This is a genomic window from Streptomyces celluloflavus, from assembly GCA_000720995.1.
GTDB lineage: Bacteria > Actinomycetota > Actinomycetes > Streptomycetales > Streptomycetaceae > Streptomyces > Streptomyces celluloflavus.
Window position 1 is genome coordinate 56,675 of the sequence record JOEL01000008.1, and the last position, 115,343, is coordinate 172,017.

89 protein-coding genes and 4 tRNA genes (2 of these 93 running past the window's edge) are annotated in these 115,343 nt (G+C 72.0%); 26 read left to right on the top strand and 67 right to left on the bottom strand.

What is annotated here, in order from left to right; all coding sequences use genetic code 11:
- On the top strand, positions 1-255 hold the 3' portion of the coding sequence (locus IH09_RS09625; RefSeq protein ID WP_052855706.1) for an OsmC family peroxiredoxin. Its footprint begins 174 nt before the window's first position; 255 of the gene's 429 nt are visible here — the last part of the coding sequence; its start codon lies beyond the left edge, outside the window; it ends in the stop codon at positions 253-255.
- Positions 256-349: 94 nt separating this feature from the next.
- On the opposite strand, the gene IH09_RS09630 is transcribed toward IH09_RS09625, so the two are convergent.
- From IH09_RS09630 to hrcA, 4 genes are all read right to left on the bottom strand, one after another.
- The gene (locus IH09_RS09630; protein WP_052855707.1) at positions 350-1,093 is read right to left on the bottom strand and encodes a 16S rRNA (uracil(1498)-N(3))-methyltransferase; all 744 of its coding nucleotides are present in this window, start codon (positions 1,091-1,093) and stop codon (positions 350-352) included.
- Positions 1,090-2,187: a nitronate monooxygenase gene (locus IH09_RS09635; RefSeq protein WP_052855708.1), complete on the bottom strand. Its 1,098-nt coding sequence runs from the start codon at positions 2,185-2,187 to the stop codon at positions 1,090-1,092. The genes IH09_RS09630 and IH09_RS09635 overlap by 4 nt, the downstream gene beginning before the upstream one ends.
- A 313-nt stretch (positions 2,188-2,500) precedes the next feature.
- A complete protein-coding gene (dnaJ, locus tag IH09_RS09640; protein ID WP_052855709.1) occupies positions 2,501-3,637 on the bottom strand; it encodes a molecular chaperone DnaJ in 1,137 nt (378 codons plus the stop codon).
- A complete protein-coding gene (hrcA, locus tag IH09_RS09645) occupies positions 3,638-4,654 on the bottom strand; it encodes a heat-inducible transcriptional repressor HrcA (RefSeq protein ID WP_052855710.1) in 1,017 nt (338 codons plus the stop codon). It abuts the gene before it with no gap.
- 206 nt (positions 4,655-4,860) lie between these two features.
- Between hrcA and IH09_RS09650 the strand changes: the two genes are divergently transcribed.
- Both IH09_RS09650 and IH09_RS09655 read left to right on the top strand, forming a co-directional pair.
- Positions 4,861-5,595, top strand: a complete 735-nt coding sequence (locus IH09_RS09650) for an MBL fold metallo-hydrolase (RefSeq protein ID WP_052855711.1) — start codon at positions 4,861-4,863, stop codon at positions 5,593-5,595.
- Positions 5,596-5,653: 58 nt separating this feature from the next.
- On the top strand, positions 5,654-6,484 hold the full coding sequence (locus IH09_RS09655) for a DUF3097 domain-containing protein (RefSeq protein WP_052855712.1): 831 nt from the start codon (positions 5,654-5,656) through the stop codon (positions 6,482-6,484).
- Positions 6,485-6,555: 71 nt separating this feature from the next.
- Here IH09_RS09655 and hemW read toward each other — a convergent pair whose 3' ends face one another.
- From hemW to lepA, 4 genes are all read right to left on the bottom strand, one after another.
- Positions 6,556-7,788 carry a radical SAM family heme chaperone HemW gene (gene hemW, locus IH09_RS09660; protein WP_052855806.1) on the bottom strand — a complete coding sequence of 411 codons (1,233 nt, stop codon included), beginning with the start codon at positions 7,786-7,788 and terminating at the stop codon, positions 6,556-6,558.
- A gap of 54 nt (positions 7,789-7,842) precedes the next feature.
- Positions 7,843-9,915: a SpoIIE family protein phosphatase gene (locus tag IH09_RS09665; protein ID WP_110952180.1), complete on the bottom strand. Its 2,073-nt coding sequence runs from the start codon at positions 9,913-9,915 to the stop codon at positions 7,843-7,845.
- 341 nt (positions 9,916-10,256) lie between these two features.
- The gene (locus IH09_RS09670; protein ID WP_052855713.1) at positions 10,257-12,146 is read right to left on the bottom strand and encodes an AMP-binding protein; all 1,890 of its coding nucleotides are present in this window, start codon (positions 12,144-12,146) and stop codon (positions 10,257-10,259) included.
- A gap of 330 nt (positions 12,147-12,476) precedes the next feature.
- A complete protein-coding gene (gene lepA, locus IH09_RS09675) occupies positions 12,477-14,351 on the bottom strand; it encodes a translation elongation factor 4 (RefSeq protein ID WP_110952181.1) in 1,875 nt (624 codons plus the stop codon).
- Between the two features lie 192 nt (positions 14,352-14,543).
- Here lepA and rpsT point away from each other — a divergent pair, with 192 nt between their 5' ends.
- Both rpsT and IH09_RS09685 read left to right on the top strand, forming a co-directional pair.
- A complete protein-coding gene (gene rpsT, locus IH09_RS09680; RefSeq protein ID WP_052855715.1) occupies positions 14,544-14,810 on the top strand; it encodes a 30S ribosomal protein S20 in 267 nt (88 codons plus the stop codon).
- Between the two features lie 462 nt (positions 14,811-15,272).
- Entirely contained in the window at positions 15,273-16,190 is a 918-nt protein-coding gene (locus IH09_RS09685) for a hypothetical protein (protein ID WP_110952182.1), read from the top strand.
- 639 nt (positions 16,191-16,829) lie between these two features.
- Here IH09_RS09685 and holA read toward each other — a convergent pair.
- Positions 16,830-17,813 carry a DNA polymerase III subunit delta gene (gene holA, locus IH09_RS09690; protein WP_052855808.1) on the bottom strand — a complete coding sequence of 328 codons (984 nt, stop codon included), beginning with the start codon at positions 17,811-17,813 and terminating at the stop codon, positions 16,830-16,832.
- Positions 17,814-17,929: 116 nt separating this feature from the next.
- Between holA and IH09_RS09695 the strand changes: the two genes are divergently transcribed.
- On the top strand, positions 17,930-18,193 hold the full coding sequence (locus tag IH09_RS09695; RefSeq protein ID WP_052855809.1) for a hypothetical protein: 264 nt from the start codon (positions 17,930-17,932) through the stop codon (positions 18,191-18,193).
- A gap of 228 nt (positions 18,194-18,421) precedes the next feature.
- On the opposite strand, the gene IH09_RS09700 is transcribed toward IH09_RS09695, so the two are convergent.
- The 11 genes from IH09_RS09700 to IH09_RS09750 form a co-directional block, all read right to left on the bottom strand.
- Positions 18,422-19,204 carry an arylamine N-acetyltransferase family protein gene (locus IH09_RS09700; protein WP_052855717.1) on the bottom strand — a complete coding sequence of 261 codons (783 nt, stop codon included), beginning with the start codon at positions 19,202-19,204 and terminating at the stop codon, positions 18,422-18,424.
- Complete coding sequence (locus tag IH09_RS36870; RefSeq protein ID WP_110952183.1) at positions 19,204-19,491, bottom strand: hypothetical protein; 288 nt, start codon at positions 19,489-19,491, stop codon at positions 19,204-19,206. Before IH09_RS36870 ends, IH09_RS09700 begins: the two co-directional genes overlap by 1 nt.
- Positions 19,492-19,866: 375 nt before the next feature.
- Positions 19,867-21,357, bottom strand: coding sequence for an MFS transporter (locus tag IH09_RS09710; RefSeq protein WP_110952184.1), 1,491 nt, complete (start codon positions 21,355-21,357; stop codon positions 19,867-19,869).
- A complete protein-coding gene (locus IH09_RS09715) occupies positions 21,357-22,154 on the bottom strand; it encodes a winged helix-turn-helix domain-containing protein (RefSeq protein WP_318279416.1) in 798 nt (265 codons plus the stop codon). The genes IH09_RS09710 and IH09_RS09715 overlap by 1 nt, the downstream gene beginning before the upstream one ends.
- Positions 22,155-22,467: 313 nt before the next feature.
- A complete protein-coding gene (locus IH09_RS09720) occupies positions 22,468-25,128 on the bottom strand; it encodes a ComEC/Rec2 family competence protein (protein WP_240150889.1) in 2,661 nt (886 codons plus the stop codon).
- Between the two features lie 611 nt (positions 25,129-25,739).
- Entirely contained in the window at positions 25,740-26,531 is a 792-nt protein-coding gene (locus IH09_RS36875; RefSeq protein WP_242640678.1) for a ComEA family DNA-binding protein, read from the bottom strand.
- Positions 26,532-27,463: 932 nt separating this feature from the next.
- Positions 27,464-28,309: a DegV family protein gene (locus IH09_RS09730; protein ID WP_052855718.1), complete on the bottom strand. Its 846-nt coding sequence runs from the start codon at positions 28,307-28,309 to the stop codon at positions 27,464-27,466.
- A 222-nt stretch (positions 28,310-28,531) separates the two neighbouring features.
- Positions 28,532-29,323: a hypothetical protein gene (locus IH09_RS09735; protein ID WP_052855719.1), complete on the bottom strand. Its 792-nt coding sequence runs from the start codon at positions 29,321-29,323 to the stop codon at positions 28,532-28,534.
- Between the two features lie 172 nt (positions 29,324-29,495).
- Complete coding sequence (locus tag IH09_RS09740) at positions 29,496-32,417, bottom strand: leucine--tRNA ligase (protein WP_052855720.1); 2,922 nt, start codon at positions 32,415-32,417, stop codon at positions 29,496-29,498.
- Positions 32,418-32,794: 377 nt separating this feature from the next.
- A complete protein-coding gene (locus IH09_RS09745) occupies positions 32,795-34,753 on the bottom strand; it encodes a S53 family peptidase (RefSeq protein WP_052855721.1) in 1,959 nt (652 codons plus the stop codon).
- Between the two features lie 418 nt (positions 34,754-35,171).
- A tRNA-Ala gene (locus IH09_RS09750) sits at positions 35,172-35,244 on the bottom strand.
- A gap of 153 nt (positions 35,245-35,397) precedes the next feature.
- On the opposite strand from IH09_RS09750, the gene IH09_RS09755 reads away from it, so the two are divergent.
- A complete protein-coding gene (locus IH09_RS09755) occupies positions 35,398-36,750 on the top strand; it encodes a glycosyltransferase 87 family protein (protein WP_052855722.1) in 1,353 nt (450 codons plus the stop codon).
- Here the strand turns inward: IH09_RS09755 and phsA are convergent.
- The 10 genes from phsA to IH09_RS38905 form a co-directional block, all read right to left on the bottom strand.
- Positions 36,680-38,515: an O-aminophenol oxidase PhsA gene (gene phsA, locus IH09_RS09760; RefSeq protein ID WP_052855723.1), complete on the bottom strand. Its 1,836-nt coding sequence runs from the start codon at positions 38,513-38,515 to the stop codon at positions 36,680-36,682. The genes IH09_RS09755 and phsA overlap by 71 nt on opposite strands.
- 255 nt (positions 38,516-38,770) lie before the next feature.
- The gene (locus IH09_RS09765) at positions 38,771-39,004 is read right to left on the bottom strand and encodes a hypothetical protein (protein ID WP_030413843.1); all 234 of its coding nucleotides are present in this window, start codon (positions 39,002-39,004) and stop codon (positions 38,771-38,773) included.
- Between the two features lie 3 nt (positions 39,005-39,007).
- Positions 39,008-39,259, bottom strand: a complete 252-nt coding sequence (locus tag IH09_RS09770) for a hypothetical protein (protein ID WP_052855724.1) — start codon at positions 39,257-39,259, stop codon at positions 39,008-39,010.
- Positions 39,260-39,416: 157 nt separating this feature from the next.
- Positions 39,417-39,489: transfer RNA gene (locus IH09_RS09775), tRNA-Ala, on the bottom strand.
- Positions 39,490-39,601: 112 nt separating this feature from the next.
- Positions 39,602-40,255 (bottom strand): histidine phosphatase family protein, encoded by a 654-nt coding sequence (locus IH09_RS09780; RefSeq protein ID WP_052855811.1) that lies wholly within the window; start codon positions 40,253-40,255, stop codon positions 39,602-39,604.
- On the bottom strand, positions 40,252-40,686 hold the full coding sequence (gene rsfS / locus IH09_RS09785; protein ID WP_052855725.1) for a ribosome silencing factor: 435 nt from the start codon (positions 40,684-40,686) through the stop codon (positions 40,252-40,254). Before rsfS ends, IH09_RS09780 begins: the two co-directional genes overlap by 4 nt.
- 230 nt (positions 40,687-40,916) lie before the next feature.
- Positions 40,917-42,827: a LytR C-terminal domain-containing protein gene (locus tag IH09_RS09790; RefSeq protein ID WP_052855726.1), complete on the bottom strand. Its 1,911-nt coding sequence runs from the start codon at positions 42,825-42,827 to the stop codon at positions 40,917-40,919.
- A 36-nt stretch (positions 42,828-42,863) separates the two neighbouring features.
- On the bottom strand, positions 42,864-43,475 hold the full coding sequence (gene nadD, locus IH09_RS09795; RefSeq protein ID WP_052855727.1) for a nicotinate-nucleotide adenylyltransferase: 612 nt from the start codon (positions 43,473-43,475) through the stop codon (positions 42,864-42,866).
- Positions 43,476-43,526: 51 nt separating this feature from the next.
- Positions 43,527-43,685, bottom strand: a complete 159-nt coding sequence (locus tag IH09_RS38900) for a hypothetical protein (RefSeq protein ID WP_165484690.1) — start codon at positions 43,683-43,685, stop codon at positions 43,527-43,529.
- Positions 43,686-43,847: 162 nt separating this feature from the next.
- Positions 43,848-44,003 carry a hypothetical protein gene (locus IH09_RS38905; RefSeq protein ID WP_165484691.1) on the bottom strand — a complete coding sequence of 52 codons (156 nt, stop codon included), beginning with the start codon at positions 44,001-44,003 and terminating at the stop codon, positions 43,848-43,850.
- Between the two features lie 131 nt (positions 44,004-44,134).
- Here IH09_RS38905 and IH09_RS09800 point away from each other — a divergent pair, with 131 nt between their 5' ends.
- A complete protein-coding gene (locus IH09_RS09800; RefSeq protein ID WP_052855728.1) occupies positions 44,135-45,250 on the top strand; it encodes a M48 family metallopeptidase in 1,116 nt (371 codons plus the stop codon).
- On the opposite strand, the gene IH09_RS09805 is transcribed toward IH09_RS09800, so the two are convergent.
- From IH09_RS09805 to proB, 5 genes are all read right to left on the bottom strand, one after another.
- Positions 45,213-46,343, bottom strand: coding sequence for an SCO2583 family membrane protein (locus tag IH09_RS09805; RefSeq protein ID WP_052855729.1), 1,131 nt, complete (start codon positions 46,341-46,343; stop codon positions 45,213-45,215). The genes IH09_RS09800 and IH09_RS09805 overlap by 38 nt on opposite strands.
- A gap of 119 nt (positions 46,344-46,462) precedes the next feature.
- Complete coding sequence (locus IH09_RS09810) at positions 46,463-47,119, bottom strand: SCO2584 family spore wall biosynthesis protein (RefSeq protein WP_052855730.1); 657 nt, start codon at positions 47,117-47,119, stop codon at positions 46,463-46,465.
- A gap of 61 nt (positions 47,120-47,180) precedes the next feature.
- On the bottom strand, positions 47,181-48,449 hold the full coding sequence (locus IH09_RS09815) for a glutamate-5-semialdehyde dehydrogenase (protein ID WP_052855731.1): 1,269 nt from the start codon (positions 48,447-48,449) through the stop codon (positions 47,181-47,183).
- A gap of 115 nt (positions 48,450-48,564) precedes the next feature.
- Entirely contained in the window at positions 48,565-49,062 is a 498-nt protein-coding gene (locus IH09_RS09820) for a hypothetical protein (protein ID WP_052855732.1), read from the bottom strand.
- Between the two features lie 364 nt (positions 49,063-49,426).
- A complete protein-coding gene (gene proB, locus IH09_RS09825) occupies positions 49,427-50,545 on the bottom strand; it encodes a glutamate 5-kinase (protein ID WP_094795030.1) in 1,119 nt (372 codons plus the stop codon).
- Between the two features lie 434 nt (positions 50,546-50,979).
- On the opposite strand from proB, the gene IH09_RS09830 reads away from it, so the two are divergent.
- Complete coding sequence (locus tag IH09_RS09830; RefSeq protein ID WP_052855734.1) at positions 50,980-53,040, top strand: hypothetical protein; 2,061 nt, start codon at positions 50,980-50,982, stop codon at positions 53,038-53,040.
- Positions 53,041-53,145: 105 nt separating this feature from the next.
- Here the strand turns inward: IH09_RS09830 and obgE are convergent, their stop codons facing one another.
- The 5 genes from obgE to IH09_RS09855 form a co-directional block, all read right to left on the bottom strand.
- Positions 53,146-54,582: a GTPase ObgE gene (gene obgE, locus IH09_RS09835; protein WP_052855735.1), complete on the bottom strand. Its 1,437-nt coding sequence runs from the start codon at positions 54,580-54,582 to the stop codon at positions 53,146-53,148.
- A 168-nt stretch (positions 54,583-54,750) separates the two neighbouring features.
- Positions 54,751-55,008 carry a 50S ribosomal protein L27 gene (rpmA, locus tag IH09_RS09840; protein ID WP_009717948.1) on the bottom strand — a complete coding sequence of 86 codons (258 nt, stop codon included), beginning with the start codon at positions 55,006-55,008 and terminating at the stop codon, positions 54,751-54,753.
- 14 nt (positions 55,009-55,022) lie between these two features.
- A complete protein-coding gene (gene rplU / locus IH09_RS09845; protein ID WP_052855736.1) occupies positions 55,023-55,343 on the bottom strand; it encodes a 50S ribosomal protein L21 in 321 nt (106 codons plus the stop codon).
- Positions 55,344-55,565: 222 nt separating this feature from the next.
- Positions 55,566-59,447 carry an Rne/Rng family ribonuclease gene (locus IH09_RS09850; RefSeq protein ID WP_052855737.1) on the bottom strand — a complete coding sequence of 1,294 codons (3,882 nt, stop codon included), beginning with the start codon at positions 59,445-59,447 and terminating at the stop codon, positions 55,566-55,568.
- 219 nt (positions 59,448-59,666) lie between these two features.
- Positions 59,667-60,470, bottom strand: a complete 804-nt coding sequence (locus IH09_RS09855) for a TIGR03936 family radical SAM-associated protein (protein WP_052855738.1) — start codon at positions 60,468-60,470, stop codon at positions 59,667-59,669.
- A 786-nt stretch (positions 60,471-61,256) separates the two neighbouring features.
- On the opposite strand from IH09_RS09855, the gene IH09_RS09860 reads away from it, so the two are divergent.
- Positions 61,257-62,960 carry an amidohydrolase gene (locus IH09_RS09860; RefSeq protein WP_052855739.1) on the top strand — a complete coding sequence of 568 codons (1,704 nt, stop codon included), beginning with the start codon at positions 61,257-61,259 and terminating at the stop codon, positions 62,958-62,960.
- A 31-nt stretch (positions 62,961-62,991) separates the two neighbouring features.
- Positions 62,992-63,765 (top strand): helix-turn-helix transcriptional regulator, encoded by a 774-nt coding sequence (locus IH09_RS09865; RefSeq protein ID WP_052855740.1) that lies wholly within the window; start codon positions 62,992-62,994, stop codon positions 63,763-63,765.
- A gap of 187 nt (positions 63,766-63,952) precedes the next feature.
- On the opposite strand, the gene IH09_RS09870 is transcribed toward IH09_RS09865, so the two are convergent.
- From IH09_RS09870 to IH09_RS09920, 11 genes are all read right to left on the bottom strand, one after another.
- Positions 63,953-65,878: a TIGR03960 family B12-binding radical SAM protein gene (locus IH09_RS09870; RefSeq protein ID WP_052855741.1), complete on the bottom strand. Its 1,926-nt coding sequence runs from the start codon at positions 65,876-65,878 to the stop codon at positions 63,953-63,955.
- Between the two features lie 163 nt (positions 65,879-66,041).
- Positions 66,042-67,673: a CYTH and CHAD domain-containing protein gene (locus tag IH09_RS09875; RefSeq protein WP_052855742.1), complete on the bottom strand. Its 1,632-nt coding sequence runs from the start codon at positions 67,671-67,673 to the stop codon at positions 66,042-66,044.
- Positions 67,674-68,238: 565 nt separating this feature from the next.
- Entirely contained in the window at positions 68,239-69,420 is a 1,182-nt protein-coding gene (rodA, locus tag IH09_RS09880; protein ID WP_318279419.1) for a rod shape-determining protein RodA, read from the bottom strand.
- 29 nt (positions 69,421-69,449) lie between these two features.
- The gene (mrdA, locus tag IH09_RS09885) at positions 69,450-71,588 is read right to left on the bottom strand and encodes a penicillin-binding protein 2 (protein WP_052855744.1); all 2,139 of its coding nucleotides are present in this window, start codon (positions 71,586-71,588) and stop codon (positions 69,450-69,452) included.
- Positions 71,589-71,693: 105 nt separating this feature from the next.
- Positions 71,694-72,422, bottom strand: coding sequence for a rod shape-determining protein MreD (gene mreD / locus IH09_RS09890; RefSeq protein WP_052855745.1), 729 nt, complete (start codon positions 72,420-72,422; stop codon positions 71,694-71,696).
- A gap of 3 nt (positions 72,423-72,425) precedes the next feature.
- Positions 72,426-73,358, bottom strand: a complete 933-nt coding sequence (mreC, locus tag IH09_RS09895; protein WP_052855746.1) for a rod shape-determining protein MreC — start codon at positions 73,356-73,358, stop codon at positions 72,426-72,428.
- A 248-nt stretch (positions 73,359-73,606) separates the two neighbouring features.
- Entirely contained in the window at positions 73,607-74,626 is a 1,020-nt protein-coding gene (locus IH09_RS09900) for a rod shape-determining protein (RefSeq protein WP_052855747.1), read from the bottom strand.
- A gap of 290 nt (positions 74,627-74,916) precedes the next feature.
- Entirely contained in the window at positions 74,917-75,330 is a 414-nt protein-coding gene (gene ndk, locus IH09_RS09905; RefSeq protein ID WP_052855748.1) for a nucleoside-diphosphate kinase, read from the bottom strand.
- A 148-nt stretch (positions 75,331-75,478) separates the two neighbouring features.
- Positions 75,479-75,832 carry a DUF4233 domain-containing protein gene (locus tag IH09_RS09910; protein WP_052855749.1) on the bottom strand — a complete coding sequence of 118 codons (354 nt, stop codon included), beginning with the start codon at positions 75,830-75,832 and terminating at the stop codon, positions 75,479-75,481.
- A 2-nt stretch (positions 75,833-75,834) separates the two neighbouring features.
- Positions 75,835-77,388, bottom strand: coding sequence for a bifunctional tetrahydrofolate synthase/dihydrofolate synthase (gene folC / locus IH09_RS09915; RefSeq protein ID WP_052855750.1), 1,554 nt, complete (start codon positions 77,386-77,388; stop codon positions 75,835-75,837).
- 139 nt (positions 77,389-77,527) lie between these two features.
- Positions 77,528-78,976: a peptidoglycan D,D-transpeptidase FtsI family protein gene (locus IH09_RS09920; RefSeq protein ID WP_052855751.1), complete on the bottom strand. Its 1,449-nt coding sequence runs from the start codon at positions 78,974-78,976 to the stop codon at positions 77,528-77,530.
- A gap of 296 nt (positions 78,977-79,272) precedes the next feature.
- Between IH09_RS09920 and IH09_RS09925 the strand changes: the two genes are divergently transcribed.
- On the top strand, positions 79,273-80,481 hold the full coding sequence (locus IH09_RS09925) for a hypothetical protein (protein WP_240150890.1): 1,209 nt from the start codon (positions 79,273-79,275) through the stop codon (positions 80,479-80,481).
- Between the two features lie 66 nt (positions 80,482-80,547).
- Here the strand turns inward: IH09_RS09925 and IH09_RS09930 are convergent, their stop codons facing one another.
- Positions 80,548-83,169, bottom strand: a complete 2,622-nt coding sequence (locus tag IH09_RS09930) for a valine--tRNA ligase (RefSeq protein ID WP_052855753.1) — start codon at positions 83,167-83,169, stop codon at positions 80,548-80,550.
- A 162-nt stretch (positions 83,170-83,331) separates the two neighbouring features.
- On the opposite strand from IH09_RS09930, the gene IH09_RS09935 reads away from it, so the two are divergent.
- Positions 83,332-84,342: a hypothetical protein gene (locus IH09_RS09935; protein WP_052855754.1), complete on the top strand. Its 1,011-nt coding sequence runs from the start codon at positions 83,332-83,334 to the stop codon at positions 84,340-84,342.
- An 85-nt stretch (positions 84,343-84,427) separates the two neighbouring features.
- On the opposite strand, the gene clpX is transcribed toward IH09_RS09935, so the two are convergent.
- From clpX to IH09_RS09960, 5 genes are all read right to left on the bottom strand, one after another.
- Entirely contained in the window at positions 84,428-85,711 is a 1,284-nt protein-coding gene (clpX, locus tag IH09_RS09940) for an ATP-dependent Clp protease ATP-binding subunit ClpX (protein WP_052855755.1), read from the bottom strand.
- Positions 85,712-85,872: 161 nt separating this feature from the next.
- Entirely contained in the window at positions 85,873-86,547 is a 675-nt protein-coding gene (locus tag IH09_RS09945; RefSeq protein ID WP_052855756.1) for an ATP-dependent Clp protease proteolytic subunit, read from the bottom strand.
- A 68-nt stretch (positions 86,548-86,615) separates the two neighbouring features.
- Positions 86,616-87,218 (bottom strand): ATP-dependent Clp protease proteolytic subunit, encoded by a 603-nt coding sequence (locus tag IH09_RS09950; protein WP_172451314.1) that lies wholly within the window; start codon positions 87,216-87,218, stop codon positions 86,616-86,618.
- Positions 87,219-87,504: 286 nt separating this feature from the next.
- Positions 87,505-88,902, bottom strand: coding sequence for a trigger factor (gene tig / locus IH09_RS09955; protein WP_052855758.1), 1,398 nt, complete (start codon positions 88,900-88,902; stop codon positions 87,505-87,507).
- Between the two features lie 275 nt (positions 88,903-89,177).
- Positions 89,178-89,254, bottom strand: a tRNA-Pro gene (locus IH09_RS09960).
- Positions 89,255-89,459: 205 nt separating this feature from the next.
- Here IH09_RS09960 and IH09_RS09965 point away from each other — a divergent pair.
- Both IH09_RS09965 and IH09_RS09970 read left to right on the top strand, forming a co-directional pair.
- A tRNA-Gly gene (locus IH09_RS09965) sits at positions 89,460-89,530 on the top strand.
- 127 nt (positions 89,531-89,657) lie between these two features.
- On the top strand, positions 89,658-90,038 hold the full coding sequence (locus IH09_RS09970) for an ArsC/Spx/MgsR family protein (protein WP_052855759.1): 381 nt from the start codon (positions 89,658-89,660) through the stop codon (positions 90,036-90,038).
- Here IH09_RS09970 and IH09_RS09975 read toward each other — a convergent pair.
- Positions 90,035-90,229, bottom strand: a complete 195-nt coding sequence (locus tag IH09_RS09975; RefSeq protein ID WP_052855760.1) for a hypothetical protein — start codon at positions 90,227-90,229, stop codon at positions 90,035-90,037. The two genes, IH09_RS09970 and IH09_RS09975, sit on opposite strands and share 4 nt — an antisense overlap.
- A 530-nt stretch (positions 90,230-90,759) precedes the next feature.
- Between IH09_RS09975 and IH09_RS09980 the strand changes: the two genes are divergently transcribed.
- A complete protein-coding gene (locus IH09_RS09980) occupies positions 90,760-91,968 on the top strand; it encodes a cation:proton antiporter (RefSeq protein WP_052855761.1) in 1,209 nt (402 codons plus the stop codon).
- 87 nt (positions 91,969-92,055) lie between these two features.
- On the opposite strand, the gene IH09_RS09985 is transcribed toward IH09_RS09980, so the two are convergent.
- Complete coding sequence (locus tag IH09_RS09985; protein WP_052855762.1) at positions 92,056-93,201, bottom strand: PP2C family protein-serine/threonine phosphatase; 1,146 nt, start codon at positions 93,199-93,201, stop codon at positions 92,056-92,058.
- Between the two features lie 128 nt (positions 93,202-93,329).
- Between IH09_RS09985 and IH09_RS09990 the strand changes: the two genes are divergently transcribed.
- Positions 93,330-94,559 carry a GNAT family N-acetyltransferase gene (locus tag IH09_RS09990; RefSeq protein ID WP_052855763.1) on the top strand — a complete coding sequence of 410 codons (1,230 nt, stop codon included), beginning with the start codon at positions 93,330-93,332 and terminating at the stop codon, positions 94,557-94,559.
- Positions 94,560-94,611: 52 nt separating this feature from the next.
- Here the strand turns inward: IH09_RS09990 and IH09_RS09995 are convergent, their stop codons facing one another.
- Both IH09_RS09995 and IH09_RS10000 read right to left on the bottom strand, forming a co-directional pair.
- The gene (locus IH09_RS09995; RefSeq protein WP_052855764.1) at positions 94,612-95,439 is read right to left on the bottom strand and encodes a DNA-formamidopyrimidine glycosylase family protein; all 828 of its coding nucleotides are present in this window, start codon (positions 95,437-95,439) and stop codon (positions 94,612-94,614) included.
- A 73-nt stretch (positions 95,440-95,512) separates the two neighbouring features.
- Positions 95,513-95,998 carry a ribose-5-phosphate isomerase gene (locus IH09_RS10000; RefSeq protein ID WP_052855812.1) on the bottom strand — a complete coding sequence of 162 codons (486 nt, stop codon included), beginning with the start codon at positions 95,996-95,998 and terminating at the stop codon, positions 95,513-95,515.
- Positions 95,999-96,156: 158 nt separating this feature from the next.
- Between IH09_RS10000 and IH09_RS10005 the strand changes: the two genes are divergently transcribed.
- Positions 96,157-97,632 carry an amino acid permease gene (locus IH09_RS10005; RefSeq protein WP_052855765.1) on the top strand — a complete coding sequence of 492 codons (1,476 nt, stop codon included), beginning with the start codon at positions 96,157-96,159 and terminating at the stop codon, positions 97,630-97,632.
- A gap of 76 nt (positions 97,633-97,708) precedes the next feature.
- On the opposite strand, the gene IH09_RS10010 is transcribed toward IH09_RS10005, so the two are convergent.
- The gene (locus tag IH09_RS10010) at positions 97,709-98,305 is read right to left on the bottom strand and encodes a biotin transporter BioY (RefSeq protein WP_052855766.1); all 597 of its coding nucleotides are present in this window, start codon (positions 98,303-98,305) and stop codon (positions 97,709-97,711) included.
- A 311-nt stretch (positions 98,306-98,616) separates the two neighbouring features.
- On the opposite strand from IH09_RS10010, the gene IH09_RS10015 reads away from it, so the two are divergent.
- The 3 genes from IH09_RS10015 to IH09_RS10025 all read left to right on the top strand — a co-directional run bounded on the left by IH09_RS10015 (position 98,617) and on the right by IH09_RS10025 (position 102,579).
- Positions 98,617-100,029, top strand: a complete 1,413-nt coding sequence (locus tag IH09_RS10015; RefSeq protein ID WP_052855767.1) for an amino acid permease — start codon at positions 98,617-98,619, stop codon at positions 100,027-100,029.
- Positions 100,030-100,311: 282 nt separating this feature from the next.
- On the top strand, positions 100,312-101,754 hold the full coding sequence (locus IH09_RS10020) for an amino acid permease (RefSeq protein WP_052855768.1): 1,443 nt from the start codon (positions 100,312-100,314) through the stop codon (positions 101,752-101,754).
- A 183-nt stretch (positions 101,755-101,937) separates the two neighbouring features.
- The gene (locus IH09_RS10025; protein ID WP_052855769.1) at positions 101,938-102,579 is read left to right on the top strand and encodes a superoxide dismutase; all 642 of its coding nucleotides are present in this window, start codon (positions 101,938-101,940) and stop codon (positions 102,577-102,579) included.
- Positions 102,580-102,709: 130 nt separating this feature from the next.
- On the opposite strand, the gene IH09_RS10030 is transcribed toward IH09_RS10025, so the two are convergent.
- Positions 102,710-103,372, bottom strand: a complete 663-nt coding sequence (locus IH09_RS10030; protein ID WP_052855770.1) for a mycothiol-dependent nitroreductase Rv2466c family protein — start codon at positions 103,370-103,372, stop codon at positions 102,710-102,712.
- A 103-nt stretch (positions 103,373-103,475) separates the two neighbouring features.
- On the opposite strand from IH09_RS10030, the gene pepN (IH09_RS10035) reads away from it, so the two are divergent.
- Both pepN (IH09_RS10035) and IH09_RS10040 read left to right on the top strand, forming a co-directional pair.
- Positions 103,476-106,079, top strand: coding sequence for an aminopeptidase N (gene pepN / locus IH09_RS10035; RefSeq protein ID WP_052855771.1), 2,604 nt, complete (start codon positions 103,476-103,478; stop codon positions 106,077-106,079).
- 121 nt (positions 106,080-106,200) lie between these two features.
- Positions 106,201-107,223 (top strand): hypothetical protein, encoded by a 1,023-nt coding sequence (locus tag IH09_RS10040; protein WP_052855772.1) that lies wholly within the window; start codon positions 106,201-106,203, stop codon positions 107,221-107,223.
- A 41-nt stretch (positions 107,224-107,264) separates the two neighbouring features.
- Here the strand turns inward: IH09_RS10040 and IH09_RS10045 are convergent, their stop codons facing one another.
- Positions 107,265-108,212 (bottom strand): pyridoxamine 5'-phosphate oxidase family protein, encoded by a 948-nt coding sequence (locus IH09_RS10045; protein ID WP_052855773.1) that lies wholly within the window; start codon positions 108,210-108,212, stop codon positions 107,265-107,267.
- Between the two features lie 188 nt (positions 108,213-108,400).
- On the opposite strand from IH09_RS10045, the gene IH09_RS10050 reads away from it, so the two are divergent.
- Positions 108,401-109,432, top strand: a complete 1,032-nt coding sequence (locus IH09_RS10050) for an aspartate-semialdehyde dehydrogenase (RefSeq protein ID WP_052855774.1) — start codon at positions 108,401-108,403, stop codon at positions 109,430-109,432.
- Positions 109,433-109,530: 98 nt separating this feature from the next.
- On the opposite strand, the gene IH09_RS10055 is transcribed toward IH09_RS10050, so the two are convergent.
- Entirely contained in the window at positions 109,531-110,106 is a 576-nt protein-coding gene (locus IH09_RS10055) for a DUF1203 domain-containing protein (RefSeq protein ID WP_052855813.1), read from the bottom strand.
- Here IH09_RS10055 and IH09_RS38910 point away from each other — a divergent pair.
- A complete protein-coding gene (locus IH09_RS38910; protein ID WP_143682252.1) occupies positions 110,105-110,308 on the top strand; it encodes a hypothetical protein in 204 nt (67 codons plus the stop codon). The two genes, IH09_RS10055 and IH09_RS38910, sit on opposite strands and share 2 nt — an antisense overlap.
- A 4-nt stretch (positions 110,309-110,312) precedes the next feature.
- Positions 110,313-112,883 carry an aminopeptidase N gene (gene pepN, locus IH09_RS10060; protein ID WP_052855775.1) on the top strand — a complete coding sequence of 857 codons (2,571 nt, stop codon included), beginning with the start codon at positions 110,313-110,315 and terminating at the stop codon, positions 112,881-112,883.
- Positions 112,884-113,203: 320 nt separating this feature from the next.
- Here pepN (IH09_RS10060) and alc read toward each other — a convergent pair whose 3' ends face one another.
- Complete coding sequence (gene alc, locus IH09_RS10065; protein ID WP_052855776.1) at positions 113,204-114,385, bottom strand: allantoicase; 1,182 nt, start codon at positions 114,383-114,385, stop codon at positions 113,204-113,206.
- 92 nt (positions 114,386-114,477) lie between these two features.
- Positions 114,478-115,343, bottom strand: the 3' portion of a protein-coding gene (locus IH09_RS10070) for a LysR family transcriptional regulator (protein WP_052855777.1). The gene runs 112 nt beyond the window's last position; 866 of the gene's 978 nt are visible here — the last part of the coding sequence; its start codon lies beyond the right edge, outside the window; the stop codon is at positions 114,478-114,480.

A 115,343-nucleotide genomic window follows, 5' to 3' on the forward strand; every position in this document is an offset into this window, starting at 1 on the left:
TCCTGCTACTCCATGGCCTTCTCGCACGGCCTGGCGGGCAAGGGCCACACCGTCGAGGCCCTCGACACCCAGGCCGATGTCACCTTCCAGCCCGGTGAGGGCATCACCGCCATCGCCCTGACCGTCCGGGCCCGCGTCCCCGGCCTGTCCGAGGCGGACTTCCAGGCCGCCGCCCAGGACGCCAAGGCCAACTGCCCGGTGAGCCAGGCGCTGGCGGGCGTCAAGAACATCACGCTCGACGCCAAGCTGGTCTGAGCCGGCGCCGGGCGAACCGTCCCGGCAGTGAACGGCGGTGCGCCGGCGGTCCGTTGCGGACCGCCGGCGCACCGCTGTGTGCGCGGCCGGGCGGTCAGCTCCACCGTCCGGTGCGCCCCAGCAGCAGCGCCGTCGCGGCCGTACCGGCGGTGGAGGTGCGCAGCACGCTCCGGCCCAGGCGGTAGGGCCGGGCGCCGGCCGCGGCGAAGGCGGCCAGTTCCTCCGGGGAGACGCCGCCCTCGGGGCCGACGACGAGCACGATGGAGCCGCTCTCCGGGAGTCCGGCGGTGGCCAGCGGGGTGCTGCCCTCCTCGTGCAGGACGGCGGCGAAATCGGCCTCCGCGAGCAGCGCGGCGACCTGCTTGGTCGTCATCGGGTCCGCAACCTCGGGGAAGGTCAGCCGGCGCGACTGCTTGCCCGCCTCGCGGGCCGTCGCCCGCCATTTGGCGAGGGACTTGGCGGCCCGCTCGCCCTTCCACTGGGTGACGCAGCGCGCAGCCGCCCACGGGACGACGGCGTCCACCCCGGTCTCGGTCATCGTCTCGACGGCCAGCTCGCCCCGATCGCCCTTGGGGAGCGCCTGCACCACGGTGATCCGGGGTGTCCGGGGCGCCTCGCTGCGGACGTCCGTGACCGCGACCGTCAGCCGGTCCTTGCCCTCGACACCCGCGACGGTGCCGTAGGCGCCCGCGCCGCCGCCGTCCGTCAGCACGACCTCCTCGCCGGTCCGCAGCCGCCGCACCGACACCGCGTGCCGGCCCTCCGGCCCGTCCAGGGTCAGCGTGTCACCGGGCCGCACACCGACGAGCGAGCCGACGAGGAAGACCGGCGCCGTCACGACGCGTCCCCGGCCGCGGCGCCGCGGCTCAACGCGGTGCGCGCCGCGTCCAGTTCGGCCGCGAGCACCTCCACCAGCTGTCCGGCGGGCAGCTCCCGCGCCATCCGGTGGCCCTGCCCGGCCCACAGCGCCATGCCCTGCGCATCGCCCGCCTTCGCCGCGGCCTTGCGCAGACCGGAGGTGAGGTGGTGGACGTCGGGGTAGGCGGCGGGCGCGTACGGGCCGTGCTCGCGCAGGAAGCGGTTGGCCAGGCCGCGGGCCGGGCGCCCGGAGAACGCCCGGGTCAGCTCGGTGCGGGTGAACAGCGGGTTGGTCAGCGCCTCCTTGTGCAGGGTGTGGGCGCCCGACTCGGGGGTGGCCAGGAAGGCCGTGCCGAGCTGCGCCATGGTGGCACCGGCCGCCAGCGCGGCGGCGATCTGCGCACCGCGCATCAGTCCGCCCGCCGCGATGACCGGGATCTGCACGGCCTCGCGGACCTGCGTGATCAGCGAGAGCAGCCCGATACCGGCGCCGGTGCCGTCGGCCTGCGGATCGTCGCGGTGGGTGCCCTGGTGGCCGCCGGCCTCGACGCCCTGGACGCAGACCGCGTCCGCGCCGGACCGCTCCACGTCCTGCGCCTCGGCCACGGTGGTGGCGGAGACGATGGTGTACGTGCCGACCCTGTCGAACGCGTTGAGGACGGCGCGGGAGGGACAGCCGAAGTGGAAGGAGACCACCGGCACCGGATCCTCGCGCAGGATCGCCAGCTTGGCCTCGTACCCGTCGTCGCCGCAGCCGCTCGGGTCGATCTCGCCGAGCGGCGTCTCGTACCAGGCCGCTTCCCCGGCGAGCTGCTCGCGGTAGACCTCGACGGCCGCGAGGTCGGCGAGCGCGGGCTGCGGCATGAAGAGGTTCACACCGAAGGGCCGGTCGGTCAGCCCGCGCAGCTGTTTGATCTCCTGGTACATGCCGTCGGCGGTCTTGTAACCGGCGGCGAGGAAGCCGAGGCCGCCGGCTTCACTGACAGCGGCGGCGAGCTCCGGACGGGCAACGCCGCCCGCCATCGGGGCCTGCACGATCGGATAGCGGCAGAAATCGGTCAGCGCGGTGGACATGGCCACATCGTGTCACGCTCGCGACCCCGCCCCGAAACGGGTTCGCGCCGATTTCCGGGGCACTTCCCCGGAAACCGGCGCGGTCACATCCCGCCACGGGCCACCGCCCGTTGAACGCATCCTTCAGTAGAGAACAGCGCCTGCTGCCCCTGCTGGCAGTGCCCATCCGAGGGAGCAACCCCGGCCCCCCGGCACCACCCCGCGCCTACCGCCCGTTGAACGCATCCTTCAGGCGCGAGAACAGCCCTTGCTGTCCCGGCCGACAGTGCCCACCCGGGGGACCAACCCCCGGACCCCCGGCACCACCCCGCACCTACCGCCCGTTGAACGCATCCTTCAGCCGCGAGAACAACCCCTGCTGTCCCGGCTGAAACTGGCCCGTGGGGCGCTCTTCGCCGCGGAGCTTGGCCAGTCGGCGGAGGAGTTCCTCCTGCTCGGGATCGAGCTTGGCGGGGGTCAGCACCTCGACGTGGACGATGAGATCGCCGCGGCCACCGCCGCGCAAATGGGTCACCCCGCGCTGGTGCAGCGGGATCGACTGGCCGGACTGGGTACCGGGCCGTACATCGATCTCCTCGACCCCGTCCAGCGTCTCCAGCGGGCACTTGGTGCCCAGCGACGCCGCCGTCATCGGGATCGTGACCGTGCAGTGCAGATCGTCGCCGCGCCGCTGGAAGACCGGGTGCGGCAGCTCGTGGATCTCGACGTAGAGGTCGCCGGCGGGGCCGCCGCCGGGGCCGACCTCGCCCTCGCCCGCGAGCTGGATCCGGGTGCCGTTGTCGACACCGGCCGGGATCTTGACGGTGAGGGTGCGGCGGGAGCGGATGCGCCCGTCGCCCGCGCACTCCGGGCACGGCGTCGGCACGACGGTCCCGAAGCCCTGGCACTGGGGGCACGGCCGGGAGGTCATGACCTGGCCCAGGAAGGACCGGGTGACCTGCGAGACCTCACCGCGGCCGCGGCACATGTCACAGGTCTGCGCCGAGGTGCCGGGCGCCGCGCCCTCACCGCTGCACGTCGTGCAGACGACGGCGGTGTCGACCTGGATGTCCTTGGTCGTCCCGAAGGCCGCTTCGTTCAGCTCGATGTCGAGCCGGATCATGGCGTCCTGGCCGCGGCGCGTACGCGAGCGCGGTCCGCGCTGCGAGGCCGTGCCGAAGAACGCGTCCATGATGTCGGAAAAGTTGCCGAAGCCCGCGCCGAAGCCCGCGCCCGCGCCGCCGGCGCCCGACTGCGAGAGCGGGTCGCCGCCGAGGTCGTAGACCTGCTTCTTCTGCGGGTCCGACAGCACCTCGTAGGCGGCGTTGATCTCCTTGAACCGCTCCTGGGTCTTGGGATCCGGGTTCACATCCGGGTGCAGCTCGCGCGCCAGCCGACGGAATGCCTTCTTGATCTCGTCCTGCGAGGCATCGCGCCGAACGCCCAGGACCGCGTAGTAATCCGTGGCCACTTACGACTCCGCGAGGATCTGTCCGACGTAACGTGCCACTGCGCGTACCGCTCCCATCGTTCCGGGGTAGTCCATGCGGGTCGGTCCGACCACGCCGAGTTTGGCGACTGCCTCGTCGCCCGAACCGTAACCGACGGCGACGACCGAGGTGGACGTCAGACCCTCATGAGCATTCTCATGCCCGATTCTTACGGTCATGCCCGAGTCCTTGGCCTCCCCGAGCAGCTTGAGCAGCACCACATGCTCCTCAAGGGCTTCCAGCACCGGCCGGATGGTCAGTGGGAAATCGTGCCCGAAGCGCGTGAGATTGGCGGTTCCGCCGATCACCAGCCGCTCCTCGGTCTCCTCCACCAGAGTCTCCAGCAACACCGACAGCACTGTCGAGACCGTGCCGCGGTCCTCCTGCTCGAAGGAGTCCGGCAGTTCCTGCACCAACTGCGGCACATCCGCGAACCGGCGCCCCACGACACAGCTGTTGAGCCGCGCCCGCAGATCCGCGAGCGACGTCTCACCGAACGGCGCCGGGCAGTCGATCAAGCGCTGCTCGACCCGTCCGGTGTCCGTGATCAGTACGAGCATCAGCCGGGCCGGGGCCAGCGCCAGCAGCTCGACATGCCGGACCGTGGACCGCGTCAGGGACGGGTACTGCACGACCGCGACCTGCCGGGTCAGCTGCGCCAGCAGCCGTACCGTGCGCCCCACCACGTCGTCGAGGTCGACGGCGCCGTCGAGGAAGTTCTGGATCGCCCGCCGCTCCGGGCTGGACAGCGGCTTGACGCCGGCCAGCTTGTCGACGAACAGGCGATAGCCCTTGTCGGTCGGGATCCGCCCCGCGCTGGTGTGCGGCTGGGCGATGAACCCCTCGTCCTCCAGGGCCGCCATGTCGTTGCGGACCGTGGCCGGGGAGACGCCGAGCTGATGGCGCTGGGTCAGCGCCTTGGAGCCGACCGGCTCCTCCGTCCCGACGTAGTCCTGGACGATGGCGCGCAGCACTTCGAGCCTGCGTTCACTGAGCATCCCGCGCACCTCCAGTCCGGCTGTCCCGCCGCTTCTTCCACCTGGTCAACTGCCTGGCACTCAACCGAGCCGAGTGCCAATCCCTGAGCCAGTGTACGGCCGGGCAACCCGGTCACGGCAAGGGCAGCCTTCCCGATCACCGCCCCGAGGGCCGTGCCCGGCCGATCCGTCGCGCAACGCTATCGCGATACCGCTAGCGTCTCGGTATGCACACTGCTTGGGAAGAGGCTGGGTGGGAACGGCTCGGTGACGGTGTCGCCAGGCGCCGGATGCCCGGCTGGGACGAGACGATCGGCGTGGTCGCCGGATCGGCCGGGGTACTGATCATCGACACCGGTGCCACCCTCCGCGACGGCGCCGATCTGCGCCGCTCGATCCGCGGCGTACTGGGCCGGGACGTGACACATGTCGCGCTCACCCACCCGCATTTCGACCATGTGATGGGCACCGCCGCCTTCTCGGGCGTGCAGGTATTCGGCGCGGCCGGCCTGGACGAACTGCTCCGGCGCGAGCAGGACGGGCTGCGGCGGGACGCGGTCGGGCACGGTGTCGATCCGGTGGCCGCCGCGGAGGCCGCCGACATCCTGGTGAGCCCGCACCACCTCGTGCACGGCGAGCTGACCCTCGATCTCGGCGACCGGCAGGTGCTGCTCGCCAACGTCGGCCCCGGACACACCGCCCACGATCTGGCGGTCCTGGTGCCGGGGCGGCACGGCTCCCCCGAGATCGTCTTCTGCGGCGACCTCGTCGAGGAGTCCGGCGCACCGTCCGTGGGCCCGGACGCGCTGCCCCACCAGTGGCCCGCGGCGCTGGACCGGCTGCTGGCCCTGGGCGGCGAGGACGCGCGGTACGTACCGGGGCACGGCGCCGTGGTCGACGCCCGCTTCGTCCGCGACCAGCGCGCCGCGCTCGCCGCCCGCTTCGGCACCTCCCCCGGCTGACCGCCGCCCCTCTCCCTTGTCTCCCGTCACCCGGCCGTTTGTCACAGAACAGGTCCCCATGCAGAGCAAGCGCTACAGCACCGATCTCACCCCGTCCTGGAAGAAGCAGCGGCCCGCGCCCGAGGTGCCGGCCGAGCCCGATCTGGTGGTGGAGGAGGTCACCTCGGGCTTCTGCGGAGCCGTCATCCGCTGCGAGAAGACGGCCCAGGGGCCGACGGTCACCCTGGAGGACCGGTTCGGCAAACACCGGGTCTTCCCCATGGAGCCGCGCGGCTTCCTGCTGGAGGGCCGGGTCGTCACCCTCGTACGCCCGCAGGCCCGGCCCGCGGCGAGCGCCCCGGCCCGTACGGCGTCCGGTTCCGTCGCCGTCCCCGGGGCCCGCGCCCGCGTCGCGCGGGCCGGCCGTATCTATGTGGAGGGCCGCCACGACGCCGAGCTGGTGGAGCGCGTCTGGGGCGACGACCTCCGCATCGAGGGCGTCGTCGTGGAGTACCTGGAGGGCATCGACGACCTGCCGGCCATCGTGCGCGAGTTCTCACCCGGCCCCGACGCCCGCCTCGGGGTCCTCGTCGACCACCTGGTCCCCGGCTCGAAGGAGTCCCGGCTCGCCGCCGAGGTCACCGACGCCGACACCCTCGTCGTGGGCCATCCCTACATCGACGTCTGGGAGGCCGTGAAACCGTCCTCCGTCGGCATCCCCGGCTGGCCGGCGGTGCCGCGCGGCCAGGACTGGAAGACCGGCGTCTGCCGCGCCCTGGGCTGGCCCCCGAACACCGGCGCCGCCTGGCAGCGGATCCTGTCCTGCGTCCACTCGTACAAGGACGTCGAACCTGCGCTGCTGGGCCGGGTGGAGGAGCTGATCGACTTCGTCACGGCGCCGGCGGACTGACGGGCGGGGCACCGGGCGACGGAACCCGGGGCGCGGGCCGGCTCAGCCCCCGTCGCCCGGTCCGCCGGGTCTCAGTCCACCAGGTCTCTGACCACGGCGTCCGCCAACAGCCGTCCGCGCAGCGTCAGTACGGCGCGGCCGCGGTCGTAGGGGCCGGGCTCCAAGAGGCCGTCGGCCAGCGCGCGGGCGGCCGCGCGGGCGCCCGCCGGGGCGAGCAGGTCCAGCGGGCAGCCGTCGGCCAGCCGGAGTTCGAGCAGGATGCGCTCGACCCGGCGGTCCTCGTCGGCGAGGATCTCCCGGCCGGCGCCCGGGGAGCGGCCCTCGGCGAGGGCCTGGGCGTACGCGCCGGGGTGCTTGGCGTTCCACCAGCGCACGCCGCCGACGTGGCTGTGCGCGCCGGGGCCCGCGCCCCACCAGTCGGCGCCGGTCCAGTACAGCTCGTTGTGGCGGCACCGTCCGGCGGCCGAGGTGGCCCAGTTGGAGACCTCGTACCAGTGGAATCCGGCCGCCGTGAAGCGCTCCTCGGCGATGAGGTAGCGGTCGGCGTGCACATCGTCGTCGGTCATCGGGACCTCGCCGCGGCGGATCCGGCGGGCCAGCTGGGTGCCCTCCTCGACGATCAGCGCGTACGCGGAGACATGGTCGGGCCCGGCGCCGATCGCCGCGTCCAGGGACGCGCGCCAGTCGTCGTCGGTCTCGCCCGGTGTGCCGTAGATCAGATCCAGGTTGACGTGGTCGAAACCGGCGGCCCGCGCCTCGGCGACGCACGCCTCGGGGCGGCCCGGGGTGTGCGTCCGGTCCAGGATCTTCAGTACGTGCTGCCGGGCGCTCTGCATGCCGAAGGAGATCCGGTTGAAACCGGCCTCGCGCAGCTCGGCGAGGTAGCGGGGATCCACGGACTCCGGGTTGGCCTCGGTGGTGATCTCGGCGTCGGGTGCGAGGCCGAATTCCTCGCGGACGGCCGCCAGCATCCGGCCGAGATCGGCGGCGGGCAGCAGGGTCGGGGTGCCGCCGCCGACGAAGACCGTCTCGACCGGGCGGGGGTCGGCGCCGAGCACCTCGCGGGCCAGCCGGATCTCCGCCGCGACGGTGTCGGCGTAGTTGTCCCGGGAGGCCAGGGCGCCGCCGGAACCGCGCAGCTCGCTCGCGGTGTAGGTGTTGAAATCGCAGTAGCCGCAGCGGGTCGCGCAGTACGGCACGTGCAGATAGAAGCCGAGGGGCCGCCCGGCCGCCCCCGCCAGCGCATGACCGGGCAGCGCCCCGTCCTCGGGCATCGGCTCACCATCAGGCAGTGCGGAAGGCATGAGGACCATTGTCCGTCATGGGCGCGATTGCTCGGGACCGCCCGGCCCGGCCCCTCACTCCCGCGGCGCCGCCTGGAGCACCAGCATCGCCAGATCGTCGTCCGGCGGGGTCGGGCCGAAGGCGTGGACGGCGCGGTGGATGCGGTCCGCGGTGGCGTCGGCGGCCAGGCCGGTGCAGGCGGCGAGGGCGGTGGCCAGGCCGTCCTCGTCGTCGAACTGCCGGCGGCCCGAGCGGCGCTCGGTGACCCCGTCGGTCACGCACAGCAGCGTCTCGCCGGGCAGGAGGTCGAAGGACTCGCTCACATACGTCGCGTCCTCGACCACGCCCAGCAGCATCTGCGGCGCCGCCACGACCCGGACCGCCCCGTCCGTGCCGAGCACCAGCGGCAGCGGGTGGCCGGCGCTGGCGAGGGTGCAGCGGGCACCGCCCGAGCCGCCGCGGTAGGGCACGATCTCGCCGTAGAGGAGGGACAGGAAACGGGCCTGTTCGCCCTCGTCGCGGATCTCGACCGGCGCCTCCGCCCCCGCGCCGGCCGCCGCCACCGCCGCCGCGACCGCCGCGACGGAGTCGGCGGCCTCCCGCGCCATGGTCTTGTTCAGCCGGTCGAGCACCTCCGCGACACCGAAGCCGTCGCGCGCCAGCAGCCGCAGTACGGGACGGGCCAGGCCGGTCACCGCGGCCGCCTCGGGGCCGCTGCCGCAGACGTCGCCGAGGGCGAAGCACCAGCGGCCGTCGCCGGCCTCGAACAGGTCCCAGAAGTCGCCGCCCGCCCAGGCGCCCTCGCGCGGTTCGTAGACCACCGCCGACTCCACCCCCGGTACCCGCGCCCGGCCCCGGGGCAGCAGCCGGCGCTGGAGCACCTGGCTGATGCGCTCCTGCCGCCGGTAGGCGCGGGCGGTGGCGATGGCGCGGGCGACGCGGCGGCAGAGGTCCTCGATCAGACCGACCGCCTCGTCGGGGAACCACATCAGACCGGCCCGGCCCAGCATCAGCATGCCGAACCGGCGGCCGCCGGCCACCAGGGGGCAGGCCAGCGCGGCGCCGCCGGGTCCGTAGCCGCTCGGTTCCTGCGGCCAGGGCCAGGAGACCGCGGAGCCGTTGTTGGCCGAGCCGGTCACCGGGGCGCCGCGGCCCGCCATCACCGGTGGCTCCCGTTCCAGGGCCGTCCGCAGCGAGTCGATCCGGCTCTCGCAGGAGTGCCAGACACCGGCCAGCCGCTGCGCCTCGCCGTGGCCACCGCTGCCGTCGTACAGCCACACCGCGCACCAGTCGGCGAGCCGGGGCACGATCAGCTGGGCGGCGAGCGCGGCGACCTGGTCGGCGTCGAGCTGGCCGGAGAGCAGATCGGACGCCTCGGCGAGGAAGGACAGGGCGCCCGGGTTGATCCAGTCGGCGGCGGAGTGCCGCTGCGGGGTGGTCCTGCGCACCGCCGGGGCGAGCAACTCGGCGGCCCGCAGACCGCGTTGCAGCATCTGGTCGTCGAAGGAGACCTCCAGCTCCGGCCGGCCACCGCCGCCGGGGGCCGCCACCGCCAGCCGGAACCACACGGTCTTCACGGCGCGGCGGTAGGTGATGCCCCAGGATTCGGCGACGGCGCCGACCAACAGCAGCCCCAGGCCGCCACTTTCGGACAGCGAGGCGCCCTCGCGGCCGCGTACCGGGCGCGCCGGGTGGTGGTCGGAGACCTCGATGACGACGCCGGGGCGGCCTCTCCCGTCGGCGCCGTCCGGGCCGCCGCCGTCGGGGTCCGCGTCCGGTTCCGGGTCCGCCCCGGGGTCCAGCCGGCAGCGCAGCTCGACGGCGGTGCCGGCGTGCACCACGGCGTTCGTGACCAACTCGCTGACCAGCAGCACCGCTTCGTCCGCGAGCCGGCCGGCGAGGCCCTCGGTGCCGGGCAGCTCCTGGGCGGTCCAGTCGGCGAGCGCGCCCCGGACGAACTCCCGGGCGGTGGCGGCGGCCCGTGGGTCCCCGGGCAGGCTGATCCGCCGCGCGCCGCCGGGGACCGGGCCCGCGGCGGTGGCGGCGGCAGGGACACCGGACCGCGCGGCCACGGCACCGGGTCCCCCGCCGGCCGGCGGCCGCAGTGCTGCGATGTCGTGCCGTTGTGACGAAGTCGTCGTCCTCATTGAGCAGCTCCCGAGCAGCTCCGCTACAGCGCCGGATGCGCCGACAACAGAGTGACAGACTGAACGCGCCCATAAGCGACGAGTCACCGAAGTCGGTGGTCGGAACGGGTGGATTCGACGACGGCACCCCCGGAGCGAGGGGCTGTGCCCGGTGAAACCGGCAGGGATCGCCTCACCTGCGGCGGCCGTCAAGGCGGCGCGGGGACCGCCATGCGTACGGAAGACCGTACGTGCGCATGGCGGCGGGCGGACAGCGGTACGGAGCGGCGCGCGGCGGTAGGGAGCGGCGCACAACAGTGCGCGGTGGCGCGCCGCCGCGCCGCCGGCGTCCCGGGGGGCCGCTACGCCTCCCGCGCCCCCGCGTACATCTCGTCGAGCAGGTCCTTGAACGACCGCTCCACCACCGGTCGCTTGATCTTGAGGCTCGGGGTCACCTCGCCGTGCTCGATGTCCAGGTCGCGCGGCAGCAGCCGGAACTTGCGGATCCGCTGCCAGCGCTGCAACCCCTCGTTGACCTGCTCGACATAGCCGTCGATCAGCTCACGGGTCCGCTCGGCGGCGACGACCTCGGCGTACTCCATGCCCGCCAGTCCGTGTTCCTTCGCCCAGCCCAGGATCGCCGGCTCGTCGAGGGCGATCAGCGCGGTGCAGAAGTTCCGGTTGGCGCCGTGCACCAGCACATTGGAGACGAACGGACAGACCGCCTTGATCCGGCCCTCCACCTCCGCCGGTGCGATGTACTTCCCGCCCGAGGTCTTGATCAGGTCCTTCTTGCGGTCGGTGATCCGCAGAAAGCCGTCCGCGGACAGTTCGCCGATGTCGCCGGTGTGGAACCAGCCGTCCGGCTCCAGCACCTCGGCGGTCTTCTCCGGCAGACCGTGGTAGCCCTGCATGATGCCGGGGCCGCGCAGCAGGATCTCGCCGTCCTCGGCGATCCGTACCTCGGTGCCCGGGAGCGGTTTGCCGACGGTGCCGATGCGGTACGACGCCCCGGGGTTGACGAAGCTGGCGGCGCTGGACTCCGTGAGGCCGTAGCCCTCCAGGATGTGGATCCCGGCGCCCGAGAAGAAGTAGCCGATCTCCGGTGCGAGGGCGGCCGAACCGGAGACCGCCGCCCGCAGCCGGCCGCCGAAGGCGTCCCGCAGCTTGGCGTAGACGAGCGCGTCGGCGACCTTGTGCTGGGCGGCGAGCGCGAACGGCACCGAGGCGTTGCCGGTGTGGCGGAAGTTGTCCTGCGAGACCTTGGCGTACTCGCGGGCCACCCCGGCCGCCCACTGGAAGATCTTGTACTTCGCGCCGCCGCCCTCCCGGGCCTTGGCCACGACGCCGTTGTAGACCTTCTCGAAGATCCGCGGTACGGCCGCCATGTACGTGGGCCGGACGACCGGCAGATTCTCGATGATCTTGTCGACCCGGCCGTCCACGGCGATCACATGGCCGACCGAGATCTGCCCGGCGGTCAGCACCTTGCCGAAGACGTGCGCCAGCGGCAGCCAGAGATACTGCACGTCCTCCTTGGTGACCAGCCCCGTCCCCTGGATCGCCCGCGCCATGTACGACCAGCAGTCGTGCGGCAGCCGGACGCCCTTGGGGCGGCCGGTGGTCCCGGAGGTGTAGATCAGCGTCGCCAGCTGTTCCGCACGGAGCGCCGCGATCCGCTCGGTGACGCAGTCCGGGTGCTCCGCCAGATAGGCGGCGCCGCGCTTCTCCAGCTCGGCGAGCGAGAGCACCCAGCCCTCCGGGTCGTCCGCCGCGGGCCGGGCGTCCGCCTCGGCGATGACCACCACATGTGTCAGCTCGGGCAGCTCCGCGCGCCGTTCGCGGGCCTTGGCGAGCTGCGCGGCGTCCTCCGCGATCAGCACCCGGCTGCCGGAGTCGGCGAGGATGTAGGCGGTCTCCTCGGCGTTGGTGCTGGGGTAGACGGTGGTGGTGGCGGCACCGGAGCACAGCACGCCGAGGTCGGCGAGGATCCATTCGACGCGGGTGTTGGAGGCCAGCGCCACCCGCTCCTCGGGCCGTACGCCCAGCGCGATCAGACCGGCCGCGGTGGCGAAGACCCGCTCGGCCGCCGCCGCCCACGTCAGCACCCGCCAGTCGTCCGGGCCCTGGCCGGCGGCGGCCGGGACCGGATAGCGGTACGCCTCACCGTCGGGCGTGGCCTCGACCCGCTCCAGGAAGATGGCCGCCACCGAGGGTGGCCGGCTTTCGATCAGCGTGTGGGTGTCCGTCACGGCATCCTCCGGGGCCCGCTTCGTTGCTGGTGACTCGCGAGTAACCTATGCGCAGAGATCAGACTAGAGCCCGTCACGCCACCGCGTAAGGGCCTGCGGCCGACGGGTTCGCGATGCGGCCGGGGCGGTAGATGTACGCGCCATACACCTCGTCCGCCGGAGCGCCGCACCCGCCGGCGTACCTGAGACGCGAGCCGCAGCCGGTGGCCGCGGGCCAGGCCAGGCGGGTGAAGGCGGCGGGGCGCCGGCCCCCATGGGAACCGGCGCCCCGCCGTCGGCACGGCGGAACATCTGCCCGCCGCCTCCGCCTCCGCCTCTCGTGCTTCTCCGCTACTTCTTCGCCTTGGAGTCGCCGTCGGAGTCCGAGGACAGCACCGCGATGAATGCCTCCTGCGGCACCTCCACGCTGCCGACCATCTTCATCCGCTTCTTGCCTTCCTTCTGCTTCTCCAGCAGCTTCCGCTTACGGGAGATGTCGCCGCCGTAGCACTTGGCGAGGACGTCCTTGCGGATGGCGCGGACCGTTTCCCGGGCGATGACCCGGCTGCCGATGGCGGCCTGGATCGGCACCTCGAAGTTCTGCCGCGGGATCAGCTCGCGCAGCTTGGCGACGAGGCGGACACCGTAGGCGTACGCCTTGTCCTTGTGGGTGATCGCGGAGAACGCGTCGACCTTGTCGCCGTGCAGCAGGATGTCGACCTTGACCAGGTCGGACGTCTGCTCACCGGTGGGCTCGTAGTCCAGCGAGGCGTAGCCGCGGGTCTTGGACTTGAGCTGGTCGAAGAAGTCGAAGACGACCTCGGCGAGCGGCAGGGTGTAGCGGATCTCGACGCGGTCCTCGGAGAGGTAGTCCATACCGAGCAGCGCACCGCGGCGGTTCTGGCACAGCTCCATGATCGCGCCGATGAACTCGCTCGGCGCCAGGATCGTGCCCCGGACGACCGGCTCGTGGACCTGGTCGATCTTGCCGGTCGGGAACTCGCTGGGGTTGGTGACGATGTGCTCGGCACCGTCCTCCATGTCCACGCGGTAGACCACGTTGGGCGCGGTGGCGATCAGATCGAGGCCGAACTCGCGCTCCAGGCGCTCGCGGATGACCTCCAGATGCAGCAGGCCCAGGAAGCCGACGCGGAAACCGAAGCCGAGGGCGGCGGAGGTCTCCGGCTCGTAGACCAGGGCGGCGTCGTTGAGCTGGAGCTTGTCCAGCGCCTCGCGCAGCTCCGGGTAGTCCGAGCCGTCCAGCGGATACAGACCCGAGAACACCATCGGCTTGGGGTCCTTGTAGCCGCCGAGCGCCTCGGTCGCGCCGTTGCTGAGCTGGGTGATCGTGTCGCCGACCTTGGACTGCCGGACGTCCTTCACACCCGTGATCAGATAGCCCACCTCGCCGACGGACAGACCGTCGGCGGACTTCATCTCGGGCGAGTTGGTGCCGATCTCCAGCAGCTCGTGCGCGGCGCCGGTGGACATCATCCGGATCCGCTCGCGCTTGCGCAGCGTCCCGTCGACGACCTTCACGTACGTCACGACACCGCGGTACGCGTCGTAGACGGAGTCGAAGATCATCGCGCGGGCGGGCGCGTCCTTGACGCCGACCGGGGCCGGGACCTCGCGGACCACCTTGTTCAGCAGCTCGGGCACGCCGACGCCGGTCTTCGCGGACACCTTCAGAACGTCCGCCGGGTCGCAGCCGACCAGGTTCGCCAGCTCGGCGGCGAACTTCTCGGGCTGTGCGGCCGGCAGGTCGATCTTGTTGAGGACGGGGATGATCGTGAGGTCGTTCTCCATCGCCAGGTAGAGGTTGGCGAGGGTCTGGGCCTCGATGCCCTGGGCGGCGTCGACGAGGAGGATGCAGCCCTCGCACGCGGCGAGCGAGCGGGAGACCTCGTAGGTGAAGTCGACGTGGCCCGGGGTGTCGATCATGTTGAGGATGTGGGTGGTGCCACTTTTCTCCTCGCCCTCGGAGGGCGCCCAGGGCAACCGGACCGCCTGGGACTTGATCGTGATGCCACGCTCGCGCTCGATGTCCATGCGGTCGAGGTACTGCGCGCGCATCTGCCGCTGGTCGACGACACCGGTGAGCTGGAGCATCCGGTCGGCGAGCGTCGACTTGCCGTGGTCGATGTGCGCGATGATGCAGAAGTTACGGAGGAGAGCCGGGTCGGTACGGCTCGGCTCCGGCACGTTCGTAGGGGTCGCGGGCACGCAGGGTCCATTCAGTGAACGCGGGTAGGCGGGACAAGGGTGTGACGTCTCCGCCCATGGTCCCATGAGCGGCGGGCTTGGTCCGGTTTGGGACGCCCGAGGCGCTGCTGGTAGCCTGGTCCACTGCGCTTCGTGACCCTCAGGGGTACGCGGCGCAACTCGAAACTCCAACGAACCTGAAAAGGCTCTTTCGTGGCGAACATCAAGTCCCAGATGAAGCGGATCAAGACCAACGAGAAGGCTCGGCAGCGCAACAAGGCTGTCAAGTCCGCTCTGAAGACCGCGATCCGTCGCACCCGCGAGGCCGTGGAGGCCGGTGACGTCCAGAAGGCCGCCGCCGCCCAGGCCGTCGCTGCCAAGTCGCTCGACAAGGCCGTCAGCAAGGGTGTCATCCACAAGAACGCCGCCGCCAACAAGAAGTCGGCGCTGGCCAAGAAGGTTGCCGGCCTCCAGGGCTGATCTCACCTTCTTCTACCGCACCACCCTGCCGCCAGGGACTCAGCGGCCCCTCTCTCCGCTCCCTGAACGGTGCACCACCGCGCCGCACACGGCCTGCGTTCGCCACGCGGGTGCGGCGCACCCGGCTCGACCGGCGTAATCCGCCGAAGGAGCCCGAACGCTTGACACGAAGGCCCCGCCTCCGCCCTTCCTTAGGGCGAGCGGGGCCTTTGTCATGGGCGGGCTCTGTCATGGGCGGGCATCGGCGCGACGCTTGCCGGGGGGCTCGGGACGGGGGCTTCCTCGGGGCTCGGTCCCCGCCTCGGGGCGGGGCGCTCGCGAGGCGGGGCCCTGCGTCACAGGGCGGTGCCCTCGTCACGGGACATTGCCCTCGTCACGGGGCGGCCCGCGCCTTCGCGTCGCCGCCGGGCAGGTAGCCACCTCCGAGGGTCCGTTCCCCGCACGATCCGCTACGCTGCGTCCATGTCAATACCGGGGGATCAGAACAATCCTTACGCACAGCCACAGCCGCAGCCGCAGCCCAATCCTTACGGCCAGATGCCGCCCGTGCCGCCGAATCCGGTGCCCGCGCCCCAGAACCTGGCACCCGCACCACTGAACCCGTACGGACAGCCGGCCCCGCCCCAGCCCCCCGGCGGATACGGCTATCCGGCGCCGGGCCTGCCGCCCATGGGAGCGCCGGGCGCTCCGGGCGGTACCGGCCGGGGCGTATCCGGATGGCTGTGGGCGCTCGGCGGTGTGGTCGCCGCCTCGGCGATCTGGGCGTCCGTGATGTTCGCCACCGGCGGCTTCTCCGCCGGGTCCGGCCCCGACCTCGCCGGCTACGCCTACACGGACGATCTGTGCGCGGCCACCTCCATGACGCCCTTCACCGACGCGCACTACAAGCCGACGCAGAACACCGGTACGGCCGCGAAGGACCCCAATCCGCAGCACAGCGGTGCGCAGCAGACGTCCATGGACACCATGTGGTGCAACATCGGGCTGACGCAGGAGGGCGCGAGCACCACCGGCTACTCCTCGACCTGGGTCTACAACGCCGTCACCCTGCACAAGAAGGCCGACCCCGCACCGGAGTTCGCGGACATATACCGCTCGTACGAGAAGCAGGGGATGTCGGTCGGCTACAAGGTCGACCAGGTCCAGGGCCTCGGCGACGAGGCGTACCTGGTGACCCGTAACGACGCGGGCAGCACCACCGGCTCGTATGTGATCCTCGCCGTCCGGGTCGGCGGGCTGACGTATCAGTCGACGTGGTCGAGCTACTCCACCAGCACCGCCACGACCAAGCAGCCGACCAGCGACGAGGTGACGCAGATGCTGAAGTCCAGCGCGTCGGAAACGCTCAAGCACCTCCAGCGGGGTGGCGGGGGGCGGTAGCGGCGGGGAGCGGTAACGGCGGGGCGCCGGTGGCGGGTGTGCGGTACGGGTACGGCGGTCGGACAGCGGGTGCCAACCGGGCCGGCGAGGGCCGACGAGTGTCACCGGCCGTCGGGTGTGCGGTGCGGCTTGGAGGGTGCTTTCCGGCTGGTGCCGGCGTCCGGCGTGGCGGCCGGGGCCAGGCCGGTGGTCGGAGTTGTGGGTGGGGCCGGGGTTGTGGCCGGTGGTCGGGGTTGCGGGTGGGGCCGGGCTCGACGTGTCCCGGCCCGCAGCATGCCCCACGGATGTGTCGCCGCTGGTTGAGGCCGTGCTCATCCCACTTGACCGGGGTCCCGCGGTGTCGGTACCTCGACGTCGTGGGCGACTCCCGTACGGCTGGGCTGGGCGGCCGTACGGGGGCGATCCGCACTCGATCCCCGCCGACATCGAGACGACCGCACGTTCTGGAGATCGCCTCAAGTGTGCGGCCGAGGACAGCTGGCGCCGTGCGCGCCCGGCGGCGAGACCGGTGGGTGAACAGGGGTGACGTGCAGCCGCCGGTCAGACGGACGTGTCAACGCAGAAGCGATACCCGGCACCTCGCACCTGAACCGGCGAGCTCACCGGCCTCGCCCCCGATTCCCGGCAGTCCGGCCGGGGTCAGCGAGAGCGGGCCGCGCGGGCGATGGCGACCACGGCCTTCTCCAGGGCGTATTCGGGGTCGTCGCCACCACCCTTGACGCCCGCGTCGGCCGCGGCCACCGCCAGCAGCGCCGTCGCAACACCGTCCGCCGTCCAGCCGCGCATCTGCTGCCGTACCCGGTCGATCTTCCAGGGCGGCATCCCCAGATCGCGGGCGAGGTCGCCGGGGCGGGCGCCGCGTGGGGCGGAGGCCAGTTTGCCGATGGCGCGGACGCCCTGGGCGAGCGCGCTGGTGATCATGACGGGTGCGACGCCGGTCGACATCGCCCAGCGCAGCGCCTCCAGCGCCTCCGCCGCGCGGCCTTCGACGGCGCGGTCCGCGACGGTGAAACTCGATGCCTCGGCCCGGCCCGTGTAGTAGCGCGCGACGACGGCCTCGTCGATCGTGCCCTCGATATCGGCGGTCAGCTGCGAACAGGCCGAGGCCAGCTCGCGCAGATCGCTGCCGATCGCGTCCACCAGCGACTGGCAGGCTTCGGGGGTCGCGGAGCGCCCCACCGCACGGAACTCGGACCGTACGAAGGCCAGCCGGTCGGCCGGCTTGGTCATCTTCGGGCAGGCCACCTCACGCGCACCGGCCTTGCGGGCGGCATCCAACAGGCCCTTGCCCTTGGCTCCGCCGGCGTGCAGCAGGACCAGCGTGATCTCCTCGGCGGGCGCGCCGAGATACCCCTTCACGTCCTTGATGGTGTCCGCGGACAGGTCCTGGGAGTTGCGCACCACCACGACCTTGCGCTCGGCGAAGAGCGAGGGGCTGGTCAGCTCGGCGAGGGTGCCGGGCTGCAACTGATCGGAGGTGAGGTCGCGCACATCGGTGTCCGCATCGGCCGCACGGGCGGCCGCCACCACCTGCTGCACCGCGCGGTCCAGCAGCAGGTCTTCCTGGCCCACCGCGATCGTGACGGGGGCGAGCGGTTCGTCGTTAGCTGTCTTCCTGGCCATCGCGTCCAGCATCCCACGCCCCACTGACACGGCCGTCCGCGAAGGCGTACACCGTGGTGCCCGGCCCGCCGACGCCCTCCCGGACGCCCGTCGGCGCCTTCCCGGACAATGGCCCGGTGAGCGAAGCACGACACGTACGGCACGTACGACACGTACTGGTACTGCCCGACCGCGACACGGCGGAGGAGGTGGCCGAGGCGCTGGCCGAACGGTTCGGCGTCACCGAGGAACCCCAGCTCGTACGGGACGCGCTGGCCGGTGAGGACGACGCGGAGGACGCGCAGTGGCTGGTGGTCGTCGAGGACCCGGAGGGTGTCTACGACCCGGCGGGACTGGACGGGCTGGCGGCGGAGTACGAGGGCTGGCGGGAGGCCGAGTGAGCGGCGGCCCCCGGGCTACCGGCTGACGTCGGCCCTAGACGGTGAACTCGATACGTCGGGTCCGGACGGTGGGTTCGATGTGCCGGGCTCGGACGGTGGGATCGATACGTCGGGCTCGGACGGTGGGATCGCTCGTCCTGACGTGGGGGTCGCTTGTCCTGGCGTGGGATCCGATCGTCCTGGTGTGGGATCTGATCGTCCCGGCATGGGATCCGCTCGTCCTGGCGTTCAGCCCGGGTGTTCGTCCAGTTCGGGTTCGTGGTCCAGGGTGATGCCGAAGTGGGTGCGGTAGGCGGGGAGGACCTCGGCCTCGCGCAGCTCGCGTTCGTCGCGGGTGCCGTCATCCGCGGTGATCACGAGCGTACGGCCGGAGAGGGTGACCCGGCCCGTGTCGGTCAGCAGTGAGCAGACCAGGGACCGGGTGAAGTGGGACGCCGGCGAGGTCCGGTTCCACCAGCAGCCGACCTCGAAGTCGGCGAGGGCGCGCGGGCGTTGTTCGAGACGGTACTGCGGGGCGCCGTCCCGGAGAATGTCGAGGTCGCCCTCGGACGTCTCCACGACGCGGAAGACACCGCCGGGATCGGGCTGGTCGGCTCGGCTGTCCAGGCGCAGCGGGTAGTGGCTGTGCTTGCCGAAACCGACGTCCGCCAGCCATGGCCCGGTGGGCGTACGGACGCGCAGCGCGAGGTGGTCGTACGGGATTCCGGGGCCGTCGGGGCCGAAAACACGGGCGGACAGCAGCTGCACGTCGTAGCCGAGAGCGGCGAGCAACGCGGCGAAAGCGCCGTTGAGTTCGTAGCAGAAGCCGCCACGACGGGCTCCGACGATCTTGTCCAGCAACGGCTGCTCAGCGAGCACGATCTCCTCACCGAGGTGAATGGAGAGGTTCTCGAAGGGGACGGTCCGCAGATGGCTCACATGCAGCGTGCGCAACGCGTCGGCGTCGGGGGACGCGGGGCGGGCGGCACCTATTCGGCGGAGATAGCGGAGCCAGACGTCGGCGGTGTCCATCAGGCGGGCATCCTTTCCGAGGCGGGTCGACGACGGGCGCGGTCCGCCGTCGGTACGGGGGTGGGGGCCATGACGTCGACGACGGTCCGCACGCCGAGTTCACGACGCCAGACCGACTCGCCCTGGCGCATGACCGCCGAGATGCCGCCGGGGCCCCCGAACTCCCGGCCGGACGCCTCGGCCCCGGCGCCCTGACGGCGGATCCCGGTACAGCGGAAGGCGTCGGCGGGGCCCTCGATCACGGCGACGACGCCCACGAGCGTGCTCCGCTCCAGCGGACGCGCCATCCATAAGCCACCACGCGCGCCGGGGCGGGGGCGGACCTCGGAACTCCAGCGCGTACGAGCCCCCGGAACCGCTTGTCCAGACACGGCACCGGCAGCCCTGACGCCCCGGCAAGCCACATCGCCGACACGGCTGACACGGCCGCCTCCCCATCGAGTCGGGCCGGCATCACACAACAGCCCAGGCCCCACTCGACGCCTTCACCCAGCTTCATGTTCTGGAGTCTATATATCCGGGTCGGAACATCCGATTTGGTGCAAGTTGGCCCGGGTTGGGGTATCCAGGGCGAGGCATCCAGGCGGCCATTTCGCCGACAGGAGGTATCGGACAGCGGGGGCCGACGGGTACCAACGGATGTCACCGGCAGCCGTCGGGCGTCACCGACGGCCGTCGGGTATGCGGTCCGGCTCAGAGGGTGCTTCCCGGCCGGTGGCGGCTTCCGATATGACGGCCGGAGCCAGGCCGGTGGTCGGGGTTGCGGGTGGGGGTGGAGGTGCAGGCGTGGGTGGGATGACGGCCGGGAGTGGGGTGGTCGGCCGGTTCGGGAGGGTGCGGATGCGGGGCACGGGCGAGGGCAGGAGCCAGAGGAGGCAGAGGATCGCGCCTGCGGTGGCCATCCAGAGGGTGGGACGCAGGCCGAGAGTCGTGCCGAGTGCGCCGCCGGCCAGAGCCCCGAGCGGGCGGAACCCGTAGTTCAGGGTGCGAGAGGCGCCGGTGATCCGGGAGCGGAGCGCATCGGGCATCAGCGCGGCCGACAGCGAGTTGGAGGAGATGTCGACGAACATCACCCCGATGGCGGAGAGGAATTCGGCGAGGAAGAGCAGGGCGATGACCAGCCAGGTGGGCCCGGCGGACAGTGGGACGAGCAGCAACGGGACGGTGAAACCGGCGAACCCGACGAGGATGGCCGGACCGACACCGAGGCCGCGGATGACCCGGCCGGCGAGGGCCGCGCCAATGAGGCCACCGATCGCCCCGGCTCCGAGAACCGCACCCAACAGTCCTGCACCAAGGCCGAGTTCAGTGGTCGTGTAGAGCACGAAGAGGGTCTGGAACATGAAGTTGAAGAACTGCACCGTCCCGGAGGCGGCGAACATCGCACGCATCGCGGGATGCCGCAGTACCCAGCGCAGCCCCTCGGTGACATAGCCCTTGGCCGGCGGCGCGGGCGGGGGCTCGGCGGGCGCTATTCGGGCCAGCAACAGCCCCGAGCAGAGGAAGGTCAGCGCGTCGGCGAGGAGCGCGAGCGGCGCGGAGAGCAGCTGGATGAGCAGGCCGCCCGCACCCGGCCCGCCGACGAAGGCCATCGCGCGACTGCCGTTGAGGAGGGGGGTGCTGCCTGCCACCAAGCGGTCCGTGGTGACGAGCGAAACGAAAACGGTGGCGTTGCAGACGTCGAAGAGGACGGTGAGCGCGCCGACCGTGAACGCGACCGCGTAGAGCTGGGCGAAGGTGAGGACGTTCAGGGCGTAAGCGGCGGGCAGCGAGGCAACCAGGAGGACGCGCAGCAGATCGCTGACGATCATGACCCGTCGTCGGCGGGCCCGCCGGTCGGCCCACGCGCCCGCCGGGAGGCTGAACAGCAGAGCGGGCAGCAGTTCGGCGGTCTTGAGCAGGCCCATGTCGGCGGCGTCCGCGTTCAGAACGAGGACGGCGGCCAGCGGGATGGCGATCAGGGATACCTGATCGCCCATGAGGGAGACGGCTTGCGCGGTCCAGTAGCGGCGGAACACGCGCTCGCGCAGCAGCTCGGGGATGACCGGGAAACGTAAGAGCCGTGCGGGGCGTGGCGGGTGTGCGGACTGCGGGGAATGCGTGGACTGCGGGCGAGGCGCCGGAGGTGAACTCCGCGCACCCGGGGGCTTCATTAGGCGCTCTCCCCGGATCCGGTAGAGCCCACTTCCCGAGATTTCGGAGGGAACACCTCCCGGGAGCCCGGACGGCCCGCCTCCCCGGGTCCCGGAGATGAGCACTCCCCCGGGTCCGGAGAAACGGCATCCGCGGTGCCGCCATGGCGGACGAAAGCGACCCGCAGATAGCTGACCGGCCGCGCGTCGGCCGGGCGGGACGCCGGGTCCGACTGGCGCGACAGGTACGGCGCGAGCAACTCGGTTACCCGGTCGTCGAGTTCGGTGAGTTCGTCGGCCGTGAGGTAGAGCGAGACATCGCCGAACTGCTCGGCTTCCTGCCAGGCGCGGGGCAGGGTGTGACGCCGTTCCAGGGCGCGCGTCATCTTGGCGTAGTAGTTCTCGGCGACCGCGATGTTCAGAGCCGCGGAGGCGTCGACCACGGCCGGGTCGTCGGAGTGGCTCGGCCAATCGGTGAACTGCGTGGTCGCCCGCCATGGCTTCTCCCGGCCCCGGCCGCCCTCGGCCTGCTGCACCAGGTCGTACTTGGCGAGCATCCGCAGGTGGTACGAGCAGCTCGCGACGGACTCCCCGGTCAGCGCGGCCGCGCGGGTGGCGGTGAGCGGACCTTCGTTGCGCAGCAGGCCGACCAGCGCCATACGGGTCGGGTGCGCATAGGCCCGCAGGGCCCGCGGGTCGGTCAGCCGGGTGCGGTCGGCGAACGGGTCCGTGGGCGGGTCGCCGGACTCTCCGGTCGGCGCAGGGCACCCGGACAGTTCCGGACATTCGATATCGGGACGCTCCATGGGCTTGGACACAATGTAAAGATATCTTTAGAAAGATTCCTTTACAAGGCTCTGGGAGCGAAGACGGTGAACGAAGGGACGGTGGACGGAGGGACAGTGGACGAACGCGACGTACATCGCATCCGGGCAGTGGATGCATCCGGACATCGGCCAGGGAGAGCAACGTGGTGGAGAACAACTCGACTCCCCCTTCCGGACGGTGGCGTACCTCCGCAGGCATACGCGCCCCGAAAGTGCCCGCCGCCCTCGAACCTCCTGGCATTCCTGGACAGATTCCCGACGCCAAGCCCTCCCCCACGGCGATGAAGATCGTGCGGATATGCCGTCACGCGTTCGGTATCCGGCCGGCGGAGCCCGCCGGGCACCGTATGCGGCCCTGCGCCGGCGGCCTCCGGCGCGTCCGCTGCCGGCGCTGCGGACCCCGGCGAGCACCGGTTCGACGGGCCCCGGCGCGACACAGCCCGGCCCGGCGGGCCCTCGCCCGGCCCCCGTCTATGCCGGCACCTCTGGTGCGGCTGCCACTGGTTCGGTGGCCCCGGACTCGGTGGCCTCCGTCCTGGCTGCCGCGGACCGTCGCGGAGAGCCGTTCCGGGGTGCCGAGCAGTGCGATGGAGCCGTCGGTGTCGGTGCGCAGTACCTTGGCGCCCTGGGCGCGCAGCGCTGCGATGGTGCGGGGTGCCGGATGGCCGTACGGGTTGCCCGCTCCGCAGGAAATCAATGCCAGGCGCGGTGCCAGCCGGTGTATCAGCTGGGGGTCCTGGTGGGCGGAGCCGTGGTGCGCCACCTTGAGGATGTCGACGGAGCCCAGCTCCGGATGAGCGGCCAACAGGGCTTGCTGTGATGGCGGTTCGAGGTCGCCCAGCAGGGCGAGGGTGAGCCCTGCCGTCCGGACGAGCAGCGTCACGCTGGCGTCGTTGGGGCCGCGGATGAACGGCGAGGGGAAGGAGTCGGCGGGTGAGCCCTGCGTCGTGGGATCGGGTGGTGCGGCGGGGGCCTGCGCGGTATGAGGGGGTGGGATGGGGGCTGACGGTGTGGTGGGGAGTGGTGGTGTGGCCGGAGCGGGCGGCCAGAGGACTTCCCAGGTGAGCGGGCCCAAATGGCGGCGCTCCCCCGGTACCGCATGGATCACCGGCACCTGGGCGGCCGCGGCCTGGCGGCGCACGAACTCGGCCTGTCCCGAGGGATCTTGAAGAGTGGTGGTCTCGATCGCGCCGACCGACCGGCCGCGCAGCACGCCGGGGAGCCCGTCCACATGGTCCGCGTGAAAATGTGTCAGCACGAGGAGGGGAATACGGCGAATGCCCAGGTCCGTCAGGCAACGGTCCATGGCTCGGGGCTCGGGGCCGGTGTCGACCACCAGCGCCGTGCCGTCCCCGGCCGCCAGGACCAGACCGTCCCCCTGGCCCACATCGCAGACCACGGCCCGCCAGCCGGGCGGTGGCCAGCCGGTGAGCACCCGGGTGAGCGGGGCCGGTCGCCAGATCGCCAGGATCAGGGCCAGCGCGCACAACAGGCCCAGCCAGCGGCGGCGCAGCGCCCTGCGGCCGACGGCCACCAGGACGACGGTGGCGGCCGCCAGCAGCAGTCCGCCCGCCCAGCCGCCCGGCCAGCCGAACTCCGCGCCGGGCAGCGCCGCGCCCGTACGCGCGATACCGGCGATCCACTCGGCGGGCCATCCCGCGCACCACGCCAGCGCCTGCGCGACGGGCAGGGCGAACGGTGCGGCGGCGAGGGTGGCGAAGCCGAGGACGGTGGCGGGGGCGACGGCCAGTTCGGCCAGCAGGTTGCAGGGCACGGCGACCAGCCCGACCCGGGCTGCGAGCACGGCGATGACAGGCGCGCAGACGGCCTGCGCGGCGGCCGACGCGGCGATCACCTCAGCGAGCCGGGGCGGTACCCGCCGCCGCTGGAGGGCAGCGCTCCAGCGCGGGGCGAGCAGCAGCAGCGCCCCGGTCGCCAGAACGGAGAGCAGGAAACCGTAACTACGGGCCAGCCAGGGGTCGTAGAGAACCAGCAGCAGGACCGCGGCGGCGAGCGCGGGGAGCAGGGAGCGGCGGCGGCCGGTGGCGATCGCCAGCAGCGTGATCAGCCCGCAGGCGGCGGCCCGCAGCACGCTCGGGTCCGGGCGGCACACGACGACGAAGGCGAGAGCGAGCACGCCGCCGATGAGAGCGGTACCGCGCAGTGACAGGCCCAGAAGCGGAGCCAGCCCGCGACGCTCGGCGCGTACCGCGAGATGGGACGGGCCGATGAGCAGGGCGAGCACGATCGTCAGGTTGCTGCCGGAAACCGCGAGCAAATGCGTCAGGTCGGTGGCGCGGAAGGCTTCGTCCAGATCGGGCGGCACCCGCGAGGTGTCCCCCACGACGAGGCCGGGCAACAACGCACGGGCATCGGGGCGCAGGCCGTCGGTGGCCTCCCGGAGCCCGGCGCGCAGGCTCCCGGCGAACCGCTGAAGGGCGGACGGCGCACCGGTCGTGAGCGGCGGCGCGCCATCGGTGACCCGGAGTACGGCCGCGACCTTGTCGGCCGGCGACATCGGTGGGGCGGCGCGCGCCGTCACGCGGATACGGGTCGAGGGCAGCAGTCCGCGCCATGCCGGGGACGGCCCGCCGCCCGCCTCGCCGCCGGGGCCGCGTCCCGATTCGTGCGGACCCGCGGCCAGGCGCTGCGGGGAGCCCCGGTCTTTCGCTCCGCCCGCGCGGTGTTGCTGTACGACGACCAGGACGGGCGTACGGACGGCGGTGACCGCGCCGTCCGGTGCGGTGAGACGGACGGCGTCGCCGGTGAACACCAGTGACGGGGGTGTCCGTTGGGATCCACGCACCTTGGGCCGGGTCACCCGTGGGTCGCCGGTCACTTCCAGCTCGACCGTGACCTGCGCATACCGCTGAGCCCAGGCCGGCAGCGGCCCGCGCCGCAGATCCGCCGCGTGCAGCGCGGCGGACGCGGCCCCCGCGACGGCGCACAACAGCGCCGCCGCCATGGCGACCAGCGCACCGGCCGACCTGATACGGGGCGACCGGGGGCGCGGGGGCACGGTCCGCTGGCGGGCGGAGACCGTAGCCTCCCCCGTCCTCCTCCCCTTCCCCTTCCCTCCCGCGCCCCGCTCATCTGCGACCGCCCCGCCCACGGCCGGCCCCTCCTCGGCCGGGCTGTCCCCCGTCGGGCCGTCCGCAGGCGACCCGACGGCCACCGGCACCCCTACGGCTACGGTTCGTTCCCGCACGGCCGAACCCGCAGCGGCCCGCTCCCCCGGCGGCTCGCCTACCGCTGGATCTCCTGCTACCGGCGCGCCCGCCATCGGTCCGCCGGGCTCACCCACCGTGGACCCGCCTGCCGTGGGACCGTCCACCACCGACTCATCCGCCGCCCCGCGCCGGACCACGGCCACACGTAGCGCGACCGCCGCGAGAACGACCGCCACCGCACAGGCGACCGCCACTCCCCCACCCGGCGCGCCCAGGCCGATGGCCGCTGCCGCCCAGGCCGCCAGTGCGGGCGCGACGAGACGCAGATCGACCGGGCTGTCCTGGTGCGGATCTGAGGCACCGTGCGGCGAAACGGACGCGACGTGCACCGCGTCCCGGGCGGCGGTCACGGCTGTACCAAGGGGCGCAGATCGGCGAACCGGCGTTCGCCGATTCCCTTCACCTGACGGAGCTGGTCCACCGACGTGAACCCGCCGTGCCGGGTACGGAACTCGATGATGTGCCGGGCCATCACGGGCCCCACCCCGGGAAGGGCGTCGAGCTGCTGCTCGGTCGCCGTATTGAGGCTCACCGGTCCGGCCGGTAGGCCCACGGCACCCGGTGGCCCGTTCCCGGCTCCTGCTCCCGGACCCGCCGCACCGCCACTCGCTCCCGCACCACCGGCTCCGGCCACCTGCCCGCTCCCGGCGGCACCGGTGCCGACCACGATCTGTTCACCGTCGGCCAGCAGCCGCGCCTGGTTCAGCCCAGCGGTATTCGCGCCGGGCAGCGCGCCTCCCGCTGCCTGTAAGGCATCGGTCACCCTCGAACCCGGCGGCAGCCGGTGGATCCCGGGGTGTCGCACCTTGCCCGTGACATCGACGACCAGGCGTCGCCCCGCCTCACCCGGCGGACCGCCCGCCCCTGACGGCATGGACGCCTGCGCCTGCCCACGCCCATGAGCCGATGGCGGCCGGGAGTTGGGCCCAGGAGCCGCCACGGCCTGCTCGGCCACCGGAGCCCGCACCGGCTCGGGGCTCCCGGTCCAGAAATGGTGGACGGCGAACGTCACGGCCACCCCGAGCACCAGGGCCAGCGCACCGAGCGCCTTCGGGTCGGTGCCGCACCGTAACTGCACCCACAGCGGCAGCCTTTCCCACACCGCGATCCGCATCCGCTCCATGGCACGGCCCGGCACACCCGGCGGCACCTCGCCGGATCGGTACGCCTCGCGACGTCGATATCTCGCGTCGTCCTCGCGGTTCGACGAGTCGCGCCGCCTCGACACCTCAGGCACATCAGGAACGCCAGATACGTCAGGCGCCGCAGACACCTTCCCCTGAGCAGACCCTCTAGCCACGGCAGACGCCTTATCCAGCACGGACGTTTCCGCGAGGCCAGGCGTCCCGGTCAGGCCAGGCGTCTCGGCCGTAGCTGGCATCCCGGCCGTAGCCGGCGTCTCGCCCAGGCCAGATCCGGCAGATCCGGCAGACGCCTCAGACGGGGCAGACGCCTCAGACGGTTCGGGCGGGCGCGGATCCAGCAAGCCGACGGCGCCCGAACGCGCGCCCACGTCATCGAAGAGCGCCGCAGCCCGTGCCCGCACCATCTCCGCGGACTCGCGGTGCCGATCGCCACGCCTCGCGGCAGCTCGGGCACGACCCCGCTCCCGCCGCCGGTCACGGGCGCGGCCATCAGATCCGGAGGCCCGACCGGGCCCCGAAGTCACGCCGGCCGACCGAGCCGACGGACGGCGCGCCACCGACCGGTCCGCCGCCCCGGGCGAAGCAGACGGATCGACCGAAGCCGACGGATCAACTCGATCAGTCAGATCAGTCGGAGCGGGCGAAGCAAGAAGGGCAGACGAAGGAGTCGAAGGAACCGAAAGAGCCGAAGGAGCCGAAGGAGCCGAAAGAGCCGAAGGAACCGATGCGGCCGAGGCAACCGAAGGAACAGAAACAGACCGAGACGACGACAAGCCCGGCCGAGCTGACGGAAAAGCTGATCCAGAGTTCATAACAACCGACGCTAAGCACCTCGCGCCGATCGCGCTGAACGCCGTCAAATACCGTGGACAGCCGACCAGTTGTGGATAATCCCGTCACCCACGGGTGCCGTCGGTCGCGCCGCTCACCGCGCCGACACCACGGCCCCCAACAGCCCCGGCCCGGTATGTGCGCCGATCACCGCACCGACCTCGCTCACATGCAGTTCGCGCAGCCCCGGCACCCGTTCCCGCAGCCGTTCGGCCAGCGCGTCCGCGCGCTCCGCCGCCGCGAGATGGTGCACGGCGATATCGACCTCTCCCACGCCCGCCCGCTCCGCGGCGAGCTCCTCCAGCCGGGCGATGGCCTTGGACGCCGTACGGACCTTTTCCAGCAGTTCGATCCGTCCGTCGGCCAGTTGGAGGATCGGTTTGACGGCGAGCGCCGAGCCGAGCAGTGCCTGCGCCGCCCCGATCCGGCCACCGCGCCGCAGATAGTCCAGGGTGTCGACGTAGAAGTAGGCGGCGGTACCCGCGGCGCGCTTCTCCGCCGCCGCCACCGCCTCGTCCACGTCCCCGCCGGCCTCCGCCGTCTCCGCGGCCGCGAGGGCGCAGAACCCGAGGGCCATCGCGACCATCCCGGTGTCCACGACCCGTACGGGTACCGGAGCCTCCTTGGCCGCGAGCACCGCCGCGTCGTAGGTGCCGGAGACTTCCGCGGAGAGATGGAGCGAGACGATGCCGCTCGCGCCGGCCGCCGCGACCGTGCGATAGGTCTCCGCGAACGCCGCGGGGCTGGGCCGGGAGGTGGTCACCGGCCGGCGCTTCTGGAGCGCCTGGGCGACGGATCTCGCCGAGATCTCGGTGCCCTCTTCCAGGGCCTGGTCCCCCAGGACGACGGTCAGCGGTACGGCCGTGATCTGATGGCGCTCAAGTGCCGCCCGCGGCAGGTAGGCCGTGGAATCGGTGACGATAGCGACATGGGGGGACATGACTGGGAGATTATCCGGGGATTCCCACGCCCGACAGTGCGGGCCCCGTTCCAGGATCTCTCAGGGTCGTTCCCGGATCTCGCAGGACCGTTTTCCGGAACTTCGCTTCCCGGAATCCGCCGGTTTTGGCCGCCGGCCCGCCAGGGGCCTCCCGGCCGGTCGCCTCCCGGCGCCGACCGCCGCCGCACACCCGCCGCACGCTCCCACCGCCGCCGTACGCCCTCAGGTCGTCCCCTCGGTCCGCGGGGCCTTCTGCCACGGGTAGGACGGCTTTGTCCGCCGATTCCGGGCAGTGATCGCCGACGGCTCCGCCGCCTCCGGCCCCCAGGAGTACGAGCCGGCCGCCGTCCCGGAGCGCCCGTCGGCCCCCGCACCGCCGGCGGTACCGGAACCACGCCCCGCACCGGGACCACCAGCGCCCGGCGTCCCACCGGCCGCATCCGCCCCCGGCACCTGGTCGCCCATCGGCTCCTGGGTCCAGTGCCGCAGTGCGCCGGCCTCCATGTCGATCTGATCGCTGAGCGCCTCCAGATCGTCGTCCGCGAACTTCCGCGCCCGGTCGCGTGCCGCCCAGCGCAGCGACTCCGCGGAGTGCGCGATCCGCTGCGTACGCTCCCGGAGGTCCGGCAGCCGCGCGGCGATGGTGGCCTTGTCGGGCTCCCGCTCCAGCCTCTTCAGCTCTTCGTCCAGCTCATGGCCGTGGGCGCTGAGCCGCTCGAAGAGGCCCAGCGACTCGCTGAGCGAGGCGTCGTCCCGGGCGCCGGTGCGCAGCACCTCCTGGGTGGCGCGCATCGACGTACGCAGTGAGAGCCGCAGCTGGGCCAGCTCACCGACCACACCCGGCTGGGCGAACTGGCGGGCCCGCAGGCCGGTGTCCTCGACGGTTCTGCGGGCCTGGGCGACCGTCCGGTCCACGGAGCGCTTGGCCGCCTGCACTGCCCTGACCGTCAGGAACACCCCGGCCACGATGAACAGGGTGAAGAGCAGCCCGAAGATGACGATGGCGGCCTCCATGGGCTCTCCCAGGGTGTCGGCGGCGCCTGATCCATGCCCCGCGCGCGGTACTTCCACGTAGTTCCACGGTAAACGGCCGGGGCAGGCTGGGCGTTCCGAATGAACCCCCAGCCTGCCCCGAACTTCCCCGTAGGGGAAGGTGCCCGACGGGTACTCCCGCCGTACCGCTTCGCTACGCGGGCACGATATTGACCAGCTTCGGCGCCCGGACGATCACCTTGCGGATGCCCGCGCCGCCCAGTGCCGCGACCACGGCGGGCTCGGCCAGCGCGGCCGTCTCCAGGTCCGCGTCCGAGATCGACGGCGCGACCTCCAGCCGCGCCTTGACCTTGCCCTTGATCTGTACGACGCAGGTCACGGTCTCGTCCACGACATACGCCGGGTCGGCCACCGGGAAGTCCGCGTGCACGATGGTGCCGGTGTGGCCCAGCTTGCGCCACAGCTCCTCGGCGACGTGCGGCGCCAGCGGGGCGATCAGCAGCACCAGCTGCTCCGCGACCGTGCGCGACACCGGGCCACCCACCTTGGTCAGGTGGTTGTTCAGCTCGGTGATCTTGGCGATGGCGGTGTTGAACCGCAGGTTCGCCAGGTCCTGGGTGACGCCGTCGATCGCCTTGTGCAGGGCCCGCAGGGTGGCCTCGTCGGGCTCCGCGTCGACGACGGTGGTCTCGCCGGTCGCCTCGTCCACGACGTTGCGCCACAGCCGCTGGAGCAGCCGGTACTGGCCGACGACCGCGCGGGTGTCCCACGGGCGCGAGACATCCAGCGGGCCCATCGCCATCTCGTACAGCCGCAGCGTGTCCGCGCCGTACTCGGCGCAGATCTCGTCCGGGGTGACGGCGTTCTTCAGGGACTTGCCCATCTTGCCCAGGACGCGGCTGACCTTCTCGCCCTGGTAGTAGTACGCGCCGTCGCGCTCCTCGACCTCGGCGGCCGGTACCGCGATGCCCCGGCTGTCCCGGTAGACGAACGCCTGGATCATGCCCTGGTTGTAGAGCTTGTGGAACGGCTCGGAGGACGAGACGTGCCCCAGGTCGTGCAGCACCTTGGACCAGAAGCGGGCGTACAGCAGGTGGAGCACGGCGTGCTCCGCGCCGCCGACGTACAGGTCCACGCCGCCGGCCGGCTGCCCCTCGCGCGGCCCCATCCAGTACTGCTCGATGCCCGGGTCGACCAGCGCGTCGGCGTTGTGCGGGTCCAGGTAGCGCATCTCGTACCAGCACGAACCCGCCCAGTTGGGCATGGTGTTGGTCTCCCGGCGGTAGCGCTTGAGGCCGGCGCCGTCGCCCAGGTCCAGCTCGACGTCGACCCAGTCCTCGTTGCGGGACAGCGGGGTCTCCGGCCGGGTGTCGGCGTCGTCGGCGTCGAAGGTGCGCGGCGAGTAGTCCTCGACCTCCGGCAGCTCCAGCGGCAGCATCGACTCGGGCAGCGCGTGCGCCACACCGTCCTCGTCGTAGACGATCGGGAACGGCTCGCCCCAGTAGCGCTGGCGGCTGAACAGCCAGTCGCGCAGCCGGAAGTTGACGGTGCCCTCGCCGATGCCCTTGTCGGCCAGCCAGTCGGTGATCTTCGCCTTGGCTTCGGTGACGATCAGGCCGTCCAGCGAGATCTCCGCGCCGGTCGAGTTGACGATCTTCGCGTCGTACGAGTCGAAGGCATCGTCCCAGGTCGCGGGGTCCTGGCCACGGTCGTCGGCGGGCTCGACCACACAGCGCATCGGCAGCTCGAAGGCGCGCGCGAAGGCGAAGTCGCGGCTGTCGTGCGCCGGGACGGCCATGATCGCGCCGGTGCCGTAGCCCATCAGGACGTAGTCGGCGATGAAGACCGGGACCTGCTCGCCGCTGACCGGGTTGGTCGCGTACACGCCGGTGAAGACGCCGGTCTTGTCCTTGGCCTCGGCCTGCCGCTCGACGTCCGACTTGGCGGCGGCCTGCTTGCGGTACGCGGCGACGGCGTCACCGGGGGTGGCATGGTCGCCGGTCCACACGTCGTGGGTGCCCTCGGGCCAGGCCGCCGGGACGATGGACCCGGTGCCGTTGGCGCCCGAGACCAGCTCGTGCTCGGGGGCCAGCACCATGTACGTCGCGCCGAACAGGGTGTCCTGGCGGGTGGTGAAGACCGTGATGTGCGCGTCGTCGCCCACCGGGAAGTCGACGCGGGCGCCCTCGGAGCGGCCGATCCAGTTGCGCTGCTGGAGCTTGATGGCCTCGGGCCAGTCCAGTGCGTCCAGATCGTTCAGCAGCCGGTCGGCGTAGGCGGTGATGCGCATGTTCCACTGGCGCAGCTTGGCCTTGAAGACCGGGTAGTTGCCGCGCTCGGACCGGCCGTCGGCGGTGACCTCCTCATTGGCCAGCACGGTGCCCAGCCCGGGGCACCAGTTGACCGGCGCGTCCGAGGCGTACGCCAGGCGGTACTCGCCCAGGACTGAGGCGCGCTCGGCGGCGCTCAGCTCCGCCCAGGCCCGGCCGTCGGGAGTCGGCCTGGTACCGGCCTCGAACTGGGCGACCAGGGTGTCGATGGGCCGCGCCGCGTCCGCCTCCGGGTCGTACCAGGAGTTGAAGATCTGTACGAAGATCCACTGGGTCCACTTGTAGTACGCCGGGTCGATCGTCTCGACCGATCGGCGCAGGTCGTGGCCCAGTCCCAGGCGGCGCAGCTGGCGCCGCATGTTCACGATGTTGGCCTCGGTGGAGACCCGCGGGTGGGTGCCGGTCTGGACCGCGTACTGCTCGGCGGGCAGGCCGAAGGCGTCGAAGCCCAGGGTGTGCAGGACGTTGTGGCCCGTCATGCGCTGGTGGCGGGCGTAGACGTCGGTGGCGATGAAGCCCAGCGGGTGGCCGACGTGCAGACCGGCACCCGAGGGGTAGGGGAACATGTCCATGATGAACTTCTTGGGGCGGGCCACCAGCGCGGCGTCGCCGGCCAGGTCACCGCTCGGGTTCGGAGCCTCGTAGGTCCCCTCAGACTCCCAGAAGTCCTGCCAGCGTGCCTCGATGTCGGCGGCCAGGGCGGCTGTGTAGCGGTGCGGCGCTGCGACCTCGGTGGGGGCACCGCCCGCGCCATGGGCAGCGGGGGAGGTAGTCGTCTCGCTCATCGTCCTCAAAGCTCCATCGATCGTCTCTGCCTGCGGCTGCTGCGAACACTGCGGTTTCTGCGGAAACAAAAATGCCCCTCGCACAGGAGGGGACGCCGCGCCGATGCCGACCCGGATGGCCACGGAGAGTGGCCCGGTCGGTACTGATCAGCGCGGCCCGCTAAGCAGAAGGCGTACGGCACGCATGGCGCCAGGGTACCGCAGGGCGTACGGGGCCCGCGCCGAGGATTCCCCGGCACGGGCCCCACCTGCGTCGTTCCGTGCTCCGGCCGCCGGCCCCGCGATCCCCGGCGCCAGGAGGGGGCCCCGGGGATCGGGAGGGAGCCCGTGGGGCCGGAAGGCGGCCCGTGACCCCGGGGCGGCGGAACGGTCCTGCGTCAGGGACGGTAGGAGCTCACATAGCCGTCGCCCGGCGAGCCCACGCCCGTGACGTCGTCGTAGCCGACGCCCGCGTGCAGGGAGCTGTCCTTGCCCAGGCTGCGCAGCGTGGTCGTGGTGCCCTGGCCGGCGTCGACACCGTTGACGTAGTCGACGCGGACGACCGCCAGGTCACGGCCGGCACCCAGCGGGTGGTCGGTGACGTCGTGGTACGCGGCGGTGCCGTAGCGCTGGTAGATGGCGGGGTTGGCGAAGCCGATGGCGATGCCGTGCCGGGCCTGCTGTGCCAGCGCCTGGACGCCCGCGATCACCGGGGCCGCCAGGGAGGTACCGCCGATGCGGTACTCGTCGTAGCCGAGCTTGCCGCCCGGCAGGGACTGGGTCTGGCCGACCAGGAATCCGGTGTTGGGGTCGGCGACCGCCGCGATGTCCGGAATGGTGCGCATCGGGGCGGCGCCGGCCGCCTTGGAGAGCGCGTCCGGGACGACGCCGCGCTGGTAGAAGGGCTGCGGGACGGACTTACTGGTGCCGCCGCCCGCGCCGCCGTTGAACTCACCGGGGAAGTCGGTCCAGTCGTTGCCGTCCTTGGAGAGCACCGACTTCTGGGTGCCCCAGCCGGTCTCCCACTGGTACGTGTCGTGCTTGCCGACGGCGAGCGCGGTGCCGCCGACCGCGGTCACCCACGCGGAGTTCGCCGGGGTGTCCACCTGCTTGGTACCGGTATGGGCGAGCTCGTCACCGTTGTCGCCGGTGGAGAAGTAGAAGCCGATGCCCTGCACCGCGCCCTGCTGGAAGATCTGGTCGTAGGCGGCGGCCACGTCCGGGGTCTCATTGGCCTCGACGTCGCCCCACGAGTTGGAGACGATGTCCGCGAGGTGGCTGTCGACGACCTTGCCGAGCGAGTCGAGCAGGTCGTTGTCCATGCAGGAGGCGCCGCCGACGTAGACAATGTCGGCGTCGGGGGCGACCGCGTGGACGGCCTCGACGTCGAGGGTCTCCTCGCCGTACCAGCCGGCCGCGCCGCACTCCTGGATGTTCGTGTAGTCCTTGGGCAGCACCTGGGAGAGCTGGCCGCGGCGGTAGCGCGGGTCACCGTTGCGGGCGGCGTACTTGTCCGCGTCCTGGGCGATGGTCGGCGAGGCGTAGGCGTCGGATATCGCGACGGTGACGCCCTTGCCGGTCCACTTCTTCGCCCCGTACGCGGCGCGCAGCTGCTTACCGGTGTAGCCCTTGATCGCGTACGGCGCCTTGCTCCCGTAGGCCGACGGCAGGTTCTTGTCCGTCTTGGAGCCGTACGACGTCGAGAACGGGCCGGCGTTGCGGAAGACCGGCGACGGCGGCGGCAGTTCGGTGGAGTGGTGCTGCGCGTACCGCGGCGCGTTGTCCAGACCGGTGACCGTCAGGACCGCGTCGGAGAGCGCGGCGGGCGCGGAGGCGGTGGTGGACGGCGCGTGGTAGGTGTGGCCGCCCTTGCGGTAGTTGTGCAGGTCGGTGGCGAAGGCCCGCGCGGCGGCGGCCGCGTCACCCTGGACCGTGAGATAGCGGTTGGTGGTTCCGGTGACCCTCAGGCCGGACTTTTTCAGCCAGCCGGTCACCCTGGCTATCTGGTCCTGCGTGGCGCCGTAGCGGGATCGCACCTGGGCGGGGCTCAGGTACTTCCCGTACGCGGCGGAGTGCGGATCGGACACGGCCTTGGCGTAGTCCGCGAGGCCCTTGGCGTCGCGGCCGGCCAGGTAGACGCGGGCGTTGACGTCCGCGGAACCGGCGGTGGCACCCTGGTCGGCCTGCTGGGTGGCCCACCCGGGCTTGGTGCCCTGGAGCGTGTGCCGGCCGCCGTCGTGTCCCGCGGCGTCTGCGGCGGGTGCGCCGAGCGCGAGCGCGCCGGCGACCAGCGGCAGCGCCGCTGCCCAGGCCAGACCGGAACGGGCGCGCAGTGATCTGGAGCGGCTTGATCTCATGGAACCCCCTGCTGTGGCGATGCGGTGGCGGTGACACGGCGCCCGGCTCCGCGGTGGTGTGCGGCACGGGCTGCGGGCGCGCAGCGAGTGCCCCGCGGTGCGCCTGTGCGCGGCGTCTCGCGAGCGGTGAATGCGACGGATGTAACACTCACGTGGTTCGACACTCTTTCGGTGAACTGTTCATGTCAGGGGCATGTGATCACCAAGAAGCACCCAAGGAATGACAAGGATTGACCATGAACGATCACTGAGAGGTCAGACAACTGCCCTTACAGGGGCGCCTATTGACTGGATATCAGCACAACCTGAGAGAAAACCGCATATCGGGAGCTGCGCGGGGGCCGCTGACCGTCGGCGTATCCCGGTCCGCACACGACGAAGCGGGCCGTCCGACTCGGACGGCCCGCTTCGATCACTGTGGAGCTAAGGAGAATTGAACTCCTGACCTCCTGCATGCCATGCAGGCGCTCTACCAACTGAGCTATAGCCCCTTGTTTTGTTTCCGCCCGGTTTCCCTCGGCGGCATCGCCTACATTACACGGCCCTCCCGGGCTTCTGCCAAATCGTTCTGCCGCAGGCCCCGGGACACCACGCGGGATACGCTCGGCCGTCCGTGCCCGATTCGTCCTGGGGAGCCGTACGCCGTGACCGCGCTGGAGCTGGAACAGTCCGCCGACCCTCGCGGCCCCGGCCTCCGCAGGGGCTTCGTCCACCGTCATCCGACCGCGATGGCGGCCCTGGCCTGCCTTGTCTCCTTCGCCGCCTTCTGGACCGCTCAGCGCCTGGCGCACGTGACGATGATCGACCTCATGGTCTACCGCGCCGAGGGCTGGACCGCCCGCAACGGCGCGGACCTCTACGACATGGTGGCGACCTCGGCGCATCTGCCCAACACCTATCCGCCCTTCGCGGCGCTGCTGTTCACACCGCTGACGCTGTTCGGCATCCCGACCATGCGCACCCTCGCCACGGCCGGCAACCTCCTGCTGCTGGTCGCCGTCGTCCAGCTCTCCCTCCGTCTGGTCGGCCGGCCCCGGCGGCTGCCCCGTCCCGCGGCGGCCTTGGCGCTCTCCGCGCTGCTGGTGTGGTGCGAGCCGGTGTGGACGACGCTGCGCTACGGGCAGATCAACCTCCTCCTCGCCGTCCTGGTCCTGTGGGACCTGACCCGCAAGGACACCAACCGCTGGGCGGGCATCGGCATCGGCATCGCCGCCGGGATCAAGCTCACCCCGGCGCTGTTCGCCGTCTTCCTGGCGGTGGCCGGCGCCGTCCGCGGCTGGCAACTGCTGCGCTCGGGCGCCGGGGCACGCGCCGCCTGGAACCCCTGGCTGCGGCAGGCCGCCGTCGCCACCCTGACCTTCCTCGGCACCGTCCTCCTCGGCGCCCTCGTGCTGCCCCGCGACGCGCTCCGCTTCTGGACCGAGATCGTGTTCGCCGCCGACCGGGTCGGTGAGGTGGAGATCACCGCGAACCAGTCGCTGCGCGGCGTCCTCGCCCGGCTGCTGCACACCCACGACCCGGGAATGGCCTGGCTCGTGGCGGCCGGTCTCACTGCCGTACTCGGGCTGGCGCTGGCCGCCGGGGCGCTGCTGCGCGGGCAGCGCGCCTGGGCGGCCGTCGCCTGCGCGGCGACCGCCCTGCTGGTCAGCCCGATCTCCTGGTCGCACCACTGGGTGTGGTGCGTGCCCGCGCTGATCCTGCTCGGCTCCGAGGCGCTCGCGCGTACCGGCTCCGCCGCCCGCCGCCGGTGGGCGGCGACCGCCGCGATGGGCCTCCTGTTCTGCTCGTTCGCGCTGTGGTGGGTGCCGCACCGCTGGCACCAGCACGAGGAACTGCACCAGAACGGCGTCCAGATGCTGCTCTCCGGCGGTTACCCGATCGCCGGTCTGGCGCTGCTCGCGCTGACCACGGCCCGGCTGTGGCGGCTCAGCGGACGTGGTGGCCGTGGCTCCCGTCCGGCTGATGGTGGTGGAACTCCAGCGCCTCCGGCGGCATGACCACGAAGGGGCGCATCATCCCCATGTCCTCGTGCTCCAGCAGATGGCAGTGGTACATGAAGCGGCCCCGCGCACCGCGGAACTGGCCGATCACGTTCACCATCTGGCCCGGCGGGACCTGGATGACGTCCTTCCAGCCCCGGTCGCCGGGGGCTATCGGCGCCGCGCCGCCGTACTCCAGTGGCGCGCGGGTGCCGCCGAGCTCCGTGTCGAAGGGGCTCTCCGGGTCCGCCGGATAGATGTCCCGGCTCAGGACCTGGAAGTCGATCAGGTGGATGTGCATCGGGTGCGTCCCGGCGCCGCCGAGGTTCAGGAAGCTCCACTGCTCCCAGTCGCCGTGGCGGACCATGAAGCCCAGCGTGTCATCGAACATCCGGCCGCCGCGCTGATACGTGCGCACCACCCCGTCGGCGCCCTTGACCTGGATGACCCCCTCGCCGGGGACGCACACCGTGCCCGGCTCGGCCTGCCGCATCTCCCAGATCTCCGGATGGCCGCCGCCGACCGGCCCCGGCGGGGTGAGCACGACCAGCCGGTGCTGATGCCTGGGCGCGGTGTCGTGCGTGAGCCGCTCGAACGACGAGGAGAGCACCGCCGGGAGCACGAATCCGTCGGCGGCCTTCTGCTCCCCCACCCGGAACTGCATCACCTGCGGATACGCCACCCCCGGCGCGTCGTTGACCAGCCGGAGCGTACGGCCGCGCAGCCGTCCGAAGTCGATCAGCAGGTCCATCCGCTCGGCCGGAGCCACCGAGAGGGCGCCGTCCACCGCCAGTGGCCGCGGCAGCAGCCCACCGTCCGAACCTATCTGGTGCACCGCACCGGTGACCTGCTCCCCCGTCTCGTCGTCCACCAGCCGGAGGGTGAAGGTACGGGCGTTGGCGCCATTGAGGAGACGGAAGCGGTACCAGCGCGCGTCGACCTTCGCGTACGGCCAGATCGTGCCGTTGACGAGGGTGTACGGGCCGGCGAACGGCGTGGTGATGTTCCTGCCCTGCGCGTCGGTACCGATGACCAGCGTCTTGTGCAGCAGACGGCCCGTCAGCCTGCCGTCCTCGTCCGTGTCGAGGTTGCGGTCCTGGATGACGAGCGGGATCTCGTGCTCCCCGGCGGGGAGTTGGAGGGCGTCCTCCTCACCGTCCCGGACAAGATACATCCCGCACAGGCCCGCGTAGACGTTCCAGCGGGTGATGTCCATGGCGTGGTCGTGGTACCACCAGGTGGCCGCGCGGTGGTCGTTGGGATACTCCGACAACTGCGCGTCCCCCTGCGCGACGGCGTTCTCCGTCCAGCCGTCGTTGCCGCCGCCGGTCACGGCGCCGTGCAGATGCGTCACGACCCAGGCCGGCAGGCGGCCCACCCCCTCGACGACGGTGGCACCCGTCCGGCCCGGTACGTCGGTGGGCAGCGGTGCTCCCGGTACGGCCCGCGCCTCGGCCGCGGTCACCGGATAGGCGCCGGTGAGGCGGTTGACCCAGGCGATGCGCAGTCGCTCGCGGCGCCGTACCTCGATGGTCGGCCCCGGGTAGTGCCCGGCATACGCCCACACCTTGGTCGGCGGAAGCTGGCTGTGCAGCCGCACCCAGGTGGTTCTCAGCTCGATGTCGATACCGCGTCCGGCTCCGCTGCGGCCGGGCCGCAGGACCGGCGGTACGCGCAGTGCGTCGATGAACGGCGTCAGTCCGGCCGCGGCTTCCCGCTTTCCGTTCCGCTCGGCGCCGTCGGCCGTACCCGTCCGAGCAGGTTCGATACTCATTTCCGTCATGTCGCGACCCCCGTGTCGCTTCCCCCGTTACCGCCGGCCGTTTCCGGCGGCAGCTCTTGTGCTCTCCAACGCCCCGCGGGTACACGGCAGTTCCACCCCGCGCGAAAACCACGGAAAAATCATGGACCGAGAAACCGGGAACGGAAGACTCGGAACAGAAGACCCGGAGCCCGCGACGGGCCCGGCACCGCGGGCGCGCACACAGCCCTGACGGAGCGCCACGGCCCACGCCCGGACCGCCCCTCGCGCCCCGGTTCAGGCCGTGGCGAAGGAGTAGAAACGCTTCAGCGTGCAGTGCTCGTCCAGCAGCCGCCCGTAGATCGGCTCCCCGTCGAGTTCGCGGTAGGTCTCGATCGGGTCGCCCTTTATGACCAGGGCGCGGGCGCATTCCTCGCACCAGTACTGGTAGTCGGTGTTGACCGGTTCCATGTCACGGACGATCGGCGTACCGCTGCCGCACCAGTCGCATTTCCTGCTGTGAGCCCCCATCAGTCAGCTCCAACTGTGGCCGCAGGCCGTGCAGACGAAGGAGATGTCTCCGTTGTCGCCCAGCATCTGCGCGATATGGGGCGAACCGCAGGAGGGGCACCGCAGCGCCGAACCCTCACCGCCGCGGCATCCTCCGGACGCGGGACCGTCGGCGGGGCGGGGCCGTCGGAGCGCGGCTGCGGGCCGCCGGGCGGCGCCGGGCACCTCGACCGCTTCGAGCAGGTCATCGGCCTCCTCAAGGGAGCTTGTGGGCATCGCGGTCTCTCCTCCCCTGCCGACGCCGTCCGATTCTGCCACGGACCGCCGACGGGGGCAGTCCCCCCTGAGCGCGCCCCCATAACGCAGTGATCCCGTCCCCTCGCGTTCCAGTGTCGGGCACTGGCTCCGCGAGGAGACGGGATCATCCGGGCTGTGGAGCTAAGGAGAATTGAACTCCTGACCTCCTGCATGCCATGCAGGCGCTCTACCAACTGAGCTATAGCCCCGGGTCTTGTTCCGCTCCCCCGGGTTTCCCCCGGCGGCGCCGCGAACAAGAAGAACTTTAGCCTGCGACCTGCCCAGATGTGAAATCCGGTCGGCCGGCCCCGGTCACGGGACTCAGGCGTCGTCGCCGAGCACCGGCTCCGGCAGGGTGCCGGCGTTGTGCTCCAGCAGGCGCCAGCCGCGCGCGCCCTCACCCAGCACGGACCAGCAGCAGTTCGACAGGCCGCCCAGGCTCTCCCAGTGCGGGGAGTCCAGGCCGAGCAGCCGCCCGATGGTGGTACGGATCGTGCCGCCGTGGCTGACGACGACCAGGGTGCCGTCGTCGGGCAGCTTGCCGGCGTGGTCGAGCACGACCGGGGCGGCCCGGTCGGCGACCTCGGTCTCCAGCTCACCGCCGCCGCGCCGCACCGGCTCACCGCGCTTCCAGGCGGCGTACTGCTCGCCGTGCCGCGCGAGGATCTCCTCGTGCGTCAGCCCCTGCCAGGCGCCCGCGTAGCTCTCCCGCAGCGCCGCGTCGTACGTCACGTCGAGACGGGTGAGCACGGCCAGCTCGCGCGCCGTAGCCCCGGCCCGCTGGAGGTCGGAGGCGACGATCGCATCCGGTTTGAGGGCCGCGAGCAGCCGGGCCGCGCGCCGCGCCTGCCCGAGACCCGCCTCCGTCAGCTCGATGTCCGTCGAACCCTGGAAGCGGCGCTCCAGATTCCACGCCGTCTGGCCGTGGCGCCACAGGACTATGCGGCGGCCCCGGCCGCCATCGGTGCCGTTCAGTGCAGCTCTCCGTCCCGTTCGCCCGCCGTCGCCTCGGCGTGCGCCGCGGCCTTGCCGCGGGTGGCCTTGGCCTCCTCGGGGAGATCGATCTCGGGGCAGTCCTTCCACAGGCGCTCCAGCGCGTAGAACACGCGCTCCTCGCTGTGCTGGACGTGCACCACGATGTCGACGTAGTCGAGCAGCACCCAGCGGGCCTCGCGGTCGCCCTCGCGGCGCACCGGCTTGACGCCGAGGTCCTTGCTGAGCCGTTCCTCGATCTCGTCGACGATCGACTTGACCTGGCGGTCGTTGGGCGCCGAGGCCAGCAGGAAGGCGTCGGTGATCGAGAGGACGTCACTGACGTCGTACGCGATGATGTCGTGCGCGAGCTTGTCGGTCGCTGCCTGAGCGGCGGCGTTGATGAGCTCGATGGAGCGGTCCGTGGCGGTCACAAGCGGCTTTCCGGGTCGGGGGCGGCTTTTCCGGCCGGGGCACGCGGTCCGCGGCAAGGCCGCGGCGCGCCGCGGGCCCGCATGGGCGGCCGGATCGGCGGTCAGGTACCCCTCAAGGGTCTCACGGACCGCCGACACTCCCGGATGCCTTTTCGAACCGGCTGGTCAGCGCGGTACCGAGGCCGCCCGCGCGGACCGGGGCGACGGTCCGCCCCGGTCCGCGCGCCGGGTCAGCCCGTGAAGTCCTTGCCCAGCACGACGGTGACATCGGCATTCGGGGCGCCCTTGCCCTGCTTGACGGCGCCCGCGGGCAGCCCCAGCGTTTTGGCGACCTCCGCAGCCTGCGCCTGGTGGCCGGCGTCCGCGTACGTGACCTCGGACGCGGCCCGTGCCGTCCCGTCGGTGCCGTCGTCGACGACGGTGTAGCCGCCGTTGACCAGCGTGGCCTGCGCCTTGGCGCCGGTGCCCTTGCCTCCACTGGCGTTGCGGACCGCGACCCGGACGCTCGCCCCGGGGTCCGTCTTCTTGACCGTGCCGCCGAGCACCTCCTTGACCACCGTGTCCGCGACCGTCTGGCTGAGCGTGCCGTCCGCCTGCACGGAGAGCACGGTGGTGCTGTACGCGCCGGCCTTGGCCAGCTCCGCCCGCTGCGCCAGTGAGCTGCCCAGCTGGCCCTCGGTGAGCGGCGGGTCCAGCACCTGGAGCAGCGACTTCACGGTGGCCGTGGCGCCGTCCGCGTCGGTGGAGACCTTCTTCAGGGTGGCCTGCATGACCTGCCCGAACCGCGCCAGCTGCTTGGGCTGCGCCTCGCCCGGAGCCTGGTAGGTGGCGTACGCGACGGCCGCCTGCCCGTTGAGGACCTGCGCGCTGCCCTGTTTGACAACCGGAGGGCCGTCCTTCTTGGCGTCGGGGACGGTGGCGTCCGTGTCGAGGGTGATGCCGCCGACGGTCTCGACGAGGTTCTCCAGATACGGGGTGTCCAGCCGCCAGCTGGCCTTGAGGTCGGCGCCCAGGAGGGTGTTGAGGGACTCCCGGGTCGGTTCGGTGCCCGTGTCCTTGACGGACTTGCCGAGCGTGGTGGTGGTCCCGTCGTCCTTGGAGACGATGAGGCTGTTGGGCAGGAGGACGGTGGTGCCCTTGTGGGTGGTCTCGTTGTCCACCAGCAGCGCCGTCGAGCTGTTGCCGGTCTTGGTGTCCCGCAGGTGCACGACGAGTACGTCGCGCTTCTGCCCGGCGCCGGCCGCGGCCGGGCCGCTGTCCGCGCCGGAGAGGCCCGGCAGCATGCCCGCCCACCACAGATAGCCCACGCCGCCGACGACCAGCAGGGCCAGCACGACGGACAGCACGACGATGCGGCTGCGGCCGCGCCGCTTGGCCTCCTCGCGCCGCTCGGTGCGGCTCTCGCTGAACTTCAGCCAGTCGATGACGTCTTCGGAGTCCTCGTCCGGCTCCTCGATGAACGAGAACTGCTCGGTGCGGTAGTCGGGGGCCGAGGAGGCGGCCGGAGCGGACGCGGCGGGCGAAGAAGGCGAAGCGGATGAGGAAGGAGAGGCGGGAGGCGCGGGGGCGGCCTGGGGGGCCGCGGAGCCGGACGGGGTGCCGGTCGTCTCCGCGCCGTCGGACGGGCCGCGCTGCGCCGGCGGCCGGTGCTCCTCGTACCGCTGCGGCACCGGCTCCTGGTAGAGCTGCCCGTCGTACGGGATCTGCTCGTACGACGGCTGCGACGCCTGCTGCGGGATCCACTCCTGTTGCTGCTGTTGCTGCTGCTGGTAGGGCTGTTGCTGCTGGGGCTGGGCGTACGGGTCGTACTGCTGGGGATAGCCCGGCTGCTGCGCCTGTCCATTGCCGTAGGCGTCGTAGCCGTACTCCTGATGGCCCTGATACGGCTGCTGCCCCTGGTACTGCTGCGGGTCCGCGCCCGTACTGCCCCCGTACGGGTCGTAGGGCGCGGCGGCGACCGGCCGGCCGTACTGGTCGTACTGGCCGTGGTGCTGCTGCTCGTAGGGCTGCTGCGACGTGTCGTGGTACACCGGCTGCCCGTAGGCGTCATAGGTGTGGTTCGGCTGCCCCTGCTGCCGCGGGGCATACGGGTCATGGGCATACGGGTCGTGCGGCCCGTACGGATCCTGCCGATCGCTCACCGGTGCCCCTTTTCCGTCAGCATTCCGTCGGCCCCGTCAGCGGTGGTGGCGGTACAGCTCTTTTTTGTCGATGTAGCGCACCACACCGTCCGGCACCAGGTACCAGACCGGATCCCCCTGGGCGACGCGGGCCCGGCAGTCGGTCGAGGAGATGGCCAGCGCGGGCACCTCGACGAGCGACACCGCACCGTCGGGCAGTCCGGGGTCCGCGAGGACGTGGCCGGGCCTGGTCACCCCGATGAAGTGGGCCAGCGACACCAGTTCGTCGGCGTCGTGCCAGGTCAGGATCTGGCCGAGGGCATCGGCACCGGTGATGAAGAAGAGGTCCGCGTCGACGTGCTCCGCGCGCAGATCACGCAGGGTGTCGATGGTGTACGTCTTGCCGCCGCGGTCGATGTCGATGCGGCTGACGGAGAACTGCGGGTTCGACGCGGTCGCGATCACCGTCATCAGATACCGGTCCTCGGCCGGGGACACCGTCTTATGGCTCTTCTGCCACGGCTGCCCGGTGGGGACGAAGACGACCTCGTCGAGGTGGAACTGGCTGGCCACCTCGCTGGCGGCGACCAGGTGTCCGTGATGGATCGGGTCGAACGTGCCGCCCATCACTCCGAGTCGCCGCTTCACGGGCTCTGTGTGCTCTCCCATGCGTGCAGACCCTACTGGGCGACGCGCGATGCCGGAGGCCGGGTGCCGGGCTCAGCGGTCCCGGTTGAAGCGGGTCACGATCCAGAGCAGGAGAAGCAGGGCAATCAGGGCGCCGCCGCCGGTCACGAACGGGCTCAGGCTGGCGTGGTTGCCACCCTCCCCGGCCTCGGCGAGGGAAACCAGGGGCTGTGCGGTGCTGTACAGGCTCATCGTCGGCAGGACCAATCCGGGCTGGGGTCGGACAGAGACTTCCGCCACATCGTATGCGTGGGCTCACCGCGGGCTCACGGCGGCTCCACCCGGGAGCGCCCGCGAGCGCCCGGCGCACCTTCCGGCAGCCGGTCCGGGACCGCGCCGGAGACCGCCTCGGGATCAGTCCTGGTTGTTGCTGTAGCCCCGGAGCAGGAACCACGCGAGGAGGGCGGCGCCGATGACGCCGACGATGATCACGGTGCGCAGGATCCAGCCGGGGCCGTCGGCCCGGCTCGTGTCCTGGACTGCCGCGAGCAGCACGCTCGGATTCAGCATGACGGTGCGCTCCCTTGTGTACGGGGCCGGTGCGGCCGTGGTGCGATCGCCAGCGTACGCCCGAGCATCCATTCTCCTGTCAGTGGCGTCCTCTACGCTGAACACACGCAGTCGAACAGGGGGAGGCCCCAATGACGGAGAGCCCAGACGGCAGCGAGCGGGTACCGAGCCGGGACCGCAGGCGGTTCCCCGGGATCTCGTCCCGGTCGTACGAGCACCCGGCGGATCGTTCCGCGCTGGTGGCGCTGCGCAAGCTGAGCGGATTCGACACCGTCTTCAAGACCCTCAGCGGCTTGTTGCCGGAGCGCAGCCTGCGGCTGCTCTTCCTGTCGGATTCGGTCCGGGTCGGCGAGCAGCAGTTCGCCCATCTCAACGACATGCTCCGCGACGCCTGCCACATCCTGGACCTGGAGAAGGTCCCGCCGATGTATGTCAATCAGGACCCGCAGCCCAACGCCATGTGCATCGGCCTGGACGAGCCGATCATCGTGGTGACGACCGGCCTGGTCGAGCTCCTGGACGAGGAGGAGATGCGGGCAGTCATCGGCCATGAGGTGGGCCACGCCCTGTCCGGGCACGCGGTCTACCGCACGGTCCTGCTCTTCCTGACGAATCTCGCCCTGAAGGTCGCCTGGATCCCGCTGGGCAATGTCGCGATCATGGCGATCGTGACCGCGCTGCGCGAGTGGTTCCGCAAGTCGGAGCTCTCCGCGGACCGCGCCGGACTGCTGGTCGGGCAGGACCTCGAAGCGTCGATGCGCGGGCTGATGAAGCTGGCCGGCGGCAATCATCTGCACCAGATGAACGTGGACGCGTTCCTCAAGCAGGCCGAGGAGTACGAATCGGGCGGCGATCTGCGCGACTCCGTGCTGAAGATCCTCAATGTCCTCCCGCGCAGCCACCCCTTCACCACCGTGCGCGCCGCCGAGCTGAAGAAGTGGGCGGCCAGCCGCGACTACCAGCGCATCATGGACGGCCACTACCCGCGCCGTGACGAGGACAAGGACGCCTCGGTCTCCGACTCCTTCAAGGACTCCGCGACGCATTACGCCGACACCGTGCGCAACAGCAAGGACCCGCTGATGGGCCTGGTGCGTGATATCGCGGGCGGCGCCGGCGATCTGGGCGGCAAGCTGCGCGACACGGTCTTCCGCGGCGGCTCCCGGCCCGGCGGCTCCGGCCCGGCGGGCGGCAAGGGCTCGGGCGGCGCTAACGGATCGGATGGCTCGGGTTCGGCTGAGAAGTAGCCGCCAGCTCACCGCAGAGCGAGGGGCCGACCCGGCCGTGGGCGTAGGGATCGGTGCCCGCCGGCCGGTCGGTCCCGGCGTGCTGCCCCGCCAGCAGCGGGCTCAGCACATCGGCCGGGTCCGACGAGCAGGCCACCGGCCCCGCCTGGAGGCTGCTCTGGAGGACCTCCAGGCGGTGCTCGTTGAGGTCGCTTCGGCTGATGCGGAAGTGCACCTCGCGCCGGACGGTCAGCAGCGAGGCGGCGCCCGGTGTGGCCTTGCCGATGCCGTGGCCCGCGGGGGCGTTCAGCTGGGCGGCGCCCGGTGCGGCCCGTACGGCGTAGACGAAGGTGTAGTCGGCGGAGACTTCCAGCGCGTCCGGGCTCAGCTCCGCCGCGGAGAGCGTGCCGTCGACCCGTACGTTCCGGTCGGCGAGTTCGGTCTGTCCCGGGTCGAAGCGGATCAGCCAGCCGGTCGCCGCGTAGCGCCCGTCATCGGCGGGGTGCGCCAAGCTCCGGTCGAACTGGTCGAGTTGGCCGGTGTCGAGCAGCAGCCGCACCGGGCGGACGGATCCGCCGGTGAGGGTGGCCGGGTCGATCGAAGAACGGACGAGGTAGTCCTTCGCGATGGTCAGCGCGGAGACCACCTGGCTGTCGGAGAAGTGCTGGGTGCGTTCGACGGACGGCAGATTGACGCCCGCGGCGCCGATCCGGAAATGCGCCGCCGGGCTGTGCGTGAAGAGATCGTCAGGAGTCGCGCCGGGCACGGCCCCGGCCGGCGCGAGCGGTACGACCGAGGACCGCAGCAGCTGCACGGGCGACACGTCGGGGGCCTTGTAGGGGTGGCGCACGCCCATGTAAACGGCCGTGCCGAAGGCCAGCACGATCAGTATCACCAGCAGCAGTGCCTGCCGGGAGCCGCCGATCCGCAACCAGCGGTGGCGGGTCTTCACGGCCGGCGAGTGGTGCTCGCCCAGCCGCTCATCGGCGGAGAATTCCTGAAGCCGCGCAGCGCGCACGAACGACTCGTCGAAAACAACGGATCGGTATTCGTCCTCACCGCCTCCCGGGGCGCCGTCGGGCGTCCCTTCGGGAGGGTCACCAGGCCCGCTCATACAACAAGGGTAGGTCTGCGACGCCGGTCGTAAACGCGCAGTCGTGCGATAAATTCACCGGACAGCTCCGTTTTCCCGGGCGGTTTTCCGGGTAATGCGCCACGAATTTTGCCGGGAAATCAGCGCGCCCGCGGCGCCGCGGAGGCCGACGGCGGCGCGGAGCCGACCGGTGCGGCCGGCGGCAGGCCGGGGCGCACCGTTCCGACACCGTCCGTACCGCTGGCGGCGGACGCGTCCACTCCGCTGGAGGCGGGCGACGGCGCCGGGCCCTGCGTCCGGCCGGAGGCCCCGCGGTAGACGGCGCTGAAGGCCAGCGCGACCAGTCCGATGCCCATCACCACGGCCAGCACCCAGGCCACCGGCCGGTGCCAGCGGGCGCTGCCGCGGTAGGGGCGCAGGGCCCCGCCGTAGGGGCCGTACGGACCGTGCGGCGCGTACGGCCCGTACTCGTCGTATTCGCGGTACGCGTCCGGGTTGTCGGCATCCGGGCCCCGGCGACGGCCGCGGCCGCGCGGGCCGGCGGCACCGTCCGGGCCGTCCACGCCGTCGGGGCCGAACCCGACCCCGGGGCGGGCCGCCTCGGCCTCCGCGCACGCCTCCGCGGCGGCCAGCATCCGCTCCGCCGCGGAAGGCTCATGGATCCGTGCGGCCCGCACGAAGTCCTCGTCGAAGACCACGGAGGCGAACTCTTCATCCGCTTCTCCGTGGCTCCCGTGGTGGTGCTCACTGGGCTCTTCGCCGTCCGGGAACGGCTTGCCCCCCACGTCGTCCGGCACCCGTCCAGGGTAGCCCCGGAGGGGTGTTTTGGGCAGGGAGAACGGCGAATCCGCAGGGGGTTCAGCGGGTGTGGCCGTCTCCGGTGACGATGTACTTCGTGGACGTCAGCTCCGGCAGTCCCATGGGGCCGCGGGCGTGCAGTTTCTGCGTCGAGATACCGATCTCCGCGCCGAAGCCGAACTGGCCGCCGTCCGTGAAACGGGTGGAGGCGTTCACTGCGACCGCCGCGGCATCCACCAGCCGGGTGAACCGGCGGGCGGCGGCCTGCGAGGCGGTGACGATCGCCTCGGTGTGGCCGGAGGACCAGCGCCGGATGTGCGCCACCGCCGCGTCCAGGTCGGGCACCACGGCCGCCGCGATGTCGTACGAGAGGTACTCCGCCGCCCAGTCCTCGTCCGTGGCGGGGGCGACGAGGCCGGGGCCCGCCTGCTGCCAGGCCGCGTCGCCGTGCACGATCACCCCGGCCTGGGTCAGCGCCTCCAGGGCCCGCGGCAGGAACCGCTCCGCGATCCCGGCGTGCACCAGCACCGTCTCGGCGGCGTTGCACACGCTGGGCCGCTGCGCCTTGGAATTGACGAGGATGTCGATCGCCATGTCGAGGTCGGCGGCTTCGTCTACGTAGACATGGCAGTTGCCGGTACCGGTCTCGATCACCGGGACGGTGGACTCCTCGACGACCGTACGGATCAGGGCGGCGCCGCCGCGCGGGATCAGCACATCGACCAGACCGCGGGCGCGCATCAGCTCGCGCACCGAGTCACGGCTCTCGCCGGGCACCAGCTGCACCGCGTCGGCGGGCAGCCCGGCGCTCTCGACGGCGTCCCGCAACACCGCCACCAGCGCGCTGTTGGAGGCGTACGCGGAGGACGAACCGCGCAGCAGCACGGCGTTGCCGGACTTCAGGCACAGGGCCGCGGCGTCCACCGTCACATTCGGCCGGGCCTCGTAGATGATCCCGATCACGCCGAGCGGCACCCGGACCTGGCGCAGGTCGAGGCCGTTGGGCAGGGTCGAGCCGCGCACCACCTCGCCCACCGGGTCGGGCAGCGCCACGACATCGCGGACATCCGCGGCGATCGCCGCGATCCGCTCGGGGGTGAGGGTGAGCCGGTCCACGATCGACTCCGCGGTGCCCGCGGCCCGCGCCTTGGCGACGTCCTCGGCGTTGGCGGCGACGATCTCGCCGGTCCGCGCCACCAGGGCGTCGGCGATGGCCAGCAGCGCTCCGTCACGGGCGGTGCGCGGCAGTGGCGCCAGAAGGGCGGCCGCCTCCTGGCCGCGGCGGGCGGTTTCGAGGACGGGCGAGGAGGACGATGCGCTGCTGGTCATGGCCGCAGCCTAGCCGGACGGCGGGGCTGCGGCCGGGGCCGGTTCACCGTGCGGGACCGAGCCCGGCGGGAGGGGTACGGACCCGGATGCGGCCACGCGCGGGCCCGGTGCCCGTTCAGTACGGATGGACTCCGACCGGTGACGCGGGCGGCGGGCCGTACCCCTCCGCGAGGCGCTGGTGGTAGGTCGCGCGGTCGATGACCTCCAGGCCGACGATCTCCCACGGCGGCAGCCGGGCCGTCGAGCGGTGCTCGCCCCACAGCCGCAGCGCGACCGCCGCGGCGTCGTGGAGGTCCCGCGCCTCCTCCCAGTAGCGGATTTCGGCGTGGTCGTGGGCGTACCGGCTGGTCAGCAGGAAGGGGTGGTCGTGGGCAAGCTGTTCCAGCGCCCGCCGGACCTCCGCCAGGGGAGCCTCCGCCCCCGAGACGCTCAGCGTGACGTGCCACAGCCGGGACACCTCCCGGCGCTCGCCCCGGGGCGCCGCCCGCGCCGCCCCGCTCCGCTCCACGCGCTCGGTGTCGTCCGGCCCGTCGGCGTCCTCGCCGGTCCCGACGCTGGTCAGGGTGGGCCCCGCCGTCCCTCGGGGCAGTGCCCCTGGGCGCCCTCGTCTCACCGGCGGCCTCCTGTGCTGCGCATCGTTCCGCCCTCGGGGGTGCGGAGCCGATGGGTACGGTCGTTCTCCGTCGTGCGCGCTGTCGCGCCGGGGGCGCCGCTCACCTGCGGCGCCCCGCTTCAAAGTTGACCAGCCCGCGGGCCCTCGCGGGGGCGTTTTCGAGAAGGTCTCCGTGGAAAGGCTGGTCCTCGCGCCGCGGCGCGGACCGTGTTTGCCGGCGCTCCCCTGTGTTTTCCAGCGCTTACCGGCGTTTACCGGAATTCCCCGCGCCTCAGCGCATCGGCGTCGCGGTGTTTCCGGGTGTTCTCGGACTCCGGTACTCCCGGTACCCCCGGCGCTCCCGGTATTTCCGCGCCGCGAGCCGTCAGTGGTGCAGGACCACCAGGTCGTCGCGGTGCACGACCTCCCGCTCGTACGCCGGTCCCAGCTCGCGGGCGAGGTCCCGGGTCGAACGCCCCATCAGGCGGGGGATCTCCCGGGCGTCGAAATTGACCACCCCCCGGGCGACCGCACGGCCGGTGACGTCCCGCAGCTCGACCGGGTCCCCGGCGGCGAACTCGCCCTCGACCGAGGCGATACCGGCCGGCAGCAGTGAGGAGCGCCGCTCGACGACGGCCCGTACCGCCCCGTCGTCCAGGACGAGCGCACCGCGCGGTGTGGAGGCGTGCGCGAGCCACAGCAGCCGGTCCGCGGAGCGCCGGCCGGTGCGCAGGAAGTGGGTGCCGGTCGGGCCGCCGGCCAGCGCCTCGGCGGCGTGCACGGCCGAGGTGAGCACGACGGGGATACCGGCCGCGGCCGCGATCCGGGCCGCCTCGACCTTGGTGACCATGCCGCCGGTGCCGACGCCGGCCCGGCCCGCGCTGCCGATGGAGATGCCCTCCAGGTCCTTCGGCCCGCTGACCTCGGCTATCCGCGAGGTGCCGGGGGTGGCCGGGTCACCGTCGTAGAGGCCGTCCACATCGGAGAGCAGGACCAGCAGATCGGCGCGGACGAGGTGGGCGACCAGCGCCGCCAGCCGGTCGTTGTCGCCGAACCGGATCTCGTCGGTGGCGACGGTGTCGTTCTCGTTCACGATCGGTACCGCGCCCATGGCCAGCAGCTGGTCCAGCGTCCGGCAGGCGTTGCGGTAGTGAGCCCGGCGGCTGGTGTCGTCGGAGGTCAGCAGGACCTGTCCGACCCGGCGGCCGTAGCGCGCGAAGGAGGCGGTGTAGCGGGCGACCAGCAGTCCCTGGCCGACGCTGGCGGCGGCCTGCTGCCGGGCCAGGTCGCGGGGGCGCCGGTCCAGCCCCAGGGGCGCCAGGCCGGCCGCGATGGCACCGGAGGAGACCAGTACGACCTCCTTGTCCTGGTACTTGGCCAGGACGTCCACCAGCGCGTCCACCCGGTCCGCGTCCAGTCCCCCGGCCGCCGTGGTCAGCGAGGACGAGCCGACCTTCACCACGACCCTGCGGGCGTCCGTCACGTCCTGCCTTGCGCCTGCCACCTGCGTACCCCTGTGCTTGCCGGTCCCGCTGCCGTACGGGCGATCCCGTACGGCGGCCCTCTGCAGGCAATCTACGGCAGGGCGGCCGGTCGCCGCGCCGGCATATCGCCTGGCGGACGCCGTCGCGGACACTCCCCGGGGCCGCCCGGGACGGCCCGCCGGTGCGTCACCGCCGGGTGCCGCGCACGCCATTCACCGCTTCCTCAGGTCTTTCTCAGAATCTTTTAAGACGGCGGTAACACCCTTTAGGTTGCGTTCGATTGATCCGGTTTCGCGGTGATGAGCACCACAGCAGATTGTCACCAAGACCAACAAGGTCTTACGGTCGGGTGTCCCTCGGTCTGTTTCGCCGCCCCGGGCGGCGTCGCGGCGGGGGGATCCGGCCGCCCCCAAGGCCCTCCTCCGACCTTCCTTGCTGCCAGGAGCCCTTCCCCGTGCCTTCCGCCGGAACCGCCCCCCGCCGAGCCGTCCAGCTCGCGGCCCTGATCGCGATGATGGCCGCGTTCATCGCCCAGCTCGTCGGCGCGCTGCTGCCCGTCGTTCCGCTGTTCATCGCGGCGTCCGTGGTCAATCTCGGTCTCGACCTGGTCCTCCAGCACACCCAGCCCGGCCTGCTCTCGCTGCTCGGCCGCGTCCGCTTCGACGTCACGGTCCGCCAGCTGCTGCGCGACATGCTCATCCTCGTCGCCCTGCTGAACATCGACGGCATCGATCCGCTGGAGGAGCAGGCACCGCTCGCCATCACCCTGCTCCTCTTCTACGGTTCGCACTTCGCGTGCCAGGCCGTCGCGGTGCTGGTGCGCCGGACCCGCACCCTCCCGTTCGTGACGCGGAACATCGACGTGTCCGCGCTGCGCCTGTCCGACGCCCCGCCGCGCATCCTCTACCGCCAGACCGGCCGGCGGCTGCTGTGCTTCGCGGTCCCCACCACGGTGGGCATGATGTTCAGCGCGCTCACCACGGAGGTGTACTGGGGCGGCATCGGCATCGCCGTCTCGCTGGCCTGCGCCGTCGGCGGCACGCTCCATCTGAGCCGCTGGCTGCTGCCGGGGAAGCGGGCAGCGGGCGAACGGCGCGCCCTGGCCTGGCTGGACGACTGGCTGGCCGCGTACCGGCCGACGACCGGTATGTACTTCTCCGGCGGCTCCGCCTCCGCCTACCAGGCCAACATGTGGCTGAGCACCCTCGCCGGCCTGGACGGCAAACCGGTCATCGTGCTCCGCGAGCGCTTCATGGTGCAGAAGATCGAGGCCACCGACATCCCGGTCCTGTGCATCCCGAAGGTCGCCCATCTGATGCGTCTGGAGCACTCCACGCTCAAGGTGCTGCTGCACCCGGCGAACTCCGGCAAGACCTCGCAGATCCTGCGCATCCCCTCCGTCAAGCACGCCTTCATCAACCACGGCGAGAGCGACAAGCTGTCCTCCTGCAACCCGTACGCGAAGGCGTACGACGAGGTGTGGGTGGCGGGTCCGGCGGCCCGGGAGCGCTACCAGCTCGCCGACATCGGCGTCGAGGACAAGGACGTCGTCGAGGTCGGCCGCCCCCAGCTGGCCCCCGTCGAACCGTACGAGGGGGCCCCGCTCGGCCGCTTCACGACGGTGCTGTACGCGCCGACGTGGGAGGGCTGGGACGGCAACCCGGGCAACACCTCGGTGATCCTGGCGGGCGAGAACCTCGTCCGCGCACTGCTCGCCGACCCCGCGGTGCGGCTGCTGTACAAACCGCACCCGATGACCGGTTCGGTGGACCCGCGCGCGGGCGCCGCCGACGCCCGCATCCAGGCGCTGATCGCGGCGGCCAACAGCGGGCGCGGCGGTGCGCTGCCCGGCCCACGGGCCGCCGCCGAGCTGGCCCGCCGCACCGCGGAGCTGGACCGGCTGACCACCGCCGCCTTCCGCAAGAGCGCGGACGAGCTGGAGCGGATGCGCCTGCAGGGCACCCCGGAGCCGGGCCGGGCCGCCGCCGTCGCGGCCGCCGTGACCGCCTGGGAGCACGCCTACTGGGACTCCTTCCCGGAGTGGGAGCACCGCGTCGTCACCACCGTCCGCCCCGGCGTCTTCAGCTGCTTCAACCAGGCGGACGTGCTGATCAGCGATGTCTCCAGCGTCATCTCGGACTACCTGGCCAGCGGGAAGCCGTACGCGGTCGCCAATACCTCGGGGATGGCCGAGGCGGACTTCCGGGCGAACTTCCCGACCGTACGGGCGGCGGCGGTCCTGACGCCCGGGGCGGACGGCGTGGCCGCGCTCCTCGACACGGTCCGCCACCCCGAGCGGGACACCCTCGCCGCGGAGCGCGCCCGGCTCAAGGAGCAGCTGCTCGGCCCCTCGGAACCGCCCTCCGCGGTCCGCTTCGGCCAGGCCGCGCTGGACCTGTGCGCGAAGGCCGACGAGCGCCGCGTCCGGCTGGAGCGCCGGCTGTCCGGTATCCCCGGCCAGCGCTCCCAGGAGGCCGCGGACACCGGCCGCACCGACCGCAGCCCGGCCCGCTGAACCGCCCCTGAACTGCGCGAACGGCCCCCGGGAGGAGATGTCCTCCCGGGGGCCGTGCCGTGTTGTGCTGTGCGATGTCGTACCGAAGCGCCGTACGGGCCGTCCTCAGAAGGGCCGGAAGCCCTCGTACTCCTGGTCGGACTCGTCGCGCTCCGCGTCGCGGTCGCGGCGGCGCTGTGCGGCAGGACGGGGCGCCTCCAGACGGTGGTCCTCGCCGCGTCGGCCCAGCATCTCCGCACCGGCCGCCATCGTCGGCTCCCAGTCGAAGACGACCGCGTTGTCCTCGGGGCCGATCGCGACGCCGTCGTTGGCCCGCGCACCCGCCTTGAGCAGCGCGTTCTCGACACCGAGGCGGCTGAGCCGGTCGGCGAGGTAGCCGACGGCCTCGTCGTTGCTGAAGTCGGTCTGGCGCACCCAGCGCTCGGGCTTCTCACCGCGTACGCGGTAGAAGTGATCGCCTTCCTCGGTGACCGTGAAGCCCGTGTCGTCCACGGCCTTCGGGCGGATGACGATACGGGTGGCCTCCTGGACCGGCCGGGCGGCGCGGGCCTGCGCGACGATGTCGGCGAGCGCGTAGGAGAGTTCCTTCAGGCCCAGGTGGGCGACGGCCGAGACCTCGAAGACGCGGTAGCCGCGCTCCTCCAGGTCGGGGCGGATCATCTCGGCGAGGTCCTTGCCGTCCGGGATGTCGGTCTTGTTGAGGACGACCACCCGGGGCCGGTTCTCCAGGCCGCCGTACTGGGCCAGCTCCGCCTCGATCATGTCGAGGTCGGAGACCGGGTCGCGGTCGGACTCCAGCGTCGCGGTGTCCAGGACGTGCACCAGGACCTCGCAGCGCTCGACGTGCCGCAGGAACTCCAGGCCCAGGCCCTTGCCCTGGCTGGCGCCGGGGATCAGCCCGGGGACGTCGGCGATGGTGTAGACGGTCGAACCGGCCGTCACCACGCCGAGGTTGGGCACCAGGGTCGTGAAGGGGTAGTCCGCGATCTTCGGCTTGGCCGCGGAGAGCACCGAGATCAGCGAGGACTTGCCGGCGCTCGGGTAGCCGACCAGCGCGACGTCCGCGACGGTCTTGAGCTCCAGCACGATGTCCCGCTCCTCGCCGGGCTCGCCGAGCAGCGCGAAACCGGGGGCCTTGCGGCGGGCGGAGGAGAGCGCGGCGTTGCCGAGGCCGCCGCGGCCGCCCTGGCCCGCGACGAAGGTGGTGCCCTGGCCGACCAGGTCGGCGAGCACCGTACCGTCCTTGCCGAACACGACCGTGCCGTCCGGGACCGGCAGGACCAGGTCCTGGCCGTTCTTGCCCTCGCGGTTGTCGCCCGCGCCCGGCACGCCGTTGGTGGCCTTGCGGTGCGGGTGGTGGTGATAGTCGAGGAGGGTGGTGACGTCCTGGTCGACGACCAGGATTACATCGCCGCCGCGGCCGCCGTTGCCGCCGTCCGGGCCGCCGAGCGGCTTGAACTTCTCCCGGTGAACGGAGGCGCAGCCGTGGCCTCCGTTACCCGCGGCGACGTGCAGCTCGACGCGGTCCACGAAGGTGGTCATGGTGGGTGCCTCCAGATAACTACGGGAATGTCTCTGTACTAACACGCCAAAGGCGGACCGGCCTTCCCGCTCTCGCGGGAAAAGGCGGTCCGCCCTCGGAGTGGTGCCGGGTGGAACCGGGGCGTAACCCCCCGGATCTCCAGCAGAGCCGTTACGGCCGGGCCGTAATTACTCGGCGACCGGAACGATGTTGACGACCTTGCGACCACGGTGGGTGCCGAACTGCACCGCGCCCGCCGCCAGGGCGAACAGGGTGTCGTCGCCGCCGCGGCCGACGCCCGTGCCCGGGTGGAAGTGCGTGCCGCGCTGGCGGACCAGGATCTCACCGGCGTTGACGGCCTGACCGCCGAAGCGCTTCACACCGAGCCGCTGAGCATTGGAATCGCGACCGTTCCGAGTGGACGATGCGCCCTTCTTATGTGCCATGTCTCCTCAGTCCCTTACTTCGCCGGAGCGTCGATGCCGGTGATCTTCAGCGCCGTGTGGAGCTGGCGGTGGCCGATCCGCTTCTTGTAACCGGTCTTGTTCTTGTACTTCTGGATCCGGATCTTGTCGCCCTTGTGGTGGTCCACGACCTCGGTCTGGACCTTCACGCCGGCCAGGACCCACGGGTCGCTGGTGACCGAGTCGCCGTCGACAACCAGCAGCGTCGAGAGCTCGACGGTGTCGCCGACCTTGCTGGTGGAAATGCGGTCAACCTCGATGACGTCGCCAACAGCAACCTTCTGCTGGCGTCCGCCGGTGCGCACGATCGCGTACACGCGGAACTCTCTTTCGCTAGGTTCGGATCCTCTGATGCCAGCCGCTCACATGAGCTCGGGAAAGGCTCATGAAATCCGAGGGACGAGCGGCCTCTCTCGGCGGACCGAGAGGTCTTTGCTCAGGGGTTTGGTGTCACAGACACCGACGGTCAAGGTTACGGGGCCTTGACCAGGGGGTCAAACCGGCCCCGGACCGCGGACGGTCCGGGGCGCGGGTGCTGCTCAGTCCTCCGCCGGGGCCGACACCGAAGTCGGCGCGGACTGCTCGGCGGCCGCGGTCTTCTTGGCCGCCGCCGTCGTCTTCTTGGCGGTGGTCTTCTTGGCCGTCGTCTTCTTGGCGGTGGCCTTCTTCGCGGTGGTGGCCTTGGCCGTGGCGGTCTTCTTCGCCGCGGTCTTCTTGGCGGTGGTGGTCTTCTTCGCCGCCGCCTTCTTCGCCGGGGCCGTGGCCGTGGTCTTCGCCGCGGTCTTCTTGGCGGCCGTCTTACGGGCCGCCGCCTTCTTCACGGTCTTCTTGGCCACGGGCTCGGCCTCGGCAGCCTCGACGGGCTCCGGTGCCTCGGGGACCTCGACGGTCTCCGGGACCTCAACCGGCGCCTCGGCGACCGGCTCCACGACCGGCTCGGCAGCCTGCTCGGCGACCGGCTGGGCCACCGGCGTCTCGACCACCACGGTCACCGCGCCGTCGTCGGAGACCTGCGGCGAGCCCGCCGGAGCGGTCACCTTGCGGGTCGCCCGACGGCGCGCACGGGGCGGCGCGGGCTCCGCGACCGGCGCCTCGACGGGCTCCGGCTCGGGGGCCGGCGCGGCCACCGGCTCGGTGGGCACCACGATCGCGGCGGCCTCCGCGGCCTTGGGGGCGCCCGCCGGGGCGGACACCTTCCGGCTCGCGCGACGCCGGCCACGGCCGCGTCCGGCGGCCGCCTCGGCCTCCGCCGGGCTGCTGAACCATTCGTCGGCCTCGGCCACCGCGGGCTGGAGCTCGGCCTCGGTCACCGGGGCGGGCTCCAGCTCCGGCGCGACCTCGACCGCCGCGAAACCGTCCTCGTGCTGGTGGTCGGGCTGGACGCCGTTGCCGGCCTTGCCCTTCTTCTTGCGCTTGCCGCCACCGCCGACCGACGTCGGCTGGTCCATGTGGACGATCACACCGCGGCCGTTGCAGTGCACACAGGACTCGGAGAAGGACTCCAGCAGACCCTGGCCGACCCGCTTACGGGTCATCTGGACCAGGCCGAGCGAGGTGACCTCCGCCACCTGGTGCTTCGTACGGTCCCGGCCCAGGCACTCCAGCATCCGCCGCAGCACGAGGTCCCGGTTGGACTCCAGCACCATGTCGATGAAGTCGATGACCACGATGCCGCCGAGGTCGCGCAGCCGCAGCTGACGCACGATCTCCTCGGCCGCCTCCAGGTTGTTCCGGGTGACGGTCTCTTCGAGGTTGCCGCCCTGACCGGTGAACTTCCCGGTGTTGACGTCGATCACGACCATCGCTTCGGTCTTGTCGATCACCAGCGAACCGCCGCTGGGCAGCCAGACCTTGCGGTCCAGCGCCTTCATCAGCTGTTCGTCGATGCGGTACGTCGCGAAGACGTCGACATCCGAAGTCCACTTCTGGAGCCGGTCGGTGAGGTCCGGCGCGACGTGCGCGACATAGCCGTGGATGGTCTCCCAGGCGCCGTCGCCGCTCACGATGACCTTGGAGAAGTCCTCGTTGAAGATGTCGCGGACGACCCGCACGGTCATGTCCGGCTCACCGTAGAGCAGGGTCGGCGCGTTGGAGCTGCCGCCGCTCTTGGCCTTCTTCTGGATCTCTTCCCACTGGGCCTGGAGCCGCAGGACGTCACGCGCCAGCTCGTCCTCGCTCGCACCCTCCGCGGCGGTACGCACGATGACGCCCGCGTCCTCGGGGACGATCTTCTTGAGGATCTGCTTCAGCCGCGCCCGCTCGGTGTCCGGGAGCTTGCGGCTGATACCGGTCATCGAGCCCTCGGGCACGTAGACGAGGTAGCGGCCGGGCAGCGAGACCTGGCTGGTGAGCCGGGCGCCCTTGTGGCCGATCGGGTCCTTGGTGACCTGCACCAGCACCGACTGGCCGGACTTCAGCGCGGTCTCGATGCGCCGCGGCCCGTTGGCCATGCCCAGCGCCTCGAAGTTGACCTCGCCGGCGTACAGCACGGCGTTGCGGCCCTTGCCGATGTCGACGAAGGCGGCCTCCATCGACGGCAGGACGTTCTGCACCTTGCCGAGGTAGACGTTGCCGACGTACGACGTCGCCTGCTCCTTGTTGACGAAGTGCTCCACGAGCACGTTGTCCTCAAGGACGCCGATCTGGGTGCGCTCGCCGCTCTGGCGCACGACCATCACGCGCTCGACGGCCTCGCGGCGCGCGAGGAACTCCGCCTCGGTGATGATCGGCACCCGGCGGCGGCCCTGCTCACGGCCCTCGCGGCGGCGCTGCTTCTTGGCCTCCAGGCGCGTCGACCCCTTGATCGACTGGACCTCGTCGGCGCCGGTGCCGCCCTCGTCCTTCTTACGGGGCTCGCGGACCTTGACGACGGTGCGCTCCGGGTCGTCGCCCTGGTGGCCCTCGGCCTCACCGGAGTCACCGCTGCGACGGCGGCGACGGCGGCGCCGACGGCTGCTGCTGGAGCCGCCGCCGTGGTCGTCGGCCTCGTCCTCGTGCTGCTCCGGCCGGCCGACGGCCTGCTCGTCGCCCTCCTCGGGCTCCTCGTCCGCCTCGGCGGGCTCCCGCTCGGCGGCCGGGCGGCCCTCGGCGGGCTGCTCGTCACCGTCGGCGGCCTCACCGCGACGGCGGCGACGGCCACCACGGCGGCGGCGGCGCGAGGGACGGTCGCCGGACTCGTCGTCGTGCCCGGTGTCGATCTGCTCGGCCTCGTCCTCGGCCTCGGGCTCCTCGTCCGCTTCGATCTCCTCGACCGGGGCGGCCGCCACCGGCTCGGGCTCGACGGGCGCGCCACGGCGGCGCCGACGGCGCGGGCCGCCGGTCACCGGCTGCTCCTCCTGGACCTGCTCCGGCTCGGCCGCCTCCTCGGTCTCCTGGCGGGCGGCGGCAGCGGCGGCCGCGGCCGCGCTCTCCGGGGTCTGGAACATCGGCTCGGTGAAGACCGGCGCCTGGAAGACGGCGGACGGCGGACGCTGCGCCCGGCGGCGGCCGCGCACCGGCGCCTCGGCCGCGGGCTCCTCCTCGGCGCGCTGCGCCTCGGCGACGGGCTCCACGGCGCGCTCGGCGCGGCGGCGGCCCCGGCGCTTGGGCGCCTCGGCGGTCTCGGGCTCGGCCTCCGCCTCGGCGGCCGGTGCCTCGTCGGCGGCCTGCGGCGCGAGAGCCGCGGCGGTCACCTTGCGGGTGGCCCGGCGGCGCGCACGGACCGGCTTGACGGGCTCGGCGGGCTCGGTGGCCTCGTCCTCGTCGGCGGCGGCCGGGCTCTCGGCCGGAGCGGCGGGCTCCTCGACGGCGCTCAGCGGAGCACCGGCCGGAGCGGTGGCCTTACGGGTGGCGCGGCGACGGCCACGGGCGGGCCGGGCGTCGTCCTCCTGAGCGGCCGGGGCCTCGGCGGCGGCGCTCTCCACGGCGGGCTCGGGCGCCTCGGCGGCGGCCGGCTCCGGACGGGCATCGGCCTGCGGGGCGCCGGCGGGGGCGGTGGCCTTACGGGTCGCCCGGCGGCGGGTACGGCCGCGCGGCGCCTCGTCATCGGACTGCGGCGCCTCGGCGGCGGGCGTCTCGGGGGCCGGGGTCTCGGCGACGGCCGGTGCGGCGGCGGGCTCCTCGACGGCGCTCAGCGGAGCACCGGCCGGGGCGGTGACCTTACGGGTCGCGCGGCGGCGGCCACGGGCGGGCTTGGCGTCCTCGCCGGCGGTGACCGGGGACGCGGCGCTCTCCTCGGGGGCGGTCTGCTGCGCCGCGGGGGCTGCGCTCTCGGCGCTCACCACCGCGGACGCGGCGGCGCTGCCGGCCGCCGGCGGACCGGCCGGCCGGGATGCCGCACGGCGCCTGCGGCGCGGCGGCAGCGTGCCGCTGGGCGACGCGCTGTCGTCGGCGCCGCGCTCCGCGGGCTGGATGGGTTCGGTGGGCTCAATTGATTCGAGCATGCGGGCGGTTCTCCCGTCACGCTCCCGGGCGCCGCGCCTGATTCCGGCCGCGGTCCGCGTGATGTGCGCGGTTCCGCTGTCCGGGGCGTGGGCGCCGCACGGGAGCTGTCGTCTCGCTCGCCGGGCCGTAGGTCGGGGACCGGCGAAAGTCTCCTGGTCAGTGCGTCTGCCGGGCCGGGGATGGTGCCCTGGCTGATCGGCGACGCGACGACGGCGGTCCTACGCGGTACCTTCCCCGGAAACTGCCGGGGAGGCCCCACTCGGCACCTTCGCGGCACTCAGCCCGGCGGCCGTTGAGGGGGCGGCCGTGGCAGCGTCGCGGTCGGGCGCCAACGGGTCGGTCACCGTGCCGGACTCCTCATCGAGCAGCCCCTGCGCCAGCCTGGTCACCGCTGCGGGGACCGGCGGCGCCAGGTCGGCCGTAGCTCGGAGGCCGGACAGGACGTCGTCGGGTCGAACGGCAGGTGTCAGATGCCGAACAACCAGCCGCAGTATCGCACAGGCATTGCCGTCGGGCCTATCGCTCTCGGAGCGGACGGTCTCCAGGCGGGCCACCGCGGCCCGCGTGTCGAAGGCCCGCATACCGTTTTTCGTCCGGCGCTCGACCTGCACCTCTTCCGCGGCGAGGAACGCCGCGACGGCGCGCTCCGCCGTCTCGGTCCCGACCCCGTCGAGCCGGATCTCCCACACCGACGCCTGGAGCCGGTCGGCGAGGCCGCTGGTGTGCGCCTCGACGGCGTCGGTCACATCGAGCCCGTCGGGCAGCGACGCGTTCAGCAGCTCGCGCAGCGGCGCCGGGTCGCGGCGGGCGGTGAGCTGGATCTCCAGGTATTCGGCCTCACTGCCCGTGCCCGTCGGGGCGGCGTTGGCGTACGACACCTTGGGGTGCGGGGTGAAGCCCGCCGAGTAGGCCATGGGGACCTCGGCGCGGCGCAGCGCCCGCTCGAAAGCGCGCTGGAAGTCGCGGTGGCTGGTGAACCGGAGGCGGCCGCGCTTGGTGTAGCGCAGTCGGATGCGCTGCACCGCCGGTGCGGGCGGCGGGCCTTCGGGCTGTCGCTTGCCCAGGGCTACTTCTCCTTGGTGTGAGGGCGCTGCTGGACACCACTCCCGCGGGGGAGTGCCGCGGATGACGCCACTGCGGCGCCATCCGGTCCTGATCGTCCCCGCGTGGGCGGGGACGGGTCGCGCCCGGACTTCTTACCTAGAGTACGTGCCGCGGGCACGCCCGGTTCCCGGCGGGCCGACGCGGCGGCGGCGTGCTCCGGCTCCCACGGGGCGCCGGACAGGGCGTGCCGGATCTCCCGGCGGGTCTGCCGCGCGCTCGCGCGGGCGGCGCACAGCGCCCGTCGGACGGCCCGGCCCGCATCGCCCGCGGCCCGCCGCACCGGACGCCGGACGCCGTCCCAGATGCCGTACCCGAGCGGGGTGAAGGCCGCGCGGTACGACCAGCTCGACGGCTCGACGACGAGCCACCGCAGCAGCCGGCCGGGGAACCGGCCGACGGCGCGGGAGACATATCCGGCAGCGGATCCGGTGGCGCGGCTTCTCCCCCGCCGGTCCCCGCAGCCCCCGCCGCCGGACTCGATGCCCCTACGTGAGCCGGTGCGGCCGTGATCGCAGGTGACCGGCGCCGTGGCCGGGCCCGGCTCCCGGCGGACGACCGGCAGCGCGGCGCGGTCGCACGGCCACGGTGGCGGGCGCGTATCGGTGGGATGACCGATGTGCGGAGGGCGGGGGCGTCGCCATAGTCCTCGGGAAGGCGTTCGCGGGTGGCCGTGGTGCGCCCGGTTCTCGAAAGGACACATTCCTGTGGACACGTATGCGGATCTGGTGTTTCTCGGCGGGCAGGTGGTCACGGTCGACGCGGAGTTCTCCGTCGCCTCGGCCCTGGCGGTGACCGGTGGGGTCATCAGCGCAGTCGGCGGGCGGGAGGATGTCGCGCCGCTCGTCGGACCCGATACCCGCGTCATCGACCTGCGGGGGGCGACGCTGCTGCCCGGTATCAACGATTCCCATCTGCACGGATGCGCCTTCGGCATGTCGACGCCGCCGCTCTCCCTCGACCTCGGCCATCCCGCTGTGGCCTCCCTCGCGGACGTGGCCGAGGCGGTACGGGAGGCCGTCGGACGGATTCCGGACGGGCAGTGGATCACGGGGCACGGCTGGGACACCGGTTACCTCGACGAGTGCGCCGCCGATCCGTCGCGACTGCCCTCGCGGCACGACCTCGACGCCGTGAGCCCGGACCACCCCGTCGTCCTGTACTCCTTCTCCGGGCACGCCACCTGGGTCAACTCCAGGGCACTGGAGCTCATCGGAATCGACCGGCACACCGTCGCGCCGCCCGGCGGGGCCATCGTCGCGGACGCGGCCGGGGAGCCGACCGGGCTGCTCCACGAGGGGGCCCAGGCCCTCGTCCAGAACGCGCTGCCGCCGCTCAGCCGGCAGGAGCGGACCGACGCGATCAGATCGGCCCTCGCCACGCTCGCCCGGCTCGGCGTGACCAGCTACACCGAGCCCGGACTCGGTCCCGGCGGCGACGGCATCATGCGGGGCGCGCTCGGCGCGGAGACCCTCGACGTCTACCGCCGGATGCTGGCCGACGGCGAACTGACCGCCCGCCTCGGCGTCCTGCTCCTGCCCACCGGCTTGTCGAGCACCACCGAGGAGTTCGCTCGCGCCCTCACCGGACTCGGCGGGTCCGGCGACGCCGATCCGCGCCGTCTCGCGATCCACGGGGTCAAGATCTTCGCGGACGGCATCGTCCCCAACAAGACGTCCTGGATGCACGAGCCGTACGTCGGCGGCGGCTGCGGCTCCCTGTGCGTCGGCGGCGCGACCGACACCGAGCGGACCGCCGAGATCGACGCGATGATCCGGCACGCCCACGCCGCCGGGCACCAGATGGGCGTCCATGTCACCGGCGACCGGGCCATCGACACCGTCGCGGACGCCTTCGCCGCGGCCATGGCCGAGCACCCGCGGCCCGACGCCCGGCACTACGTCATCCACGGCGACTTCCTCACCGCGCACAGCATGGAGGTGCTGGCCGCGCACGGCTTCGGCGTCAACATGAACCCCACCATCAAGTGGACCGTCGCTGATATGGAGGAGATGTTCGTCGGCGCCGAGCGGGCCGCGTACGCCTGGCCCTACCGCGATGCCCTCGACGCCGGTGTGCGGGTCGCGAGCGGGTCCGACGCCCCCGTCACCTCCCCGGACTGGCGCCAGGGCGTCGCCACCATGGTGCTGCGCGAGTCGAAGGCCGCCGGCCGGGTCAGCGGCCCCGAGCAGCGCATCGGCCTGGCCGAGGCGATCCGTACGTACACGATCGACGCGGCCTGGCAGGACTTCGCCGACGACTGGAAGGGCTCTCTGGAGCCGGGCAAGGTCGCCGACCTCTGCGTGCTCGACGGGGACCTGCTCACCGCCGACCCCCACGACATACCGGAGATGCCCGTCGTCCTCACCGTCGTGGACGGGCAGGTCGTGCACGACGCCCTGCGCGATTGACGCATGACCGGCGCATGATCATCCTTGGAGGATGGCAGCGGCACGGAGCGGGGCGGACATTCTGGACGCGGCCGTCCACGTCCGTGCGGCCGCCCGGAGCGCCACGAGCGGCGCGGCCGGCCTCGACACGGTCCTGGCGGCGCTGTCGGAGGTGCTGGAGTACGACCACGCCTCCCTGTCCCGGTGGGATCCGCTGCGCCGGCGCCACACCACCCTGGCCGGGAGCTATCCGGACGACGCCACGGCCTATATCGAGACCCGCCTCCACCACGACCCGGTGTTCCCCCTGCTCAACGGCCAGGCCCTGGGCGGTCTCTGGCTCAGGGACGTCCCCCGGCAACTCCTCGCGGCTTCCCCGGGCTTCCGAGAGGTGCTGTCCCCCCTCGGTATCGAGGACGGTGTGGCCCAGTGCCTGTTCGCCGCCGACGGCCGGTACGTCGGCATGCTGAACGTCAGCACCCGCCGGCCGCGGCGCGCGCCCGATCCGGCGCGCGCCGTGGTCACCCTGCTCACCGAGGCCCTCGCCGCGGCCGTCGACCGCCACGCGGGCCCGCCGTCCGGGGAGAGCACCGCGGACGCGCGGCACCAGGACACACGGCGGCCCGGCGGACTCTCGCCACGGGAGCTCCAGGTGCTGGCCGAACTGACCGCCGGCCGCACCAACCGGGAGATCGCCGAGCGGCTGTACATCACACCGCGCACCGTGGGGACCCATATCGAGCACATCCTGGCCAAGCTCGGCCTCCCCAACCGCGCGGCCGCCGCCGCCCGAGCCGCCGCCTGGGGAATCGCCCCCGCCCGCTGACGCGAGCCCGGCAGCGCGGAACGCCCGGAGTTGAGCGCGGAGTTCATCCACCGCGGCGAGGGGAAGGCGCGGCCGCCGGCGTGCGGGGCGAGGTGCCGCGGCGGCATCGCGGCATGGTGCGCGGACACGCGCCGGCCCGGCCACCGCGGGGTACGCGGGGCCGGGCCGGCGGGGCTTGCGGGTGGCGCTACTTGACGACCGTCAGCGGCAGGAGCTTCTTGCCCGTCGGCCCGATCTGGATGTCGAGGTCGAGCTGGGGGCAGACCCCGCAGTCGAAGCACGGGGTCCAGCGGCAGTCCTCGACCTCGGTCTCGTCGAGGGCATCCTGCCAGTCCTCCCAGAGCCAGTCCTTGTCGAGACCGGAGTCCAGGTGGTCCCAGGGCAGGACCTCCTCGTAGGTGCGCTCGCGGGTGGTGTACCAGGCGACGTCCACGCCCTGGGCGGGCAGCGTCTCCTCGGCGGCCTTCATCCAGCGGTCGTAGCTGAAGTGCTCGCGCCAGCCGTCGAACCGGCCGCCGCCCTCGTAGACCGCGCGGATGACGGCGCCGACACGGCGGTCGCCGCGCGAGAGGAGGCCCTCGACGATGCCCGGCTTGCCGTCGTGGTAGCGGAAGCCGATGGAGCGGCCGTACTTCTTGTCACCGCGGATCTTGTCCCGCAGCTTCGTCAGCCGGGCGTCGGTCTCCTCGGCGGAGAGCTGCGGCGCCCACTGGAAGGGGGTGTGCGGTTTGGGCACGAAACCGCCGATGGAGACCGTGCAGCGGATGTCGTTCTGCCCGGAGACCTTGCGGCCCTCGGCGATGACGTTGACCGCCATGTCGCCGATCTGGAGCACGTCCTCGTCGGTCTCGGTCGGCAGCCCGCACATGAAGTAGAGCTTCACCTGCCGCCAGCCGTTGCCGTAGGCGGTGGAGACGGTCCTGATCAGGTCCTCTTCGGAGACCATCTTGTTGATGACCTTGCGGATCCGCTCGCTGCCGCCCTCGGGCGCGAAGGTGAGGCCGGAGCGACGGCCGTTGCGCGTCAGCTCGTTGGCAAGATCGATGTTGAAGGCGTCGACGCGGGTCGACGGCAGCGACAGCCCGATCTTGTCTTCCTCGTACCGGTCGGCGAGCCCCTTGGCGACGTCGCCGATCTCGGTGTGGTCCGCGGAGGACAGCGACAACAGGCCGACCTCCTCGAATCCCGTGGCCTTCAGCCCCTTCTCCACCATCTCGCCGATGCCGGTGATGCTTCGCTCCCGTACGGGACGCGTGATCATGCCGGCCTGGCAGAAACGGCAGCCGCGGGTGCAGCCACGGAAGATCTCGACCGACATCCGCTCATGGACGGTCTCGGCCAGGGGGACGAGCGGCTGCTTGGGGTAGGGCCACTCGTCCAGGTCCATGACGGTGTGCTTGGACACCCGCCACGGGACGCCGGAGCGGTTCGGCACGACGCGGGCGATCCGCCCGTCGGCCAGGTACTCGACGTCGTAGAACTTGGGGACGTACACGCCGCCGGTCTTCGCGAGCCGGAACAGCAGCTCATCGCGTCCGCCGGGCCGGCCCTCGGCCTTCCAGGCGCGGACGATGTCGGTGATCTCCAGCACCGCCTGCTCGCCGTCGCCGACGACCGCGCAGTCCAGGAAGTCCGCGATCGGCTCGGGGTTGAAGGCGGCGTGGCCGCCGGCGAGCACGATCGGGTCGTCGAGGGTGCGGTCCGCCGCGAGGAGCGGGATACCCGCCAGGTCGAGGGCGGTGAGCATGTTGGTGTAGCCGAGTTCGGTGGAGAAGCTCAGCCCGAAGACGTCGAACGCGCGGACGGGCCGGTGGCCGTCCACGGTGAACTGCGGTACGTGGTGCTCGCGCATCAGCGCTTCGAGGTCCGGCCACACGCTGTAGGTGCGCTCGGCGAGCACGCCCTCGCGTTCGTTGAGCACCTCGTAGAGGATCATGACGCCCTGGTTGGGCAGTCCGACCTCGTACGCGTCGGGGTACATGAGCGACCAGCGGACATCGCAGCTCTCCCACGGCTTGACCGTGGAGTTGAGCTCTCCGCCGACGTACTGGATGGGCTTCTGCACATGCGGGAGCAGAGCTTCGAGCTGCGGGAAGACCGACTCGGCAGACATCTCCGGACCTTCGTGAGCTGGCAGGGGGCGACTCCCCAGCGTAACCCGGTGGCGGGCCGCCGCTCGCCCGGCTCCCGGCGCACCCCGCCCGCGCCGCACACCACCGCGGCCCCGGACCGGCGGGGCCGGCGCGCACCGGCGGGCGGCCGGGCCACCCGCACGGTCACGCCCCGGACCGGGCGCGCAGCCCGGCGGGGGACACCTGTCGCCACACGTCCGGCAACTCCCGCTCCCGGTCCGCCGCGCGGGCCTCCTCGCGCCCGTACAGCAGCCCGAAGGTGAAGCCGGCCTCGCCCGCGCGGTGCGCCTGGACCGCCAGCTCACGCAGCGCCGCGCGCGCCACCACGCTGTCCTGGTGGTCGCCCAGCACCTGCTGCACCCGCTTGGTGCGCCGGACGAACGTCTCCGCCGGGCGGCCCAGGGCCGGGACGGCGGCCTCCGCCGCGTACCGGGTCCGCTTGGCCGCCTTGCGGGCGCTGTGCAGCGCCTGGTCCCGTACCGGCCCGGCCGGCGCCGCCAGCGCGGCCGTCACCCGGCCGGCCAGCCGCCGGTAGTCCTTGCGCACGGCCCGCGCCAGCGTCTCGGGCGCGGGCCGGGCGGCGGCCTTCAGCAGCGGCGGATCGCCCACCAGCACGTCGAGCGCCTCCAGGAGCGCCAGATACCGGGCGCCGTCGAGCGTGGCGAGCACCTCCCGCCGCGCGCCGCGGTGCGAGCGCCGCGACCAGCCGCGCAGCCGGGCGGCCACCGGGCCGAGCCGCAGCGGCCGGGGCAGCTCCGCCAGCCCGGCACGCAGCCGCGCGGCCAGCACCTCCCGGTCCCGGGCCACCCCCAACTCTCCAGCCAGCCACCGGAGTTCGACTCCCAGGGGGTCGGTGACGGTACGGTCGAGCACCTTCGCGTAGGAGCGGAACGCGCTGCGCAGCCGACGGGTGGCGACCCGCATCCGGTGTACGGAGTCGGGCAGCTCGCGCCGCACGGCCGGGTCCAACTCGACGATCACCCGGACCTGTTCGCGGACGTACCGGAGGACGATGTCGCCCGCGGTGCCGGCGGCCCCGTCCCGCCCCGGGCCGCCCGCGGCGCGCCCGGCCTTTCCGCCGCCGGGGGCGCGGTCGGCGTCGCCGGACCCGCCCGCGGTCTCGGTCTCGGTCTCGGCCAGCGCCCGCGCCAGTTTCGACGCCGCCCCGGCGGGCCGGATTCCCGCCGCGGCGAGCGCCCGGCCGACCGCGTCCAGGAGGGCCGCGCCGCCCTCGCCCGCCCCGGCCAGCTCCACCTCGATCTCGCACCAGCGGGCCTGCGCGGGCCCCCCGCCCCGCTTCGCGGGAGCCGGTGCGGCGCGCTGTGCCCGTACCGCGTCCACCGCCACCTCGGCGAGCGGCGCTCCGGCGGCGTCCTGGAGCACCCGGACCGTACGCCGCGTCCGCAGGCGTACGACGGGCACCAGCTCCCGGCCGAGCACCCGCGCGCGGACGAGGGCCGTCAGCTCCGGGGGCGGCGTATCGGACAGCGGCGCCCGCACCTCGTCCCGTGTCCGCCCCGGCTCCGTCCCGGCCCCCTCCTCGGGCGCGACCGGCAGTTTCAGATGCCAGCCCGCGTCCCGGCCGCCGGTGCGGCGCCGCAGCGTGATCCCGGCACCGGCGAGGCGCTGGTCGGCGGTGTCGTAGTACACGGCGTCCAGGTGCTCGACACCCCGCGCCACCACGGCCGCGACCCGGTCCACACCGGTCAGGTCGGGCAGCCGGGTCTCGTCGGTCGCCGCGTATTTCCGCTCGATCTCGCGCACGATGTCCGCCATATCTCGAATCTAGTCGCGGGGCGGGCACGGAGGCGGGCCCCGCGCCCACCCATCCGGGGACCGGCCTGCGGGGCCCTGTTTCCCTGGCGGAGCGGCCGGGGAGAGCGGAGTGGCGCGGAGGCGGCGCGGCACGGAGCGCGGCGTGGCACGGAGCGCGGTGTGGCGGCCGACGGGGAATCCGCGGGCGGCTCCCGGGAGATCACATGTCCGGGCGGCCGGGCCACGCCTGTGACACGAGGCGACTTACGGTGCGCGACCCGCCGCCCACGAACGGTGGCGTCCGGCGCACACACGAACCCGCCCGGGGAGAGGCACCCGTGCACCCCCGCACCACGGCCGTCGCCCGGCGCGCCCCGCTTTTGCGCACGTCCCGCGCCGGTTCCCGACCGCCGGGCACGGTCCGCGCATCAGCGTCCAGGGCGCGGCCCCGACGGCCGTCCCGCCCCCGTCCGTGCGTCCGCCCGCGCCGCGCGCCTCTTCACCCGCCTCGCCGCCGACCGGGGCACCACGCACGCAAGCCCGCCGCACCCCGCCGTACAGGCGCCCCGGGCCCCCGGGGCGCCCCTCACCGCGCGGCCGACACCGGCCGCTGCGCCCGGATCGACTGCAACAGACCGATCGCGATCCAGACGGCGAACATGGAGGTGCCGCCGTAGGAGACGAACGGCAGGGGGAGGCCGGTGACGGGCATGATGCCGAGGGTCATGCCGATGTTCTCGAACGCCTGGAAGGCGAACCAGGCGACGATGCCGGCGGCGACGATGGTGCCGTAGAGCTCGGTGGTCTCGCGGGCGATACGGCAGGCGCGCCACAGCACGACGCCGAGCAGGACGATGATCAGTCCCGCGCCCAGGAAGCCGAGTTCCTCGCCCGCGACGGTGAAGATGAAGTCCGTCTGCTGTTCGGGGACGAACTGGCCGGTGGTCTGGCTGCCGCGGAAGAGCCCGGAGCCGGTCAGCCCGCCGCCGCCGATCGCGATACGGGCCTGGTTGGTGTTGTAGCCGACGCCGGCCGGATCGAGGCTCGGGTTGGCGAAGGCGGCGAAGCGGGCGATCTGGTACTCGTCGAGCAGGCCGAACTGCCAGATGGCGAGGCAGCCCACGACGCCGGTGCCCAGCAGCCCCAGGATCCAGCGGTTGGAGGCGCCGGACGCCATCAGCACGCCGAGGACGATGGCGCCGAGCACCATCACCGAGCCGAGGTCGGGCATCAGGAGGATGACGGCGACGGGGATGGCCGCGAGGCCGAGCGCCTGGACGACCGTGCGGTGGTCGGGGTGCGGGCGGTCGCCCGCGTCGACCCGGGCCGCCAGGATCATCGCCATGCCGAGGGTGATGGTGATCTTGGTGAACTCGGCGGGCTGGAGCGAGAAACCGCCCGGGATCGCCAGCCAGGACCGCGAACCGTTGATGGTGGAGCCCAGCGGCGTCAGCACCAGCAGGGCGAGGACGACCGCGAGACCGAACAGGACCGGGACGGCGCCGCGCAGCGTGCGGTGGCCGAGCCAGATCGTGAGCGCGGCCAGCGCCAGCCCGATGCCGGTGTTGAGCAGATGGCGCAGGAAGAAGAAGTACGGTTCGCCGTGGTTGAGTTCGGTGCGGTTGCGGGTGGCGGAGTGGACGAGCACCGCACCGATGAGCGAGAGCGCCGCGCAGGACAGCAGCAGGATCCAGTCCAGCTTGCGGACGACCGAGTCGCGCGCGGTGATCTTCCCCCAGGCACCGGGTTCGGGGGCGTAGCGCCGGATGGAGAACGTCCGGGAGCTGTGACTGGCCGTCACTCTTGCTGCCCCTCCTCTTCGTCCGGCAGCGTTTCCGACACCGGCTTGATGGGCTGGGCCTGGATCGTGCCGTCGCTCTCGATCTTGGGGAGCGAGGCTTGCGGCTGCGGGAGCAGCGCGGCCTTCTCGTCGATCTGCCCGCTGTCGTCGACGCCGTACAGCGCGTTGTAGATCTTGCGTACGGCCGGGCCGGCGGAGCCGGAACCCGTACCGCCCTGGGAGATCGTCATCAGGACCGTGTAGTCCTTGGTGTACGTCGCGAACCAGCCCGTCGTCTGCTTACCGTAGACCTCGGCCGTACCGGTCTTGGCGTGCATCGGGATCTTGTCCTGCGGCCAGCCGCCGAACCGCCAGGCGGCGGTACCGCGTGTGGCCACGCCCGCCAGTGCGTCGTCGATCTGCCGGAGCGTCTTGGGGCTGTCCGGCAGTTTGCCGTGCGCGGTGGGCCGGATCTCCCGGATGTGCTTGCCGTCGGGGCTGACGATGGCCTTGCCGACGGTCGGGTTGTAGAGGGTGCCGCCGTTGGCGATGGCGGAGTAGATGGCCGCCATCTGGATCGGGGTGACGAGGGTGTCGCCCTGTCCGATGGAGTAGTTGACGGAGTCACCGGCCCGCATCTTCATGCCGGATTCGCAGTTCTCCTTGGCGATCTTCGATACATAGTCGTCGGCGTGCTCGCCCTGCGCGCACCAGCCGTCCTTGTTGGCCTGCCAGTAGTCCTTCTTCCACTGGCGGTCGGGAACCCGGCCGCGGACCTCGTTGGGGAGGTCGATACCGGTCTCCTTGCCCAGGCCGAACTGGTGGGCGGTCTTGTAGAACCAGTCCGCGGGGTGGGTGGGGTTGTTGCCGCCGTCCTTCTGCCACTGCTTGTAGGCGAGGTCGTAGAAGACGGTGTCGCAGGAGACCTCCAGCGCGCGGCCGAGGCTGATGGCGCCGTAGTTCTCGGACTCGAAGTTCTTGAACACCTGGTCACCGATGTTGAACGCGCTGGTGCAGGGGTAGTGGCCGTCGAAGTCGTAACCGGCGTTGACCGCGGCGGTGGTCGAGATGACCTTGAAGATCGAGCCGGGGGCCGCCTGCCCCTGGATCGCGCGGTTCAGCAGCGGGTAGTTGGAGTCCTTGCCGGTGAGCTTGGCGTAGTCCTTGCCGGAGATCCCGCCGACCCAGGCGTTGGGGTCGTAGGTGGGGCTGGAGGCCATCGCCACCACCCGGCCGGTCTTGGTCTCCATGACGACCACCGCGCCCGCGTCGGCCTTGTAGTTGGTGCCGGTGTTCTTGTCGAACACATTGCGGGCGTCCTTCTGCGCCTGGTCCAGCTCCTTCTCCGCTATGGCCTGGACGCGGGCGTCGATGCTGGTGATGACGTGGGAGCCGGGCACCGCGCGGTCGCTCTTGGCCTTGCCGATGACCCGGCCGAGGTTGTCGACCTCGTAGCGGGTGACGCCGGCCTTGCCGCGCAGCTCGCTGTCGTACGTCCGCTCCAGTCCCGACCGGCCGATCTGGTCGGAGCGCAGCAGCGGCGAGCGGCTGTCCTTGGCCTTGGTGATCTCGTCGTCGGTGACCGGCGAGAGATAGCCGAGGACCTGGGCGGAGTTGGCGTCGCCCGGGGCGGCGTAGCGGCGGACGGCGGTGGGCTCGGCGCTGATGCCGGGGAAGTCCTCGGAACGCTCGCGGATCTGGAGGGCCTGCTGGGTGGTGGCCTTGTCCGTGATCGGGATCGGCTGGTAGGGCGAACCGTTCCAGCAGGGCTGCGGCGTCTTGGCGTCACAGAGCCGGACCTTGTTGCGGATCTCCTGTTCGGGCATGCCGAGCACCTGCGAGAGCCGGGCGAGGACGGCCTTGCCGCGGTCCTTTATCTTCAGCAGGTCGGTGCGGCTGGCGGAGACGACCAGCCGGGTCTGGTTGTCGGCCAGCGGTACGCCCCGGGCGTCGAGGATGGAGCCGCGGGTGGCGGGGTCGATGACCTGCTGGACGTGGTTGCTCCGCGCCTGGTTGGCGTACTCCTTGCCGTTGCGGATCTGGAGATACCAGAGCCGGCCACCGAGCGTGAGCAGAAGCGAGAAGACCAGGATCTGAATCGCGATGAGACGGACCGTGACACGGGAGGTGCGGCCGGTCTCCGGAATATTGCTCATGGCGCGCAGCGCCTCCGTGAGGGGTGGTGGCCGGGCGACGGGTGGGCGTTGCTCATGGGGCGCAGCGCCTCCGTGAGGGGTGGTGGCCGGGAGACGGGTGGGATTTCACAGGCGCTTGACCCCCTTGATACGTCCTGCCTTGTTACGGGCCGACCTGGTGAGCAGGCCGCCTCGCTGGCCGCCGATCCGGGCCTCCCTGGGCATCCGGGCCGCCTTGGGCATCCGGCCGCGGCTGGCCTTGAGCCCGGTGCCGGTGCTGAGCCAGCTGTACCCCGCCTCGCGTCCCTTGGCGGTCCCGCTCTGCCCGCCGGTGCCGTCACCGGTCAGCGGATCGCCCTCCGTCCTGCGCGCCAGCGCCATCACCAGCGGGACGGTGAAGGGGGCGAGCAGCAGGTCGTAGAGGGTGGCGCTGAGCAGCAGCCCGCCGACGCCGACGTGCCGCGCGGCGGTGTCGCCGACCAGTGCGCCGACGCCGGCGTAGAGCAGGGTGGAGCCGATGGCCGCGCCGATGACGACCATGAGGGGGACCGTCGCCGAGCGGTGCTGCCCGGAGTCCGGTTTGGTCAGTCCCGCGAGGTAGCCGATGACGCAGAGCACCAGGGCGAAGCGACCGATGGCGTGGTCGGAGGGCGGCGCGAGGTCGGCGAGCAGCCCGGCGCCGAAGCCGATGAGGGCGCCGCCGACATGGCCGTAGACGAGCGCGAGGCCGAGCACGACGAGCAGCAGCAGATCCGGTACGGCGCCGGGCAGTTGGAGCCGGCCGAGGATGCTGACCTGGATGACGAGGGCGACGACGATCAGCGGGGTCGAGAGCAGAATCCGGTTGATGCGCATCGGTCAGCTCCTGGTGGAATCGCTCGCGGAGGGGGTGGCCGTGACGGTGATCGTCGGCGTCGGCGCGGGCTTGGCGGGCCGGGCCGGCAGGACGGTGTCGCGGGGGTCCTCGCGGGGCGGCTGGACGACGATGCCGACGATGTCGAGCTGGGAGAAGGTGACGTAGGGCCGGACCTGGAGGGTGCGGGTCAGGTCACCGTTGGCGGGCTCGACCTTGACGACCCGGCCGACCGGTACACCGGGCACGAACGGCTTGTCGGCGCTGGAGCCGAAGGTGACCATCCGGTCGCCCTTCTTGACGTCGGCCCTGCCGTTGAGGAGTTCGACGCGCAGCGACTGGCCGCCCTGGCCGTTGCCGAAGCCGATCTCGTTGGTGGTCTCCATGCGGGTGCCGACGGTGAACTCGGGGTCGTTGGCCAGCAGTACGGTGGCGGTGTGCGCGCCGACGGTGGTGACCCGGCCGACCAGGCCGTCGCCGTTGATGACGGTCATATCGCGGGCGATGCCGTCGCGGCTGCCGGCGTCGATGGTGACGGTCCAGGAGAAGCCCTGGGCCGCGCCGATGGCGATGACCTCGGCGCCCTTGATGCCGTACTGGCCGGCGCCCGCGGTCTTGAGCATCTTGTCGAGTTCGGCGGCGCGGCTGCGGTTGCGGTCGGACGAGCCGAGCCTGGCCTTCAGGGCGGCGTTCTCGTGCTCCAGCGCGCTGATCCGGGTGTGCCGCTCGCCGGAGTCCCGTACGGCGCCGATGGCGTTGCCGACCGGGTTGACGGCGCGGGCGACGCCGTTCTCGATCGGGCCGAAGGCGGCGGCAGCGGCTCGGCGGGCACCGTCGAGCGGGGACTGCTCGCCGCCGCGGATGTCCACCGTGATCAACGCGAACGCGATCGCGACCAGCAGCACCAGCAGCAGCCGGCTCTCTCGTGTGTCCCTCACGTGCGGCGGCCGTGTCCTTCCTCGTAGGACCGGCCGGCTGCGTGCCCGCACCGGTCTCGTTCGGGAGTTGAGCGTTGTGCCTGTGTGCGCGGTGCCGGGGTGGTGAAGTGTCAGTGCACCGTGCCTGTAGGGGTGTTGTGCCTGTATATCAGCGATCCGCCGGACTCAGTGGTCGGCGGCGCGGGGTGCCCGGCCCCGCCCCCGGGCGTCGTGTGACGCCTGCGGGCGGGGCCGGGACCGGAGTGCTGCTACCTGCGGGGCTGGGAGTCGAGGACCTGCTGGAGCGCCTCGAACTCCTCGACGCACTTGCCGGACCCGAGCGCGACGGAGTCGAGGGGGTCCTCGGCGATGTGGATGGGCATACCGGTCTCGCGGCGCAGCCGCTCGTCGAGGCCGCGGAGCAGGGCGCCGCCTCCGGTGAGCACGATGCCGCGGTCCATGACGTCGCCGGACAGCTCCGGGGGGCACTTGTCGAGGGTCGTCTTGACCGCGTCGACGATGGAGTTGACCGGTTCCTCGATGGCCTTGCGGACCTCGGTCGCCGAGATGACGACGGTCTTCGGCAGGCCGGAGACCAGGTCGCGGCCGCGGATCTCGGTGTGCTCGTCCTGGTCGAGGTCGTACGCGGAGCCGATGGTGATCTTGATGCTCTCGGCGGTGCGCTCGCCCAGCAGAAGGCTGTACTCCTTCTTGATGTGCTGGATGATCGCGTTGTCGAGCTCGTCACCGGCGACGCGGATGGACTGGGCCGTGACGATCCCGCCGAGCGAGATGACCGCGACCTCGGTGGTGCCGCCGCCGATGTCCACGACCATGTTGCCGGTGGCCTCGTGGACCGGCAGGCCGGAGCCGATGGCGGCGGCCATGGGCTCCTCGATGATGTGGACCTGACGCGCGCCGGCCTGGGTCGACGCCTCGATGACCGCGCGGCGCTCGACCCCGGTGATGCCGGAGGGGACGCAGACGACCACCCGGGGGCGGGCCAGATAGCGGCGCTTGTGGATCTTCAGAATGAAGTAGCGGAGCATCCGCTCGGTGATCTCGAAGTCGGCGATCACGCCGTCCTTCAGGGGGCGCACGGCGACGATGTTGCCCGGCGTCCGCCCGATCATCTTCTTCGCCTCGGCACCGACCGCGAGGATGCCGCCGGTGTTGGTGTTGATGGCCACGACCGACGGTTCGTTGAGGACGATCCCGCGGCCCCTGACGTACACCAGCGTGTTGGCGGTCCCGAGGTCGACAGCCATGTCACGGCCGATGAACGACATGTTGTTCCCCATGAGGATACGTCTGGCCTTCCCAACTTGAGCGAATGCTTACGGAGGTCGGCAGGTGATGCGCCATGCGGCGCGGAAGCTTCCATCGTAGTCGTGTCGTCTTGCCCGCTCGAACACGGTGGGCTCTTGCGCCATTGTCAGCTGTACACGCCTTCGCCCCCCTTAATGGGGACGTCGTGTCGCGGCGATACGTTCCCCCGTTCAGGGCGCGGACGCCGAAGGGCGACCGAGGTATCCCTCGGTCGCCCCTGGTCACAACGGGTTGCGCGGCTGACGATGCGTCAGGAAATTCCGGGAAAGAAAATCTTGATCTCGCGCTCCGCCGACTCCTCGGAGTCCGAGGCGTGGATCAGATTCTCCCGGGTGATCGTGCCGAAGTCCCCACGAATGGAGCCACTCGGCGCGGCGATCGGGTCCGTCGGACCGGCGAGCGCCCGCACGCCCTCGATCACCCGCTCGCCCTCGACGACCAGCGAGACGACCGGGCCGGAGGACATGAAGGCGACCAGCGGCTCGTAGAAAGCCTTGCCGACGTGCTCGGCGTAGTGCTGCTCCAGGATCTCGCGGTCCAGGGTGCGCAGCTCCAGGGCGCCGATCGTCCAGCCGGCCTTCTTCTCGATACGGCCGAGGATCTCGCCGACCAGACCGCGCCGGACCGCGTCGGGCTTGAGGAGGACGAGGGTGCGCTGGCTCACGAGAAGACTCCTTGTATACGAAAGACCGTCAGCGGGTGCCCTGAGGCTACATGGGCTGCCCGGCCGCCCGCGGCCCAGCCCCGGGCTCCGGCACGGACCGTACGGCCCCGGCCGCCGGGCCCCCGCGCCGGACCGGCCGCCGGCGGTCCTACGCCGGGTCCGCCGCCGCCTCGGCCTGCGCCGCCCAGCGGGCCTTCGCCTCGTCGATCTTGCGGCCGAAGTGGACCGACGCCCACCACAGCGCCGCGAACACCGCGCCGAGGAAGAACATCGTCGGGACGACCAGACCGCTGGCGATCAGCGCTATCTGGAGCGCCCAGCCCAGCTGGATACCGCCCGGCCGGGTCAGCATCCCGCACAGCAGCACGCACAGCAGCATCGCGATACCGCTGACCGTCCAGATCGTCGCCGCCGACAGATCGCTGAGCTGCATCGCGACCAGTCCGGCGAAGCCGATCACGAAGACCTCGCCGATCAGCGTGCTCGCACACAGGGTGCGCATGGTCAGCCCCTTCCCAACAGCAGCCGGGCCTCGCCGACCGTGATCACGGAGCCGGTGACGAGTACGCCCGCTCCGGAGAATTCGCTCTCCTCCTCGGCGAGGGTGATCGCCGCCTCCAGGGCGTCGTCCAGCCGCGGCTCGACCTGGACCCGCTCGGCGCCGAAGACCTCGACGGCGACGGCCGCCAGTGCGTCGGCGTCCATCGCGCGGTGGCTGGAGTTACGGGTCACCACCACCTCGGCGAAGATCGGCTCGAACGCCTCCAGGAAACCCCGGACGTCCTTGTCCGCGCTGGCGCCGACGACGCCCACCAGCCGGCTGAAGCCGAACGCCTCGGTGACCGCCTCGGCCGCGGCCCGCGCGCCCGCCGGGTTGTGCGCCGCGTCCAGCACCACGGTCGGGCTGCGCCGGACGACCTCCATCCGGCCCGGGGAGGCGACCGCGGCGAAGGCGGTGCGGATCGTCTCGATGTCCAGCGTGCGGGCGTGGTCGGAGCCGATGCCGAAGAACGCCTCGACCGCGGCGAGCGCCACCGCGGCGTTGTGCGCCTGGTGGGCGCCGTAGAGCGGAAGGAAGACCTCCGGGTACTCGCCGCCCAGTCCGCGCAGCGTCAGCATCTGGCCGCCGACCGCCACCTCACGGCTCAGCACCCCGAACTCCATGCCCTCGCGGGCGACCGTGGCGTCCACCTCGACGGCGCGCTTGAGCAGCACGGACGCGGCGTCCACCGGCTGCTGGGCCAGCACGACCGTCGCGTCCTTCTTGATGATTCCGGACTTCTCGACGGCGATCTGCTCGGGGGTATCCCCCAGCCGGTCGGTGTGGTCCAGCGCGATCGGGGTGACGACGGCGACGGAGCCGTCGATGACGTTCGTCGCGTCCCAGGTGCCGCCCATGCCGACCTCGACGACCGCGACGTCCACCGGCGCGTCCGCGAAGGCGGCGAAGGCCATCGCCGTCAGCACCTCGAAGAACGACAGGCGGTACTCCTGCTGGGCGTCGACCATCTCCACGTACGGCGCGATGTCCCGGTACGTCTCGATGAAGCGCTCGGCGGAGATCGGGCTGCCGTCCAGGCTGATCCGCTCGGTGACGGACTGGACGTGCGGGCTCGTGTAGCGGCCGGTGCGCAGATCGAAGGCGGCCAGCAGGGCCTCGATCATGCGGGCGGTGCTGGTCTTGCCGTTCGTCCCCGTGATGTGGATCGCCGGGTAGGCGCGCTGCGGGGCGCCCAGGATGTCCAGCAGGGCCACGATGCGCTGCACCGACGGGTCGAGCTTGGTCTCACCCCAGCGGCCGGCCAGCTCCTCCTCGACCGCGCGCAGCGCACGGTCGACCTCGGGGTCGGCGGGACGGGCGGGGACCCCGTCCCCCTGCGGCGGTCCGGCCTGCGCGCGCAGGGTCCGGCTGCCGGCCTCGATCACCGCGAGGTCGGGGCTCGGGATGTCCTCGGCGCGATCCGGGCCGGGAGCCCGGGGAAGGCCGGTCGCCGCCTCGGCCTGTTCGTCGGAGGCGTCGGTCGGGTCGGGATCGTCGTTCTGAGGGCGCTCGCTCACACCGACCAGTCTACGAGGCACCACTGACAGCGGTCGCGCTGCGCTGCGCCCTCGGGTACCGCGCCCGGTACCGGCCGCCGCCCCCGGTGGCCCCGCCGTCCCGTGCCCCGCCCCCGTGTCCCGCTCCCGCGCCCCGCCGCTACGCGAGCGCCGCCTTCATCATCGCGCGGGCGATCGGCGCGGCCAGCCCGTTGCCGGAGATCTCGTTACGGGAGGCGTTGCTGTCCTCGACCATCACGGCCACCGCCACCTGGCGGCCCTTGGCGTCCTGCGCGTACGAGACGAACCAGGCGTACGGTGTGCCGCTGTTGTCCACGCCGTGCTGGGCGGTGCCCGTCTTGCCGCCGACGGTCAGCCCGCCGATCTTCGCGTTCGACCCGGTGCCCTTGTCGACCACCGTCTCCATCGCCGACCGCAGCTGCTCCGCGGTCCGCGCCGACATCGCCTTGCCGTACGTCCGGGGAGCCGTCTGCTCGATCGTCTTGCCGCCGCCGTCGGTCACCTTGTCGACCAGCTGCGGGGACATCAGCTCACCGCCGTTCGCGATGGCCGAGGTGACCATCGCCATCTGGAGCGGCGTCGCCTGGTCGTTGAACTGGCCGATACCGGACAGCGCGGTCTGCGCCGCGTCCATGTCGGTGGGGTAGACGCTCTTGGCGGCCCGGACCGGGGTGTCCACCTTGCCGTCGTTGAAGCCGAACTTCTCGGCCTGCGCGGCCACCTTGTCCTTGCCCAGGTCGACGGCCATCTTCGCGAAGACGGTGTTGCAGGAGTACTGGAGCGCGGTGCGGATGTCCGCGTTCTCGCAGGGCGCGGAGGCGTTCTCGTTGGTGAGCGTGGTGCGGGTGTGCGGCAGGACGTACGGGTCGGGGCTGTCGGTGGGCTCGTCCACCGAGGAGTACAGGCCGTTCTCCAGCGCGGCCGCGGCGACCACCAGCTTGAACGTCGAACCGGGCGGCAGCGGCTGGCGCAGCGCGCGGTTGAGATCGGGCTTGTTCTTGTCCGCCGCCAGTGCCTGCCACGCCCGCTGGTCGGCGCCGCCCGATCCGGCGAACGTCCCCGGGTCGTACGACGGGGTGCTGACCATCCCCAGGATCCGGCCGGTCGCCGGGTCCAGGGCGACCGCCGCGCCCGTCTTGCCGCCGAGCGCCCGGTAGCCGGCCTCCTGTACCGCGGAGTCGATGGTGGTCGCCACGTCACCGCCCTTGGCCCGCTGGCGGGTCAGCGTGTCGACGGGGTTCCGCAGCCGGCTGTCGGAGCCGTCCAGGATGTCGCCGTAGAGGCTCTCCAGCTGGTTGCTGCCGTAGATCTGCGAGGCGAAGCCGGTGACCGGTGCGTACAGCGGGCCGTTCTTGTACGTCCGCTTGTACTTGAGGTCGGAGGAGGTCGCGGTGGAGCCGGTGACCGGTTTCCCGTCGACGAGGATGTTGCCCAGCGGCGCGGCGTACCTGCCGATCGCCACCCGCGGGTTGTGCGGATCCTCCTCGTACGCGCTCGCCCTGGCACCCTGGATCCAGGTCACCCACCCCATGAGCGCGAGCACCAGGACCAGACAGCAGACCGAGATCCGTCGCAGTGGCTTGTTCATGAGCGGCGCGGCTCCTCGGTGCTCGGCGGACGGCGGTGCCGGGGATACGGCGCCCCCGGGGTGCGGCGGTACCGGATGTACGGCTTTGCCGGAAACATCGGCAATCCGCTCCACCGTGCCTCGCCTTCATGAGAGCCCCATGAGAGGGCGATGAGAGCGACGTCCGAGCCGCCGAGACAACTCTTTGCCGCATTCCGCCCTCTTCGACGGCGGGCTCTGTACGCCCCGCCCTTTCACCCGACAGGACCCCACGGGGAAGCAGGAGCTGAAGACGAGTGCCGGCAATCAGTCAGCGGATGCATCTCATACTGCTCACCGCGTGGACCGTGCTGTGGTTCGCCGTGGTCGAACCGCACGGCGGCTTCTCCTGGCACTATCTGCGCACCGGCGGCGAGCTGATCTACCAGGGCACGGCCGGCGACGGCACCGGCGGACTCAACCTCTACGCCCACCACCCCGAGCTCCAGATGGGCCCCGTCAGCTTCCTGGTGGCCGGTCTGTTCAACCCCTTCCCCGAGGCCACCGGGCAGTTCCTGGCCGCGGCCCTGATGTCGCTGCTCGGCCTGGTCATCGTGGTACTGGCGGGCCGCAGCGCCGCCCACCACTTCCTGGGCACCGGCACCAACCACCAGCGGCTGCGGCAGCGCGTCCTGATCGCCGGGCTGGCCTTCATCCCCATGTGGATCGAGGTCGCGGTCCGCTTCGGGCATCTCGACGACGTCCTCGCACTGTTCTTCACCGCCCTCGCCGTACGGTCCGTCACCCGTGGCAACGCCCTCCTCACCGGCGCCTGCCTGGCGCTGGCCATGGACTCCAAACCCACCGCGCTGGCGTTCGTCCCGCTGCTGCTCGCCCTCCCGAAGGAGAAATGGCTGCGCGCGGCCCTGTGGTGCGTGGGTCTCGTCGCCGTCGCCTGGCTGCCGTTCTTCATCGGCGACTCGCGGTCCTTCGCCGCGGCGCAGTTCGCCATCCCCAACCATCCGGCGTCCGCGCTGCGCTGGCTGGGCGTCGGCGACCCGGAGACCCCCGGCTGGGACCGGCCCGCGCAGGCCGCGCTGGGGCTGGCGCTGGGCTGCGTCGCCGTATGGCGCGGGCGCTGGGCCGCGGTGGTCCTGCTGGGCGCCAACGCCCGCATCGTGCTGGACCCGAGCGTCTACACGTACTACACCGCGTCCGTGCTGCTCGGCACCCTGCTGTGGGACGTCATCGGCCAGCGCCGGCTGGTCCCCTGGTGGAGCTGGCTGGCCCTGCTCATCCTCTACGGCAGCGTCTTCGTCGTCCCCGACGATGCGGCGCGCGGCTTCATCCGGCTGGCGTTCGTGGCCGTCTCGACGGCGTACGTCCTGCTGTGGCCGGTACGGGAGCGGGGCGGGCGCGGCGGGATACGGGGACGGCGCAGGCCCCCGCGCCCTGGGCACGAGGGCCTGGACGACACCTCCGCTGCCGCGGAGCCGGCCGAGCCGCAGCCCTGTCCGCAGGGGCCGGGTCCGGCACACCCTCGCTGACACGACGAAAACCGCCGCTGTCGGTGAGGCGGGCCCCACTGACAGCGGCGGCTGCGCCGTTCCGGTTCAGCTCTGCGGCAACGAAGCCAGCTGCGCGGAGAGCCGCTCGATATCGGCCGCGGCGGCGGCCTGGCGCGTACGGATCTTCTCCTTGACCTGCTCCGGCGCCTTGGCGAGGAACGCCTCGTTGCCCAGCTTGGCCGTCGTCTGCGCCAGTTCCTTCTCCGCGCCGGCCAGGTCCTTCGTCAGCCGCTTGCGCTCGGCCTCGACGTCGATGGCGCCGGACAGGTCCAGGGCGACCGTGGCGCCCGCGACCGGCAGGGAGGCGGTGGCGCTGAAGTCGTCACCGGCCGGCTGGAGCCGCAGCAGCGCACGCATCGCCGCCTCGTGCGCCGCCAGCGCCGTACCGGACAGGTCCAGCTTCGCGGGGACCTTCTGGCCCGGCTGGAGCCCCTGGTCGGAGCGGAACCGGCGGACCTCCGTGACGACCTGCTGGACGGTGCCGATCTCCCGCTCCGCCGCCGCGTCCCGGAAGCCGGAGTCCACCGGCCAGTCGGCGATGACGAGCGACTCGCCGCCGGTCAGCGTCGTCCACAGGGTCTCGGTGACGAACGGGACGATCGGGTGCAGCAGGCGCAGCGTGACGTCCAGCACCTCGCCCAGCACCCGGCGCGAGGCGTCGGCGGCCGGTCCGCCCGCCATGAAGGTGGTCTTGGACAGCTCGACGTACCAGTCGAAGACCTCGTCCCACGCGAAGTGGAAGAGGGTGTCCGACACCTTCGCGAACTGGTAGTCCTCGTAGTAGGCGTCCACCTCGGTGACGACCGAGTTGAGCCGGGAGAGGATCCACCGGTCGGTCGCCGACAGCTGCTCGGCCGGCGGCAGTTCGCCCTCGACGGTCGCGCCGTTCATCAGCGCGAAGCGCGTCGCGTTCCAGATCTTGTTGGCGAAGTTGCGCGACCCCTGGACCCAGTCCTCGCCGATCGGGACGTCGATGCCCGGGTTGGCGCCGCGGGCGAGGGTGAACCGGAGGGCGTCGGAGCCGTAGGCGTCCATCCAGTCCAGCGGATTGACCGCGTTCCCGAAGGACTTGGACATCTTCTTGCCGAACTGGTCGCGGACCATGCCGTGCAGCACGATGGTGCGGAACGGCGGGGTGCCGTCCATCGCGTAGAGGCCGAACATCATCATCCGGGTGACCCAGAAGAACAGGATGTCGTAGCCGGTGACGATGACCGAGTTCGGATAGAACTTCTCCAGGCTCGGGGTCCGCTCGGGCCAGCCGAGCGTGGAGAACGGCCACAGTCCGGACGAGAACCAGGTGTCCAGGACGTCCGTCTCCTGCGTCCAGCCCTCGCCGGCCGGCGCCTCGTCGTCCGGTCCGACGCAGACGGTCTCGCCGTTGGGCCCGTACCAGACCGGGATGCGGTGACCCCACCACAGCTGCCGCGAGATGCACCAGTCGTGGAGGTTGTCGACCCAGCCGAAGTAGCGGGACTCCATCTCCTTCGGGTGGATGGTGACCTCGCCGCTGCGGACCGCGTCACCGGCGGCCTTCGCCAGCGGGTCGACCTTGACCCACCACTGCATGGACAGCCGCGGTTCGATGGTGGTCTTGCAGCGCGAGCAGTGCCCGACGGAGTGCGTGTACGGGCGCTTCTCGGCGACGATCCGGCCCTCGGCGCGCAGCGCGGCGACGATCGCCGACCGGGCCTCGAAGCGGTCCAGGCCCTGGAACGGGCCGTGGGCGGTGATGATCCCGCGCTCGTCGAGGACGGCGATGTGGGGCAGGTCGTGCCGGCGGCCGATCTCGAAGTCGTTCGGGTCGTGGGCCGGGGTGACCTTGACCGCGCCGGTGCCGAACTCCGGGTCGACGTGCTCGTCCGCGACGACCGGGATGCGGCGGCCGGTCAGCGGCAACTCGATCTCGGTGCCCACGAGATGGGCGTACCGCGCGTCCTCGGGGTGGACCGCGACGGCGGTGTCGCCGAGCATCGTCTCGGCCCGCGTCGTGGCGACGACGATGGCGGTGTCCCCTTCGCCGTACCGGATCGAGACGAGCTCGCCGTCGTCGTCCTGGTACTCGACCTCGATGTCCGAGATGGCGGTCATACAGCGCGGGCACCAGTTGATGATGCGCTCGGCGCGGTAGATCAGGCCGTCGTCGTAGAGCCGCTTGAAGATCGTCTGGACGGCCTGGGAGAGGCCCTCGTCCATCGTGAAGCGCTCGCGCGACCACGCGACGCCCTCGCCGAGCCGGCGCATCTGCCCGGAGATCTGCCCGCCGGACTCGTCCTTCCACTGCCAGACCCGCTCGACGAACGCCTCGCGGCCCAGGTCGTCGCGGGAGACGCCCTCCTTGGCCAGCTCGCGCTCGACGACGTTCTGGGTGGCGATACCGGCGTGGTCCATGCCCGGCTGCCACAGCGTCTCGAAGCCCTGCATCCGCTTACGGCGGGTGAGCGCGTCGATGAGCGTGTGCTCGAAGGCGTGCCCCAGGTGCAGGGAGCCCGTGACGTTCGGCGGCGGGATGACGACGGTGTACGGCGGCTTCTCGCTCTTCTCGTCGGCGTCGAAGTAACCCCGCTCTACCCAGCGCTCGTACAGCGGCCCCTCTACGTCGGCCGGCGTGTACTGAGTCGGCAGTTCGGGGGCGCTGTGGTTGCTCTGCTGAGTGTTCTCGGTCACGACGCACAGTGTACGGGCGGGGATGTCGCAGGTTCGAATCGGTTTCGCCCCCGGGGCGCCCGCTGTCAGCGGCGTCGTACAGGATGTCGGCAGCGCATAAACGTCACGGACAGCACGCACGAAGCGTCCGCTGCCATCAGTTGTCACGAGGGGAACCGTTCCATGAGCTTCAACCAGCCGCCTCCGGGCCCGTACGGCCAGCAGCCCCCGCAGCCGGGCCCGTACGGCCGGCCGCCGCAGCAGCCGCCGGCCCCGCAGCCCGGATACGGCTACCCGCAGCAGGGCGGTCAGGTACCTCCTCAGCAGGGCGGTCAGCTGCCTGAGCAGCAGGGCTACGGCTACCCCCAGCAGGGCGGGCAGCCCGGCTACCCCCAGCAGCCCCCCTACGGCCAGCAGCCGCCGTACGGCCAGCAGGCCCCCTACGGCCAGCCGCCCCAGCAGCCGGCGCCCTACGGTCAGCAGACCCCGTACGGCGCCCTCCCCCAGGGCCCGCCGGAGAGCGGCGGCAAGGGCAAGAAGATCGGCCTGATCGTCGGCGCGGTGGCCGTCGTCGCGGCGATCGGTGTGGGCGCGTACTTCGTCTTCGGCTCGGGCGGCGATGTGAAGCCGTACAAGATCGCGCTGCCGGAGAGCCTGCTGAGCGGGGAGTTCCACAAGGCGACCGGTGCCGGCTCCGGCTCCGAGGAGGACCTGCGCAACGACAAGACGACCAAGGCGCTGGGCATCACGGACGCCAAGGGCGTCAGCGGCGCCTACGAGAACACCGCCAAGCTGAAGGTCCATGTCTCGGGCGCCTACGGCAAGGTCGCCAACCCCGAGACGGCCGTGGACCAGATGTTCGCCCAGGTCGAGAAGAGCCAGCAGGAGGCCCTGGGGAGCCGTCAGGCCAAGCTGGAGACGGTCACGCCCGTGACCAAGTACTCCCCGAGCGGCTTCGACGGCACGGTGCTGAAGTGCAAGACGCTGAAGGTCTCGGCCTCGGCGGGCGGTATGACGATGTCCTCCGACGTCTCCGTCTGCATCTGGGGCGACAACAGCGCCCTCGGCGTGGTCCAGGCGGTCCCGGCCGCGCCCTCGCCCACGGGTGGCACCGCCACCCAGGCGCCCGGCGCCAAGGACCTCGCCGAGAAGACCGCCAAGATCCGCAGCGAGGTCCGGCAGGAAATCAAGTAGTCCGGGCCGCACCGCATATGACGGAGCCGCCCGGCAGCGATCACGCTGCCGGGCGGCTCCGTCATATGTGTCCGCCAGGTGTGCCCTACGCGCTCTTCTCGTGCGGTTCGCCGGACTCACCGCGGTTGCGTGGCACCAGCGTCGGGTTCACGTTGGAGTGAACGACCTCCTCGGTGATGACGACGCGGGCGACGTCCTTGCGGGAGGGGACCTCGTACATCATGGACATCAGGACCTCTTCCATGATGGCGCGCAGACCCCGGGCGCCGGTGCCGCGCAGGATGGCCTGGTCGGCGATGGCCTCCAGCGCCGGGCGGTCGAAGTCCAGCTCCACACCGTCGAGTTCGAAGAGCCGCTGGTACTGCTTGACGAGCGCGTTGCGCGGCTCGACCAGGATCTGGAGCAGGGCCTCGCGGTCGAGGTTGTGCACCGAGGTGAGGACCGGGAGGCGGCCGATGAACTCCGGGATCATCCCGAACTTCACCAGGTCCTCCGGCATGACCTCCTGGAGCTGGTCCTTCGACTCGATCTCGCGCTTGGAGCGGATCGTGGCGCCGAAGCCGATGCCCTTGGTGCCGGACCGGGCCTCAATGATCTTCTCCAGACCGGCGAACGCGCCGCCCACGATGAACAGCACGTTCGTCGTGTCGATCTGGATGAACTCCTGGTGCGGGTGCTTGCGGCCGCCCTGCGGCGGTACGGAGGCGGTGGTGCCCTCCAGGATCTTCAGCAGCGCCTGCTGGACGCCCTCACCGGAGACGTCACGCGTGATCGACGGATTTTCGCTCTTCCGGGCGACCTTGTCGATCTCGTCGATGTAGATGATGCCGGTCTCGGCCTTCTTGATGTCGAAGTCCGCGGCCTGGATGAGCTTGAGGAGGATGTTCTCGACGTCCTCGCCGACATAGCCCGCCTCGGTCAGCGCCGTCGCGTCGGCGAACGCGAAGGGGACGTTCAGCATCCGGGCGAGCGTCTGCGCGAGCAGCGTCTTGCCGGAGCCGGTCGGGCCGAGCAGCAGGATGTTGGACTTGCCGAGCTCGATGCCCTCGTCGCCGCGGCCGCCGCCGTTCTCGCCCGCCTGCACCCGCTTGTAGTGGTTGTAGACGGCCACCGAGAGCGCCTTCTTGGCGGGCGCCTGGCCCACGACATAGCCCTCGAGGAACTCGTAGATCTCCCGGGGCTTGGGGAGTTCCTCCCACCGCACCTCGGAGGTCTCGGCGAGCTCCTCCTCGATGATTTCGTTGCAGAGGTCGATGCACTCGTCGCAGATGTACACACCAGGTCCCGCGATGAGCTTCTTCACCTGCTTCTGGCTCTTCCCGCAGAATGAGCACTTGAGCAGGTCGCCGCCGTCACCGATGCGTGCCACGAGGTGCTTCCCCTTCGCCTGGGATCCGCATTGCTCCACGGACCCTGGTGCTTGCCTATCGACGGTACCTTGCCGGGCCCCCCGTACGGGCCCCCCTTGGACCGACTCGGTTCACTCGGTCCAAGGGGGCGACTCTCCGGCTCAACTCGCGCAGACCGCGATCAGACCGACGCGGTCGTCTTCCGCGTCGAGACGATCTGGTCGACCAGACCGTACGCCAAGGACTCCTCGGCGGTCAGGATCTTGTCGCGCTCGATGTCGTCCCGGATCTTCTCGATCGGCGTGGAGGAGTGCTTGGCCAGCAGGTCCTCCAGCTGCGAACGCATCCGCAGGATCTCGTTCGCGGCGATCTCCAGGTCGGAGACCTGGCCGCGGCCGGTCTCACTGTACGGCTGGTGGATCAGCACCCGGGCGTTCGGCAGCGCCATCCGCTTGCCGGGGGTGCCGGCCGCGAGCAGCACGGCCGCGGCGGAGGCCGCCTGGCCCATGCAGACCGTCTGGATGTCGGGCTTCACGAACTGCATCGTGTCGTAGATCGCGGTGAGCGCCGTGAAGGAGCCGCCGGGCGAGTTGATGTAGATCGAGATGTCCCGGTCCGGGTCCATCGACTCCAGGCACAGCAGCTGCGCCATGACGTCGTTGGCCGAGGCGTCGTCGATCTGCACGCCGAGGAAGATCACCCGCTCCTCGAAGAGCTTCGCGTACGGGTCGTACTCGCGGACGCCCTGCGAGGTGCGCTCGACGAAGCGCGGAACGATGTAGCGGGACTCGGCCCGAGGACCGGAAAACTCGGACACGGGGCCCGCGTTCAGGCCGCTGCCGGGGAAGTTGTTCATCGTGGTGTTCACCGTCCTGGTGGCGATCAAGTGGGCTGGGCTCGGCTGTGGGGCGAGTGGTCCGGGGCTCAGGCCCCGGTGCCGCCCCCGCCCGGAACGCCTGCGGCGGAGGTCATGACTTCGTCGATGAGGCCGTACTCCTTCGCCTCGTCGGCGGAGAACCAGCGGTCGCGGTCGGAGTCGTGCGTGACGCGCTCGACGGTCTGGCCGGTGTGGAAGGCGGTCAGCTCGGCCATCCGCTTCTTGGTGTGCAGCAGCCGCTCGGCGTGGATCTTGATGTCCGTCGCGGAGCCTGCCAGGCCGGCGGAGGGCTGGTGGATGAGGATCTCCGCGTTGGGCAGCGCGAAGCGCTTGCCCGGGGTGCCGGCGCTCAGCAGGAACTGCCCCATCGAGGCGGCGAGGCCCATGGCGATCGTCACGACGTCGTTCTTGATGTACTGCATGGTGTCGTAGATCGCCAAGCCGGCCGAGATCGAGCCGCCCGGGGAGTTGATGTAGAGGAAGATGTCCTTGTCCGGGTCCGCGGCGAGGAGAAGCAGCTGCGCGGTGATCTTGTTGGCGATGTCGTCGTCGACCTGCTGGCCGAGGAAGATGATCCGCTCGCCGAGCAGCCGGTTGTAGACCTGGTCGCCGAGGCCACCGGAGGTCGGCTCAGCGGCGGCGGAAGGCATCGGGATCGTCACGTGTCCACCTGCTCGTTGTCGGACGGTTCGAGACCGTCTCAGCGTCGTCTGCCGGGGCGTGGGGAGCGCGCCGTGCGAGTGCCCCCGGCGCGGTTTCAGGGACTCCCCTGCCCTCGTATCTACGGACCCTAACGCGCAGGTCGGACAACGCCATCCCGCATTGAGAACTGTTCGCTGTGAGCGCAGGCTCACCGGGCCGGGATGCGATACGGGCCCGAACACGCGGACGTGCGCGTTCGGGCCCGTACTCAGGGAAGGGGTGCGGCGGCCTGGGTCAGGCGCCGGTCTTCTCCTCGGCCTTGGCCTCGTCGGTGCCCTCGGCGGCCGCGACCACGGACTCGGCGGCCTCCTCGGCCTCCTCCTCGTCGTCCAGCTCGATGAGCTCACCGTTGCTGTCCTTGACCGTGGCGGCCTCGACGACCACCGCGAGCGCCTTGCCGCGGGCGACCTCGCCGACGAGCATCGGCACCTGGCCGCCCTCGACGACGGCCTGCGCGAACTGGTCGGGGGACATGCCGGAGGACTGCGCGCGGCGCATGAGGTGCTCGGTGAGCTCCTCCTGGCTGACGTTCAGCTTCTCCTTGTTGACCAGCTCGTCCAGGATGAACTGGGTCTTGATGCCCTTCTCCGCCTGCTCCTTGGTCTCGGCGTCGAACTCTTCCTCGGACTTGCCCTGGATCTCCAGGTACTTCGCGAGGTCGAGGCCCATCTGGCCGAGCTGGTGGTGCTCCAGGTTGTGCTTGCGGGTCTGGATCTCGTCCGCGAGCAGCTTCTCGGGGAGCGGCACCTCGACGAGCTTGAGCAGCTCGTCCAGGACCTTCTCCTGCGCCTGGGTGGCCTGGTCGTACTTCTTCATCTGCTCGAGGCGCTTGGCGCTGTCGGCCTTGAGCTCGTCGAGGGTGTCGAACTCGCTCGCCAGCTGCGCGAAGTCGTCGTCCAGCGCGGGCAGTTCGCGGGCCGCGACGGCGGTGACGTCGACCTTGACCTCGGCCTCCTTGCCCTGGGCGGAGCCGCCCTTGAGCTCGGAGGTGAAGGTGGCGCTGCCGCCGGCCTCCAGGCCCTTGACGGCCTCGTCGATGCCGTCGAGGAGCTCACCGGAGCCGATGGTGTAGCTGACGCCCTGGGCGACGCCGTCCGGCAGGACCTCGCCGTCCACCTTGGCCTCGAGGTCCAGCGTCAGGACGTCGCCGTCCTGGGCGGCGCGCTCGACCGGGGAGGTCGAGGCGAAGCGCTCACGCAGCTGCTCGACGGACTTGTCGATGTCCTCGTCCGACACCGTCACGGCGTCGACCTCGACCTCGATGCCGGAGTAGTCCGGGATCTCCAGGACGGGGCGGATGTCGACCTCGGCGGTGAAGGCCAGCAGCTCGCCGTCCTTCAGCTCGGTGATGTCGACCTCGGGCTGGCCGAGGACGTTCAGCTCACCCTCGTTGACCGCCTCGGTGTAGAACTTCGGGAGCGCGTCGTTGACGGCCTCCTCCAGCACGGCGCCACGGCCGAACCGCTGGTCGATGACGCGGGCCGGGATCTTGCCCTTGCGGAAGCCCTTCACCGTGACCTGCTGGTTGATCTTCTTGTACGCCGCGTCGAGGCTGTCCTTGAGCTCCTCGAAGGGCACCTCGACAGTGAGCCGAACCCGGGTCGGGTTCAGGGTCTCCACGGCGCTCTTCACGGTTCGGTCTCCTTGGGGCTGACTTCTGGGGTTCTGCTTGAGATCTTCCGATACCTGATGTTTCAGGCCCCGGCCGATCGCGCCCGGTACAGAGACACACGGGCACGCAGCTTGCATAGTAACCGCAAGGACGAGGACGCCCACAACGCGACCTCGCACTGCCGCTCCCCCGCCGCCGCCCGCGGCGGAACGCGGCCGTCGCCGCCCGGAGCAGGACTCGGGTCCATGAGGGGGGTGCCGCCGGAACGCTGCCGGGGCACTGCCGGAGGTACTGCTGGTCGGGGTGGCCGGATTCGAACCGACGACCTTCCGCTCCCAAAGCGGACGCGCTACCAAGCTGCGCCACACCCCGTCGGTGCGACACGTAGGGTACATGGCCGCAGGCCGTGCGACTGCCAGCTGTCCGGGCGCCGCCGGCCGGGGCTCCGGCGGGTGAATTCCGCGGCCGCTCGGGCGCGGCGGCCGCCGGGCGGTGCCGGTCGCCCTCCGGTGTGCGGCGGACCGCCGCGACCCGCTACGATGCACTGCGTGCCGAGGTCCTGCGACCTGCGGCGCTCGCGGGCGTAGCTCAATGGTAGAGCCCCAGTCTTCCAAACTGGCTACGCGGGTTCGATTCCCGTCGCCCGCTCGTAGAAGGAGAAACCCCAGGTCACGGCCTGGGGTTTTCTGCGTTGTGGGGGTGGGTGGCGCCGACGATTGACGGGCATGTTCGTCCCGCGTTCGCCCCGAAGCTCTGGCCACTAGGGTGTCCGCTCATGGAGATCTGGCTCAATCCCGAGTGTTCCAAGTGCCGTTCGGCCGTGCAGATCCTCGACGCGGAGGACGCGCAGTACACCGTGCGCAGATATCTGGAGGACCCGCCGACCGCGCCGGAGCTGCGGGACGTGCTGGCGCGGCTGGGGCTGGAGCCGTGGGACATCACCCGGCTCCAGGAGGCCGAGGCGGCGGAGCTGAGGCTCGGGGAGTGGGAGCGTACCGGCGCCGCGCGTGAGCGGTGGATCGCGGCGCTGGCGGCGCACCCCCGGCTGATCCAGCGGCCGATCATCACGGCGGATGACGGATCGGCGCTGGTGGGCCGCAGCGAGGAGGCCGTACGCGAGGCGATGGCCCGCGAGGACGGTGCCGGGCCCGCCTAGAAGGTGATGTGGTTGATGGTGTCCGCGATGGAGGTGAGGAACTTATTGATCGACGGCGCCACTCCGCTGGAGGCGAGGAAGAAGCCGAAGAGAATGGCGACCAGCGCGGGGCCCGCCTTGATCGACTTCCCGCGGATCAGCACGATCAGCACGATTCCCAACAGCAGCACCACTGACAGCGAAAGAGCCACAACTGATCACACCCCTGGTCGGAACGCCTCACCGGCCTTGGGAGCGTGCAGCCGCGCACACCCCCGCTGTCCCCATCGTGCCACCAACTCGCTATCCGGTGCAGGTGAGTGACGAATCATCGGCCAATGCTTTGCTCGATTCGCCTCCGCGAAGGCCGTGCGGGGCACCCGGAGGCCGGGCCGTTGACGATGGGCTGACGGGGGACGGCGCCCTGAATGCCGGAGCACCACGGCCCGTCCGGCGACGGCAATTCGGCCGGATCATTTCGCTGCGAGTGGCCGATAAGTGACGCGGCACGGGGCACACCCCGCCGCGCAGTGCGCGATGGCGAATGCGCCTTTCATGACATCCCGAACTCCGGCCCCGAGGCCGGGCACCCTCCCGGCCGGGGGATCCTTCAATGCACCCGGAAAGTCGTTTGGTAAACTAATTACTGACGCATTCTTGACTCCCCCTTGACCGTTGATTTGTTTTGCCGTACGGCCGCACCGTTGGAGGAGCTATCGGACACGCTCAGACTCTCATCGCCATGGGCGGGGCCTTTCTGGCCGCCGCCGTGCTCGCCCGGATCGGCGGCCGGATCGGGCTGCCGACGATTCCCCTGTTCATCCTGGCCGGGATCCTGCTCGGCCCGAACACCCCCGGCATCGTGCTGGTCGCCGACCCGCACGACCTGGAAATGCTCTCCCTGCTGGGCCTGGTCCTGCTGCTCTTCTACCTCGGCCTCGAATTCCATGTGGACGACCTCAAAGAAGGCGGCCGCCGGATGGCGCTGGCCGGCGGCGCCTATCTGGCGCTGAACGTCGGCGCGGGTCTCGGTTTCGGCTTCCTGCTCGGCTGGGGCACCTCCGAGGCGCTGGTGCTCGCCGGGGTGCTCGGCATCTCGTCGTCCGCGATCGTCACCAAGGTCCTGGTGGACACGGGGCGGCTCGGCAATCCCGAGACCAAGCCGATCCTCGGCATCATCGTCGTCGAGGACATCTTCCTGGCCCTCTATCTGGCCGCGCTGCAACCGGTGATCTCCGGTGCCGACTCGCTCGGCTCGGCGGCGCTGGACGCGGGCAAAGCCTTCGGCTTCCTGCTGCTGCTCGCGGCGGCCGCCCGCTGGGGCACCAAGGTCATCGGCAAGCTCATCGCCACCAAGGACAACGAACTCCTGGTGATCTCCTTCCTCGGCGCCGCCGTACTGGTCGCCGGGGTCTCCGAATGGTTCGGCGTCGCGGATGCCATCGGCGCGTTCATGGTCGGTCTGATGCTGGGCAGTACGAGTTCCGGTGAGCGGATCCGCGCACTGGTGCACCCGCTGCGGGACGCGTTCGGGGCGATCTTCTTCTTCGCCTTCGGGCTCTCCATCGACCCCGGTGACCTGCCCACGGTCCTGTGGCCGGTGCTGATCGCGGTCGCGCTGACGCTGCTGATGAACGTGTTCGCGGGGCTCGTCGCCGCCCGGATCTACGCCTTCGGGCGGGGCCCGGCCGCGAATATCGCCACCGCGCTGCTCGCCCGCGGCGAGTTCGCGCTGATCCTGGCGACGATGGCGGCGAGCGCCGGACTCGACGAACGGCTCTCCCCGTTCATCGCGGGCTATGTCCTGATCCTCGCCGTGCTCGGCCCGCTGGCCGCCGGCCGTTCGGGCCTGCTGGCGCGCGTCCTGCCGGGCCGGGACGCGGACGGCGACGGGACGGGCGGCGGTCCGGCGGGCACGCCGGAGCGCACCCCGCTCGCGGCGGGGCACTGACGGAGACTCAGGTGATCGGGCGGGGCGGCGCGGTGCCGTCCCGCCCGGAAACCCGTCCCGGCCGGCGCCTTCCGGCGATGCCTGCCGTCACCCGTCGCGGCAGATCAGCAGCAGCGCCCGGTCGTCGTTGACGTCCTTGGCTACGGCCTCGATCAGATGCCAGGCGGCGCCCGCGAAGCCGCCGGCGACGTAGCGGTCGGCCTCACCGGTCAGCCGGTCGATGCCCTCCGCGATATCGCGGTCGGCGGCCTCCACCAGGCCGTCGGTGAACAGCATCAGGACGTCGCCGGACCGCAGCGTGCCCTTGACCGGGTCGAACTGGGCGCCGTCGTAGACCCCGAGCAGCGGCCCCTCCCCCGACTTCTCCTCCCAGCGGCCGGTGCCCGCGCTGAGCTGGAGGGCCGGCAGATGGCCGGCCGAGAGGAGTTCGTAGTCGCCGGACTCCAGGTCGAGGACGAGATGGATGGAGGTCGCGAACCCCTCGTCCCAGTCCTGGCGCAGCAGATAGCCGTTGGCCGCCGGCAGGAAGCCGTGCGGTGGCAGCGAGCCCACCAGACCGCCGAACGCGCCGGACAGCAGCAGGGCGCGGGAGGCCGCGTCCATTCCCTTGCCGGAGACATCGGTCAGCACGACTTCGAGGATGTTGCCGCCCTGGGTGCGCGAGGCCACCACGAAGTCGCCGGAGAAGGACTGCCCGCCGGCCGGCCGCAGCGCCATCTCGTGGTGCCAGCCCGCGGGCAGTTTGGGCAGCTTGCTCTGCACCCGGATCCGCTCGCGCAGGTCGAAGAGCATGGTGCCGCCGCGCCGCCAGGGCACCCCGACCCGGCTGCGGAACTGCGCGATCAGCAGCCCGAAGAGCCCGACCGCGGCGACGACCAGGACCGTGCCCGGGGTGATCCGGTCCGGCCCCTCGTCGTACGGGCCGAGCAGCGCGGCCTCGACGATCAGCGCGCCCGCGGAGGTGCCGTACAGGGTGAGAAGGTTGGCGGGCCGCAGCAGCAGTCCGCCGGCGACGACCGGCAGGACCAGGGCGGTCGGTGCGATCCAGTCGGGGCGCCAGAGCGTACCGGCGGCGATGGCGGGAATGGACAGCAGGAGAGCGGCCAGCGCGATCCAGTCGGAGCCGTCCCCGCGGAAGTAGTCGACCCCGGCTTTGCGCACACCGATGCGGGCCCGGTGTGCAGCCTTGTGCAGCCGGGCCGTCAGGGGTTCCGCTCCTGGACCGCTTGCCATCGCTCTGGGACCTTATCCACCCGTTCGGCGGTGCGTCGATTCGCCGCACGTCGCCCCGGCGCAATTGCCGGGAAATCCCGTTCGAAATCCGGTCGCGCGGCCGGAGATCGCTTTGCTAGGGATGACCCATGACGACAGAGTTGCGGCAGTTGCTTCCCGCCGAATGGGACGCCTGGTACGGAAAACTTGAGCTGGCGTTCGGCGGGGTCGCCGAACCGCCCGAGGAACGCGACATCTGGCGGGACCTCACGGAGACCGAGCGCTCGTTCGGGGTCTGGGACGGCGCGGACTGCGTCGGCACGGCCGGGGCCTTCTCCTTCGGGCTGACGGTGCCGGGCGGCGCCGAGGTGCCGGCGGCCGGCGTCACGATGGTCAGCGTGCAGCCGACGCACCGCAGGCGCGGGGTGCTGCGGTCGATGATGCGGCACCAGCTGGCGGACGTCCGCGAGCGGGGCGAGGCGCTGGCGGTGCTGACCGCCTCGGAGCCCGCGATCTACGGGCGGTTCGGCTACGGCGCGGCCACCCAGGACATGCGGGTGACGGTCGACACACTGCGGCTGGCGCCCCCGGAGCTGCCGGGCGTGGACGGCGTACGGCTGCGGCTGGTGGACCCGGCCGACGGGCTGGCGGAGTGCGAGCGGGTCTACGCCCGGCTGGTACCGGCCCGTCCCGGGATGCTCGCGCGGCGGCCCGGCTGGGAACGGCTGGCCACCCTCGATCCGAAGAGCGAACGCAACGGCGCCGGGGAGCTGCAGTGCGTACTGGCCGAGGTGGACGGCGAGGTGCGGGGTTACGCGCGTTACGCGGTCAAGCCGGAGTGGGACCACTCGGGGCCGTGCGGGACGGTGCAGGTCCGGCACATCGAGGCGCTGGACCCGGTGGTGTACGCGGCGCTGTGGCGCTATCTGTTCGGGATCGACCTGACGTCGTCGGTGACGGTGCCCAACCTGCCGGTGGACGATCCGCTGCTGCACCTGGTGGCGGACATGCGGCGCTGCCGGATCGGGGTCCGCGAGGCGCTGTTCGTGCGGCTGGTGGACGTGGGCGAGGCCCTGGCCGCGCGGACGTACCGGACGCCGGTGGACGTGGTGCTGGACGTCACGGACCCGTTCTGTCCATGGAACGAGGGGCGCTGGCGGCTGATCGGCGACGAGAAGGGCGCGGTCTGTTCGCGGACCACGGACGCGGCCGATCTGGCGCTGTCCGTACGGGAGTTGGGCACCGCCTATCTGGGCGGCTTCCCGCTCGCCGCGCTGGCGGCGGCGGGCCGGGTGCGGGAGCTGCGGCCCGGCGCGCTGGCCGCGGCGTCGCTGGCGTTCGGCTCCGGCACCGCGCCGTGGCTGCCGCACGGCTTCTAGCTGATCCGGGCGGCGTCCGGACCTCCGGGCGCCGCCGCGCTATGGCCCAGGTTCAGGTCCCGGCGCCGCCCGCCGGCGGCTGGCACCCCGGGCACCAGAAGAGGTTGCGGGCGGCGAGACCGGCGGTGCGGATCTCGCCGCCGCAGATGTGGCAGCGCTGCCGGTCGCGGCGGTAGACGTACACCTCGCCGCCGTGGTCGTCGACCCGCGGCGGGCGGCCCATCGCCTCCGGCAGGTGCTCGGGGCGGACAGTGTCGATGCGGTTGTGGCGGACGCCCTCGCGCATCAGGGCGGCCAGGTCGGCCCAGACGGCGTCCCATTCGGCGCGGGTGAGGTCGCGGCCGGCGCGGTAGGGGTCGATGCCGTGCCGGAAGAGGACCTCGGCGCGGTAGACATTGCCGACGCCCGCGATGATCTTCTGGTCGAGCAGCAGCGCCGCGATGGTCGTGCGGCTGCGCGCGATGCGCCGCCAGGCGTGCTCGCCGTCGTCCCCGGGGCGCAGCGGGTCGGGGCCGAGCCGGTCGTGTATCGCCTGTTTCTCGGCGTCGGTGATCAGCGCGCAGGTGGTGGGGCCACGCAGATCGGCGTAGCCGCGGGGGCCGGCCAGGCGCAGCCGGACGGTGTCGGTGGGCGGCGGGGCGGGGGCGTCGCCGAAGCCGAGCTTGCCGAACAGGCCGAGGTGGATATGGACCCAGCGGCCCGGCCCGAAGCCGAGGAAGAGGTGTTTGCCGTGCGCCTCGGCGGTGTCCATGGTGTGGCCGTCGATGAGCGCCGCGCCGTCGGCGAACTTCCCCTGCGGGCTGCCGGCCCGGACCGGGGTGCCCTCGAAGCGGGCCCGGTGGTCCAGCGCGAGGCGGTGGATCGTATGCCCCTCGGGCACGGTGTGTCCTCCAGTGGGCGCGCCCGCCCGCCCCGGCGGGCGGGGCGGGCGGGCGGCGACGGCTGCGGGCGGGTCAGCCCTGCGGGTGGTGGGCGGGGATGGCGGGGAGTTCGCCGGTGGTCTCGTACGCGGTGAGCATGTCGATGCGCCGGGTGTGGCGCTCCTCACCCGAGTACGGGGTGGTGAGGAAAATCTCGACGAACTTCGTCGCCTCCTCCTGCGTGTGCATCCGGCCGCCGACCGAGATGACGTTGGCGTCGTTGTGCTCGCGGCCGAGCTTGGCGGTCTCCTCGCTCCAGGCCAGCGCGGCCCGGACGCCCTTGACCTTGTTCGCGGCGATCTGCTCGCCGTTGCCGGAGCCGCCGATGACGATGCCGAGGCTGTCGGGGTCGGCGGCGGTCTTCTCCGCGGCACGCAGGCAGAACGGGGGGTAGTCGTCCTGGGCGTCGTAGAGGTGCGGACCGCAGTCGACGGGCTCGTGGCCGTGGGCCTTGAGCCACTCGACGAGGTGGTTCTTGAGGTCGAAACCTGCATGGTCGGAGCCGAGATACACGCGCATGGTCATGAGTGTGGCACGACGATTCGCGGGTAGGCGCGGCTGGGCCTCATGCGACGGAGCGTGACGGCAACGATCCGGATTCGGGTCTTCCGCAACGGCCGTCGGCAACGTTCTAATGCGGGGACCCGACACCGCGAACCACCAGAAGGACGGTGCTCATGGGCGCGCACCCGCCTACTACGACAGCCGCATCCGCCACCGGGCCATCGGCCGGCGGACCGACCGGAGGCCAGCCGCAGGACGGGCTCCAGGCAGGACTCAAGAACCGCCATCTGTCGATGATCGCCATCGGCGGGGTGATCGGCGCCGGTCTCTTCGTCGGCTCCGGCGCCGGCATCTCGGCCGCCGGGCCCGGCATTCTGCTCTCCTACGCGCTGACCGGGCTGCTGGTCGTCCTGGTGATGCGGATGCTGGGCGAGATGGCCGCGGCCTCCCCCACCTCAGGGTCGTTCTCCGCGTACGCGGACCGGGCGCTGGGCCGCTGGGCGGGCTTCACGATCGGCTGGCTGTACTGGTTCTTCTGGTCGGTGGTGCTGGCCGTGGAGGCGACCGCCGCCGCCGCGATCCTCACCGGCTGGGTCCCGGCCGTCCCGCAGTGGGCCTGGGCGCTGCTGGTGATGATCGTGCTGACCGGTACCAACCTCGTCTCGGTCGGCTCGTTCGGCGAGTTCGAGTTCTGGTTCGCCGGGATCAAGGTCGTCGCGATCGTCGTCTTCATCGTGGTCGGCGCGCTGGCGATCTTCGGGCTGCCGCCGGGGCACGAGGCGGTGGGGCTGACGAATCTGACCGGGCAGGGCGGGTTCCTGCCGAACGGGCCGGGCGCGATCCTCTCCGGCATGCTGCTGGTGGTCTTCTCGTTCATGGGCAGCGAGATCGTGACGCTGGCGGCGAGCGAGTCGCCGAACCCGGTGCAGGCGGTGCGCAAGGCCGTCAACAGCGTCATCTGGCGGATCGCGATCTTCTACATCGGGTCGATCGCGGTGATCGTGACGCTGCTGCCGTGGAACGACCCGGCGGTGCTCAAGAGCCCGTACGTGGCCGTGCTGGAGTCGCTGAAGATTCCGTACGCGGGCACGGTCATGGATGTCGTGGTGCTGACCGCGGTGCTGTCCTGTCTGAACTCCGGGCTCTACACGGCCTCCCGGATGGCGTTCTCGCTCGGTGAGCGCGGCGATGCGCCCAAGTCGTTCAAGAAGCTCAACAAGGGCGGGGTGCCGTCGGTCGCGATCTGGGCCTCGGTCGCCTTCGGCTTCATCGCGACGATCTTCAGCTACACCTCGAAGGACACCGTCTTCCACTTCCTGCTGAACTCCTCCGGCGCGGTGGCGCTGTTCGTCTGGCTGGTGATCTGCTTCTCGCAGCTGCGGATGCGCCGGATCATCATGCGGGAGATGCCGGAGCGGCTGACGGTGCGGATGTGGCTGTACCCGTGGCTGACGTACGCGACGATCGCGCTGATCGTCTTCGTCATCGGCTACATGTTCTACAGCCCGGACGGGCGCGAGCAGATGGTGCTGTCGGTGGTCGCGGCCGTGGTGGTGCTGGCGGTCGGGCTGGTCCTGGACCGGCGGCGGCCGCGGGAGCAGGACACGGCCGAAGGGGAGGACAGGGCCGAGGCCGTCAAGGGCGCGTGACGCCGGACGGCAGCAGCACAGAGGGCGGGGACCGCACCATTCCGGTGCGGTCCCCGCCCTCTGTTCTGCCGGGTGGTCAGCCGCGGCGGCCGGCCAGCTTCCAGGCGGTGGGCAGCGCGCCCATCGCCAGCGCCGCCTTGAGGGCGTCGCCGAGCAGGAACGGGACGAGGCCGGCGGCGAGCGCCTGGCCGAAGGACATCCCGGTGCTCAACGCGAGGTAGGGGACGCCGACGGCGTAGATCAGGGCCGTGCCCGCGGCCATCGTGCCGGCCGTGCGCAGGGCGCCGCGGTCGCCGCCGCGGCGGGCCAGTGCGCCCACGGCGGTGGCGGCGAGCAGCATGCCCAGGACGTAGCCGAAGGTGGCGCCGCCCGCGCCCGAGGCGCCGCCCGCGAACCACGGCACACCCGCCATGCCCACCAGGGCGTACAGCATGAGGGAGAGCAGCCCGCGGCCGGCGCCGAGCGAGGCGCCGACCAGCAGGGCGGCGAAGGTCTGGCCGGTGACCGGGACCGGGGAGCCGGGGACCGGGACGGCGATCTGGGCCGCGACGCCGGTGAGCGCGGCACCGCCGAGGACCAGCGCGGCGTCGCGGACGCGGGCACGGGAGGCGGTGGCGGCCGGCAGCAGATCGGCGAGGACCGCACCGGTACGGGGGAAGGCGGCAGTGCTCATCGGTACTCCGCGAGGTGAGAGAGGGGTCCGGGACAGGACGGGACGCGTCGACGTTAGTCCAGCGGGCCGCCGGCGATCATCGTGTGGCGGTGACAAAGCCGCACCGGCCCGCTTGGAGACTTCCGAACAACCGCCGCCGTTCCGGGCCCCGCCGGGGCGGCGGGCGCCCGCGCGGGTCGCGTGATGCTCATCACGTCGTATGTCTGGGCGCGGAGCACGTTTTGTGGTAGCCGACGGCTTGCGGGGAAACTGTCGGGGCCCCGCGGAGAGCCTGTGGAGTCCCCACCACCCCTTGGGAGAGTCACCAGCCCATGCATGACGCACCGCCCCCTGCCGGGCAGTCCCCGCTCGGTGCCGGCGCCGGCGAGCGCGAGCCGCTGTCCGGGGGGCTCAAGCAGCGCCATCTGACCATGCTCGGCCTGGGCGGGGTGATCGGCGCGGGGCTGTTCGTGGGCTCCGGCGCGGGGATCTCGGTGGCCGGTCCGGGCATCGTGCTGTCGTATCTGATCGCCGGCGCGCTGGCCATGCTGGTGATGCGGATGCTGGGCGAGATGTCGTCGGCGATGCCGGCGTCCGGCGCGTTCTCGGTGCACGCGGAGCGGGCGCTGGGCCGCTGGGCGGGCTTCAGCGTCGGCTGGCTGTACTGGTTCCTGCTGGTCGTGGTGCTCGCCGTGGAGGCCACCGGCGCGGCCCAGATCGCGAACGGCTGGCTGCCGGCGGTCCCGCAGTGGGGCTGGGTGCTGATCTTCATGGTCGTCTTCACGGTCGCCAACCTGGCCGCGGTGAAGAACTTCGGTGAGTTCGAGTTCTGGTTCGCGACGCTGAAGGTCACCGCGATCGTGCTGTTCCTCGTCCTGAGCCTGCTCGCGATCTTCGGGGTGCTGCCGGAGACCGAGCCGGTGGGCCTGGCGAACCTCACCGGGCAGGGCGGTCTGCTGCCGCACGGCTGGTCCGGTGTCGTCTCCGGTGTGCTGGCGGTGGTCTTCGCGTTCGGCGGCCTGGAGGTCGTCACCATCGCCGCGGCCGAGTCCGACGATCCGGCGCGCGCGGTGGGCCGGGCGGTGCGCAGCGCGGTGTGGCGCATCCTCTTCTTCTACGTCGGCTCGATGGTGGTCATCGTGACGCTGCTGCCGTGGTCGTCGATGGAGCCCGGCAAGAGCCCGTACGTCGCCGTGCTGGACAGCATCGGGGTGCCGGGCGCCGGGCAGATCATGAACATCGTGGTCTTCGTGGCGCTGCTCTCCGCGCTGAACGCCAATCTCTACGGCTCGTCGCGGATGGTGTTCTCGCTGGCCGAACGGGGCGAGGCGCCGCGCGCGCTGCTGAAGGTGTCCCGCGGCGGGGTGCCGCGCCGGGCCGTCCTGGCCTCGGTCGCCTTCGGGTTCCTCTCGGTGCTGCTGAACCTCGAATGGCCGGACTCGGTCTTCCTCTATCTGCTCAACGCGGTCGGCGCGGTGCTGCTGTTCGTCTGGGGCCTGATCGCCGTCTCCCAGCTGCGGCTGCGTCCGCGCATCGAACGCGAGGCGCCGCAGACGCTGACCCTGCGGATGTGGGCCTACCCCTATCTGACCTGGGCGGCGCTGATCGCGATGGCCGCCGTTCTGGTGCTGATGCTGACGGACGCCACGGCTCGCCCGCAGCTGCTGTGGTCGGCCGGTGCCACCGCCCTGGTGCTGCTGGTCGCGGGCGTCCGCGAGCTGCGGCTGCGCCGGGCCCGCGGCTGAGACACGGCGCACCTCGCAGCGCGGCCGATGACGGAGCGGGCACGGTCGGTGACGATCTCGTCTGGATATCGAACATTCGATGCACGCCTGTTGCCCTGACCGGACGGTGGCACCCAGACTGAGCGCGCTTCGCCCAGGCCCGGAGTTGCGCCGTCGGCAGCCCTCGCGCGACCCCCTGTCCCGGCGGGGGTCCGGGGGCCGCACGCGCCGTCGCACCGGTCGCGGCCCCGGGAGAACGCTGTATCGCCCCACTCCGCTCTCACCTACTGGGACAGGTACGACATGAATCGGATACCCCCGTCCGCCGCGCCCGAGCACGGGCCGGCCGGCGCGGTCCAGGGCGCCGGCCAGGACGGCGGCCCCACGCTGTCCAACGGCCTCAAGCAGCGCCACCTTTCGATGATCGCGCTGGGCGGGGTGATCGGCGCGGGCCTGTTCGTCGGCTCCCGCGAGGGCATCGCGGCCGCGGGCCCCTCGATCGTGCTGGCGTACGCGGTATCCGGCGGCCTGGTCATGCTCGTGATGCGGATGCTCGGCGAGATGGCCGCGGCCAATCCGTCCTCCGGCTCCTTCTCGGTGCACGCCGAGCGCTCGATCGGCTCCTGGGCCGGTTTCACCGCGGGCTGGATGTTCACCGCGCAGCTGTGTGTGGCGGTGGCCGTCGAGGCGCTCGGCGCCGGGGGCATCGTGGCCGGCTGGTTCCCGGGCACCGAGACCTGGATGTGGGTCCTGCTCTTCATGGTGATCTTCTGCGGGGTGAACCTGGCGGCGGTCGGCAACTTCGGCGAGTTCGAGTTCTGGTTCGCCGCGCTGAAGGTCGCCGCCATCGGCATCTTCCTGGTCCTGGGCGTGCTCGCCATCTTCGGTCTGCTCCCCGGCACCGCGGCGCCGGGCGCCGCGCATCTCACCGGTGACGGCGGCTTCCTGCCCAAGGGCGTCGACGGCCTGACGATCGGCCTGCTGGCCTCGGTCTTCGCGTACGGCGGTCTGGAGACGGTGACCATCGCAGCCGCCGAGTCCAAGGACCCGGTCCGCGGTGTGGCCCGTGCGGTGCGCACCGCCATGTGGCGGATCGCCGTCTTCTACGTCGGCTCGATGGCGGTCATCGTCACCGTCATCCCCTGGAACAACCCCTCGATCGCCAAGAGCGGTCCGTACGTCGCGGTCCTGGACTACCTCCGCATCCCGGCGGCCGGCCAGATCATGAACGTCGTCATCCTGGTGGCCCTGCTGTCCGCGCTGAACGCCAATCTCTACGGCGCGTCCCGGATGGCGTTCTCGCTGACCTCCCGCGGCCAGGGCCCGGGGTTCCTCGCGAAGGTCAGCGGCGGGGTGCCGCGCCGTGCGGTGGTCCTCTGCTCCGCCTTCGGCTTCCTCGCGGTCCTCTTCAGCGTCTGGTGGCCCACCACGGTCTTCCAGTACCTGCTGAACATGGTCGGCGCGGCCATCCTGGTGGTGTGGGGGCTGATCGCCGTGGCGCAGCTGCGGTTGCGGCGGCAGCTGGAGCGCGAGGCGCCCGAGAAGCTGGTCGTCAAGATGTGGGCCTTCCCGTTCCTGACGTGGGTGGCGCTGGCCGGTGTCGGCGTGGTGCTGGTGCTGATGCTGCGGGACGAGAACCAGCGCATCCAGCTGCTCTTCACCGCCGGGTTCACGGTGGTGCTGGCGGTCATCGGGCTCATCCGGCAGCGGACGCTGCACAGGGACCCGAAGCTGCCCGGGGCATAGCCCGTACGGCACGACCACGCCGCCCGGCGCACGGCGGGGCGGGACCTCCGACCGGGGTCCCGCCCCGCCTCGTTCTTTGGGACCAGTCCGGTGCCCGCAACCGGCCGGTGCGTGGTCCTGCTGGTAGCTTTCTCTTGCGCATCAGTTGCAATAAGAGGTCGTAAGCAGTTGGAGAGGCTCGGCATGGCCACCTACACACTTCCTGAACTTCCGTACGACTACTCGGCGCTGGCCCCGGTCATCAGCCCCGAGATCATCGAGCTGCACCACGACAAGCACCACGCGGCGTATGTGAAGGGCGCGAACGACACCCTGGAGCAGCTCGCCGAGGCCCGCGACAAGGACCAGTGGGGCAACATCAACGGGCTGGAGAAGAACCTCGCGTTCCACCTCTCCGGCCACATCCTGCACAGCATCTACTGGCACAACATGACCGGTGACGGCGGCGGCGAGCCGCTGGAGAAGGACGGCGTCGGCGAGCTGGCGGACGCGATCGCGGAGAGCTTCGGCTCGTACGCCAAGTTCAAGACCCAGCTGACCAAGGCGGCCGCCACCACGCAGGGCTCCGGCTGGGGCGTGCTGGCCTTCGAGCCGGTCACCGGCCGCCTGATCGTCGAGCAGATCTACGACCACCAGGGCAACGTCGGCCAGGGCTCCGTGCCGATCCTGGTCTTCGACGCGTGGGAGCACGCGTTCTACCTGCAGTACAAGAACCAGAAGGTCGACTTCATCGAGGCCATGTGGCTGGTCGTCAACTGGCAGGACGTCGCCAAGCGGTACACGTCCGCCAAGGAGCGCGCCAACACCCTGCTGCTGGCGCCGTGACGGTACCGCCCGCACGTCCTGCCTCGTGATCGTCTTCTCACCCTTCACCTGGCAGGCGGTACAACGGCAAGGCCCCACGAGGACATGACTCGTGGGGCCTTGCCCATGGCGGGGGCGGGACGCCCGCGGGTCAGTCGAAGACCGGCTCGGCGGTCCGCGTCCGCTTGATCTCGTAGAAGCCCGGGATGGAGGCGACCATCAGGGTGCCGTCCCAGAGCTTGGCGGCCTCCTCGCCCTTGGGGGCGGGGGTGACGACCGGGCCGAAGAAGGCGATCCGTTCGCCGTCGGCACCGGGCACGGCGATGACGGGTGTGCCGACCTCCTCGCCGACCAGGCCGATGCCCTCCTTGTGGGAGGCCCGCAGCTGCGTGTCGTAGGTGTCCGCGTCCCAGGCGTCGGCCAGCGCCACGGGCAGGCCGGCCGCCGCGAGGGCGTCCCGGACGGTCGCGGGGTCGCGGTCGCGGCCCTGGTTGTGGAAGCGGGTGCCGAGCTCGGTGTAGAGGCGGCCGAGCACCTCGCTGCCGTGCTCCTGTTCGGCGGCGATGCACACCCGCACCACGCCCCAGGCGGTCCGCTGCCGCTCGCGGTAGCGCTCGGGCAGCTCGTCCAGCCGGTTCTCGTTGAGCACCGCCAGGCTCATGACGTGCCAGCGCACCGTCACCGGGCGGACCTTCTCCACCTCCAGCATCCAGCGGGAGGTCATCCAGGCCCAGGGGCACAGCGGGTCGAACCAGAAGTCTGCCGGGGTCGCCCCGGCCGGCGGCACGGGGCGGGTCTTCGCGGTCTCGGACACGGGGTCTCCTCGTGAGGGCTGCTCGGTGGAACCTTCAACAGTCGGCCGTCGTGCCATGATTCCTGGTGTTCGATATTCGAGACGAGGACGAGGGAGTCACGGCGTGCCAGGTGAGAATCTGTCCCGGGACGAGGCCCGCGAGCGGGGCCGGCTGCTGAGCGTTGACGGGTACGACGTGGCGCTGGACGTCCGCTCGGCCGTGGCGCGCGGCGAGACCGCCGGCACGTTCCGTTCGCGGACCACCATCCGCTTCCGCTGCGCCGAGCCGGGCGCCACGACCTTCGCGGACCTGCTCGCGCCGGCCGTCACCGCCGTCACGCTCAACGGCCGCGAACTGGACCCCGGTACGGTCTTCGACGGCTCCCGGATCGCGCTGGACCAGCTCGCCGCCGACAACACCCTCGTCGTCGACGCGCAGTGCGCCTACAGCCGCACCGGAGAGGGACTGCACCGGTTCGTCGACCCCGAGGACGGCGAGGTCTACCTCTACACGCAGTACGAACCCGCCGACGCCCGCCGGGTCTTCGCCAACTTCGAGCAGCCCGATCTGAAGGCGCCGTTCACCTTCGAGGTGACCGCGCCCGAGGGCTGGACGGTGCTCAGCAACGGCGCCCAGGAGGGGCCGGCCGAGGACGGGCGGCACCGGTTCGCGACGACGCGGCCGATCTCGACGTACATCACGGCGGTCGTCGCCGGTCCGTACCACTACGTCCGCGACAGCTACCGCCGCACCTTCGCGGACGGCACGGAGCTGGAGATCCCGCTGGGCGCGCTCTGCCGCAAGGGGCTGGCCAGGCACTTCGACCCGGACGACATCTTCACCGTCACCAAGCAGGGCCTGGACTTCTTCCACGACAACTTCGACTACCCCTACCCCTTCGGGAAGTACGACCAGGCGTTCGTGCCGGAGTACAACATCGGCGCGATGGAGAACCCGGGCTGTGTCACCTTCCGGGAGGAGTTCGTCTTCCGCGGCAAGGTGACGCAGGCGTCGTACGAGTCCCGGGCGAACGTCATCCTGCACGAGATGGCGCATATGTGGTTCGGCGACCTGGTCACCATGGAGTGGTGGGACGACCTGTGGCTCAAGGAGTCGTTCGCGGACTTCATGGGCGCCTTCTCGCAGGTGGAGTCGACCCGGTTCGACAACGCCTGGATCACCTTCGCCAACCGCCGCAAGGCGTGGGCCTACCGCGCCGACCAGCTGCCCTCCACCCACCCGGTCACCGCCGACATCCGTGACCTGGAGGACGCCAAGCTCAACTTCGACGGCATCACGTACGCCAAGGGCGCCTCGGTCCTCAAGCAGCTGGTGGCGTACGTGGGGCGGGAGGCGTTCCTGGAGGGCGCGCGGCGCTACTTCAAGCGGCACGCCTACGGCAACACCCGCCTCACCGACCTGCTGTCGGTGCTGGAGGAGACCTCCGGGCGGGACATGGCGGCCTGGTCGCGCGCCTGGCTGGAGACCGCCGGGGTCAACACCCTGACCCCGCAGGCCACTTACGACGCGCAGGACCGGATCACCGAGCTGAGCGTCCTCCAGGAGGCCGCGCCCACGCATCCGCAGCTGCGCCCGCACCGGGTCGCGGTGGGGCTCTACCGGCGCCAGGAGATCTCGGCCGCGCACCCGGACGGCGGGCTGGAGCGGTACGCGCGCGCCGAGGTGGACGTCTCGGGGCCGCGTACGGCCGTGACCGAACTGGCCGGTGCCGAGCGGCCCGACCTGATCCTGGTCAACGACGAGGACCTGACGTACTGCAAGATCCGCTTCGACGAGGGCTCGCTGGCCACGCTGCGCGACGGGCTCGGCGAGATCACCGACCCGCTGGCCCGCGCGCTGTGCTGGTCCGCGGTGTGGGGCCTGACCCGCGACGGTCTGATGCCGGCCCGCGACTACCTGGAGCTGGTGCTGCGGTTCGCCGGGCGGGAGACCGACATCGGCGTCCTCCAGTCGGTGCACGCACAGGCCCGTACGGCGCTGGAGCTCTACGCCGCACCGGCGCACCGCGAGAGCGCCGCCCGCGCCCTGGCCGAGGGCGCGCTGCGCGAGCTGCGGCTGTCCGAACCGGGCAGCGGCCATCAGCTCGCCTGGGCCCGCCACTTCGCCTCGGTCGCCTCGACCGACGCCGACTTCCAGCTGCTCACGGGACTGCTGGACGGTACGGCGAAGGTCGACGGCCTGGAGGTGGACCAGGAGCTGCGCTGGACGCTGCTGGAGCCGCTGGCCTCGCACGGTGTCGCGGACACGGCCGTCCTCGACGCCGAACTGGCCCGCGACGACACCGCGTCCGGCAAGCGCCACCAGGTGCGCTGCCTGGCCGCCCGGCCGTCGGCCGAGGTCAAGGAGCGGGCCTGGGCGGACGTCGTGGAGTCCGACGCGCTCTCCAACGCCCTGGTGGAGGCGACGATCAGCGGCTTCGCGCAGTTCGGGCAGCGCGAACTGCTGGCCCCGTACGCACCGCGCTACTTCGCCTTCCTCGAACAGGCATGGCAGGAGCGGTCCATCGAGATCGCGATGGCCATGGTGCGCGGACTGTTCCCGTCCTGGCAGGTGACGCGGGAGACGCTGGACGCCGCGGACGCCTGGCTGGCGGGGCACCCGCAGGCGGCGCCCGCGCTGCGCCGGCTGGTCGCCGAGGAGCGGGACGATCTGGCGCGGGCACTGCGCGCGCAGGCGTGCGACGAGGCGGCCGCGCCGCTGGGCTGACCGCACCGGCCGCCCCCGGCCGGCAGCCGAACGCCCGTGCTTCAGAACGGTGTTGTCCTGTTTGTGGCACGGGTCGGTAACAGCGGTTAGGGGGCGGCGCGGGGGCGGGAATGGCCGTGGCATGAACCACGACACCCCGCTCTCGCCGCGCCCCCTCCGCCACCTCTCCGACGTCCGGCACCGGGTACTGACCGCGCGTCAGCTGCGTGAGCGCGGCGTCCCGGCGGCGGAGACCGCCGAGCGGTGCCGGCCGGGCGGCGGCTGGCAGCAGGTTCTGCCGGGCGTCTATCTGCTGCACCCGGGGCCGCCCACCAGCGAGGAACGGCTGCACGCCGCCCTGCGGTACGCCGCCCACCGCGGACCGGCGGTGCCCCCGCAGGGCGGCCAGGCACCCGCCGCGCCGACGGCGATGATCACCGGTCTCGCGGCACTCGCCCTGTACGGCTTCACCGCCGCTCCCCCGCTGCTCGCCCTGGACCGGATCGAGGTACTGGTCGGGCCCACCCGGCGGCTGCGCCCGGCCGGATTCGCGGGGATCGTCCGGGCCCAGGAGCTGCCCGAACCCCAGGAGGTCACCGGAGTGCCGGCCGCACCGGTCGCACGAGCGCTCGCGGACGCCGTCGGCGGGCTCGCCGACGCCTCGGTGGTGCGCCGGCTGCTGACCGAGGCGGTACGCGACGGCCACTGCGAGGCGGCCGCGCTGGTACGGGAGCTGGGCCGGGCGCGGCTGCTGACCCGGCCGCCGGTGGCGGACGCGGTGGACACCCTGCTGGCCGCGGGCCGGGCGCTGGACGAGCAGCGGCTGTACGCGATGGTGCGGGCGCACGGGCTGCCCGAACCGCTCTGGAACGTCGAGCTGCGGCTGCCGGGCGGGCCGCAGCTGGGCGGTGTGGACGCCTTCTGGCCGGGGCACTCGGTGGCCCTGGAGATCGACAGCCGGGCGCCGCACCCGGAGGAGGAGCCGCCCCACACGCCGTTCGACGGCAAGCGCGCGCATCTGGAGCGGCTGGGCATCACGCTCGTACGGTGCCCGCCGCGCACCCTGCGCGAGGCGCCGCAGCGGCAGGCGGAGACGGTCCGCGCGGCGCTGACGGCGGCGCTGGAGCGGGAGCCGGGCGCGTATGTGGTGGTGCTGCCGCGGTAGGCGGGCGGCGGCCCGGGGGAAGCGCCGTCCGCGGCAGTCGCTCAGCGGTCCGGCGGGACCGGCGGGTTCGCGGGCGAGGGCACCGGCTCGGACCACCGCAGCGGACTGCCACCGCGGGTCGCCAGCACCGTCTCGACGTCGAAGTCGACGACGCGGCGCGCGCCCGGGAAGAGCGCGGCGCGCCCGGCGGACCAGTCCACCCGTGCCCGGCCGCCGAGCCGCAGCAGATCACCGGTGGTCCAGTCGACGAAGAGCAGCCCGGCATCCGGGCGCAGGGCCAGATTCCCCAGCGTGGCGAACATCGCGTTGCCCGGGTAGTCGGGCCAGCTCAGCCGGGTCGGCGAGGTGGCGCGGACGAAGCCGGGCCGGCCGCCGCGGTGCCCGGCGTCGGCGGCGCCGGCCGGGTCGGCGGTGGCGAGGAAGAAGGTGTCGGCGGCCTCGACCGTACGCCGCTGGGCGTCGGTCAGCGCGGCGCCGCGGACCGTCCGGTCACCGCCCTCCGCGGCCGGTGCCACCGCCCGCAGGGTCCGCTGCTGGAGGTGTTTGGGGCAGTTGGCGAAGACCTGGCCGGTGTCGATCGCCAGGCCGCGCGCGGTGGCGCGGGCCGTGCCGTTGAGCCGCAGCCGGCGCCGGGTGCGCGGGTCCAGCGCGAGGGTGCCCAGCGGCGCGGGCCCGGCGGCGAGGAACGCGGCGAGCGGATCGTCCCCGGCCGGCCGGGCAGCGACGGACAGGGTGTGCGGGCCGGTCGCGCGCAGGAACCCGGGCGGGCCGGTCAGCAGCGAGCTCCACAGCCGCCCGTCGCCGTCCGCCGCGGCGATCACCAGCATCGGCTGCAGTCCGAGGAAGGCGGCCGCGATATCGCCGAGGCCGGCGGCGATGGTGCGCCCGATGTGCGCGGCGCGCGCCGTCTCCCCCGCCCGCCGCTGCACGGCCCGCTCCCCTGCGTGGTACGGCGTACCCGCCTCCGGACCGTCCCCGTCCGCCGTCATGTCCGCCCCGTCCCCCGCCGTCCCGGTGTACGGGACGACGGTAGCCGCCGCCGACCGGCCGGCGGCGGGTCCGGCGCCACGGAGCGGAACGGATTGGACAAGGCGACGGGGTGCACACACATGATGGGGTCGCTACTGAGCAGGTGTTCCCAGCAGACACCGATATCAGGTGAGGAAGAAGGAGCCCCATGAGGATCGGAATCGTCGGAGCCACCGGCCAGGTCGGCACCGTGATGCGGAGCATTCTCGCCGAGCGGAATTTCCCGGTCGAGCAGCTGCGCCTGTTCGCTTCGGCCCGGTCCGCCGGACGCACGCTGCCCTGGCAGGACACCGAGATCACCGTCGAGGACGCGGCCACCGCCGACTACTCCGCCCTGGACATCGTGCTCTTCTCCGCGGGCGGCGCGACGTCCAAGGCGCTGGCGCCCAAGGTCGCCGCCGCCGGTCCCGTCGTGATCGACAACTCCTCCGCCTGGCGCCGCGACCCCGAGGTCCCGCTCGTCGTCTCCGAGGTCAACCCGCAGGCCATCACCGAGCGGCCCAAGGGCATCATCGCCAACCCGAACTGCACGACCATGGCCGCGATGCCGGTGCTGCGCCCGCTGCACGACGAGGCCGGGCTGCTCTCGCTGGTCGTCGCCACCTACCAGGCGGTGTCCGGCAGCGGTCTCGCCGGGGTGGCGGAGCTGGACGGGCAGGCCCGCAAGGCCGTCGAGCAGGACGCCACGAAGCTGACGCACGACGGTGCGGCGGTGGAGTTCCCGGCGCCGGACACCTACGTCCGCCCGATCGCCTTCAACGTGCTGCCGATGGCGGGCTCGATCGTCGACGACGGTCTGCACGAGACCGACGAGGAGCAGAAGCTCCGCAACGAGAGCCGCAAGATCCTGGAGATCCCGGAGCTGAAGGTGTCGGGCACCTGTGTGCGGGTGCCGGTCTTCACCGGTCACTCGCTCCAGATCAACGCGCGCTTCGCCCGCCCGATCAGCGTGGCGCGCGCCCAGGAGCTGCTGGGCGGCGCCCCCGGTGTCGCGCTCTCCGAGGTCCCGACGCCGCTCCAGGCCGCCGGCCAGGACGCCTCCTTCGTCGGCCGCATCCGCGCGGACGAGACCGTCGACAACGGCCTGGCGCTGTTCGTCTCCAACGACAACCTCCGCAAGGGCGCGGCGCTGAACGCCGTCCAGATCGCGGAGCTGGTCGCCGCGGAGCTGCGTGGCTGATCCGTACGACGGATGGGGCGGGGGCCGTACGGTGCGTACGGCCCCCACCGTCATGTCCGGGCCGGGCGCCCGCCGCCGTCCCGGCACCCGGCCCCCGCTCAGGCCCTCTCCCGCGCTCCGTCCCCGACGTCCCCGCGGCGCACCTCGAAGACGTCCCCGCGGCGCACCTCGAACTGGAAGCAGCCGTACTCCACGGCCCGTACGTGCACCAGGGCCACCTCCGGGTCGGCGAACGCCTCGTCGAAGGCCCGGTCGAAACCGGCCTCGGCGTCCTCGGGGATCTCGAAGAGCCGGCCGCCGGCGATCTGGCCGTCGGCGTTGTAGCGGCGCAGGGTGCGCAGCGCGCCCTCCCGTGCGAACGGATATCCCGGCGCCGGGGCGTCCGGCCCGCCGCACTCCTCCGCGTGGATGAACACCGGACCCTGCTCGTCGTACGCCCCCGGCGCGGCCCCGGTCGCGGCGGCCCAGCGGCGCAGCGGCGCGTAGGAGACGAGCGCGATCCGCTCACCGGCCCGGATGGCTCGCAGGCAGCAGCGCAGCGGACTGCCGATACAGGACACCGGCACCCCGTCCTCGCGCGCGGTGAACGGCTCCGTCTGCCGTCCGGCGTCATCCCTCTCACTGAGTTCCCGGTGTGCCTCGGCCCCGATGGAACGGGGTGAATATCTGGTCATGCCCCCGAGCATCGGCGCTCCCCCCGCCCGGTGCTGGCGGGATTCGGACGGGGCATTCGCGGTGGCCGGGCGGTGCGGCCCGGCGTCCGCGCCGTCCGCGATCCCGGTGCGGGCCGCCCGCACCGGGATACCCACCGGCCCCGCCGCGGGCGGCGTGGAAGGATGGCCGGAAGAGACGGTCAAGGATGCGAAGAAGGAGTGAACGGGTGCCTGGCACGAATCTGACCCGCGACGAGGCGCAGCGGCGGGCGCGGCTGTTGAGTGTGGACGCGTACGAGATCGATCTCGACCTGTCCGGTGCCCAGGAGGGCGGGACGTACCGGTCGGTGACGACGGTGCGGTTCGATGCCGCCGAGGCGGGTGCGGACTCGTTCATCGACCTGGTCGCGCCGGCCGTGCACGAGGTCGTGCTCAACGGCCGGGCGCTGGATGCGGCCGAGGTGTTCCAGGACTCACGGATCGCGCTGGCGGACCTGCGGGCCGGCCGCAACGAGCTGACGGTCGTCGCGGACTGCGCGTACACGAACACCGGTGAGGGCCTGCACCGTTTCGTCGATCCGGTCGACGAACAGGCTTATCTCTACACGCAGTTCGAGGTGCCGGACGCCCGCCGGGTGTTCGCCAGCTTCGAGCAGCCGGACCTCAAGGCGACGTTCCAATTCACCGTGACGGCGCCCGAGGGCTGGACGGTGATCTCCAACTCGCCGACCCCGGAACCGGCCGGCAACGTCTGGCGCTTCGAGCCCACGCCGCGCATCTCGACGTACATCACGGCGCTGATCGTGGGCCCGTACCACAGCGTGCACAGCAGCTGGGAGGGTCCGGACGGGCGGTCGGTGCCGCTGGGGATCTACTGCCGTCCCTCGCTCGCCGAGCACCTGGACGCGGACGAGATCTTCGCCGTCACCCGACAGGGCTTCGACTGGTTCGAGGAGAAGTTCGACTACGCCTACCCGTTCGGGAAGTACGACCAGCTCTTCGTGCCCGAGTTCAACGCGGGCGCGATGGAGAACGCCGGTGCGGTGACCATCCGCGACCAGTACGTGTTCCGCTCGAAGGTGACGGACGCGGCGTACGAGGTGCGCGCGGAGACGATCCTGCACGAGCTGGCGCACATGTGGTTCGGCGACCTGGTCACCATGGAGTGGTGGAACGACCTGTGGCTGAACGAGTCGTTCGCCACCTACACCTCGATCGCCTGCCAGGCGTACGCGCCGGGCAGCAAGTGGCCGCACTCCTGGACGACGTTCGCGAACTCCATGAAGACCTGGGCCTACCGCCAGGACCAGCTGCCCTCGACGCACCCGATCATGGCCGAGATCCGCGATCTGGACGACGTCCTGGTCAACTTCGACGGCATCACGTACGCCAAGGGCGCCTCGGTGCTCAAGCAGCTGGTCGCGTACGTCGGCATGGACGAGTTCTTCAAGGGCGTGCAGGCGTACTTCAAGGCGCACGCCTACGGCAACACCCGGCTGAGCGATCTGCTGGGCGCGCTGGAGGAGACCAGCGGCCGGGACCTGAAGACCTGGGCGGAGAAGTGGCTCCGGACCGCCGGGATCAACATCCTGCGCCCGGAGATCGAGGTGGACGCGGACGGTGTGATCACCTCGTTCGCGGTGCGCCAGGAGGCGCCCGCGCTGCCGGCCGGTGCGCAGGGCGAGCCGGTGCTGCGCCCGCACCGCATCGCGATCGGCTGCTACGACCTCCAGGACGGCAAGCTCGTCCGCACCAGCCGGATCGAGCTGGACGTGGACGGCGAGCTGACCGAGGTGCCGTTCCCGAAGGGCGCCCCGCGCCCGGCCGTGATCCTGCTCAACGACGACGACCTGTCGTACGCGAAGGTCCGGCTGGACGAGGAGTCGCTGAAGACCGTCACCGCGCACCTGGGCGACTTCACCGAGTCGCTGCCGCGCGCCCTGTCGTGGGCCTCGGCCTGGGACATGACACGGGACGGCGAGCTCGCCACCCGTGACTACCTGGCGCTGGTGCTCTCCGGTATCGGCAAGGAGACGGACATCGGCGTCGTCCAGTCGCTGCACCGCCAGGTGAAGCTGGCGCTGGACCTGTACGCGGCCCCGGACCGGCGCGAGAGCGGTCTGGCGACGTGGACGGACGCGGCGCTGGAGCACCTGCGGGCCGCGCGGCCGGGCAGCGACCACCAGCTGGCCTGGGCCCGCGCGTTCGCCGCCACGGCCCGTACCGACGCCCAATTGGACCTGCTGCAGGGCCTGCTGGACGGTACGGAGGTGCTGGACGGGCTGGCCGTGGACACCGAGCTGCGCTGGTCGCTGGTGCAGCGGCTGGCCGCCACCGGCCGGGCCGACGAGGCGGCCATCGCGGCCGAGCTGGCGCGGGACAGGACCGCGGCCGGCGAGCGGCACGCGGCGACGGCGCGCGCGGCGCGGCCGACGGCCGAGGCGAAGGCCGAGACCTGGGCCGCCGTCGTGGAGTCGGACGAGCTGCCCAACTCGGTGCAGGAGGCGGTCATCGGCGGCTTCGTCCAGTCCGACCAGCGGGAGCTGCTGGCGCCGTACACCGCGAAGTACTTCGACGCGGTCAAGGCCGTCTGGGACGCCCGCAGCCACGAGATGGCGCAGCAGGTCGCGGTCGGTCTCTACCCGGCCCTCCAGGTCTCGCAGGAGACCCTGGACGCGACGGACGCCTGGCTGGCCGCGGCCGAGCCGAGTGCGGCGCTGCGCCGGCTGGTCACCGAGTCGCGGGCGGGCGTCGAGCGCGCCCTGAAGGCGCGGGCGGCGGACGCCGCGGCGGGCTGACGCACAGCGGATGACAGGGGCGCCCGGGGCCGATCGGTCCCGGGCGCCCCTTCTGCTGTCCGGCGGGCGCTCCCCCATGGCGGGGCGCGGCCCGGCCGGGGCGCCCCTCGGGGCGGCGGCTCAGCCGGTGAGGGCGTCGAAGCGGCGGCCGAGCGCGGTGCGGCCGGCGGCGGACACCGCGCCGAGCCAACACACAGCAGATGACAGGGGCACCCCGGGCCGGTCGGTCCCGGGCCGCCCCCTTCCGCGCCCCGGCGGGCGCCGCTCCCCCGTGCCGGCACCCGGCGCGGCCCGGCCCTGGCACCCGGTCGGGCGGCGGCTCAGCCGGTGAGGGCGTCGAAGCGGCGGCCGAGCGCGGTGCGGCCGGCGGCGGTGAGGCTGCCGTGCACCCGCAGGCGGGCCAGCCCGCCGTCGGGGAAGACGTCCAGCCGCAGGTGGGTGGCGGTGACGGCCGCGGGCAGGACGAAGCGGTGCGGGGTGTCGGGCTGGAGCGCGGTACGCGGCAGGATCTCGGTCCAGGCGGCGTCGTCCGCCGGGTCGCCGGCCGTCGCGTCGCAGCCGTGGAGGGCGGCCCAGCCCGCGGAGTTGCCCTTGAGGTAGGCGGTGTCGAGCTCGACGGCGCGGATCTCACCCTGCGCGGCGAGACGCAGCCGCACCCAGTCGTGGGTGCCCCGGACCCGGCGGCGGCGGTTCTCCCAGCCGTCGTCCATCTTGCGCGAGAGATCAGGCCGGATCAGCTGGGCGGGCGAGGAGTAGAAGCGGTCGGAGGCGTCCTCGACCCGGCCGCCGTGCAGTACGGACGCCAGGTCGAGGGTGCCGAGCGCGTCCAGCCACGCGGGATCGGGGACGACCTCGCCGTGCACCCGCAGCCGGGCGATGCCGCCGTCGGGGTGCTGCTTGAGGCGCAGATGGGTGAAGCGGCGCTCGGCGGCGACCGGGAAGCCGTTGGCGGCGTGGCCCCGGACGGGGGTGCGCGGGACCAGCTCCGTCCACGTCACGTCGTCGGCGAGCAGCCGCTCGGGGCCGGGGGTGCCGGCGACGGCGGTGGCCTCGACGGTGATCTGCTGGGGGTAGTTGCCGCGGAAGTGGGCGGTGTCGACGAGGACGCCGCGGATCACACCGGGGGCGGCGAGCCGGATCAGCGCCCAGTCGTGGTCACCGTCGGCGGGGAAGGGACTGTCGCCGTCGGCACCGCGGCGGCGCCGGGTCTCCCAGCCGTCCATGATCTTGCCCTTGTGGCCGAAGCGCTCGGGATCGAAGGCCGCGGGGCCGGGCGTCAGCAGATTCTCGCGCTCGGCGAAGAACTCGTCGTTGGCGGCGATCACTCCGGCGCCGAGGCGGCGGTCGGCGAGATCGACGAGCGAGGTGAAGGGGAAGTCCCCGCCGCGGTAGTCGGCGTAGGGATCTCCGCCACCGTACGGGGCGGCGTCGTTGGCGTGCGGATCGGCGGGTATGTCGCGGTGTGGATCTGCGGAGCCGGCATCGTCCGGGGTGGTGGTCATCGCTGCCCTTCGTGGGTCGGCCGGTGCTGCGGACCCGTCCACCGTCGCAGCGGGCCCCGCGGCGGTCCATCGAAAGTTCCTGCGGGATGTGTTCAGGGGGACTGAACGGTGCCGGGCGTCTCCCGGGGCGGCCCGGCGGCGGTCCGGCCGCGCGCCTGGGCGGCGGCCGCCCGGTGGAGCGCGGCCAGCACCCGGGCCGGTCCCGGCGCCCCTTCCCCGCCGCGCCGGACGGCGGCCACCACATACCGGCGCGGCTGGTCGGCGTGGAGCACCCGCAGCGCGATCCCGGCGCCGTCCGGGGTGCCGTGGCCGCCGGCCAGTGCCATCCGGGGCACCAGCGCGACGCCCATCCCCGCCGCCACCATCGCCAGGATCGCGCTCCAGCCGGCGGCGGCGTGCGCCTGCTCCGGTACGAAACCGGCGCTCTCGCACGCGGCGACGGTGATCTGCGACCAAGGGCCGCTGCTGCCGAAGATCCAGGGTTCGCCCGCCAGATCGGCCAGCCGCAGGGCCGGTTCGGCGGCCAGCGGATGGCCGGCCGGCAGCGCCACGTCCAGCGGGTCGGCGAGCAGCGGGAACCGGCTGAACTTCGGGTCGCGGGGGGCCGGTGCGTGCGCGGCGAGCGAGAGCGCCAGCTCGACGCCGCCCGCCGCCAGCAGTTCGTACGCGGCCGCCGCCTCCGTCTCCCGGACGGTCACCGCCAGTCCCGGGTGCGTACGGCGCAGTTCCCGGACGGCGGGGACGACCAGTGCGGGGATGGCGGTGGAGAACGCGCCGACCCGCACCTGGCCGGCCTCGCCCCGGAGATGGCCGAGGAGTTCGGCGTCCGCCCGCTCCAGCTGGGCGAAGACCTCCTCGGCGTGCCGCAGCACCAGATGGGCGGCGCCGGTCAGCCGCACCCGCCGCCCGTGCGCCTCCAGGAGCGTGACCCCGAGCGCCTTGGCGAGCCCGGTCAGCT

Bases quoted from the DNA above. Each gene is read 5' to 3' on its own strand.
- IH09_RS09635 (WP_052855708.1), bottom strand. From the start codon at position 2,187: ATGTCCACCGCGCTGACCGATTTCTGCCGCTATCCGATCGTGCAGGCC.
- hrcA (WP_052855710.1), bottom strand. From the start codon at position 4,654: ATGCTCAGTGAACGCAGGCTCGAAGTGCTGCGCGCCATCGTCCAGGAC.
- IH09_RS09650 (WP_052855711.1), top strand. From the start codon at position 4,861: ATGCACACTGCTTGGGAAGAGGCTGGGTGGGAACGGCTCGGTGACGGT.
- IH09_RS09655 (WP_052855712.1), top strand. From the start codon at position 5,654: ATGCAGAGCAAGCGCTACAGCACCGATCTCACCCCGTCCTGGAAGAAG.
- hemW (WP_052855806.1), bottom strand. From the start codon at position 7,788: ATGCCTTCCGCACTGCCTGATGGTGAGCCGATGCCCGAGGACGGGGCG.
- IH09_RS09665 (WP_110952180.1), bottom strand. From the start codon at position 9,915: ATGAGGACGACGACTTCGTCACAACGGCACGACATCGCAGCACTGCGG.
- IH09_RS09685 (WP_110952182.1), top strand. From the start codon at position 15,273: ATGTCAATACCGGGGGATCAGAACAATCCTTACGCACAGCCACAGCCG.
- holA (WP_052855808.1), bottom strand. From the start codon at position 17,813: ATGGCCAGGAAGACAGCTAACGACGAACCGCTCGCCCCCGTCACGATC.
- IH09_RS09700 (WP_052855717.1), bottom strand. From the start codon at position 19,204: ATGGACACCGCCGACGTCTGGCTCCGCTATCTCCGCCGAATAGGTGCC.
- IH09_RS36870 (WP_110952183.1), bottom strand. From the start codon at position 19,491: ATGGCGCGTCCGCTGGAGCGGAGCACGCTCGTGGGCGTCGTCGCCGTG.
- IH09_RS09710 (WP_110952184.1), bottom strand. From the start codon at position 21,357: ATGAAGCCCCCGGGTGCGCGGAGTTCACCTCCGGCGCCTCGCCCGCAG.
- IH09_RS09720 (WP_240150889.1), bottom strand. From the start codon at position 25,128: ATGGCGGCGGCGCTGTTGTGCGCCGTCGCGGGGGCCGCGTCCGCCGCG.
- IH09_RS09730 (WP_052855718.1), bottom strand. From the start codon at position 28,309: ATGTCCCCCCATGTCGCTATCGTCACCGATTCCACGGCCTACCTGCCG.
- IH09_RS09735 (WP_052855719.1), bottom strand. From the start codon at position 29,323: ATGGAGGCCGCCATCGTCATCTTCGGGCTGCTCTTCACCCTGTTCATC.
- IH09_RS09740 (WP_052855720.1), bottom strand. From the start codon at position 32,417: ATGAGCGAGACGACTACCTCCCCCGCTGCCCATGGCGCGGGCGGTGCC.
- IH09_RS09745 (WP_052855721.1), bottom strand. From the start codon at position 34,753: ATGAGATCAAGCCGCTCCAGATCACTGCGCGCCCGTTCCGGTCTGGCC.
- phsA (WP_052855723.1), bottom strand. From the start codon at position 38,515: ATGACGGAAATGAGTATCGAACCTGCTCGGACGGGTACGGCCGACGGC.
- IH09_RS09765 (WP_030413843.1), bottom strand. From the start codon at position 39,004: ATGGGGGCTCACAGCAGGAAATGCGACTGGTGCGGCAGCGGTACGCCG.
- IH09_RS09770 (WP_052855724.1), bottom strand. From the start codon at position 39,259: ATGCCCACAAGCTCCCTTGAGGAGGCCGATGACCTGCTCGAAGCGGTC.
- nadD (WP_052855727.1), bottom strand. From the start codon at position 43,475: ATGGGAGAGCACACAGAGCCCGTGAAGCGGCGACTCGGAGTGATGGGC.
- IH09_RS38900 (WP_165484690.1), bottom strand. From the start codon at position 43,685: ATGAGCCTGTACAGCACCGCACAGCCCCTGGTTTCCCTCGCCGAGGCC.
- IH09_RS38905 (WP_165484691.1), bottom strand. From the start codon at position 44,003: ATGCTGAATCCGAGCGTGCTGCTCGCGGCAGTCCAGGACACGAGCCGG.
- IH09_RS09800 (WP_052855728.1), top strand. From the start codon at position 44,135: ATGACGGAGAGCCCAGACGGCAGCGAGCGGGTACCGAGCCGGGACCGC.
- IH09_RS09805 (WP_052855729.1), bottom strand. From the start codon at position 46,343: ATGAGCGGGCCTGGTGACCCTCCCGAAGGGACGCCCGACGGCGCCCCG.
- IH09_RS09815 (WP_052855731.1), bottom strand. From the start codon at position 48,449: ATGACCAGCAGCGCATCGTCCTCCTCGCCCGTCCTCGAAACCGCCCGC.
- obgE (WP_052855735.1), bottom strand. From the start codon at position 54,582: ATGACCACCTTCGTGGACCGCGTCGAGCTGCACGTCGCCGCGGGTAAC.
- rpmA (WP_009717948.1), bottom strand. From the start codon at position 55,008: ATGGCACATAAGAAGGGCGCATCGTCCACTCGGAACGGTCGCGATTCC.
- IH09_RS09850 (WP_052855737.1), bottom strand. From the start codon at position 59,447: ATGCTCGAATCAATTGAGCCCACCGAACCCATCCAGCCCGCGGAGCGC.
- IH09_RS09865 (WP_052855740.1), top strand. From the start codon at position 62,992: ATGGCAGCGGCACGGAGCGGGGCGGACATTCTGGACGCGGCCGTCCAC.
- IH09_RS09870 (WP_052855741.1), bottom strand. From the start codon at position 65,878: ATGTCTGCCGAGTCGGTCTTCCCGCAGCTCGAAGCTCTGCTCCCGCAT.
- IH09_RS09875 (WP_052855742.1), bottom strand. From the start codon at position 67,673: ATGGCGGACATCGTGCGCGAGATCGAGCGGAAATACGCGGCGACCGAC.
- mrdA (WP_052855744.1), bottom strand. From the start codon at position 71,588: ATGAGCAATATTCCGGAGACCGGCCGCACCTCCCGTGTCACGGTCCGT.
- mreD (WP_052855745.1), bottom strand. From the start codon at position 72,422: ATGCGCATCAACCGGATTCTGCTCTCGACCCCGCTGATCGTCGTCGCC.
- IH09_RS09900 (WP_052855747.1), bottom strand. From the start codon at position 74,626: ATGTCGTTCATCGGCCGTGACATGGCTGTCGACCTCGGGACCGCCAAC.
- IH09_RS09910 (WP_052855749.1), bottom strand. From the start codon at position 75,832: ATGCGCACCCTGTGTGCGAGCACGCTGATCGGCGAGGTCTTCGTGATC.
- IH09_RS09920 (WP_052855751.1), bottom strand. From the start codon at position 78,976: ATGAACAAGCCACTGCGACGGATCTCGGTCTGCTGTCTGGTCCTGGTG.
- IH09_RS09925 (WP_240150890.1), top strand. From the start codon at position 79,273: ATGCATCTCATACTGCTCACCGCGTGGACCGTGCTGTGGTTCGCCGTG.
- IH09_RS09935 (WP_052855754.1), top strand. From the start codon at position 83,332: ATGAGCTTCAACCAGCCGCCTCCGGGCCCGTACGGCCAGCAGCCCCCG.
- IH09_RS09945 (WP_052855756.1), bottom strand. From the start codon at position 86,547: ATGAACAACTTCCCCGGCAGCGGCCTGAACGCGGGCCCCGTGTCCGAG.
- IH09_RS09950 (WP_172451314.1), bottom strand. From the start codon at position 87,218: ATGCCTTCCGCCGCCGCTGAGCCGACCTCCGGTGGCCTCGGCGACCAG.
- IH09_RS09970 (WP_052855759.1), top strand. From the start codon at position 89,658: ATGGAGATCTGGCTCAATCCCGAGTGTTCCAAGTGCCGTTCGGCCGTG.
- IH09_RS09980 (WP_052855761.1), top strand. From the start codon at position 90,760: ATGGGCGGGGCCTTTCTGGCCGCCGCCGTGCTCGCCCGGATCGGCGGC.
- IH09_RS09985 (WP_052855762.1), bottom strand. From the start codon at position 93,201: ATGGCAAGCGGTCCAGGAGCGGAACCCCTGACGGCCCGGCTGCACAAG.
- IH09_RS09990 (WP_052855763.1), top strand. From the start codon at position 93,330: ATGACGACAGAGTTGCGGCAGTTGCTTCCCGCCGAATGGGACGCCTGG.
- IH09_RS10000 (WP_052855812.1), bottom strand. From the start codon at position 95,998: ATGCGCGTGTATCTCGGCTCCGACCATGCAGGTTTCGACCTCAAGAAC.
- IH09_RS10005 (WP_052855765.1), top strand. From the start codon at position 96,157: ATGGGCGCGCACCCGCCTACTACGACAGCCGCATCCGCCACCGGGCCA.
- IH09_RS10010 (WP_052855766.1), bottom strand. From the start codon at position 98,305: ATGAGCACTGCCGCCTTCCCCCGTACCGGTGCGGTCCTCGCCGATCTG.
- IH09_RS10015 (WP_052855767.1), top strand. From the start codon at position 98,617: ATGCATGACGCACCGCCCCCTGCCGGGCAGTCCCCGCTCGGTGCCGGC.
- IH09_RS10020 (WP_052855768.1), top strand. From the start codon at position 100,312: ATGAATCGGATACCCCCGTCCGCCGCGCCCGAGCACGGGCCGGCCGGC.
- IH09_RS10025 (WP_052855769.1), top strand. From the start codon at position 101,938: ATGGCCACCTACACACTTCCTGAACTTCCGTACGACTACTCGGCGCTG.
- IH09_RS10040 (WP_052855772.1), top strand. From the start codon at position 106,201: ATGAACCACGACACCCCGCTCTCGCCGCGCCCCCTCCGCCACCTCTCC.
- IH09_RS10045 (WP_052855773.1), bottom strand. From the start codon at position 108,212: ATGACGGCGGACGGGGACGGTCCGGAGGCGGGTACGCCGTACCACGCA.
- IH09_RS10050 (WP_052855774.1), top strand. From the start codon at position 108,401: ATGAGGATCGGAATCGTCGGAGCCACCGGCCAGGTCGGCACCGTGATG.
- IH09_RS38910 (WP_143682252.1), top strand. From the start codon at position 110,105: ATGCCCCCGAGCATCGGCGCTCCCCCCGCCCGGTGCTGGCGGGATTCG.
- IH09_RS10055 (WP_052855813.1), bottom strand. From the start codon at position 110,106: ATGACCAGATATTCACCCCGTTCCATCGGGGCCGAGGCACACCGGGAA.
- alc (WP_052855776.1), bottom strand. From the start codon at position 114,385: ATGACCACCACCCCGGACGATGCCGGCTCCGCAGATCCACACCGCGAC.